The sequence below is a fragment of the Plantactinospora sp. CA-290183 genome (assembly GCF_050936375.1).
In the GTDB taxonomy this organism is placed as follows: Bacteria; Actinomycetota; Actinomycetes; order Mycobacteriales; family Micromonosporaceae; genus Plantactinospora.
Window position 1 is genome coordinate 172,299 of sequence record NZ_JBNJMX010000007.1, and the last position, 90,653, is coordinate 262,951.

72 protein-coding genes, 1 tRNA gene and 5 pseudogenes (1 of these 78 only partly in view) are annotated in these 90,653 nt (G+C 69.9%); 39 read left to right on the plus strand and 39 right to left on the minus strand.

The annotated features are described in order from the left end of the window. Together galK and ACQEUR_RS15365 are read left to right on the plus strand one after the other, a co-directional pair. Positions 1-1,117, plus strand: partial view of a galactokinase gene (gene galK / locus ACQEUR_RS15360; protein WP_433030812.1) — the 3' portion only. The gene continues 62 nt to the left of window position 1, outside the view; 1,117 of the gene's 1,179 nt are visible here — the last part of the coding sequence; the start codon falls outside the window, past its left edge; the stop codon is at positions 1,115-1,117. Positions 1,118-1,170: 53 nt separating this feature from the next. Beyond that, the gene (locus tag ACQEUR_RS15365; RefSeq protein WP_433030815.1) at positions 1,171-2,220 is read left to right on the plus strand and encodes a hypothetical protein; all 1,050 of its coding nucleotides are present in this window, start codon (positions 1,171-1,173) and stop codon (positions 2,218-2,220) included. Positions 2,221-2,227: 7 nt separating this feature from the next. On the opposite strand, the gene ACQEUR_RS15370 is transcribed toward ACQEUR_RS15365, so the two are convergent. The 9 genes from ACQEUR_RS15370 to ACQEUR_RS15410 all read right to left on the minus strand — a co-directional run bounded on the left by ACQEUR_RS15370 (position 2,228) and on the right by ACQEUR_RS15410 (position 10,926). Continuing rightward, positions 2,228-3,517, minus strand: coding sequence for a sulfate adenylyltransferase subunit 1 (locus tag ACQEUR_RS15370; protein ID WP_433030818.1), 1,290 nt, complete (start codon positions 3,515-3,517; stop codon positions 2,228-2,230). Continuing rightward, positions 3,517-4,428 carry a sulfate adenylyltransferase subunit CysD gene (gene cysD / locus ACQEUR_RS15375; protein ID WP_433030821.1) on the minus strand — a complete coding sequence of 304 codons (912 nt, stop codon included), beginning with the start codon at positions 4,426-4,428 and terminating at the stop codon, positions 3,517-3,519. The genes ACQEUR_RS15370 and cysD overlap by 1 nt, the downstream gene beginning before the upstream one ends. Positions 4,429-4,579: 151 nt before the next feature. Next, positions 4,580-5,425, minus strand: coding sequence for an inositol monophosphatase family protein (locus tag ACQEUR_RS15380; RefSeq protein WP_433030824.1), 846 nt, complete (start codon positions 5,423-5,425; stop codon positions 4,580-4,582). Positions 5,426-5,556: 131 nt separating this feature from the next. Continuing rightward, on the minus strand, positions 5,557-6,147 hold the full coding sequence (pth, locus tag ACQEUR_RS15385) for an aminoacyl-tRNA hydrolase (RefSeq protein ID WP_433030827.1): 591 nt from the start codon (positions 6,145-6,147) through the stop codon (positions 5,557-5,559). A 119-nt stretch (positions 6,148-6,266) separates the two neighbouring features. Beyond that, on the minus strand, positions 6,267-6,926 hold the full coding sequence (locus ACQEUR_RS15390) for a 50S ribosomal protein L25/general stress protein Ctc (protein ID WP_433030830.1): 660 nt from the start codon (positions 6,924-6,926) through the stop codon (positions 6,267-6,269). Positions 6,927-7,287: 361 nt separating this feature from the next. After that, positions 7,288-8,268, minus strand: a complete 981-nt coding sequence (locus ACQEUR_RS15395) for a ribose-phosphate diphosphokinase (RefSeq protein ID WP_433030833.1) — start codon at positions 8,266-8,268, stop codon at positions 7,288-7,290. Positions 8,269-8,319: 51 nt separating this feature from the next. Next, complete coding sequence (gene glmU, locus ACQEUR_RS15400) at positions 8,320-9,834, minus strand: bifunctional UDP-N-acetylglucosamine diphosphorylase/glucosamine-1-phosphate N-acetyltransferase GlmU (RefSeq protein WP_433030836.1); 1,515 nt, start codon at positions 9,832-9,834, stop codon at positions 8,320-8,322. Positions 9,835-9,969: 135 nt separating this feature from the next. Further along, positions 9,970-10,041 (minus strand) — tRNA-Gln (locus ACQEUR_RS15405). A gap of 12 nt (positions 10,042-10,053) precedes the next feature. Then, entirely contained in the window at positions 10,054-10,926 is an 873-nt protein-coding gene (locus ACQEUR_RS15410) for a helix-turn-helix domain-containing protein (protein ID WP_433030839.1), read from the minus strand. Positions 10,927-11,074: 148 nt separating this feature from the next. On the opposite strand from ACQEUR_RS15410, the gene ACQEUR_RS15415 reads away from it, so the two are divergent. Both ACQEUR_RS15415 and ACQEUR_RS15420 read left to right on the plus strand, forming a co-directional pair. After that, on the plus strand, positions 11,075-12,049 hold the full coding sequence (locus tag ACQEUR_RS15415; RefSeq protein ID WP_433030842.1) for an acyl-CoA desaturase: 975 nt from the start codon (positions 11,075-11,077) through the stop codon (positions 12,047-12,049). 123 nt (positions 12,050-12,172) lie between these two features. After that, a complete protein-coding gene (locus ACQEUR_RS15420) occupies positions 12,173-12,868 on the plus strand; it encodes a TetR family transcriptional regulator (RefSeq protein ID WP_433031046.1) in 696 nt (231 codons plus the stop codon). Positions 12,869-12,928: 60 nt separating this feature from the next. Here the strand turns inward: ACQEUR_RS15420 and ACQEUR_RS15425 are convergent, their stop codons facing one another. The 9 genes and pseudogenes from ACQEUR_RS15425 to ACQEUR_RS15465 all read right to left on the minus strand — a co-directional run bounded on the left by ACQEUR_RS15425 (position 12,929) and on the right by ACQEUR_RS15465 (position 20,504). Next, positions 12,929-13,402, minus strand: a complete 474-nt coding sequence (locus tag ACQEUR_RS15425; protein ID WP_433030844.1) for a DUF4383 domain-containing protein — start codon at positions 13,400-13,402, stop codon at positions 12,929-12,931. 101 nt (positions 13,403-13,503) lie between these two features. After that, positions 13,504-13,959, minus strand: coding sequence for a DUF4383 domain-containing protein (locus ACQEUR_RS15430; protein WP_433030847.1), 456 nt, complete (start codon positions 13,957-13,959; stop codon positions 13,504-13,506). 197 nt (positions 13,960-14,156) lie between these two features. Next, positions 14,157-14,366: pseudogene (locus tag ACQEUR_RS15435) on the minus strand (ABC transporter ATP-binding protein); the annotation flags it as partial. Between the two features lie 147 nt (positions 14,367-14,513). Beyond that, positions 14,514-16,013 (minus strand): annotated as a pseudogene (locus tag ACQEUR_RS15440) (ABC-F family ATP-binding cassette domain-containing protein); the annotation flags it as partial. 37 nt (positions 16,014-16,050) lie between these two features. Then, positions 16,051-17,016, minus strand: a complete 966-nt coding sequence (locus ACQEUR_RS15445; protein WP_433030850.1) for a 4-(cytidine 5'-diphospho)-2-C-methyl-D-erythritol kinase — start codon at positions 17,014-17,016, stop codon at positions 16,051-16,053. Further along, the gene (locus ACQEUR_RS15450; protein ID WP_433030853.1) at positions 17,013-17,147 is read right to left on the minus strand and encodes a hypothetical protein; all 135 of its coding nucleotides are present in this window, start codon (positions 17,145-17,147) and stop codon (positions 17,013-17,015) included. The genes ACQEUR_RS15445 and ACQEUR_RS15450 overlap by 4 nt, the downstream gene beginning before the upstream one ends. Positions 17,148-17,179: 32 nt before the next feature. Further along, entirely contained in the window at positions 17,180-18,052 is an 873-nt protein-coding gene (rsmA, locus tag ACQEUR_RS15455; protein WP_433030856.1) for a 16S rRNA (adenine(1518)-N(6)/adenine(1519)-N(6))-dimethyltransferase RsmA, read from the minus strand. 192 nt (positions 18,053-18,244) lie between these two features. Beyond that, complete coding sequence (locus tag ACQEUR_RS15460) at positions 18,245-19,468, minus strand: oligopeptide/dipeptide ABC transporter ATP-binding protein (RefSeq protein WP_433030859.1); 1,224 nt, start codon at positions 19,466-19,468, stop codon at positions 18,245-18,247. Beyond that, complete coding sequence (locus tag ACQEUR_RS15465; protein WP_433030862.1) at positions 19,455-20,504, minus strand: ABC transporter ATP-binding protein; 1,050 nt, start codon at positions 20,502-20,504, stop codon at positions 19,455-19,457. Before ACQEUR_RS15465 ends, ACQEUR_RS15460 begins: the two co-directional genes overlap by 14 nt. Before the next feature lie 215 nt (positions 20,505-20,719). Here ACQEUR_RS15465 and ACQEUR_RS15470 point away from each other — a divergent pair, with 215 nt between their 5' ends. The 7 genes from ACQEUR_RS15470 to ACQEUR_RS15500 all read left to right on the plus strand — a co-directional run bounded on the left by ACQEUR_RS15470 (position 20,720) and on the right by ACQEUR_RS15500 (position 28,688). After that, the gene (locus ACQEUR_RS15470) at positions 20,720-21,928 is read left to right on the plus strand and encodes a dipeptidase (RefSeq protein WP_433030864.1); all 1,209 of its coding nucleotides are present in this window, start codon (positions 20,720-20,722) and stop codon (positions 21,926-21,928) included. Continuing rightward, positions 21,928-23,553 carry an ABC transporter substrate-binding protein gene (locus ACQEUR_RS15475; RefSeq protein WP_433030866.1) on the plus strand — a complete coding sequence of 542 codons (1,626 nt, stop codon included), beginning with the start codon at positions 21,928-21,930 and terminating at the stop codon, positions 23,551-23,553. Before ACQEUR_RS15470 ends, ACQEUR_RS15475 begins: the two co-directional genes overlap by 1 nt. A gap of 134 nt (positions 23,554-23,687) precedes the next feature. Beyond that, positions 23,688-24,653 (plus strand): ABC transporter permease, encoded by a 966-nt coding sequence (locus ACQEUR_RS15480; RefSeq protein ID WP_433030869.1) that lies wholly within the window; start codon positions 23,688-23,690, stop codon positions 24,651-24,653. Beyond that, entirely contained in the window at positions 24,650-25,564 is a 915-nt protein-coding gene (locus tag ACQEUR_RS15485; protein WP_433030872.1) for an ABC transporter permease, read from the plus strand. Before ACQEUR_RS15480 ends, ACQEUR_RS15485 begins: the two co-directional genes overlap by 4 nt. Positions 25,565-25,571: 7 nt before the next feature. Next, positions 25,572-26,738, plus strand: coding sequence for a M24 family metallopeptidase (locus tag ACQEUR_RS15490; protein ID WP_433030874.1), 1,167 nt, complete (start codon positions 25,572-25,574; stop codon positions 26,736-26,738). Position 26,739: 1 nt separating this feature from the next. Then, on the plus strand, positions 26,740-27,606 hold the full coding sequence (locus tag ACQEUR_RS15495) for an alpha/beta fold hydrolase (RefSeq protein ID WP_433030877.1): 867 nt from the start codon (positions 26,740-26,742) through the stop codon (positions 27,604-27,606). Continuing rightward, positions 27,606-28,688 (plus strand): Lrp/AsnC family transcriptional regulator, encoded by a 1,083-nt coding sequence (locus ACQEUR_RS15500; protein WP_433030880.1) that lies wholly within the window; start codon positions 27,606-27,608, stop codon positions 28,686-28,688. Before ACQEUR_RS15495 ends, ACQEUR_RS15500 begins: the two co-directional genes overlap by 1 nt. A 51-nt stretch (positions 28,689-28,739) precedes the next feature. Here the strand turns inward: ACQEUR_RS15500 and ACQEUR_RS15505 are convergent, their stop codons facing one another. Further along, on the minus strand, positions 28,740-29,642 hold the full coding sequence (locus ACQEUR_RS15505; protein ID WP_433030883.1) for a TatD family hydrolase: 903 nt from the start codon (positions 29,640-29,642) through the stop codon (positions 28,740-28,742). Positions 29,643-29,823: 181 nt separating this feature from the next. On the opposite strand from ACQEUR_RS15505, the gene ACQEUR_RS15510 reads away from it, so the two are divergent. Together ACQEUR_RS15510 and ACQEUR_RS15515 are read left to right on the plus strand one after the other, a co-directional pair. After that, on the plus strand, positions 29,824-31,101 hold the full coding sequence (locus tag ACQEUR_RS15510; protein WP_433030886.1) for a hypothetical protein: 1,278 nt from the start codon (positions 29,824-29,826) through the stop codon (positions 31,099-31,101). A gap of 90 nt (positions 31,102-31,191) precedes the next feature. After that, the gene (locus tag ACQEUR_RS15515) at positions 31,192-32,094 is read left to right on the plus strand and encodes a phosphotransferase enzyme family protein (protein WP_433030889.1); all 903 of its coding nucleotides are present in this window, start codon (positions 31,192-31,194) and stop codon (positions 32,092-32,094) included. 30 nt (positions 32,095-32,124) lie between these two features. Here ACQEUR_RS15515 and ACQEUR_RS15520 read toward each other — a convergent pair whose 3' ends face one another. After that, a complete protein-coding gene (locus ACQEUR_RS15520; RefSeq protein WP_433030892.1) occupies positions 32,125-32,667 on the minus strand; it encodes an N-acetyltransferase family protein in 543 nt (180 codons plus the stop codon). 10 nt (positions 32,668-32,677) lie between these two features. After that, positions 32,678-33,892, minus strand: coding sequence for a helix-turn-helix domain-containing protein (locus ACQEUR_RS15525; protein ID WP_433030895.1), 1,215 nt, complete (start codon positions 33,890-33,892; stop codon positions 32,678-32,680). Positions 33,893-34,171: 279 nt separating this feature from the next. On the opposite strand from ACQEUR_RS15525, the gene ACQEUR_RS15530 reads away from it, so the two are divergent. Both ACQEUR_RS15530 and ACQEUR_RS15535 read left to right on the plus strand, forming a co-directional pair. Further along, positions 34,172-34,429, plus strand: coding sequence for a hypothetical protein (locus ACQEUR_RS15530; RefSeq protein ID WP_433030898.1), 258 nt, complete (start codon positions 34,172-34,174; stop codon positions 34,427-34,429). 94 nt (positions 34,430-34,523) lie between these two features. Next, entirely contained in the window at positions 34,524-34,859 is a 336-nt protein-coding gene (locus tag ACQEUR_RS15535; protein WP_433030901.1) for a hypothetical protein, read from the plus strand. Positions 34,860-34,918: 59 nt separating this feature from the next. Here ACQEUR_RS15535 and metG read toward each other — a convergent pair whose 3' ends face one another. Next, entirely contained in the window at positions 34,919-36,721 is a 1,803-nt protein-coding gene (gene metG, locus ACQEUR_RS15540; RefSeq protein WP_433030904.1) for a methionine--tRNA ligase, read from the minus strand. A 198-nt stretch (positions 36,722-36,919) separates the two neighbouring features. Between metG and ACQEUR_RS15545 the strand changes: the two genes are divergently transcribed. After that, on the plus strand, positions 36,920-38,146 hold the full coding sequence (locus ACQEUR_RS15545) for a hypothetical protein (RefSeq protein ID WP_433030907.1): 1,227 nt from the start codon (positions 36,920-36,922) through the stop codon (positions 38,144-38,146). Positions 38,147-38,279: 133 nt separating this feature from the next. On the opposite strand, the gene ACQEUR_RS15550 is transcribed toward ACQEUR_RS15545, so the two are convergent. Beyond that, positions 38,280-39,194: an IS5 family transposase gene (locus ACQEUR_RS15550; RefSeq protein WP_433028324.1), complete on the minus strand. Its 915-nt coding sequence runs from the start codon at positions 39,192-39,194 to the stop codon at positions 38,280-38,282. 119 nt (positions 39,195-39,313) lie between these two features. After that, the gene (gene rsmI, locus ACQEUR_RS15555; RefSeq protein ID WP_433031049.1) at positions 39,314-40,165 is read right to left on the minus strand and encodes a 16S rRNA (cytidine(1402)-2'-O)-methyltransferase; all 852 of its coding nucleotides are present in this window, start codon (positions 40,163-40,165) and stop codon (positions 39,314-39,316) included. 27 nt (positions 40,166-40,192) lie between these two features. Here rsmI and ACQEUR_RS15560 point away from each other — a divergent pair, with 27 nt between their 5' ends. The 6 genes from ACQEUR_RS15560 to ACQEUR_RS15585 all read left to right on the plus strand — a co-directional run bounded on the left by ACQEUR_RS15560 (position 40,193) and on the right by ACQEUR_RS15585 (position 48,602). Beyond that, on the plus strand, positions 40,193-41,965 hold the full coding sequence (locus ACQEUR_RS15560; protein ID WP_433030909.1) for a dolichyl-phosphate-mannose--protein mannosyltransferase: 1,773 nt from the start codon (positions 40,193-40,195) through the stop codon (positions 41,963-41,965). A 599-nt stretch (positions 41,966-42,564) separates the two neighbouring features. After that, complete coding sequence (gene treS / locus ACQEUR_RS15565; RefSeq protein WP_433030912.1) at positions 42,565-44,454, plus strand: maltose alpha-D-glucosyltransferase; 1,890 nt, start codon at positions 42,565-42,567, stop codon at positions 44,452-44,454. Between the two features lie 181 nt (positions 44,455-44,635). After that, complete coding sequence (locus tag ACQEUR_RS15570) at positions 44,636-45,457, plus strand: SGNH/GDSL hydrolase family protein (RefSeq protein ID WP_433030915.1); 822 nt, start codon at positions 44,636-44,638, stop codon at positions 45,455-45,457. Positions 45,458-45,592: 135 nt separating this feature from the next. Further along, entirely contained in the window at positions 45,593-46,372 is a 780-nt protein-coding gene (locus ACQEUR_RS15575) for an enoyl-CoA hydratase (RefSeq protein ID WP_433030918.1), read from the plus strand. Between the two features lie 200 nt (positions 46,373-46,572). Further along, a complete protein-coding gene (locus tag ACQEUR_RS15580; protein ID WP_433030921.1) occupies positions 46,573-47,346 on the plus strand; it encodes a hypothetical protein in 774 nt (257 codons plus the stop codon). 182 nt (positions 47,347-47,528) lie between these two features. Beyond that, positions 47,529-48,602 (plus strand): LLM class flavin-dependent oxidoreductase, encoded by a 1,074-nt coding sequence (locus tag ACQEUR_RS15585; protein ID WP_433030924.1) that lies wholly within the window; start codon positions 47,529-47,531, stop codon positions 48,600-48,602. Between the two features lie 28 nt (positions 48,603-48,630). Here the strand turns inward: ACQEUR_RS15585 and ACQEUR_RS15590 are convergent, their stop codons facing one another. Further along, positions 48,631-49,218: a nucleotidyltransferase family protein gene (locus ACQEUR_RS15590; RefSeq protein WP_433030927.1), complete on the minus strand. Its 588-nt coding sequence runs from the start codon at positions 49,216-49,218 to the stop codon at positions 48,631-48,633. Between the two features lie 585 nt (positions 49,219-49,803). On the opposite strand from ACQEUR_RS15590, the gene ACQEUR_RS15595 reads away from it, so the two are divergent. Further along, the gene (locus tag ACQEUR_RS15595; protein ID WP_433030930.1) at positions 49,804-50,448 is read left to right on the plus strand and encodes a LysE family translocator; all 645 of its coding nucleotides are present in this window, start codon (positions 49,804-49,806) and stop codon (positions 50,446-50,448) included. Positions 50,449-50,858: 410 nt separating this feature from the next. Next, positions 50,859-51,791, plus strand: coding sequence for an EamA family transporter (locus ACQEUR_RS15600; protein WP_433030933.1), 933 nt, complete (start codon positions 50,859-50,861; stop codon positions 51,789-51,791). Positions 51,792-52,644: 853 nt separating this feature from the next. Here ACQEUR_RS15600 and ACQEUR_RS15605 read toward each other — a convergent pair. Further along, positions 52,645-53,502 (minus strand): helix-turn-helix transcriptional regulator, encoded by an 858-nt coding sequence (locus ACQEUR_RS15605; RefSeq protein WP_433030936.1) that lies wholly within the window; start codon positions 53,500-53,502, stop codon positions 52,645-52,647. Positions 53,503-53,642: 140 nt separating this feature from the next. Between ACQEUR_RS15605 and ACQEUR_RS15610 the strand changes: the two genes are divergently transcribed. From ACQEUR_RS15610 to ACQEUR_RS15620, 3 genes are all read left to right on the plus strand, one after another. Then, entirely contained in the window at positions 53,643-54,122 is a 480-nt protein-coding gene (locus ACQEUR_RS15610; protein ID WP_433030939.1) for an RICIN domain-containing protein, read from the plus strand. 631 nt (positions 54,123-54,753) lie between these two features. Continuing rightward, positions 54,754-55,182, plus strand: coding sequence for an NUDIX hydrolase (locus ACQEUR_RS15615; protein ID WP_433030942.1), 429 nt, complete (start codon positions 54,754-54,756; stop codon positions 55,180-55,182). Position 55,183: 1 nt separating this feature from the next. Beyond that, positions 55,184-55,306: a hypothetical protein gene (locus ACQEUR_RS15620; protein WP_433030945.1), complete on the plus strand. Its 123-nt coding sequence runs from the start codon at positions 55,184-55,186 to the stop codon at positions 55,304-55,306. 29 nt (positions 55,307-55,335) lie between these two features. On the opposite strand, the gene ACQEUR_RS15625 is transcribed toward ACQEUR_RS15620, so the two are convergent. Continuing rightward, positions 55,336-56,481 (minus strand): IS110 family transposase, encoded by a 1,146-nt coding sequence (locus ACQEUR_RS15625; protein WP_433030947.1) that lies wholly within the window; start codon positions 56,479-56,481, stop codon positions 55,336-55,338. A 377-nt stretch (positions 56,482-56,858) separates the two neighbouring features. Between ACQEUR_RS15625 and ACQEUR_RS15630 the strand changes: the two are divergent. From ACQEUR_RS15630 to ACQEUR_RS15640, 3 genes and pseudogenes are all read left to right on the plus strand, one after another. Continuing rightward, positions 56,859-57,278, plus strand: a pseudogene (locus tag ACQEUR_RS15630) (transposase); the annotation flags it as partial. 585 nt (positions 57,279-57,863) lie between these two features. Further along, positions 57,864-59,333 (plus strand): group II intron reverse transcriptase/maturase, encoded by a 1,470-nt coding sequence (gene ltrA, locus ACQEUR_RS15635; RefSeq protein ID WP_433030950.1) that lies wholly within the window; start codon positions 57,864-57,866, stop codon positions 59,331-59,333. A 112-nt stretch (positions 59,334-59,445) separates the two neighbouring features. After that, positions 59,446-60,312: pseudogene (locus tag ACQEUR_RS15640) on the plus strand (IS256 family transposase); the annotation flags it as partial. Between the two features lie 206 nt (positions 60,313-60,518). Here the strand turns inward: ACQEUR_RS15640 and ACQEUR_RS15645 are convergent. From ACQEUR_RS15645 to ACQEUR_RS15660, 4 genes and pseudogenes are all read right to left on the minus strand, one after another. After that, the gene (locus ACQEUR_RS15645) at positions 60,519-61,094 is read right to left on the minus strand and encodes a TetR family transcriptional regulator (RefSeq protein ID WP_433030953.1); all 576 of its coding nucleotides are present in this window, start codon (positions 61,092-61,094) and stop codon (positions 60,519-60,521) included. A 25-nt stretch (positions 61,095-61,119) separates the two neighbouring features. Further along, positions 61,120-62,571 carry an FAD-dependent monooxygenase gene (locus ACQEUR_RS15650; RefSeq protein WP_433030956.1) on the minus strand — a complete coding sequence of 484 codons (1,452 nt, stop codon included), beginning with the start codon at positions 62,569-62,571 and terminating at the stop codon, positions 61,120-61,122. 294 nt (positions 62,572-62,865) lie between these two features. Next, positions 62,866-63,024, minus strand: a pseudogene (locus ACQEUR_RS15655) (DUF4291 family protein); the annotation flags it as partial. Between the two features lie 122 nt (positions 63,025-63,146). Then, positions 63,147-64,139 (minus strand): aldo/keto reductase, encoded by a 993-nt coding sequence (locus ACQEUR_RS15660; RefSeq protein WP_433030960.1) that lies wholly within the window; start codon positions 64,137-64,139, stop codon positions 63,147-63,149. A 125-nt stretch (positions 64,140-64,264) separates the two neighbouring features. Here ACQEUR_RS15660 and ACQEUR_RS15665 point away from each other — a divergent pair, with 125 nt between their 5' ends. Beyond that, positions 64,265-65,182, plus strand: coding sequence for a helix-turn-helix transcriptional regulator (locus ACQEUR_RS15665; RefSeq protein ID WP_433030963.1), 918 nt, complete (start codon positions 64,265-64,267; stop codon positions 65,180-65,182). Positions 65,183-65,580: 398 nt separating this feature from the next. On the opposite strand, the gene ACQEUR_RS15670 is transcribed toward ACQEUR_RS15665, so the two are convergent. Further along, complete coding sequence (locus ACQEUR_RS15670; RefSeq protein WP_433030966.1) at positions 65,581-66,111, minus strand: hypothetical protein; 531 nt, start codon at positions 66,109-66,111, stop codon at positions 65,581-65,583. 351 nt (positions 66,112-66,462) lie between these two features. Here ACQEUR_RS15670 and ACQEUR_RS15675 point away from each other — a divergent pair, with 351 nt between their 5' ends. Next, positions 66,463-67,008 (plus strand): helix-turn-helix transcriptional regulator, encoded by a 546-nt coding sequence (locus ACQEUR_RS15675; RefSeq protein ID WP_433030968.1) that lies wholly within the window; start codon positions 66,463-66,465, stop codon positions 67,006-67,008. A 5-nt stretch (positions 67,009-67,013) separates the two neighbouring features. Next, a complete protein-coding gene (locus tag ACQEUR_RS15680) occupies positions 67,014-69,458 on the plus strand; it encodes an excinuclease ABC subunit UvrA (protein WP_433030971.1) in 2,445 nt (814 codons plus the stop codon). A 662-nt stretch (positions 69,459-70,120) separates the two neighbouring features. Here the strand turns inward: ACQEUR_RS15680 and ACQEUR_RS15685 are convergent. Then, positions 70,121-71,299, minus strand: a complete 1,179-nt coding sequence (locus ACQEUR_RS15685; protein WP_433030974.1) for a lipase family protein — start codon at positions 71,297-71,299, stop codon at positions 70,121-70,123. 55 nt (positions 71,300-71,354) lie between these two features. On the opposite strand from ACQEUR_RS15685, the gene ACQEUR_RS15690 reads away from it, so the two are divergent. Next, on the plus strand, positions 71,355-71,939 hold the full coding sequence (locus ACQEUR_RS15690) for a TetR/AcrR family transcriptional regulator (RefSeq protein ID WP_433030976.1): 585 nt from the start codon (positions 71,355-71,357) through the stop codon (positions 71,937-71,939). A gap of 1,304 nt (positions 71,940-73,243) precedes the next feature. On the opposite strand, the gene ACQEUR_RS15695 is transcribed toward ACQEUR_RS15690, so the two are convergent. Then, entirely contained in the window at positions 73,244-74,362 is a 1,119-nt protein-coding gene (locus tag ACQEUR_RS15695) for a magnesium and cobalt transport protein CorA (protein ID WP_433030979.1), read from the minus strand. Positions 74,363-74,854: 492 nt separating this feature from the next. Here ACQEUR_RS15695 and ACQEUR_RS15700 point away from each other — a divergent pair, with 492 nt between their 5' ends. Continuing rightward, positions 74,855-75,814 carry a VWA domain-containing protein gene (locus tag ACQEUR_RS15700; RefSeq protein WP_433030981.1) on the plus strand — a complete coding sequence of 320 codons (960 nt, stop codon included), beginning with the start codon at positions 74,855-74,857 and terminating at the stop codon, positions 75,812-75,814. A 134-nt stretch (positions 75,815-75,948) separates the two neighbouring features. On the opposite strand, the gene ACQEUR_RS15705 is transcribed toward ACQEUR_RS15700, so the two are convergent. After that, positions 75,949-77,679, minus strand: a complete 1,731-nt coding sequence (locus tag ACQEUR_RS15705) for a substrate-binding domain-containing protein (protein WP_433030984.1) — start codon at positions 77,677-77,679, stop codon at positions 75,949-75,951. A 469-nt stretch (positions 77,680-78,148) separates the two neighbouring features. Here ACQEUR_RS15705 and ACQEUR_RS15710 point away from each other — a divergent pair, with 469 nt between their 5' ends. Further along, a complete protein-coding gene (locus ACQEUR_RS15710) occupies positions 78,149-79,207 on the plus strand; it encodes a magnesium and cobalt transport protein CorA (RefSeq protein WP_433030986.1) in 1,059 nt (352 codons plus the stop codon). 141 nt (positions 79,208-79,348) lie between these two features. On the opposite strand, the gene ACQEUR_RS15715 is transcribed toward ACQEUR_RS15710, so the two are convergent. The 4 genes from ACQEUR_RS15715 to ACQEUR_RS15730 form a co-directional block, all read right to left on the minus strand. Continuing rightward, positions 79,349-80,161, minus strand: coding sequence for a hypothetical protein (locus ACQEUR_RS15715; protein WP_433030988.1), 813 nt, complete (start codon positions 80,159-80,161; stop codon positions 79,349-79,351). Between the two features lie 318 nt (positions 80,162-80,479). Beyond that, positions 80,480-81,568 carry a magnesium/cobalt transporter CorA gene (corA, locus tag ACQEUR_RS15720; RefSeq protein ID WP_433030991.1) on the minus strand — a complete coding sequence of 363 codons (1,089 nt, stop codon included), beginning with the start codon at positions 81,566-81,568 and terminating at the stop codon, positions 80,480-80,482. Between the two features lie 65 nt (positions 81,569-81,633). Then, positions 81,634-81,789, minus strand: a complete 156-nt coding sequence (locus ACQEUR_RS15725; RefSeq protein ID WP_433030994.1) for a hypothetical protein — start codon at positions 81,787-81,789, stop codon at positions 81,634-81,636. Positions 81,790-81,971: 182 nt separating this feature from the next. Then, the gene (locus ACQEUR_RS15730; RefSeq protein WP_433030997.1) at positions 81,972-83,954 is read right to left on the minus strand and encodes an amino acid transporter; all 1,983 of its coding nucleotides are present in this window, start codon (positions 83,952-83,954) and stop codon (positions 81,972-81,974) included. Positions 83,955-84,474: 520 nt separating this feature from the next. On the opposite strand from ACQEUR_RS15730, the gene ACQEUR_RS15735 reads away from it, so the two are divergent. From ACQEUR_RS15735 to ACQEUR_RS15745, 3 genes are all read left to right on the plus strand, one after another. Further along, positions 84,475-85,929, plus strand: a complete 1,455-nt coding sequence (locus ACQEUR_RS15735; protein WP_433031000.1) for an Ig-like domain-containing protein — start codon at positions 84,475-84,477, stop codon at positions 85,927-85,929. Between the two features lie 652 nt (positions 85,930-86,581). Further along, on the plus strand, positions 86,582-86,779 hold the full coding sequence (locus tag ACQEUR_RS15740) for a hypothetical protein (protein WP_433031003.1): 198 nt from the start codon (positions 86,582-86,584) through the stop codon (positions 86,777-86,779). 724 nt (positions 86,780-87,503) lie between these two features. After that, a partial coding sequence (locus tag ACQEUR_RS15745) for an NACHT domain-containing protein (RefSeq protein WP_433031005.1) occupies positions 87,504-90,653 on the plus strand: 3,150 nt, incomplete at its 3' end.

Consider the following 90,653-nt stretch of genomic DNA (forward strand, 5'->3'; position numbering starts at 1 on the left):
GCCCGCCGGGCTGTGGGCCGCCCCCGGCCGGGTCAACCTGATCGGCGAACACACCGACTACAACGACGGCTTCGTGCTGCCGTTCGCCCTGCCACAGTCCACGGTGGTCGCCGCCGGACCGCTCCCCGGCGCCGACGCCGGGGAGGCCCGGTGGACGGTCTGGTCCGAGCAGTCCGGCGAGCAGATCTCGTTCGGCGCCGCCGAGGTCGCCGAACCGCGCCGGGTCACCGGCTGGGGCGCGTACGTGGCCGGGGTGGTGTGGGCACTGCGCGAGGCGGGACTGCCGGTGCCCCCGGCCCGGCTGGCGGTCGCCTCCGACGTACCGCTGGGCGCCGGGCTCTCCTCCTCGGCCGCGCTGGAGTCGGCCGTACTCACCGCGCTGGTCGACCTCTTCGGGCTCGACCTGCCGGTCACCGACCGGCCCCGGCTGGCGCAGCGGGCCGAGAACCACTACGTCGGGGCGCCGACCGGCATCATGGACCAGTCCGCCTCGGTCCGCTGCCGCGCCGAGCACGCGCTCTTCCTGGACTGTCGCTCACTGGAGACCGAACACATCCCGTTCGACCTCGGCGCGGCCGGCCTCGCCGTCCTGGTCGTCGACTCCCGGGCCCCGCACCGGCACGTCTCCGGGGAGTACGCCGACCGCCGGTCCGCCTGCGAGTCCGCCGCCGAACGGCTCGGGGTACCGGCGCTGCGGGACGTGACCGCCGACGACCTGGACGCCGCGTTGGGCCGGCTCGACGATCCGGTGGTACGCCGCCGGGTCCGGCACGTGGTCACCGAGAACGCCCGGGTGCTGGAGACGGTCGACCTGCTCCGCGCCGGACGGCTCGCCGAGACCGGGCCGCTGCTCACCGCCTCGCACGCCTCCATGCGGGACGACTTCGAGATCACCGTGCCCGAGGTGGACACCGCGGTCGAGGCGGCCCTGCACGCCGGGGCGTACGGGGCCCGGATGACCGGCGGCGGCTTCGGCGGCTGCGTACTGGCCCTGGTCGAGGCGGCGGCGGCCGACGCGGTCGGCGACGCGGTCCGCACCGCGTACGCCGAGCGCGGCTTCACCGCCCCGGAGTGCTTCACCGTGCTGCCGGGCCCCGGCGCGCACCGGCTCTCCTGACGCGTACCCATCTGGCACTGCACCCCGGGCCGATCCCTCGGTACGCTGCCGTGGTGTCCGACACGGTGATTCTCGGTGAGTTGACGTGCCCCTCCGGCGAACTGGTCGTGATCGACGCCGGCTACCTGAGCCTCTGGTCCGGTGAGGACTCCCCCGCCGAGGTGCCGTCCGGCTCCGATGCGCTCGCCAGCGCGCACGACCTGGAGATCGTCGGGCCGGACGCCGAGGCGGCGGCCCGCTCCTTCGACCGGCAGGCCGGTGTGACCTGCTACGACATTCCCGAGCACGGGCTGGCGGACTTCACCGCCCTGTTCGACCAGCACTGCCGGGACAAGGGACTCGACGCCCGGCTGCGACCGGTCGCGCGGGTCCCGCACCGGGAGCGGGTACGCCGCTGCGTGGCCCGCGGCGGCGAGGAGTTCATCGTCTTCGGCGTACCGGCGGTCGCGGTCGGCGGGGTGCCGACGGCCCGCCGGCTGCCGGTGGTGGCGACCCGGAGCGACTTCGGCCCGCCGATCGGGGAAAACTGGCACGGCTTCCGGGTGCCCTTCGGCGACCGGCGGGGGGTCGACCGGCGCCTGCTCGGCTACGTCGGGGTCGACCACGGCGGCGTGGTCTTCGCCGACGCCGACGCGTTGACCTCCTGGCAGCACGAGCGGCCCTCGGACGGGCTCGCCGACGTCGCGTTCTGGGGCCGCGAGGCGGCGGAGGCGGCCGAGGCCAGCGACGCGGCTCCGCTGACCCGCGCCGGCGACGAGGACGCCTACGGCTGGCACGACCTCCCGGTCGAGCAGGCCCGCGAGCGCGCCGCCGCGCTCGCCGACTGGCAGCAGGCCGACCCGGCCCGCGCCCTGGTGGTCGACTTCCGGCCGCACTCCGACCACTTCCAGCTGATGGCCGGGGTGCGGGCCAGCCCGGCGGAGGCCGGTGCCGTCACCGTCGGCGGCGCGGACCTGGTCGGGGCGATGACCGGCTACGGGGACGGGCTGTTCGAGGTCCACCTGGAGGTCGCCGCCGACGGCACCGCCGCCGGGCTGGAACTGCTCTTCGCCACCCCCGAGCACCTGACCAGGTACGCCGACTTCCTGCGCCGCTACAGCTGAGCCGGGGTCAGCCCGTCTCGACGATCATGCCCGCGCCGACGGTACGGTTCGTCGACTCGTCGATGATGATGAAGCCACCGGTCGTCCGGTTGCGCCGGTACTCGTCGGCGAGCAGCGGGACGGTGCTGCGCAGCCGTACCCGACCGATCTCGTTGAGCCGCAGCTCGTCGGCGGACTCGTCGCGGTGCAGCGAGTTCACGTCGAGCCGGTAGTGCAGGCCGCGGACCACCGCCCGGGCCGACCGGGTGGTGTGCTTGATCGCGTACTTGGCGCCGATCCGCAGCGGCCGGCTCTCGTCCATCCAGCAGACCATCGCCTCGATGTCCTGGGTCACCGCCGGGGCGTTGTTCGGCCGGCAGATCAGGTCGCCCCGGGAGACGTCGATCTCGTCGGTCAGCCGTACGGTCACCGACATGGGCGGGAACGCCTGCTCCACCGGCCCGTCGGCGGTCTCGATCCCGGCGATCCGGCTGGTGAACCCGGACGGCAGCACCATCACCTCGTCGCCCGCCTTGAGCACACCCGAGGCGACCTGTCCGGCATAGCCGCGGTAGTCGGTGACCGTGGTCGACTGGGGCCGGATGACGTACTGCACCGGGAACCGTACGTCGACCATGTTGCGGTCCGAGGCGATGTGCACGTGTTCGAGGTGGTGCAGCAGCGACGACCCCTCGTACCAGGGGGTCCGCTCGGACCGGGAGACGATGTTGTCACCGTGCAGCGCCGAGATGGGCACCACGGTCAGGTCCGGCACCTCCAGCTTGGCCGCGAACGCGGTGAACTCGTCGGCGATCCGCTCGAAGACCTCCTGGGACCAGTCGACCAGGTCCATCTTGTTGACGCAGAGCACCAGGTGCGGCACCCGCAGCAGGGAGCAGAGGAACGCGTGCCGGCGGGACTGCTCGACCAGGCCCTTGCGGGCGTCGACCAGGATCAGCGCCAGGTCGGCCGTGGACGCCCCGGTCACCATGTTCCGGGTGTACTGGATGTGCCCGGGGGTGTCGGCGATGATGAACTTCCGCCGGGGGGTGGCGAAGTACCGGTACGCGACGTCGATGGTGATGCCCTGCTCGCGCTCGGCCCGCAGCCCGTCGGTGAGCAGCGCCAGGTTGGTGTACTCGTCGCCCCGGGCCGCGCTGACCGCCTCCACCGCGGCGAGCTGGTCGGTGAAGAGGGACTTGGTGTCGTAGAGCAGCCGGCCGATCAGCGTGGACTTGCCGTCGTCGACGCTGCCCGCCGTGGCGAACCGGAGCAGGTCCATCGCGCGGGTCTCGGTGGGGACCACGGTGGCCGTCATCAGAAGTACCCTTCCCGCTTGCGGTCTTCCATCGCCGCCTCGCTGACCCGGTCGTCGCCCCGGGTGGCCCCACGCTCGGTGATCCGGGTCGCGGCGACCTCGTCGATCACCTTCTGCACGGTGTCCGCGTCGGAGCGGACCGCGGCCGTGCAGGAGGCGTCACCGACGGTGCGGTAGCGGACCGTCTCCGTGAAGGTCGTCTCGGTCGGGCGCGGCCGGATGAACTCGTTGACGGCATAGAGCATGCCGTCCCGCTCCACCACCTCACGCTGGTGCGCGTAGTAGATCGAGGGCAGGGTGAGCCCCTCCCGGGCGATGTAGTGCCAGACGTCGAGCTCGGTCCAGTTGGAGAGCGGGAAGATCCGGATCGACTCCCCGGGGTGGTGCCGGCCGTTGTAGAGGGACCAGAGTTCCGGCCGCTGGTTCTTCGGATCCCACTGGCCGAAGTCGTCCCGGAAGCTGAACACCCGTTCCTTGGCCCGGGCCTTCTCCTCGTCGCGGCGGGCTCCGCCGAAGAGCGCGTCGAAGCGGTACTTCTCCACGGCGTCCAGCAGCACCGGGGTCTGGATCCGGTTCCGCATGCCGTCGCCGGCCTCGCGTACCAGCCCGGACTCCAGCGCCTCCGGGACGCTGGCCACCACCAGGTGCAGCCCCAGCTCGGAGACCCGACGGTCGCGGTAGTCCAGCACCTCGGGGAAGTTGTGGCCGGTGTCGACGTGCATCACCGGGAACGGGATCCGGGCCGGGGCGAACGCCTTCTCCGCCAGCCGCAGCATGACGATGGAGTCCTTGCCGCCGGAGAAGAGCAGCACCGGCCGCTCCAGCTCGGCGACCACCTCGCGGATCACGAAGACGCTCTCGGCTTCCAACGCGTCCAGATGCGACACCCGGTACGCGGCCGGTTGGCTCATGCCGGCGCTCCGCTCCGCTGCGCGCCGCCATGAGGCACACCAGCACTGAGCCCCACGATTCGCTCGCTGCGCTCGCTCATGCCGGTGCTCCGCTTCGCTGCTCGGTCACGGGTTCCAGACCCTTCCGGTCGGTCAAGTCAGGACAGGACGCCTACGGTACCTGGATGTGGCGCTGCAACGCTGCGAGCAACCCGGGCGCGAGATCCTTCCGGCAGACCACCAGATCCGGCAGTCGCGGATCGCCCTGGTTGTATTTCAGCGCGGATCCGTCGATCCGGGAAGCGTGCAGCCCGGTGGCCGTCGCCACAGCGACCGGTGCCGCCGAGTCCCACTCGTACTGGCCGCCGGCGTGCACGTACCCGTCCACCTCGCCGCCGATGACCGCGGCGATCTTCGCGCCGGCCGAGCCCATCGGCACCAGCTCGGCGTCGATCTCCGCGGCGAGTTCGGTGAGGAACACCGGCGGGCGGCTGCGGCTCGCGGCGAGCCGGGCGCGCGGCCGGGCCCCCTCCGGAGCGGTCGGCGCGCCGAGCGTCATCGGCGGGTACGCCGGCGGATAGTCCGTGGCCAGCACCCGGTGCTGGGCGGGGAGCCCGATCGCCCCGGCCGTCAGCCCGTGCGGGGTCTGCGCCCCGCGCGTCCAGAGGGCCACGTGCACCGCCCAGTCCGCCCGGCCCTCCTCGGAGAACTCCCGGGTGCCGTCCAGCGGGTCGATGATCCAGACCCGGTCGGCGGCGATTCGCGGCGCCACCTCCGGCTCGGCATCCGCGGCCCAGGCCAGGCGGGAACCCTCGTCCTCCTCCGACAGCACCGCGTCCGCCGGGCGCCAGCGGGCCAGCTCGGTGCGGAGCAGCTCGTGCGAGACCTTGTCACCGGCCGCCTTGAGGGCGCCCGCGTCCGCGTACCCCAGCTCTGCCCGGATGTCCATCAGTGCCTGGCCGGCACGATCGGCCAGCCACCGGGCGAACGCTCCGTCGATCACCGGCGGCGCGGCCATCAGCGCACCCCGGCGACGTCGGCCACCACATCAATTACGACCACTGCTCTGCCTCCTCACCCGCGGCGGAAAGACTACCGGCCCGTGGGGCGCGGCGGTGCGACCGCACCGGTACGTTGCACCGACCTCGTTCATCCGCTGTGGTACGTGTTCTGCGCCCACTCCAGGCCCCGGGTGACGACCGCCTCCACCACGTCGGCCGCCCGGTCCACCAGGAACTCCAGCTCCTTGCGCTCCACCGCCGAGAAGTCGGAGAGGACGTAGTCCGCCGGATCCTGCCGGCCCGGAGGGCGCCCGATGCCGAAGCGCACCCGCACGTAGTCCTTGGTGCCGAGCGACCTCGACATCGACCGCAGGCCGTTGTGCCCGCCCTCGCCGCCGCCGCACTTCGCCCGGAGCTGTCCGTACGGGATGTCCAGCTCGTCGTGTACCGCGATCACCTGCGCCGGGGCCACCTTGTAGAACTGGGCCAGCGCCGCCACCGGGCCTCCGGAGAGGTTCATGTAGGTGAGCGGCTTGGCCAGCACCAGTCGGGGACCCCCGAGCCCCAGCCGCCCCTCGGCGACCTCGGCCACCGCCCGACGGTGCCGGCCGAACCGGGCACCGATCCGCTCGGCGAGCAGGTCGGCCACCATGAATCCGACGTTGTGCCGGTGCCGGGCGTACTCCTTGCCGGGGTTGCCGAGGCCGGTCACCAGCCACGGACGAGCCTCTTCCGTCACGCCTGTCTCCCTGTTGCCGCCTTGCCGCAAGCACCTACCCGGCCCTGCCCGGAAGACCCGCCCCCGGACGGAAACAGGCGCCCCCGAAGCGTTCGGGAGCGCCTGTCACACGCGTTCGGTCAGGCCTCGGCGGAAGCCGGTGCCGGTGCGCCCTCGGCGCCCTCCTCGGCCTCGGCGCCCTCCTCGGCCTCGGCGGTGGGCTCCTCGCCACCCTCCGCGGCCATCTGCTCGGCGGTCGGCGACGCGGCGATGACGACGAGGACCGACTCGGGGTCGGCGACCAGCTCGACGCCCTCCGGCAGCCGCACGTCCGCGGCGGTCACCTGGGAGCCGGCCGACAGGCCCTCGATCGAGTGCTCCAGGCTGTCCGGCAGCCGGGTGGCGTCCGCGCTCACCGAGAGCGTGTTCTGCTCGTTCATCACCAGCGTGTCGCGCGCCGGCTCGCCGGTCAGGTGCACCGGGATGTCGACGGTGACCTTCTCGCCCCGCCGGACCAGCAGCAGGTCGATGTGCTCCAGGGTGTCCTTGATCGGATCACGCTGGATCGCCTTGGGCAGTGCGAGGGCCTGGGTGCCGTCGCTGATCTCGATGGTGAACAGCTGGTTGGCCCCGCCGTGCCGGATGGCGGCGGCGAACTCTCGCGCGGGTAGCGCGATGTGCTTGGGCGCCTCGCCGTGGCCGTACAGCACGGCGGGCACCTTTCCGGCCCGGCGGGTACGACGGGCACCACCCTTGCCGAACTCGGTGCGGGGCTCGGCGCTGATCTTTACCTCGGACACGGGAAAACTCCTGATACGGTCACTGCGGCGCTACGTCGGCTGGCGTTGGCGGTGCTGGGGCGAGGGGCTCGCTGGGGCGCTTGCGTCAGAACACTGCCCGGAGCACCGCGTCGATGACGGTGCATCCGTGCGGCGCTTGCTCAGCGGTCCGCAGGGCACCCTCGCCGTGGCAACCGCACCAGTCTACCCGAGCCCCGTAGCGGCACTCAGCCGGTCCCCGGCCCACCCGTCGGACCGGGCGGGGAGCCGCAGCCGCCCTCCCGGCCGGTCGGCGTCGCCGCGGTCGAACCGGGCCGGTCGCGGCGGTCGCCGCCCGCGCGGGGCGGGCCGGGCGGCAGCCCGGTCCACCCGTCCGCAGTCGTCAGCTCAGACCACCGAAGAGCGTGGTCACCGACCCGTCGTCGAACACCTCGCGGATGGCGCGGGCCAGCAGCGGGGCGATCGACAGCACCGTCAGCTTGTCGAGCTGCTTCTCCGGCGGCAGCGGCAGCGTGTTGGTCACCACCACCTCGCTGATCCGGCTGTTCTTCAGGCGCTCGGTCGCCGGGTCGGACAGCAGGGCGTGGGTCGAGGCGACCACGACGTCCGCCGCCTTCGAGTCGTGCAGGATCTCGGCCGCCTTGCAGATGGTGCCACCGGTGTCGATCATGTCGTCGACGATCAGGCAGACCCGGCCCTCGACGTCGCCGACCACCCGGTTGGCCACCACCTGGTTCGGCTTCATCGGATCCCGGGTCTTGTGGATGAAGGCCAGGGGGCAGCCGCCCAGCCGGTCCGTCCAGCGCTCCGCGACGCGTACCCGACCGGAGTCCGGTGCCACCACCGTGATCGGTCGGCCCGCGTACTTGCGCTGCACGTACTCGGCCAGGATGTCCATCGCGAAGAGGTGGTCCACCGGACCGTCGAAGAAGCCCTGGATCTGCGCGGTGTGCAGGTCGACGGTGAGGATCCGGTTCGCGCCCGCCGTCTTGAGCAGGTCGGCGACCAGCCGGGCGGAGATCGGCTCCCGGCCCCGGTGCTTCTTGTCCTGTCGGGAGTAGGGGTAGAAGGGCAGGACGACGGTGATCCGCTTGGCCGAGCCGCGCTTCAACGCGTCGACCATGATCAGGGTCTCCATGACCCACTTGTTGACGCCGTGCGTCACGGACTGCACCACGAAGGCGTCCGAACCACGCACCGAGTCCTTGAACCGTACGAAGATCTCCCCGTTGGCGAAGTCGTACGAGTCGGTGGGGGTCGGCGCGACACCGAGCACCTCACCGATCTCCGTTGCCAGCTCCGGGAAACCCCTCCCGGAGAAGAGCATCAGACTCTTGCGATTTTCGGCGACGATGCTGCCCATCGGCTCGTCTGCTCCCGTTTGTCGGTGGGTCACCCGGTGTTGGGCCAGAGACTATTCGGTTGCAGTATCTCTCGGCGTCGGACCGGGGCCACTCCCATCGCTCGCCTCGTGCAGTGCCTCACCTTCGCTTGCGCCGGCCAGGGCCTGTCGGGCACGCTCCGCCGCTGCCGCCGACCGGGTACCGGGGCGCCGGCGCTCGACCCAGCCCTCGATGTTGCGCTGCTCCGCGCGGGTCACGCCGAGCGCGCCCGGCGGCACGTCGCTGGTGATCGCGCTGCCGGCCGCGATGTACGCCCCGGCGCCCACCTCGACCGGCCCGACGAGGCTGGTGTCGCAGCCGACGAACGCCGCCTCGCCGACCGTGGTGTGGTGCTTGTTGACACCGTCGTAGTTGACGAAGATCGTGGCGGCGCCGATGTTGGCCCGCGCGCCGATGGTCGCGTCACCCACATAGCTGAGGTGGGGCACCTTGGCCCCCTCACCGATCTCGGACTTCTTCACCTCGACGAAGGTGCCGATTTTCGCCCGTTCCAGCAGGTTGGCCTCCGGCCGCAGGTACGCGTACGGGCCGACGCTGGCCCGCGCGCCGATCCGGGCGCCCACGGCGTGCGCGCGCAGCACGGTCGCACCCTCCCCGACGGTGGTGTCGACCAGGGTCGTGTCCGGCCCCACGGTCGCGCCGGTGCCGACGACCGTGGCGCCCAGCAGCTGGGTGTTCTGGTCCACCACCGCGTCCCGGTCCAGCCGGACCGTCACGTCGATCCAGGTCGTCGCCGGGTCGAGCAGGCTCACCCCGGACCGCATCCAGCCCTCGTTGATCCGGTCGCGCAGCATGCCGCGCAGTCCGGCCAGCTCCACCCGGTCGTTGCAGCCGAGCGTCTCGGTGGCGTCCGGCGCCACGTGCACCGCCACCGTCTCACCGGCCGCGACGAGCAGGCCGAAGACGTCCGTCAGGTACTCCTCGCCCTGGTCGTTGTCGGTGGAGATCTTGCCGAGGGCGGCGCGCAGCAGCGCGCCGTCGAAGGCGTAGATGCCGGCGTTGATCTCCCGGAGCGCACGCTGCTCGGCGCTCGCGTCCCGCTCCTCCACGATCTGCTCCAGGCCGCCGTCGACCCCCCGGACGATCCGGCCCAGACCGGTCGGGTCGGCGACCTCGGCGGCCAGCACGGTGGCCGCCGCGCCGGCCGCCTCGTGCGTGGCCACCAGCGCGGCCACCGTCTCCGGCCGCAGCAGCGGCACGTCGCCGTTGAGCACGACCACGGTGCCGGCGGCGTCCGGCGCCGTCTCGAGCGCGATCCGGACGGCGTGCCCGGTGCCGAGCTGCTCGGCCTGGAGCACGGGCTCCGCACCGGCGGCGATCTCGGTCAGGTGGGCGGTCACCCGGTCGGCGCCGTGGCCGACGACGACCAGGGTGCGGTCGGGCTCCAGCGGCGTGGCGGCGGCCAGGACATGACCCAGCAGAGTACGCCCGAGTAGCGGGTGCAGCACTTTGGGTAACGCCGACTTCATCCGCTTGCCCTCACCGGCGGCGAGGACGACGACGGTGCGGTGGCGGGACTGGGACACGGAATTGCTCCCGTCAGGACGGCCGGCAGTGTGCGGCCCCATGCTAACCAGGGGGTCCGGCAGGGTTCGCCGGTTATCCCCCGGATGGGCCCACAAGCGGCCTCGAATGGTATCCACATCCGGCCTGAGCTGGAGCTCGGCCGCCAGGACTCGAACCTGGAACACAAGAACCAAAATCTTGGGTGTTGCCAATTACACCACGGCCGAAGGTGTGCGCGGTTAGCCTAGCGCCTCGCCGTCCGCGGGCCCCACCCCGTTACATTCCAGGTCGTCCAGGGCGGCCATCACCCCTTCGATCCGCCAGTAGAGCTCCCGACTGCGTGGCACCTGGATGATCAGACAGCCGTGGTAGTCGTCCCCGGTGTTGCGCCGAACAGTCGTGGGCCGGTGGCGCTTCAGGGTGGCGCGCCGGAAACGCTCGGCCGGCAGGCCGAGGGTCTGGGCCCACCAGGCGGCCGCCGCCTCCGGGTCGGCCGAGGCGTGGATGCTCACCCGGTAGGTCGGCACGTCCGGCCCCACTCCGGACGATCGCAGGAAACGCAGGAACAGCCGGAGCAACCGGACATCGCTGTTGATGATGGTCACCCGGTCGTCCCGGCGCCACGGCTTCGACTTGGTCCCCTCGCACCAGTAGATGACCGCGCCGAGCATGAGCAGATCCCGCCCGTCCAGCGGATTGATCCCGGCGGCGGCCCGGGCGTGCTCCGCCGCCCGGGCGGCGTCGCGGGTCTCGCGGTGGGCGGCCCAGCGCGCCTCCGTCATCCGGCGGGAGTGTGCCCGTCGGCGGACCGCCCCGGCCTCCGGATCCTGGTCGAGCGGCAGGTGCCGCAGCCACTGGTAGGCGGTGGAGCGGGCGACCCCGAGCTCGGTGGCTATCTCCGGAACCGAGCGACCGGTGCCGCGCAGCTCGACCGCCCGGTCCCGGAGCCCGTCCTTGGCATTCGGCCGTTTCGTCCAGGCGGGCGCGGGAACGTCCCGGAGCAACGCGTACAACCGGTCCTTGCCGATGCCGAGGCGGCGCTGGATGTCGCGCGCGGAGAGCTGCTCGACGGTGCGCAGCCGCCGCGCCTCGGCGGCGAGCGGGTCGTTCATGAACAGCAGGTTAGAACGGCCGTACGACATGGTGGACATCGTTGCCAGCGAATTTTCAGGTTCGCGTCCATGGCAGACTACGGCAGCGTAGGTTACGGTAACGTAGGCGTAAGTTACCAATCCTTCCCCTCACGCTCTGCGAGGTGCCATGTCCAGCGTCCTACTCGAAACCGCGGCCTCGGCCGGTACGAAGACCGGGCCCAAGCCGCTCACCGAGGGCGTCCAGTCCAAGGGCATCCTGGTCGCCCTCTGGGCCTTCGTGGTGGTCCCGTTCCTGGCCCTGGTGGCGGCCGTCCCGGTCGCCTGGGGCGGCTGGTTGAGCTGGACCGACATCGCCATCGCCGGTGTCTGGTACGTGGTGGCCGGCGTCGGCATCACCGCCGGCTTCCACCGCTACTTCACGCACGGGTCCTTCAAGGCCAAGCGCTGGCTGCGGGTGGCCCTGGCGGTCGCCGGCTCCTTCGCGGTCCAGGGCGACATCACCCAGTGGGTCGCCGACCACCGCCGCCACCACGCCTTCTCCGACCTGGAGGGCGACCCGCACTCGCCGTGGCGCTTCGGCAACAGCGTCTGGGGTCTGACCAAGGGGCTGTTCCACGCCCACGTCGGCTGGCTGTTCCACCGTGAGCTGTCCAACCGGGAGCGGTTCGCCCCCGACCTGCTGGCGGACAAGGACATCCGGCGGGTGACCCAGCTCTTCCCCGTCCTGGTGGCCATCTCGCTGCTCGGCCCGGCGGCCATCGGCGGCCTGGTGACCATGTCCTGGCAGGGCGCGCTGACCGCGTTCTTCTGGGCCGGTCTGGTCCGGGTCTCCCTGCTGCACCACATCACCTGGTCGATCAACTCGGTCTGCCACGTCTACGGCGAGCGCCCGTTCGAGGTGCGCCAGGGCGACAAGGCCTCGAACTTCTGGCCGCTGGCGATCCTGTCCTTTGGGGAGAGCTGGCACAACCTGCACCACGCCGACCCGACCTGCGCCCGCCACGGCGTGCTGCGCGGGCAGGTCGACATCACGGCGCGGACGATCTGGGTGTTCGAGAAGGTCGGCGCGGCCTACGACGTACGCTGGCCGAAGCCCGACCGGATCGCCGCCAAACTGGTCAAATCCACCGCGTCGCAGTGACCGACGTCGTGGCCGGGCACCCGGCCGGAGGGGTCTGCCTGGCAGGATGGCCGGGTGACAGAGCCCAGCGAGGGCACCACCAGGCAGACCACCACCGCCAGACGGCAACGGGATAGCGATGTGATGACGGACAGCCCGAGCACGAACCGCGGCGTCGGGCGCAGGCAGATTCCGCCCCCGACGCCCCCGCCGGCCAAACCCGGATCCCGGGTACGCATGTCCGCCGCGCAACGGCGCGAGCAACTGATCGCCATCGGCCGGCAGATCTTCGCCGAACGCGGCTTCGACGCGACCTCCATCGAGGAGGTCGCGTCCCGTGCGAAGGTCTCCAAACCGGTGGTCTACGAGCACTTCGGCGGCAAAGAGGGTCTCTACGCGGTGGTGGTGGACCGGGAGGTCCGCGCGCTGCTGGACCGGGTCGCCGCCGCGCTGACCGCCGGTCATCCCCGGGAGCTGCTGGAACAGGCGGCGCTGGCCCTGCTCGACTACATCGAGGAGGAGACCGACGGGTTCCGGGTGCTGGTCCGGGAATCTCCGATGCTCTCCGCGACCGGCACCTTCAGCAGCGTCATGAACGACATCGCCCACCGGGTGGAGCACATCCTGGGGGCGGAGTTCAAGAGCCGGGGCTACGACCCGAAGCTCGCCGAACTCTACTCGCAGTCGCTGGTCGGGATGGTGGCGCTGAGCGGTCGCTGGTGGCTGGAGGTGCGCAAGCCCCGCAAGGAGACCGTCGCGGCGCACCTGGTCAACCTCGCCTGGAACGGCCTGTCCCACCTGGAGCCGAAGCCGACGCTGCTCACCCGCCGTACCCGCTGACCGTCGCCCGGCGTCGACGGAGCCCCGCCGTCACCTCCGGGGTGGTCGGCGCGGGCGGTGTCAGCGGCCGGGCCGGGCCGACGAGCTGCCCGGGTACTCGGCCTCGGCCTCGGCGTGTTCCGGTGGACCGACCTTGTCGTACAGGCCGGTGGCGAGGAAGGCCAGCCCGAACAGCATCGACACGATGACGGTCGACATCGAGAAGTTGAGGATGTTGGCCTCGGTCTGCAGCACGGTCATCATCGCCAGGCCGGTGAGCAGGAAGACCACCCCGGCGGTGAGGTTCATGAAGTGTCCGAGGTTGCCGCGGTGCAACGCCCCGAAGAGTACGACGGCACCGAAGACCACGGAGACCAGCGCGAAGGCGAGATTGGTCCGCAGCCCGAGCACCCAGTGACTACCTCGGTTGAAGAGCGGGTCACCGACGGTCTCGATCAGCCCGAGCACCCCGAAGACCAGGATGTACAGCCCGATGAGTCCGGCGATCGCCCGGTACACGGGGCGAGCCGGATGGTTGACCGGGATGTGTGCCACGGCTTCCCCTTCGTACCGTTGGGCGACTTCCTACCGGATTGTCGCCCAGGACGGGGAGGCCTGACTGGCAAACGGGGATCGGCGTGGCGATCCCCGTCCGCTCAGAGCACCAGGCGGGCGTCGTGGAAGGCCTTGGCCTCGTCCTCGGAGCCGACCCGCCCGTACATGCCGGCCATCAGCAGCACCAGCCCGATGATCATTACGACGATCGTGGTGGTGATGCTGAAGTTGAGGTAGTTGGCGTCCGTACGCAGCGTCGCGAGGGCGGCCAGGCCGAGCGCCATGAAGCCGTACCCGAACAACTTGTTGACCGTCGCGTCGACGTTGCGGCCGATGACGGTGGCGACCAGGACGATCGCGCCGAGGATCGCGGAGATCACGGAGTAGCCCAGGTTGGTGCCCTGGCCCAGCACCATCGTGTCGTCCTGGGCGAAGAAGTCGCTGCCGCTGAGGGAGATGATGCCGAGCACGCCGAAGGCCAGCAGGTAGAGCCCGGTCAGGCCGCCGATCGTCCGGTAGATCGGCCGCGCGGGATGGTTCACGGGATTGTGGGCCATGATCGGTAGTCTCCAACGCCGTTCCAGTGAGGGTCCGGCCGATTCTCTCGCACCGCATCGACGTGACGCCGCACACCCCCACCCCACCCATGATCGCCGTGATCAGGGAACGGTTCGCGCGTGTCGTCGGCGTGTCGACGGCACCGCTCCCTGATCACGCCGATCACGCCCCGCACCCGCCGGAGCCGCCACGGGGTTCAGCTGTCGGAGACCTGCTCGGCCAGCGTCAGCCAGGCCTCCTCGACCTGTTCCCGCTCAGCCCGTACGCTGCGCAGCTGGCCGTCCAGCTCGGCGACCCTGCCGTAGTCGGTGGCGTGTTCGGCGAGCTGGCCGTGCAGCGTGGCCTCCCGCTGCTCCAGCTTGCCCACCTGCCGCTCCAGCCGGGCCAGTTCCTTGCGCGCCGCCCGCAGCTCACCCCCGGAGAGCCCACCCTGACCGCCACCGTTCCCGCCGTCCCCTCCGCGAGCCGCATGATCGCGGTGATCAAGGGCTCCAGCGGACGACACGCCGGCGACACGCGGAACCGTTCCCTGATCACGGCGATCTTGGGGGTGGGAGAGGTACTCCTCGACGCCGCCGGGGAGATGGACCAGCCGGCCGTCGCCGTACATGCCGTAGACCACGTCGGTGACCCGTTCGATCAGGTACCGGTCGTGGCTGGCCACTATCAGGGTGCCGGGCCAGGAGTCGAGCAGGTCCTCCAGCGCGGCCAGCGTGTCGGTGTCCAGGTCGTTCGTCGGCTCGTCGAAGAGCAGCACGTTCGGCTCGGCGGCGAGCAACCGGAGCAGTTGCAGGCGACGGCGCTCACCCCCGGAGAGATCCGAGACCGGGGTCCAGAGCCGGCGGTCGTCGAAGCCGAACATCTCGGCGAGCTGGGACGCGGTGATCTCCCGATCCCCGAAGACCACCCGCCGGGCCACCTCCTCCACCGCCTCCAGCACCCGCAGCTCACCCGGCAGCTCGGCGAGCTCCTGGGAGAGGTACGCGGCCCGGACGGTGGAGCCGACCCTGAGCCGCCCCGCCTCCGCCTCCCGGGTGCCGGCGAGCAGCCGGAGCAGGGTGGTCTTGCCGGCGCCGTTCGCCCCGACGATCGCGATCCGGTCGCCCGGCCCGACCTGCCAGGTCAGGTCGTCGAGGATCAACTTCGGGCCGGCCCGCAGGGTGACCTGCTCCAGGTCGTACACCTGCTTGCCGAGCCGGGACGTGGCCAGCCGTTGCAGGGACAGGCTGTCCCGGGGCGGCGGTACGTCCGCGATCAGCGCGTTCGCCGCCTCGATCCGGAACCGCGGCTTCGAGGTACGGGCCGGCGGGCCGCGCCGCAGCCAGGCGATCTCCTTGCGCAGCAGGTTCTGCCGGCGGGCCTCCGTGGTGGCGGCCACCCGTTCCCGCTCGGCCCGGGCCAGCGTCCAGGCGGCGAACCCGCCCTCGTAGGCCCGCACCGTCTGGTCGGCGACCTCCCAGGTGCTGGTGCAGACGGCGTCCAGGAACCACCGGTCGTGGGTGACCACCACCAGCGCGCCCCGCTTGCCGACCAGGTGCCGGGCCAACCAGTCCACCCCGGCCACGTCCAGGTGGTTCGTCGGCTCGTCCAGCACGATCAGATCGGCGGTACGCACCAGCAGGGCGGCCAGGGCCACCCTGCGCCGCTCGCCACCGGACATCGGCCCGACCGGCTGGTCCAACCCGAGATACGGCATGCCGAGGCCGTCGAGGATCGCCCGCACGCCGGCGTCGCCCGCCCATTCGTGCTCGGCGCCGAAGCCCTCGTCGAGCCAGGCGGTACCGAGCACCACGTCCCGGACGCTCGCCCCGGGGTCGAGGGTCAGATTCTGCGGCAACCAGGCCACCCGCAGGTCGCGGCGGTGGGTGACCCGGCCGCTGTCCGGCTCCTCCAGCTTCGTCAACAGTCGCAGCAGGGTCGACTTGCCGGCACCGTTGAGCCCGACCACCCCGATCCGGTCGAGGTCGTCGAGACCCAGGGAGACGTCGGTGAGCAGTTGCCCCGCCGCGCCGTAGCCCTTGGAGACCCGGTCCAGGTTGACGATATTGGCCATGCTCAGACGGTAGTCACGTGCCGGGACCCGGTTGTCGTCAGGCTCCCGCCCCGATCCGGGCACCGGGCACCGGGCCGTGCGCGGTACGGGCCGCCCGGCACACCCCGGCCGTCTCCAGCTCGGCGGCGATCCGCTCCGCCTCCGCCGCGTCCGGGGCGAGGAAGACGCAGGTCGGCCCCGAGCCGGAGACGATGCCGGCGAGCGCACCGGCCGCCTCGCCGGCCTTGAGCGTGGTCGCCAGCGCGGGGCGCAACGCCAGCGCCGCCGCCTGCAGGTCGTTGCCGAGCGCCCGACCGAGCCGCGCCGGATCCCGGCCACGCAGCGCGGCGAGCAGCGCGTCCGCGTTGCGCAGCGGCGGCGGCGCGGCGTACTCGGCGCGCAGCCGGTCGAGTTCGGCATAGGCGGCCGGGGTGGAGAGGCCCTCGTCGGCGACCGCCACCACCCAGTGCCAGGTGGTGGGGCGGGCCAGGATCGGGCTGATCGTCTCGCCGTGGCCGGTGCCCAGCGCGGTACCGCCGTAGACCAGGAACGGGACGTCGGAGCCGAGCCGGGCGGCGATCACGGCCAGCTCGTCGCGGGACAGGTCCGTACCCCAGAGGGCGTCGCAGGCCACCAGCGCGGCGGCCGCGTCGGCGCTGCCGCCGGCCAGGCCGCCGGCCAGCGGGATCTGCTTGCGCAGGTGCAGCCGGGCGTGGGCCGGCCGGCCGGTGTACGCGGCGAGCGCCCGGGCCGCCCGGATGGCGAGGTTGGACTCGTCCAGGGCGAGTTCGCCGGCGCCCTCCCCCTCCATGGTCAGGGTGAGGGTGTCACCGCGCCGGGCGGTCAGCTCGTCGTAGATCGAGATCGCCTGGTAGACGGTGTTCAGCTCGTGGTAGCCGTCCTCGCGCAGCGGCCCGACCCCGAGGTGGAGGTTGACCTTCGCCGGGACGCGTACCCGCACCGGGCCGGGCAGTCCCCGCCGCGGACGGTCGTCCTCGCCGCCCGGGCCCCACGCCTCGGTCACGGGGCGACGTCCCGGACCCGCAGCCGGATCTCGAACGGCTTCGCCAGCACGAGCTCCCCGGCGGACCGCTGCCGTACCGGGTCGGGCGACCAGGGCCGCCGGTTTCCCGGGCCCACGGGCTGCGCCGTCACGTCTGACACCTCCTGCCGCACACGCCGTCAGCCTACTCGGCGGCCCGTACGGCGACCGGGGCCGACGCGGCGATCGCGGCGAACTGGGCGACGGTCAGCGACTCGCCCCGGGCACCGGGGTCGACCCCGGCCGCGGCGAGCGCCGCCCCGGCCCGGTCCGCGCCGCCGGCCCAGCCGGCCAGGGCGGCGCGCAGCGTCTTGCGACGCTGCGCGAACGCCGCGTCGACCACCGCGAAGACCCGTTCCCGGGGTACGTCGGCGCGCGGCGGCTCCCGCCGGGAGAAGGCGACCAGCCCGGAGTCGACGTTCGGCACCGGCCAGAAGACGTTCGGCGGTACCCGCCCGGCGCCGCGCGCCGCCGCGTACCAGGCGAGCTTGACCGAAGGGATGCCGTAGGTCTTCGAGCCGGGGCCGGCGACCAGCCGGTCGGCGACCTCCTTCTGCACCATCACCAGGCCGTGCCGCAGCTCGGGCAGCTCGGCGAGCAGGTGCAGCACCACCGGTACCGCGACGTTGTAGGGCAGGTTGGCCACCAGCGCGGTCGGGGCCGGCCCGCCCAGCTCGGCGGCGGTGATCCGCAGCGCGTCGGCGCGGTGCACGGTGAGCCGGTCGGCGGTCGCCCCGGCGTGCCGGGCCACGGTCCCGGGCAGGGCGCCGGCCAGCACCGGGTCGATCTCCACCGCGTGTACGTGCGCGGCCACCGGCAGCAGCCCGAGGGTCAGCGAACCGAGCCCCGGGCCGACCTCCAGCGCCACGTCGTCCGGGGTCAGCCCGGCGGCGGTCACGATCCGCCGCACCGTGTTGGGATCGTGCACGAAATTCTGGCCGAGCCTCTTCGTCGGCGCCACGCCCAGCCGGGCGGCGAGGTCCCGGATCTCCGCCGGGCCGAGCAGGTCTGCGGCCATGTCGAAACAGGGTACGGGCCGGCCCCTCGGCCCACGGACCGCGCTCCGGTTTCCGGCGGCGCGCCGGACCGGCCGGCCGTGCCGGGGTCGGTAAAGACGCCCGGACCGGCCGACGTGCCGGGTCAGACAGGCGGGCCGGATCAGGCCGGCCGGCCGGTGTGCCGGGTCAGGCCGGCGGGCCGACGTGCAGGGTCAGGCCGGCGTGCCGGCGAAGTGGCAGGCGGCGACGCGTGCCGTGCCGTCACCGGCCACCGGTTCCTCGCCGGCCGCGACGAGCAGTTCCGGCTGTTCCCGGTGGCAGATGTCCTGGGCGATCGGGCAGCGGGTGTGGAACCGGCAGCCCGACGGCGGGTCGACCGGGCTGGGCGGGTCGCCGGCCAGCACGATCCGCTGCCGGCCCCGTTCGCGCGGATGCCGGACCGGTACCGAACCCAGCAGCGCCCGGGTGTAGGGGTGGGCCGGGTCCTGGTAGACCGTGGCGGCCGGTCCAAGCTCGGCCAGCCGGCCCAGGTACATCACCGCGACCCGGTGCGAGACGTGCCGGACCACGCCCAGGTCGTGCGCGATGAAGACCAGCGCGATCCCCAGTCGCCGTTGCAGCTCGGCGAGGAGGTTCACCACCTGGGCCTGCACCGAGACGTCGAGCGCGGAGACCGGTTCGTCGCAGACCACCACCCGGGGCTCGGTGGCCAGCGCGCGGGCGATGCCGATCCGCTGGCGCTGTCCGCCGGAGAACTCGTGCGGGAACCGCCGCATCATGTCGGGCGCCAACCCGACCATCTCCAGCAGCTCGGCCACCCGGTCGCGCCGGGCGGCGGCACCCCGGACCAGCCGGTGCACGTCCAGCGGTTCGGCGATCACGTCCAGGATCGGCATCCGCGGGTTGAGCGAGGTGACCGGATCCTGGAAGACCATCTGTACGGCCCGGCGCAGCTCGCGGCGGTGACCGCCCCGGGCCGCGCCGACGTCGAGTCCGGCGTAGCGCACCCGGCCGGCGTCGGGGCGCTCCAGGCCGACCAGCAACCGGGCCAGGGTGGACTTGCCACAGCCGGACTCACCGACCACCCCGAGGGTCTCACCCGCCGAGACGGTGAGATCCACCCCGTCCACCGCGTGCACCCGGGACCGGCCGCCGAGGCTCCCTCCGGCCCGGTACCACTTGCGGACCTCGGTGGCGACGAGCAGCGGCTCACCCGGGGTCGAGGCACCGGCATCGCGTGGACCGGCGTCGCGTGCACCGCCGTCGGGTTCACCGCCGTCGCGTGGAGCGGCGGTGGGTGCACCGGCGGTCAGCGGGCCGGCGGTGAACGGGCCGGCGGAGGCGGACAGCGCGGTCGGCAGGCCCGCGCCATGACCCCCCGCCGTACCGGGACCGGTCGTCGGGTCGGGCCCGGCCGGGCGGTCAGACGGCGGCATCGACGGTCTCCTCGGCGTAGTGGCAGGCGGCGCTCCGGCCGGGGGCGGCGAGCGGCCGGCGCTCCGGACGGTCCGCCGGGCACCGCTGCGTCGCCCGGTCGCAGCGCGGGTGGAAGGCGCAGCCGGTCGGCAGGGCGAGCAGGTTGGGCGGGCTGCCCGGGATGGGGCGCAGCAGGTCGCCCGGCTGCTCCAGGTCGGGTACGGAGCGCAGCAGCGCCGCCGTGTACGGGTGCGCCGGACCGTCCAGCACCTCGGTCACCGTGCCGGTCTCGACGATCCGGCCGGCGTACATGACGGCGACCCGGTCGGCGATCTCGGCGGCCACCCCGAGGTCGTGGGTGATCAGCAGGACGCCCATCCCGAGTTCTGCGCGCAGCCGGTCGACGAGTTCGAGGATCTGCGCCTGCACCGTGACGTCGAGCGCGGTGGTGGGCTCGTCGGCGATGAGCAGCCGGGGGCCGAGCGCGACCGCCATCGCGATCAGGATCCGCTGCCGCATGCCGCCGGAGAACTGGTGCGGGTAGTCGCGTACCCGGCGGTCGGGGGCCGGGATGCCGACCAGCCGGAGGAGTTCGGCGGCCTCGGCCCGGGCGGCCCGGCGGGACAGCCCGCGGTGGATCCGGAACACCTCGCCGAGCTGGTCACCGATCGAGAGCACCGGGTTGAGCGCCGAGAGCGCGTCCTGGAAGACCAGCGCCATGGTCTCGCCGCGCAGGGCCCGGATCCGGTCCGGGTGCAGGCCGTTGAGGTCGGTACCGGCGACCCGCACCTCGTCGGCGCGGACCCGTACGCCGGGATGGTCGAGCAGGCCCATCACGGCGCGGGCGGTGACCGACTTGCCGGAGCCGGACTCGCCGAGCAGCGCCAGCACCTCGCCGGCGGCGATGTCGAGGTCGAGTCCGCGCACCGCCGGGATCTCCCCGCGCCGGTTGGTGAACGTGACGTCGAGGTGCCGGATGCGCAGCGCCGCCGGCAGGTCGCCGTCCGGCGACCGCCGCACCTCGGCCGGACCGCTGAGCCCCGCCCCACTAATCACTACAGCTCCCGAATTTCCGTGACGGTTCCCGTCGTAACGATTTCTCGCATGCATTCCGTGATTCACGCCGGAGACGGTCCTCATGTTGACACGTGGCGCCTGATCCTGGCAATCTCTGCTCCCACATCGCCGACAATCCACACCGACAGCCGACCGCGGCGCCGAAAACCACCGCGCGGACGCCGATCGGTGGGCCGACCGAAGGAGGAACCGGCGTGCTCGACCCCGCCACCGCATACACCGGCTACACGTCCTACAGCTACCTGGAGGCAGGAACCGACTACCGGGAGTTCGCACTCGCCCCGGAACTCGGCCGGGTCCCCGCGTACCAGGGAAGCTCGCTGTCGGACACCCAGCGGGAACGGGTCCGCCGGCTGCTCACCGACAACGTGGTCATCTCGCTGCACGACCACCCCTCGGTCTTCCCCGACGACATCAGCCAGACCGTCGACTACAACCGCACGGCGCGGCACCACACCGGGTACGCCGGGCTGGCCCGCTCCGGGATGACCGCCGTCTTCGACAACATGATGGACGGCACCTGCTGCGTGACCAGCCAGATGGGCTGGAAGTGGACCGACGTGATCGCCGACCTCGGCATGCGGCTGTCGGACCTGGCCCACCAGGACTACCTGATCCGGGTCGAGCGGCTGGCCGACATCCACCACGCCCACCAGACCGGGCGGATGGGCCTGGTGCTGGCCACCGAGGCGGCCACGATGATCGAGAACGAGCTGGACCGGATCGACATGCTCTACGGCTTCGGCGTCCGGCAGATGGGCATCGCCTACAGCGAGGCGAACACCCTGGGCAGCGGGCTGAAGGAGCGCGGCGACGGCGGGCTGACCTACTTCGGCGAGAAGGCCGTACGCCGGATGAACAAGCTCGGCGTCGCCATCGACGTGTCACACTCCGGCGACCGCACCTCGTTGGACGTCATCGCGCACTCCACCAAGCCGATCTTCATCACCCACGCCGGGTCCCGCACGGTCTGGCCGACCAACCGGATGAAGCCCGACGAGGTGATCCGGGCCTGCGCCGAGCGCGGCGGGGTGCTCGGGCTGGAGGCGGCACCGCACACCACCCTGTCGCCGGCGCACCCCCGGCACAGCATCGAGTCGGTGATGGACCACTTCGTCCACTGCGTGGAACTGGTCGGCATCGACCACGTCGCGTTCGGGCCGGACACCCTCTTCGGCGACCACGTCGGCCTGCACGACACGTTCGCCGCCCACCTCTCCATCGCCGAGGCGCACGGGCACGTCGACCACCCCCGGGTGCCGTACGTCGACGGGCTGGAGAACCCGGCCGAGTGCTACTGGAACATCGTCTCCTGGCTGGTCGGCCACGACTACTCGGACGACGAGATCGGCAAGGTCCTGGGGGGCAACATTCTGCGCGTCCTTGAGGAGGTCTGGCACTGATGGCACTGTTCCGACGCGGTCCACTCCGGCGTACCCTCGCCGTCGCGGTGGGCACGCTCTCGATCGGGCTGGCGGCAACCGCCTGCTCGCCCAGCAACCCCGACAGCCAGGCCGGTGGCGGCGGTGACTCCGCGGACCGGATCACCATCGGCACCACCGCCGACGTGCTCAACTACAACCCGCTGGTCGGCAACAGCCGTACCGACACCTGGGTGACGAACCTGATGTACCCGCGCCTGATGGGCATGGGACTGGACGGGGTGCGGACGCCGTACCTGGCCAGCAAGTGGGAGTACACCGACGGTGGCCGGAAGGCGAAGGTCACCCTGCGGGACGACTTCACCTGGAGCGACGGGGAGAAGGTGACCGCCGAGGACGTGGCGTTCACCATCGAGGCGGTCGCCAAGGAGAAGATCGGGGTGGTGGCCGGGCTGATCCCGGCGTACCAGAAGACCACCGTGCTCTCCCCGACGGAGCTGGAGTTCCAGCTCTCCCAGCCGGACGGCACGTTCCTGGAGAACGTCGGCTTCTGGATGCCGGTCGTGCCGGAGCACGTCTTCAGCAAGGTCGGCAGCGTGCAGAAGTTCGCCAACGACAAAGACTGGGTGTCGGCCGGGCCGTACAGGCTGACCACGGTGGAGCGCGGCCAGCGGTACGTGATGCAGCGGGTGGAGAACTTCCCGCTCGTCGAGGGGGGACCCAAGACCAAGGAGGTCGTGTTCCGGGTCTTCCCGGACGTGAACACCGAGGCGCTGGCCCTGCGCAACGGCGACATCGACCTGATCGCGAACGTACTGCCGCCGGCGCTGGCCAAGACGCTGGAGGGCGACAGCAAGCTCAAGCTGGTGACGGTGCCGTCGCTGGGCTGGGCGCACATGCAGTACAACACCGCCCGCAAGCCGCTGGACCGGCTGGAGGTACGGCAGGCGCTGGCCGCCGCCGTCGACTACGAGGCGATCCGGCGGGTGGCGTTGCAGGGCAAGGCGGTCTCCTCGAACTCCTCGGTGCTGACCCCGACGCTGAAGCAGTGGCAGGACCCGTCCGCCAAGGAGTACACCCACGACCCGGCGAAGGCGAAGCAGCTGCTCACCGGGGCCGGCCTCAAGGACGGCAACGGGGACGGCCTCTTCGACGGGCTGAGCCTGCGCATGATCTACGACCAGGCCGACCCGAACATCTCCAAGTGGGCGCAGCTGGTCCGGGACTCCGCCAAGGAGGCCGGGATCGAGATCAAGCTGGAGGGCCTGGAGCGCAACACGTACGTGGAGAAGTACACCGCCCGGGACTACGACATCTACGCCGGCTCCTGGGCGATCATGGAGAACCCGCCGGCCAACCTGACCCTGGCGTTCAAGTGCAAGGGCTTCATCAACTACGCGAACGCCTGCGACCCGGAGCTGGACCGGCTGATCGACGAGTCGCGGTCGAAGCTGGACCAGGCCGGCCAGAAGGGCCCGATCCAGCAGGCTGCGAAGATCATCTCCGACAAGGTGTACGACAACGTGCTCTACGTCGAGGAGTTCACCATCGCGCACTCGGCGAAGTGGTCCGGCTTCCAGGTCCAGCCGAGCGAGCTGCTCTCCATCGTCAACCCCGTCTCGCTGGCCCAGGCCACGGCCGGCTGAGCCGGGAACGGAAGCCTCCGCCGGGCGGCGCCGCACCCGCCGCCCGGCGGAGCCGGTTAGGAAGGGCCCCTTCCTCTACAAAATCCGATAACAAGGGGCCCTTCCTTACCCCTCAAGTCCTGGAAGGAGAGGACATGCCCGCTGGCGCCCGGTTCGTCGTCCACCGCCTGCTCCGCGGCGTACTGACCATGTGGTTCGCGGTGACCGTGACGTTCTTCCTGCTCCGCCTCCTGCCCGGCGATCCGGCGCTGGCGGTCGCCGATCCCGGGATGACCGCGGAACTGCGTGCCGAACTGCTGCACGACTACGGCCTGGACCGGCCGCTCGCCGTGCAGTACTGGGAGTACCTGACCCAGCTCGTGCAGGGCAACCTCGGGGTGTCGTTCCGGCAGAACCAGCCGGTCCTCGACATCCTGCTGGAGCGGCTGCCCTGGACCCTGCTGCTGGCCGGTACCGCCCTCGCGGTCACCGTCGTGCTCGGCATCCCGCTCGGGGTGGTCGCCGCCACCCGGGCCCGGGGGGCTCTGGACCGGCTGATCCAGGTCGGCGGGATCACCGGCCAGTCGCTCTTCATCCCGAGCGTCGGCGTACTGCTGCTCTACGTCTTCGGGGTGCAGTTCGGCATCCTGCCGATCGGCGGCGCGATGGACGACGATGTCTACGGCCTGGCGGCGTACGCCAGCATCGCGACGCACCTGGTGCTGCCCTGCCTCTCGCTGGTGCTGGTGCAGCTCGGCTCGTACGTACTGACCCTGCGCAGCACGCTGATCGACGCGCTTGGCGAGGACTACTGCACGCTGGCCAGGGCCAAGGGCCTGCCGAACCGGAAGGTGGTCTGGCGGCACGCGCTGCGCAACGCGCTGCTCCCGACCACCACGCTGGTCGGGCTCCAGCTCGGCTTCCTGGTCGGCGGGGCGGTGCTCACCGAGTCGATCTACGCCTACCCGGGCGTGGGGCGGGCCATCTTCGAGGCGGTCGGGCAGCTCGACTTCCCGGTGCTCCAGGGCGCCTTTCTGATGCTGGCCTTCGCGGTCATCGTCGCCAACCTGCTGACCGACCTGGCCTACGGGCTGCTCGATCCGAGGGTGCGTACCTCATGACGACCGAAGCTGTGCTCCCGCCGGCCGGCGATCCGCCGCCGCCGGCCGCCGCCGGGGCCGCCGGTGGGCTGCCGCCGTCCGAGTCCGTGGGCCGGCAGACCTGGCAGGCGTTCCGGCGCAACCCGCTCGGCATGGGCAGCGCCGTCGTGCTGGTGCTGCTCGGCCTGGTCGCGCTCGCCGCGCCGCTGATCGCCGACTACCCCACCGGGTACGGCGAGGACGTGCTCGCCGGGCCGACCGGTGCGCACTGGTTCGGCACCGACGACCTGGGCCGGGACGTCTTCGCCCAGGTGGTCTGGGGCACCCGGGTCAGCATCGTGGTGGGTCTGGCGGCCAGCCTGCTGGCGATCGTGATCGGCGTGGTGGTCGGGATCGCCGCCGCCTACTTCCGCCCGGCCGACCTGGTGCTCGGCATCATCGTGGACGTCTCGCTGTCGCTGCCGGTGCTGCCGCTGATGATCCTGGTCGCCGCGCTGGCCGGGCCGAGCGTGCCGACCCTGGTGGTGGTGATCGCGGTCTTCAGCTGGCCCGAGGTGGCCCGGGTGGTCCGCTCGCAGGGGCTCGCCGTGGTGCCGATGCCGTACGTCTCGGCGGCGCACGTGATCGGCGGTTCGCATCTCTGGATCATCCGCAAGCACGTGCTGCCGGGCGTCGCGCCGGTGGTCGCGGTCTCGGTGGTGCTGACCACCTCCCGGGCGGTGCTCTCCGAGGCGGGGCTGTCGTTCCTCGGTCTGGGCGACCCGAACAGCTGGTCGTGGGGGACGATCCTGCACCAGGCGCAGCGTTCCGGGTCGCTCGCCACCGCCTGGTGGACCACGCTCTTCCCCTCGCTGGCCATCCTGCTGCTGGTGGTGGCCACGACCCTGCTCGCCGTGGCGTACAACGACGCCCGCAACCCCCGGACGAGGTGATCTCGCGGTGCGACTGCCGCCGTCCTTCTTTGTCGCCCTCCAGACGCGGGTCCGCGCCGAACTGGACCGGGTCGGGCTGGACGCCCTGCTGCTGGACGACCCGCTCGACGTGGCGTACCTGACGGGTTTCTCGCACTTTCCGAACGAGCGGCCGGTGGCTGCCTACCTGCCGCGTGACGGCGCCGTGCTGCTGCTGGTCCCCGACCTGGAGCGGGAGTACGCGGCCGACCAGCGGGCCGCCGCCGAGCTGGTGGTCTATCCGGAGTTCCCGGGTGAGCGGAGCCCGTTCGCGGTGCTCCGGGACGCGGTGCCGGCCGCCCCGGCCCGGGCCGGTTACCCGCCGTCCACCTCGGTCGGCCGGGTCGCCGGGCTCGCGGCGGCGTTCCCCGGCACCGAGTGGGTCGCCAGCGGCCTCGTCGGCGGGCTGCGGTTGCGCAAGACGCCGGAGGAGATCGCCCTGCACACCGAGGCGGCCCGGATCGCGGACGCGATGCTGGCCGAGGGCGCCCGGCTGGTCGCGGCGGCGGTGTCCGGCGGCGGCGAACTGCCGACCGAGACGGAGCTGGCCGGCCACGTCACCCGGTACGGCGCGGCGAAGATGTACGCCGAGCACGACGACGTCGTGGTGGTGCCGATGCTGACCGGCGGCCTGGTCTACGGCGGGGCGAACTCGGCCCAGCCGCACCGGCTGCCCGGCGGGGACCGGCTGCGTCGGGGCGAGCCGTTCATGCTCTCGCTCGGCTGTGCCGTGGGTGGCCGGTTCGTGGAGAGCGAGCGGACCTTCCTGCTGGGTGAGCCGACCGCCGAGCAGCGCCGCTACTACGAGGTGGTCCGGGAGGCGCAGCAGGTGGGCACCGAGGCGCTGCGCCCGGGTACCCGCTGCGTGGACGCCAACCGGGCCTGCCTGGACGTGATCCGCCGGGCCGGGCTGGGCGAGTTCCTGCGGCACCGGCAGGGCCACGGGATCGGCCTGGGCTTCCACGAGCCGCCGTGGGTGGCCGACGGGGACGACACCGAACTGGCGCCCGGGATGCTGCTCTCCAGCGAGCCCGGCGTCTACGTACCGGGCCACGCCGGCTACCGGATCTCGGACACCGTGCTGGTGACCGACGACGGGCCGCGCCGGCTCACCGGCTATCCCCGAGACCTGACCGACATCGTGATCGGAGCATGACGTGTCCATCGGAACGACCGAGACCGTGGAGATCAACGGCAACCGGCTCAACGTGGAGGTGCTGGGCGACGCGCCGGGCAAACCGACGATGATCGTCCATCACGGCGCGCCGGGCCTGGGTTCGATGGCGGAGCCGCGCGCCTCGTTCGGGCCGTTCGCCGACGACTACCGGGTGGTGGTCTTCGACGCCCGGGGCTCGGGTGCCAGTGAGGGCAGGGAGCCGTTCACCCACGAGCAGTGGGCCGCCGACGTGGACGGGCTGCGCCAGTGGATCGGTGCCGAGCGGATCGTGATGGCCGGCGGCTCGTACGGCGGCTTCATCGCGATGGAGTACGCGATCCGCTACCCGGAGCGGGTCGCCGCGCTGGTGCTGCGGGACACCGCCGCGGACAACGCCAACCAGGAGCTGGCGCTGCGCAACGCGCTCGCCTCCGCCCGGGTGGAGATCGACCGGGTGAAGCTGGACCGGATCATGTCCGGCACCGTCCGGGACGACGCCGACCTGCGGGACTGCTGGGCGGAGATTCTGCCGCTCTACGACCACGACCTGGACTGGGAGAAGGTCCGGCAGCGGGTCGCGGACACCCCCTACCGGTACGCCACGCACAACTTCGCCTTTGCCGTCAACCAGCCCAACTACGACATCAAGGCTTTGCTGCCGGGCATCTCCTGTCCGACCCTGGTCATCGTGGGCCGACACGACTGGATCACCCCGGTGGAATGCAGCGAGACGATCGCCGGGCTGATCCCGGGCGCCCGGCTGGTGGTGTTCGAGCACTCCGGACACTCCCCGCAGACCGAGGAGGCGGAGCGGTTCCAGCGGGTCGTCCGGGAGTTCCTGGCGGGCGTACCGGTGCTGCCTTCGTGATGCCCGTCGAGATGTACGACCTCGATCCCATCGACCGGCGTATCGTCGCCGCGCTCCAGGTCAACGGCCGGGCGAGCTGGACCGACATCGCCCAGCTCACCGGCACCTCGGTGACCACGGTGGCCCGCCGGGCGCAGCAGCTGCTCGCCGACGGCCTGGTCAAGGTGGCCGCCGCCCCGCAGCCCGGCGGCGGACCGGCCGACCTGCTGATCGTCCGGATCCGCTGTGCGGCGGGCAGCCAGCTTCCCGCCGCACAGGCGCTGGCCGCGATGCCGGAGATCCGCTTCGTCGCCCTGGTGACCGGGGTCTACGACCTGGTCGCCGAGGTGCTGGTGCCGAAGGGGACCAGCCTGCACAGCGTGCTGCTCAACGGGTTGCAGAGCATCCCCGGCATCCAGGGCAGCGTCGCCGACCTGCGGCTGCACACCTACAAGTCCACCCACGAGTGGAGCCGGCACCTGCTCGGCACCGGCAGTCAGCCCGTCGCACCGCCGCCGGTGCACGACTGCCCGCCCGCGCACCTGGACGAGCTGGACGAGCGGATCATCTCCGCGCTCCGTGAGGACGGCCGGACCAGCTTCCAGTCCGTCGCGCTCGGCCTCGGGGTCAGCGAGAGCACCGTACGGCGCCGGTTCGAGGCGCTCTACGGCGCCGGTTGCGTACAGGTGATCACGCTGGTGCCGGCGGCGGCGCTGGGCTTCGAGGCGGAGATCCTCTTCTGGCTCTCGGTGGCGCCGTCCCGGCTGGACGGGGTCGCCCGGGAGCTGGCCGCGCTGCGCGGGGTGCGTTACGTCGCCGCCACCCTCGGCCAGGAGTCGCTGATGTGCGAGGTGATCCTGCCGAGCCACGCCGACGTCTTCGAGTTCACCACCAAGACGCTGGGCGGGATCGATGGCATCCAGGCCTGGACGGCCGGGGTGCAGCTGCTCACCGTCAAGCGGGGCTTCGTGATCACTCCGTGGGCGGCCCGGCGGCTCGCCGCGGAGGGCGTCGGCGCGACCGCCACACCGCCGGAACCGCGCGGCGGCACGACCGCCGGCAGCGGCCGGGGCACCCGCAACCGCCGGGCCGCCGCCCCCTGAGGTCCTCCCCCGCCGGGCCGCGACCCTCGGCCCCCGACCCGGGGCCGCCGGTCACCAGGGGCCGAAGACCCGATCCCCGGTGGCGGAGATCGCCGCGCAGAGTTCGGCCAGGTCCGCGCCGGTGGTCTCGGCCAGCGACCGGACGGTGAGCGGGATCAGGTACGACGCGTTCGGCCGGCCCCGGTGCGGCATCGGGGTGAGGTAGGGCGCGTCGGTCTCGACCAGGATCTGGCCCAGCGGGGTGAGCCGGGCCGCCTCGCGCAGTCCGGCCGCGTTGCCGAAGGTCACGGTGCCGGCGAAGCTGAGCAGGTAGCCCCGGCGGACACACTCGGCGGCGAACTCGGCGTCCCCGGAGAAGCAGTGCAGCACCACCGTCTCCGGTGCACCCTCGTCGTCGAGGATCCGCAGCACGTCCGCGTGCGCGTCCCGGTCGTGGATCACCAGCGGCTTGCCGTACCGCTTGGCGATCGCGATGTGCGCCCGGAAACTCGTCTCCTGGGCGGCCCGCCCCTGCTCACCGGTACGGAAGAAGTCCATCCCGGTCTCGCCGATGCCGCGTACCCGCTGCTGCGCGGCCAGCGCCTCGATCTCCCTGAGCGCCTCGTCCAGGTCGGCCAGCCGGGGGGCGTCGTTGGGGTGCAACGCCACCGTCGCCACCACCGCCGGCTGCCGGGCGGCCAGTTCGGCACCCCACCGCGACGAGGCCACGTCGACGCCGACCTGGACCAGCCGGTCCACCCCTACCCCGGCGGCTACCCGCACCGCCGCCGCGATCGGGTCACCGCCGGCGTCCCCGCCGGGCGGGGTGCCCGCCTCCGAGATCGTGATGTCCAGGTGGGTGTGGCTGTCGATCACCGGTACGGGGAGCGGCTCCGGCACGGGCGGAAACTCCCCGGCCCGGCGGGCGGCCCGCTGCCGGCGGGACTCGGTCTGCTCAGTCATCGCCGCCAGCATCACACACCCGGTTGACCGGCCACGGAACCGCCCGCTCCACCGAACCGGTGGCGCACCGCCGACCGAACCGGTGGTCGACGGCGAGCCGAACCGGCAGAGTCCCGCCCCGCGCCCGGCCAGGTTCCCGGCCGGCAACCCGCCGTTCACCGTGGCGGCGGATACCGGCCCTAGCGTCAGCGCGGTGAGCGTGACCCCGCGGGCGGGCCAGGCACCGCAGGCGCCGGCCGGGTTGCGCGTGCGGTACGCCGGCACGAGCCACCCGGCGGCGGCACTCGGCCGCGGTGCCGCGTACGAGCTGTTCAGCGCCGATCCCGCGCCGGGCTTCGAGCCGGACCGCCGGCCCGGGGCCCGCTATCCCTGGCACCGGTACGCGCACGCCAGCGAGGTCGCGCCGCTGCGAGACGGCGGCGGGCCGGTGGTCGCGGCTCGGACCTCGACCGGGTCGACGGACCCGACGGACCAGCCGCTGACGGCACCACTGAACCGGGAGGTGGGCTGGGCGGAGATCCACCGGCTCGGCCAGAGCCCGGCGTCGGCCGACGATCCGCTGCTCACGGCGGTACGCGGCTCCGCCACGATCCGCCGGGGCACGCACATGGTCAAGGTGCTCTCCGCCGCCCAGGTCGCCGGGTTCCTGCGCGGCTGGCTGCCGTACGGGTTCTGCCACCGCGAGTACGACGTGGCCCACCTGCGTACGCCGGCCGACCTGGCCCTGCTGCGGACCGACGCCGACGCCGGACGCGGCGTGCCGGACGTCGGCTACCTGCTGCGCTGGCGGGCGATCGACCCGGTCGACTACGTGCTCCCGACGGGCCCGGAGCACCGGGGGCTGGTCACCATGCCGCCGCAGGACCGGGCCGGGCCGCCGGTGCTCGGCACCGGCTTCACCCCGAGCGGCCGGCATCTCGTGCCGGAGTTCGTCACCCGGGACTTCGCCGACCTGCCGCTGCCGGCCAACGCGACGCTGCTGGCGCACACCGTCGACGGCGACGAGGTGGTGCTCTACACCTACCAGCCGGAGCAGCGCGGCTGGTTGCGGATGGCCGGTCCGCGCTGGCGCCACCTGCTGGCCGCGCTGCCCGGCGTCGCACCCGACCAGGAGTACGTCTCGACCGCCGACGCGGTCCGCTCCACCCTGCTCGTCGGCGGCTACCGGGGCGGGGAACACGAGGCGGTCGCCGACCCGCCCGGCGAGTTCCGGGTGCTGGCGATGACCCGGGCGGCGCGCTACCCGGTCGAGACGCTGGTCCGCCGCGCCCGGTACGCCAGCTGGCGGCAGACCCGGTGTCTGGTGCTGCGCGAGGAGTCGGGCTGGCTGCGGCTGCGGCTGTGCCGGCCCGACCCGGACAATGTGGCCGCGCTCGGCGCCCAGTGCTACGAACGGGGCGTCTACGAAGCCTGGGCACCGGCGGTGGAGGTCGTGGACGGCGGGCTGCTCGACCAGCCGTACCCGATCTGACCGACCGGGCCGGGATGCCACGGACAGACCCGGTGTACGCGAGGATGTCACGGTGGCGGCCGTAGTGATCGCAGCGAGCGGTGGAAGAGTGTGAACGCCCCGCCTGCGCCCCTCGATCATGACAAGGCTCGGGCGGCTCTTGCCGAGGCTTGTGGCGCTGCTGGTCTCGATCCCGCTGCCGCCGAGCTCATCCGCCTCGGAGACAACGCGGTATTCCGGCTGCGTGGGGTACCGGTCATAGCGCGAGTAGCCCGTTCGGAGAAGCAGCTTCCGGGCGCCAGACGCGAGTTACTGGTTTCCCGCTGGTTGGCCGCAGAGAACATTCCGGTTGTCCGTCCACTGGATGTACCGCAGCCGATACTGGCTCAGGGCCGGGTGGTCGTGTTGTGGGAGTCCGCCTCCGACAGCGAGGCCTACGGCACGACGGCCGAACTGGGCGTCGTGCTTCGCGCACTGCATACGCTCACCCCGCCACCGGGGCTCTCGCTGCCTTCGTTGGATCCCTTCGCTCGCGCCTGGCGGCGCATGGACACACTCGACGCCGTGTCCGAAGACGACCGAACTCTTCTCCGCGGTCGGCTTGTCGAACTCGAAGAGTCCTACCACGCGCTGGCCTTCGACCTACCGATCGGCGTCGTCCATGGTGATGCCAACGTCGGGAACCTCATACGTGACCGGGACGGGCACCCACTGCTCGCCGACCTCGACGGATTCAGTCACGGGCCACGCGAATGGGACCTCGTGCTCACCGCGCTCTATTACGAGCGGTACGGCTGGCACAGCCGGACGGAGTACCGGGATTTCATCGACGCGTACGGTTACGACGTGATGCCGGCAGACTCGTACCGAACACTGGCCGACCTGCGCGAGCTGCTCATGGTGACCTGGCTCGCCCAGAACGCGCCGCACGACCCACGCGCCATGGCCGAGCTGACCAAGCGGATCACCACACTCCGGACCGGGAGCGGGCACCGGAACTGGCAGCCGTTCTAGCCGGCGGCATGGCAGCGGCATGATTCAACGCTACTGAATTGGATTGGCCGGTAGTGGCAGCACGAGAACGTCCATCGGCGGGATGAGTTTCGGTCGAATCATTCCGGCCTGCTGCCAACCCAACTGCTCGTAGATCCGCCGAGCCGGCGCGGCGGGGTTGCTCGCCAGGATGGCATACGGCTCGGGTCGGTCAGCGAGAAGCGCGCTCAACAGGCGGCGCCCGACGCCACGCCCCCGGTACGGCCCGCGGACCATCCACTCAGCGATCATGAACTTCGGCACGCCGTGGACGTGCGCGGGTGGCTCACCGACCTGCGGTTGCAGCCACTCCCCAGCCGACATCGTGTGCCCGTACGCCGTGCCGACCAACAGGCCATCGACGTCCACGGCGCGAGCGAGCCTGAAACCCGGTTGGCCAAGATGTTGCCTGAACCAGCGCCGGAACTGGGCCACGTGTTCCGGCCCCTCCTCGTACGGCGGCTCCGCGTACACCTCGGCATACAACTCTTGAAGGACACCGATCAGTGGGCGGACCTCATCCGCATCAAGCAGGCCATACGCGACACCCGACATCGCGGAACGCCTACCGGGCGGGCTGGGCGGCGAGCCGGTCACGCAGTTCCGCGACCTCCGCGCGGCGCCGCTCCCGCTCGGGCACGACCGCGACGACCTGGCGGGCAACCTCGTAGAGCAGCGCATTGTGCCGATCGGCGGGCAACTCGTCGAGCACCTCGGTGGCGTACCGCAGTCCGTCGGGGATCTGTCCGGACCGGACGAGGCAGTTCGCCCGATGCATCTGCAACTGCGCGCGCTCACGCGCCAGGTCGGCCGGATACAGCTCCAGGGCCCGGTCCTGGGCAGTCATCGCCTTCGTGACCTGCCCCGTGAAGGTATAGACATAGGACTCCGTGTAGCGCAGCCGGACCTCGGGCCAACCCAACATCGATTCGGCGTCATTGATCACCGGGCCGGGCAGGCGGTCGGTGATTTCCTCCACCGCCCTGATCGCCACCGTGGCTTCCTCAACCCGACCCACGGCCGCTAGTGCCTGCGCCCGGCCCGACAGCACTCCGGCCGTACCGCAACAGGCTCGACCGTCTGCCATGGTGATCGTCTCGTCGGCCAGGTCGAGGATCTGCCGGACGGGGCGGCGTTCATAGGTGCCGTTGACGACCTCCCAGTCACGCACCCAGATCCGGGTATCGAGGTCGCCGGACTGGTCGGCCTGGCGCCGCGCGGTGCGCCACCATCGGCGAGCCAACCCCACCTGCCCCGTTGACGTGAGGGCCATGGCCATGATCACCGCGAGCTGACCAGCGGAACGTAACAGGTCGCGGTTTCCGGGCTCCGCCCCGATCAGAGGCTGGAGGACGGCGAGATCCATACCGAGTTGCCCGACGAGCGTGGCCGGCGCGGTGACGTAGAAGTCCCGGGCGTAGTCGTTCGCGATCAACTGCCACTCGTCAGGGCCGGTACCGGCACCAGTGTCGAGCCACTGGCGGATCGCCTCCACGGCCACTGCCGGAGTGGACGCGCCCAGAGCCAAGGCCATGAGAACGGTACGCCGCTGCATATCGTCACCTGCCGCCCTGGTGTCCACTTGGTAAGCCGCAACGAGCGCGCCGTTGGCGCTGAGGGTCTGGTCGCAGATCTCTGCCCAGTCGGGCGAGCATCGCCGTTCGCCGCGCTCGATCTGTCCAACGTAGCCGAAATCAATTCCGGCGATCTCCGCGAAGCGGCGCAGCGACAGGCCGCGCTCACGGCGCAGCCGGCGGAGCATCTGCCCGAACTCTTCCACGGCCCCTCCTGCGCTGGTTGTGGGCGGCTGTGCGGCCCACAGCGGACCACTGCTCACTGCTGTCGATTGAGCTGACTGTCTGTGACGGTATCCGCACGAGATCGCGATGGCTATCCCGGCGGGGTGGCTTCGCTCCTGCGAATAACAGGTCAGCTACCACTCGGGGATCGGCCGGGACCGGTGTCGTCCCCCGTACACCGGTCCCGGCCCCCTGACCGGGTGCGGCGGTCGGTGCGGATTGGCCCGGCCGCCGTGCCCCACAACGAAGGAGGTCTGCGGATGAAGCTGTGGACTCGGTGGCGCACCCGTCGCCGCGAGAGAGTCGCCGCCGAGGCCGAACGGGCCGCCCGTGAGCGGGACGCCGCCGAGGCGGAGGCCACCCGGCGACGGCTCCTGGAGCTGGCCAGCCGGCAGCCGCACGGCTCGGACAGCGGTCCGGAGCGGGCCGACTGGACCTGGAACGGCCCCACCCTCGTCCACGGCTTACCGCTGCTCACCCATGGGCAGCGACGGCAGTACCACGCCACGTCATGCTGACCCGGGTGTGGCGCCGGCTGCGGCGTTCCCGACAGTCGGACCCGCCCGACCGCCGGTGGAACAGCCGGTGCTGGCGCCGTCTCGGGAACTGGCGATGAGGAAGCGGCTGCCGGTCGTCACGCCGACCGTCGAGATCCCGGACGTGCCGGCCGAGACCCTGCTCCAGCTCCAGCCCGAGCAGTGGTCGCACTGCGCCACCGTGCCGGTCGGGACGTACCTCGAGGTGACCGTCGCCCGGGTCCACCGCAACGTGACCCGCCAGGACGGGGCCGGCCTCTGGGTCTGGATCGTCGGCCACGAACACCCCGGGTGTACGTGGGAGCACGTCGAACCGCACCCGCCCTGCCTGCAACTCATGGTCCGGGTCGACGTGCTGATCGCGGCCGCCCAGCGGCAGGACCCGCCCGGGACTGCCGGCGGCAACCGGTAGCCCGGACGCGACGGGCCCCGCCGTTCCGGGCGGGATGGCGGGGCCCGATCGCCTCAGGTTCAGTCGGCGAGCCGGGCCAGCTCCTCGTCCACGATCGACGGGTCGAGCTTGCGGAACACCGGCTTGGGTGCGGCCAGCGGCCGGCCCGCCTCGATCGGCACCGACTCCCAGCGCGCGCCGACGGTGTAGTCGCCGGTCAGCACCGGGTACGTCCCGTCGCCGTCGAGGTCGCCGACCTCCACGATCGACGGCATCGGCGCGTGTACGCCGGTGCCGCCCAGCAGCTCGTGCACCTTCTGCGCGGAGTGCGGCAGGAACGGCGTGAGCATGGTGTTGGCGTCGCTGACGACCTGGAGCGCGACGTGCAGGATGGTGCCCATCCGGGGCTTGTCCGCCTCGTCCTTGAGCTTCCACGGGGCCTGCTCGGAGAGGTACCTGTTCGCCTCGGCCACCACCCGCATCGCCTCGCCGATCGCCTGCTTCTGCCGATGCCGGCCGATCAGCTCGCCGACGGTGTCGAAGCCGACCCGGGCGGTGGCGAGCAGCGCCTCGTCCGCCTCGGTGAGCCCGGCCGGATCGATCGCCGGGATCGCGCCGAAGTTCTTCGCGGCCATCGAGATGGACCGGTTGACCAGGTTGCCCCAGCCGGCCACCAGCTCGTCGTTGTTGCGCCGCAGGAACTCCGCCCAGGTGAAGTCGGTGTCCTGGCTCTCCGGCCCGGCGACGGCGATGAAGTAGCGCAGCGCGTCGGCGTCGTAGCGCGCCAGGAAGTCCCGGACGTAGATGACCACCTGGCGGGAGGAGGAGAACTTCCGCCCCTCCATGGTCAGGAACTCGCTGGAGACCACCTCGGTGGGGAGGTTGAGCCGGCCCAGGTCGCCCGGCTCGCCGCCCCGGGCACCCTCGCCGTCGTACCCGAGCAGCAGGGCCGGCCAGATCACCGAGTGGAAGACGATGTTGTCCTTGCCCATGAAGTAGTAGCCACGGGCGTCCTTGCCTTCCTTGTCCGCGGTCCACCAGCGCCGCCACGCCTCCGGGTCGCCGGACCGCCGGGCCCACTCGATGGAGGCGGAGAGGTAGCCGATCACCGCGTCGAACCAGACGTAGATCCGCTTGTCCGGGCGGTCGCGCCAGCCCTCCAGCGGGATCGGTACGCCCCACTCCAGGTCCCGGGTGATCGCCCGGGGCTGGAGGTCGTCCAGCAGGTTCCGGGAGAACCGGAGCACGTTGGGGCGCCACCCCTCCCGGTTGTCCAGCCAGCCGCGCAGCGCCTCGGCCAGCGCCGGCAGGTCGAGGAAGAAGTGCTCGGTCTCGACGAACTTCGGCGTCTCCCCGTTGATCTTCGATCGGGGGTTGACCAGGTCGACCGGGTCGAGCTGGTTGCCGCAGTTGTCGCACTGGTCGCCGCGCGCCTGGCCGTACCCGCAGATCGGGCAGGTGCCCTCGATGTAGCGGTCCGGCAGCGTACGACCGGTGGATGGGGAGATCGCCCCCATGGTGACCTTGGGGACGATGTAGCCGTTGCGGTGCAGCGCCTCGAACAGTTCCTGCACCACGGCGTAGTGGTTGCCGGTGGTGGTCCGGGTGAAGAGGTCGTAGGAGAGGCCCAGCCCGTGCAGGTCCTCGACGATCACCCGGTTGTAGCGGTCGGCCAGCTCGCGCGGGGTGACCCCCTCCTTGTCGGCCTGCACCTGGATCGGCGTGCCGTGCTCGTCCGTGCCGGAGACCATGAGCACGTCGTGGCCGGCCATCCGCATGTACCGGCTGAACACGTCGGAGGGAACCCCGAAGCCGGAGACGTGGCCGATGTGGCGCGGGCCGTTGGCGTACGGCCAGGCAACCGCCGCGAGAACGTGACTCATGGAAAGCAAGCCTAGTGACCGCCGTTCGAGGACCGCGAACCGATTGTCACTCCGGTCCTCGGCGGGGCGGCCAGAGGTGACTATTGGGGGTAAAGATCATGTGACTACCGGATATTGAGACTGATTTCCAACTTTTTCTCTTTCGACACGCGCGTCCGGCTGCCCGGACCCGACACCGTCCCGTAGTCCAATGGAGCGGTGACGGGCAGCTCAGGTGGGGTGACGGGCGGCTACGACGAGCAGCGTCCGGTGGAACCGCGCCGCCCGGAGGCCGGGCCAGAACCTCGTGGCGAATCCGGCCAGCGGCAGGTACGCGCCGACAGCGACGCGGTCGTGGCCGCCGCCGGGGGTGCCGCCGCCGGCAGGGCGGGCGTCGACACCGGAACCGCCGCGGACACCGGAACCGTGGTCAGCGCCGGGTCGGCGACCGGCCGGGTCCCCACAGCTGGCACCGCCCCGCCGGCCGGTGCGGCCCCGCCCGGCGGCACGACACCGCCGTCCTGCGGCACCGCGCCGGCCCCCGCGCCCCGCTCCGCGGCCGGCGGGGCGCCGGATACGCCCCCCGAGGACGGGCCCCCGGCCGCCGGCCCCTTCGGCGGTGCCGCGCCCGCGTCCCCCTGGCTCAGCGCCCCCGGCCCGGCACCGGGCCCACCCGGGATCGAGCCGACCACGGGCGCTCCGTTCGCCATGCTTCCGCAGCGTGCGCCGCGGGCGACCGTACCGTCCGGGGCGGCGACCTGGGGCGCGTCGCCGCCGGCCGCCGCGCCCGGCCTGGACGCCGAGCCGGACGGGGACGACGACTTCTGGCTACCGATCGAGGAGGTGCACTGGGACGGCACCCCGGTGCAGCCGACGCCCCGCACCTGGTTCGGCCGGCCCCGGATCTCGGCCGCGGAGAAGGCCCGTCCCCGCCCGGCCAGACCACCCGGGCCACCCCGGCACCCGGCGCCGGGGCTCGCTGGCGCACTCCTGCTCGCCCTGCTCGCCAGCTTCTTCGCCTGGGTGAGCGCCGAGCCGTTCTGGCTGGCCGTCGGGCATGGCGACCGGGGCACCGCGACGGTGACCGGATGCGCCGGCGTGGGGATCGGTCAGCACTGCCGTGGTGACTTCAGCGCGGTCGCCGGCGGCCGTACGGTCCGGGACGTCCGGCTCGTGGGTGTGGGCGGGGACAGCCGGGAGGCCGGCTCGCGGATGTCCGCCCGGATGGTCCCGGACAGCCAGAAGGCGTACGTCGGCGCCGGCACCGCCCTGCTGCACCTGCGCTGGGCGCTGGGGCTCGCCCTGGTGCTGGTCTGCGCCATCGGGACCGGCTGGGTCACCGGCGCCCTGCGGCTGGCCGACCGCCGCGCCCGCCGCCGGGCCGCCCTGGTCAGCGTCGCCGGCCCCCTACTCCTCGCCGCCGGCTTCCTCACCGCCGCCTACTGACCCCCCGCGCCCCCACTCCCCGCCGCCCCGCCCCGCCCCCCGGCCGGCGCGTCCGCGCAAGATCGGCGTGATCAGGGAGTTGGACACGCGACGCGCCGACGACACGCGGGAACCACTCCCTGATCACGGCGATCTAGGTCGTGTCTCGAAGTGCGTGTAGCCACTCGTTGATGGCGGTGACGTGGATGGTGGCTTCGTAGCGGACGGCCAGCTTGTCGTATCGGGTGGCCAAGGCCCGGTGGCGTTTGAGCCGGTTGATGCCGCACTCGACGGCGTGGCGCTGGCGGTAGACCTCGGGGTCGAAGGCGGGTGGCCGGCCGCCTGCGGAGCCTTTGGCGCGGCGGTGCGCGTCCTGGTCGACCTTGCTCGGGATGCAGGCCTTGATCCCACGGCGGCGCAGGTGGGCGCGGTTGGCGCGGGACGTGTAGGCGCGGTCGGCGATGACCCGGTCGGGTCGCACGCGGGGGCGGCCGGCGCCGAGACGGGGCACGCGGATACCGGCCAGCACCGCGGCGAACTGCGGGCTGTCACCGCGGTGCCCGGCAGTCAGCAGCATCGACAGCGGCCTGCCGCCCTGCTCGCACGCCAGGTGCAGCTTCGTGCTCCACCCGCCGCGGGAACGCCCGAGGGCGTGGTCGACCGGCTCCGTCACCACCCCGCCCGGCGGCTCGGTCTGCTGCTGAGGGCACCGGCGTGCGCCGGCGGCGTGCTGGTGGGCCCGAGCGATGGTGGAGTCGACGCTGACGTCCCAGGTGATCAACCCAACCGCGTCGGCGCGGGCCTGCAACCCGGTCACGATCTGCTGCCAGATCCCGGCCCGCTGCCACCGTCGAAACAGCGCATACACCGCTTGCCAGGAGCCGTAACACGCCGGCACATCCCGCCACGGCGCACCGACCCGCACCCGCCACCGGATGCCGTCGATGAGCTGCCGCTTGCCCCACTGCGACGGTCGACCTGGCCGCTTACCCGCAGGCAGCAGCGGCGCCAGCACCGCCCACTGCGCGTCGGTCAGGTCATGCCGCCTCGTCACCGCTATGGTGGCCACGAGGTCTCCGGTATTCAGGTTCTTCTTGGTCGAAAAACCCTCTACCGGAGACCTCGCCGTCTATCGATCACCGACACGCCGCACCCGACTTCGAGACACTGCCTAGCACCGCGATCTGTTCACGGCGATGTTGGGGGGTGGACGACGGCGTAGACGTCGCGGCGGCGCAGGCCGTGTTCGGTGGCGACGGCGGTGATCGCGTCGCGTCGGGACGTACCGGCGGCTTCCCGCTCGGCCACGGCGGCCCGCAGGTCGGCGTCGGCCGGGCGGGTGGCGGCGACCTGCGGGGCGCCCCCGACGACCAGGGTGATCTCGCCGCGCGGCCCGCCGGTCGCGGCCCAGTCCGCCAGCTCGCCGAGCGGTTGCCGGCGCACCTCCTCGTAGGTCTTGGTCAGCTCGCGGCAGAGCGCCGCCGGCCGGTCCGCGCCGAACGCCTCGGCCAGGTCGACGAGCGTGCCGGCCACCCGGTGCGGTGCCTCGAAGAAGACCAGCGTGCGCTCCTCGGCGGCCAGCGCCCGCAGCCGGGCCCGACGGGGACCGCCGGTCCGGGGCAGGAACCCCTCGAAGCAGAACCGGTCGGTGGGCAGACCGGAGAGGGCGAGCGCGGTGGTGACGGCGCTCGGGCCGGGCGCCACCGTGACCGGCACCCCCGCGTCCAGGGCGGCCCGCACCAGCCGGTAGCCCGGGTCCGAGACGCTGGGCATGCCGGCATCGGTCACCAGCGCCACCAGCGCGCCGCCGAGGGCGGCCTCGACGAGATCGGGGGTACGCCGCTCCTCGTTGCCCTCGAAGTAGGAGATGATCCGGCCGGGGATGCTGATGCCCAGGTCACGGGCCAGCCGGGTGAGCCGCCGGGTGTCCTCGGCCGCCACGATGTCGGCCACGGCGAGGGTCTCCCGGAGCCGGGTCGAGGCGTCGCCGGGGTTCCCGAGCGGCGCCCCAAGCAGGACAAGCCTCCCTTTATCGGACATAACGCCCACGCAGCTTTCCTCTCATCGATGGCCGTCATCGCACGTAGCGAGCGTCGTGCCCCGTTTCACACCCTGGCAGCCTACGATCACGTGGTGACTCTGGCGTCGACAGCGCAGACCGAGAGCCCCCAGGCCACGCAGCGGTCGGCCGGGCCCGCCGCCGAGCCGGCCTCCGAGCTGGCCGGCGAGCCGTCCGCGACCGAGCGGTCCGATCGCCCGACCGGGGGCATCCCGGGGGTGATCCGGCGCCGCCTGGCCCCGTTCGACGCCCGCCTCGATCCCTGGTCCTGGCTGGCCACCGGGGTCGTCGTGGCGATCGCGGCGATTCTGCGACTGGTCGGGCTGAGTCATCCCAAGGGCAAGATCTTCGACGAGATCTACTACGCCACCGACGCGCACAACCTGCTGACCCGGGGCGTCGAGTGGGACGAGAAGAACAACACCGCCGCGTACGTGGTGCACCCGCCGCTCGGCAAGTGGATGATCGCGCTCGGCGAGTGGATCTGGGGCTACAACGAGCTGGGTTGGCGCTTCGCCGCCGCGATCGTCGGCACGCTCTCCGTACTGCTGATCGTGCGGACCGCCCGCCGGATGTTCCAGTCGACCGTGCTCGGGTGTGCCGCCGGCCTGCTGATGGCGTTGGACGGCTTCCACCTGGTGCTGTCCCGCACCGCACTGCTCGACATCTTCCTGATGTTCTTCGTCCTCGCCGCGTTCAGCGCCCTCGTGCTGGACCGCGACGCGCGGCGGCGGCGCTGGCTGCGCGCCATGGAGTCGGGGCTCGACCCGGGCCGGCCGGGACGGGCGGGCCGACCGCCGTTCCGGTTCGCCGACGGGGTGCCGTGGTGGCGGCTGCTGGCGGCGGTGCTCCTCGGCTGCGCGGTCGCGGTCAAGTGGAGCGCCCTCTACTTCGTGCCGGTGTTCGCCCTGCTGGTGCTCTTCTGGGAGGTCGGCGCCCGCCGGTCGGCCGGGGTACGCCGGCCCTGGCGCGACACCCTGCTCGACGAGAGCGGCTGGCTGCTGCTCGGCGGGGTGCTGCTGGTGCTCACCTACCTCGCCACCTGGTCGGGCTGGTTCCTCAGCGACATCGGCTACCTCCGGCACTGGCGGGCCGACAGCGGACGCTCCGAGTTGCCCGTCCTCGGCGCCCTGCAGAACCTGTGGCACTACCACCAGGAGGCCTACCGCTTCCACAACCAGCTCGACGACAAGCACACCTACCAGTCCTGGCCGTGGCAGTGGCTGCTGCTCGGCCGGCCGGTCGCCTTCCACTGGTCGGACCAGGGCGCCTGCGGGGCAGCCTCCTGCGCCTCCGAGGTCCTGCTGCTGGGCACCCCGATCCTGTGGTGGTCGTTCCTCCCGGCCCTCGCCGCGCTCGGCTGGCTGGGCATCGCCCGCCGGGACTGGCGGGCCACCGCCATCCTGCTGCCGGTCGCCGCCGGCCTGCTCCCCTGGTTCTGGTACGCCCTGCAGGGGCGCACCATGTTCTCCTTCTACGTCGCCCCGGTCGTGCCGTTCCTCATCCTCGCGGTCACCTACGTGCTGGGCGCGCTGACCGGCCCGCCACCGGTGCCGGCGACGGCGGGGCGCGCGGGTGACGCCGCCGAACCGGACCCGGCCGGCGGGGACGACGGCTCGGGGCGGGTGAGCGACCGGCGCATGGTCGGGGCCATCGTGGCCGGCGCCTACGTACTGCTGGTCGCCATCTGTTTCGCCTACTTCTATCCGATCTTCGTCGGACAGCTCATGGCGTACGCGGACTGGTCGAGCCGGATGTGGCTCGGCGGCCGGTGGATCTGATCCCGGTGACGACGCTCTGACCGTGGCTCCGCGCACGGCCGGGCAGGCTCACGGCGGGACTCGGGAACGGGCTCACGGGCGGGCTGGCCGGGCGGCGCCGGACGTCACAGTGGACGCTGCCCGGACGGCGGTGGGTCCGGGAGGTGGCAGGGGCCACGGACAAAGGTGCGCGCCCCGATCGCCTGCCACGGGGGAAGCGGGCGATTGGGGCGCGCACCAAGGAGCTTAACCACCCCGGTTCACCCGCACAACGGGTGGTGTTAAGTCAGATTTCCGACCCACGCGTCGCCGAGCAAAGCGGGCGGATCGGGCAGAGCACCCGGACGGGCATCAGCCACCCGCGCACGGTGAGCGCGCGGGCCCGGTACCGCCCGTGCGGCGGTGCGTTTCGCTTCACGTTCGCCGCCGCCGCACCCGAAATCGTCGGCATGGTTACAAAAATGTTGCCGTTACCGCTCATCCACCGGCCCCGTTTGACGCCGTAGAACGGGCAGTGAGCCGCCGCCATCGGGGCCGGTGTTCTCTCCCCGCGTTTCCCGCGGGCACCCGCCACAGCACGTACCTGCGGGAACTTCCCTCGCGACCCGGAGGAGAGAGCCATGTCCGACCTAGCCGAGCGGGTGACCGCGCCAACGGCCCTACCCGCGGCGCAGTTGGAGCAGCCGGGGCCGGCCGTCCGGCGCCGCGCCCGCGAACTGCCGATCGAGCCCGAGTGGTACAAGCGGGCGGTCTTCTACGAGATGTTCGTGCAGGCCTTCTACGACGCCAGCGGAGACGGCTACGGTGACCTGCCCGGCCTCACCTCCAAGCTGGACTACCTGCGCTGGCTCGGCGTGGACTGCCTCTGGCTGCCCCCGTTCTACGACTCGCCCCGGCGCGACGGCGGCTACGACATCCGCGACTACCTGCTCATCTCCCCCGACTTCGGCACGCTCGACGACTTCGTCACGCTGGTCGACGAGGCGCACGCCCGGGGCATCCGGGTCATCACCGACCTGGTGCTGAACCACACCTCGGACACCCACCAGTGGTTCCAGCAGTCCCGGCAGGACTCGACCGGTCCGTACGGGGACTTCTACGTCTGGCGGGACACCGACACCGGGTACGCCGGCGTACCCGTCATCTTCTGTGACACCGAACCGTCCAACTGGACCTTCGACCCGGTCCGCCAGCAGTTCTACTGGCACCGGTTCTTCGCCCACCAGCCCGACCTCAACTACGACAACCCGGCGGTCCAGGAGGCGATGCTGGACGTGGTGCGGTTCTGGCTGAAGCTGGGCATCGACGGTTTCCGGCTGGACGCGATCACCTACCTGTACGAGCGCGAGGGCACCGACTGCGCGAACCTGACCGAGACGCACGCGTACCTCAGGCGGCTGCGCAGGATGGTCGACGACGAGTACCCCGGCCGGGTGCTGCTCGCCGAGGCGAACCTGTGGCCGACCGACCTGGTCGACTACTTCGGCGACCCGACGGTCGGCGGGGACGAGTGCCACATGGCTTTCCACTTCCCGGTGATGCCCCGGATCTTCATGGCGGTCCGCCGCGAGTCGCGGTACCCGATCTCGGAGATCATGGCCCAGACCCCGCAGATCCCCAGCGGCTGCCAGTGGGGCACGTTCCTGCGCAACCACGACGAGCTGACCCTGGAGATGGTCACCGACGAGGAGCGGGACTACCTCTACAACGAGTACGCCAAGGATCCCCGGATGCGGGTGAACGTCGGCATCCGGCGCCGGCTGGCCCCGCTGGTGAACAACGACCGGAACCAGATCGAGCTCTTCACCTCGCTGCTGCTGTCGCTGCCCGGCTCCCCGGTGCTCTACTACGGCGACGAGATCGGCATGGGCGACAACGTCTGGCTCGGTGACCGCAACAGCGTCCGTACCCCCATGCAGTGGTCCCCGGACCGCAACGGCGGCTTCTCCAAGGCCGACCCGGGCGCGCTCTACCTGCCGGTCAACCAGGGCCCGGTCTACGGCTACCAGGCGGTCAACGTGGAGCGTCAGCTCGAACAGCCGGCGTCGCTGCTCCAGTGGACCCGCCAGATGATCGAGGTACGCAAGCGGCATCCCGCTCTCGCGGTCGGTTCGTTTCAGGACCTCGGCGGCAAGAACCCGGCGGTGCTGGCGTTCCTGCGCGAGTACGAGGGTGAGGGCGAGGAGCGGATCGGCGCCGAGGTGGTGCTCTGCGTGCACAACCTGTCCGGGCATCCGCAGCCGGCGCAGCTCCCGCTCGGCAGCCGGTTCATCGGGCACCAGCCGGTGGAGCTGACCGGGCAGACGCCGTTCCCGCTGATCGGTGCCCGGCCGTACCAGCTCACCCTGCCCGGATTCGGCTCGTTCTGGTTCCGGATCACGGCGAAGGCGCCGAAGGCACCCAAGCCGCGGACCAGCGCGGAGGCCCGGCAGCGTACGGACGCGGAGGCGCGGTCGCCGGTGGATCCGCGTCGGTCCGTCCCCGATCCCGAGCTGCTCGGCACGCTCTGACGGCGGGGCGGGGTCAGCGCACGTCCGGCGGACTTGACGACGCGCGGGCCCGCGGAGCACCGACGATGGGATGACCGAATCGGGATGGATAATCCTGCAAGAAAGTTGCAGGGAGCCTTCCTCGGCGCGCACATTTCTGCCAGCCTGACATCAACAAACCCCTATGTCAGGGAAGGCCCCCATGTCGCTGCGCCGGCTCGCCATCTCCGCCCTCACCGTCCCCCTCGGCACGCTCCTCGCGATCGGTCTCGCGCCCGCCCCGGCCGCGCAGGCGGCGGCAGCCACCTACACCGCGCTCGGCGATTCGTACGCCTCCGGCACCGGCACCCGGGAGTACTACCCGGACAGCGGCGCCTGCCAGCGTTCCCCGCACGCGTTCCCGGTGCTCACCGCGAGCCGGCTCGGCGCCACGCTCTCCTTCCCGGCCTGCGCGGGCGCGACGGTCGCCGAGGTGCTGGACGGCCAGCTCGGCAGCCTCAACGCCTCGACCGGCTACGTCAGCGTCACGGCGGGCGGCAACGACATCGGCTGGGCCTCGGTGGTCACCCAGTGCGCCCTGCCCTGGCCGACGACCTGCTGGGGTCAGATCGACAACGCGGAGAGCCAGATCGTCAACGCCCTGCCCGGTCGGCTCGACCAGCTCTACTCGCGGATCCGGTCGCTCGCCCCGAACGCCCGGGTGACCGTGGTCGGCTATCCGAAGTTGTTCAACGGCGAGGAGTGCAACTTCATCGCCCGGATCTCCCCCGGCGAGCAGGCCGAGATGAACGCCGCCGCGGACCTGCTGGCCACCACGATCCGCGCCCGGGCCAGCGCGCACGGCTTCAGCTTCGTCGACGCGCGCGGCCCGTTCACCGGCCACTCGATCTGCGACGACGTCGAGTGGCTCAACGGCACCTCGAACCCGCTCAGCGAGTCGTACCACCCGAACCGGGACGGGCACGTCGGGTACACCGCGCTCGTGGAGGCCGCGCTCCGCTCGGCGTCGGCGCGGCGGTCCTGACGTCGCCAGGCAGCGGGAGCCAGGGACGGGGACCCGTCCGGCCCGACGGCCGGGCGGGTCCGCGCGGGCAAGCGCCGTTCCGTGCGACAAGCTGGAGGCTTGTACGCGGTATCCACAGGCGATCGGGGTGGACGGATGGCCGACGGCGAGTTGCTGGTCGAGCAGCGGGACGGGCTGGTGCGGCTCACCCTGGCGAACCCGGAGCGGCGCAACGCCCTCACCTGGCGGATGTACGACGGGCTGGCCGCCGCCTGTGCGCGGATCAACGAGGATCCGCGGGTGCGGGCCGTACTGCTGCGCGGGGCCGGGGGCCGGGCGTTCGCCGCCGGTACCGACATCCGGCAGTTCACCGAGTTCCGCTCGGGCGAGGACGGTGTCGCGTACGAGCGGCGGATCGGGCAGGTGCTGGCGCGACTCGCGGCGGTTCGGGTGCCGGTGGTCGCCGTGGTCGAGGGGCCGGCCGTCGGCGCCGGCCTGGCCCTGGCCGCGTACTGCGACATCGTGCTCGCCACCCCGGACGCGGTCTTCGGGGTGCCGATCGCACACACCCTCGGCAACTGCCTGACGCCGGCGGTGATCAGCCGGTTGCAGCGCCGGCTGGGGCACGGGCGGACGATGGCGATGCTGGTGACCGCGACGCTGTTGACCGCCGAGGAGGCCGCCGCCGCCGGGCTGGTCGCCGAGGTGGTGCCGCGGACCGACCTGGACGACCGGGTCGAGGCACTGCTCGCCCGGTTGGCCGGCGGGGCGCCGCTGACGCTGGCCGCGTTCAAGGAGATCGACCGCCGGCTGGCGGCGTTTGCCGGTGAGGTGGAGGCCGACGACGTCCTGCGGGCCTGCTACGGCAGCGAGGACTTCGCCACCGGCGTACGCGCCTTCCTGGCCCACGAGCCCCCGCGCTGGACGGGTCGCTGACGCGCCGGACCCGGTCGAGAGGGCGCGAAGGCGCCGCTTCCACCCGGTTGGCATCAGGTCCCTCAGCAGGTCCGTTATCACCTCAGTTCCCGCTTCAGGGGAAGAATATTCATTAACCGGGCAAAGACGCGCAAAGTGGCTAACCTCGGGATAGCTCGGCTGCCGTCGGGCTAACCACGGGGAAGGAGTGACTACGCGTCATGACTAGGAAGTTTCTGGCCAGGGTGGCGGCCGGCGCCGGCCTCGGTGCCGCAGCACTGTTGATCTGCGCGCCCAGCACCGCTCTGGCCGACGAGGCGCCACCGAACCACGGATTCGACCACGGCCGGATCCACACTGAGCCGAGGGCCGTGAAGCCCGGACACAAGTTCAAGATCGTCCTGGAGTGCGACCGGCCCGTCGAGTTCCCGTACGTCACGTCGAGCGTGACCGGCAAGGTCTGGCTGAAGTACGACCGGCCGGCGCCCCCGCCCCGGCCGACGGCCTCGCCGACCGGGCAGCCGACCCAGCCCCCCGGGCCGCCGACCCAACCGCCGCTGCCGCCGACCGGCCAGCCGACCCAACCGCCGGGGCCGCCGACCCAGCCACCGCTCCCGGACGGACAGCCTCCGCTACTGGACGACGAGCAGCCGGCACTGCCGGACGGTGAGGTGCAGCCCGACGGGGGCGTCACCGACGACGAGAACGCCGAGGGCCAGGGCGGCCAGGCGGCCTACTACGGCTTCCGGTACGCGGCCTGGGTCAAGCTGCCGTGGAAGGCCAAGCCGGGCCACCACACATTCAAGGGGTCCTGCGACAGCCACGGCAAGCTCGTCGTCCTGCCCCGGGGGGCCATCGACGGCGGTGACGGCGGATTCACCGACGGTACGGGCAACGCCACCCAGGCCGTCGCGGGTGCCGGCATGCTCGGCGCCGCCGCGGTCGGCGGGTTCCTGCTGATCCGTCGCCGCCGCGCCAACGGGCAGCCCGCCTGACCTGTCGACGCGGCACAACGCCGGTGGTGGTCACGAACGCCGTGGCCGCCACCGGCGTTTCCGCGCGACACATCCGGCGGCCGGCCGGCCGCGATCCCCACGACGGCACGCCCGACGATATCGCTACTGGAAATCACTTCCATCAGCGCATAGCATCAGCGCGCGGGACGAGGAGGTGGCGTGTGGTCGAGCGGGTTCCCGACCGGGCGAGTCCGGCGGCCGGGGTGAGCGCGGAGACCGCTGCTCCGACGCGGGTCCACGTCTTCCTGCTCGCCGCGCGGCTCCCCGGCACCACCGACGCCGAGACCCTGGCGGCAGCGGTCGACTACGCGACGCTCGCCGACCGGCTGGGCTTCGCCGGGGTGTGGCTGGCCGAGCACCACTTCATCCCGTACGGGACGTGCCCGTCGGCGATCGGGTTCGCCGCCCACCTGCTCGGCCGGACCAGCCGGATCACCGTCGGCACCGCGGCGTGCGTGCTGTCCAACCGCCATCCGGTCGCGCTGGCCGAGGAGGCGGTCCTGCTCGACGAACTCAGCGGCGGGCGGCTCGCGCTCGGCGTCGCCCGAGGCGGCCCCTGGGTCGACCTGGAGGTCTTCGGCACCGGCCTCGACCGGTACGAGAACGGCTTCACCGAGTCGCTCGACCTGCTGCGATCGTGGCTCTCCGGGGCCGAGCGGGTCGGGGCGGACGGGCCCCGCTTCCGTTTCCGGCCGGTTCCGGTCGTCCCGCGTCCGCGCCGCCGGGTCCCGGTGTGGGTGGCGGCGACCTCCCCGGACACGGTGGAGACCGCGGCGCGCCGAGGACTGCCGCTGCTGCTCGGCATGCACGCCGGCGACGCGGAGAAGGCGGCGCTACTACGGCGGTACGCCGAGGTCGCCGCCGACGCCGGCCACGACCCCGCGACGGTCGAGCACGCCGGCGCGTACCTGGCACACGCGGAGGCCGACGGCGAGGAGGCGGTACGCGTCGTCCGGCACGGGCTGCCGGAGCTGCTCGCCGGCACGCTCGACTACCAGCGGATCGACGGCCGGCCGCCGGTGCACCGAGACCTCGACGCGTACGCCGAACACCTGCTCGCGATCGGCGCGGTCGGCACACCGCAGGCCTGCCGGCAGCGCCTCGCGGAGACCGTCCGGGCCACCGGCGTACGGCATCTGCTGTTGATGGTCGAAGCCGGCGGGAAACCGGCGCGGGTCCGGGCCAACCTCGAACGCCTGGCCGGGGCGCTGCTGCCGGCACCGGTGCCCGGGTAGCCGGCGCGGTCGGGCCCCGACCGGCCGCTCAGATCGGCGGAACCACCCGGACTCCGGGCCACCGCTGCGCCGGTCGGTGCCGGGCCAACCGGGCGAGCGACACCGACAGGCTGGCCCGGCGGGGATTACGCCGCCAGACCCCGGCCAGCAGGTCGGTCAGGCCGAGCGGTGCGCATATCTCGACGGCGCCCGCCCGATCGAGCCGTACCGCCACGGCGGTCGCGGTCTCCGGCCAGGTGGCGACCGCGTCGGCGATGCTCAGCAGCGGCTCCACGGGGCGGCCACCGAACTTGCCGGCGTACCAGACGTGTACGGCCGCCTGGTTGCGCGCCTCCCACGGCACCTGCGGCCAACTCTCGTGCAGTCGCGCGGTCGCCAGGGCATCACGGTCGCGACCGAGGTCATCGGGGTCGAAGAAGACGACGTCGACGTCGCGCACCCCGCCCGGGTCGAAGCCCGACCCGTAGAACTCGCCCCAGACCAGATCGCGGATGGCCCCCGCACCGACCCAGGCGTCGGGCAGCCCGGAATCCCGCACGGTGGCGAGGACCCGGGTCAGCCAGGAGCAGTCCCGGATCAGGCCACGCAGCCGCTCCTCGTCCTGAGCACCCGGCATCGACACTCCCGCACCCTATCGACGGGGGCCGACATCCTCGACGGATCGGCCAGCCGGTGCACGCGGCGCCTACCGGGACGGATTCGTCCAGATCGAGGCTGGACCTCCCCCACCTCCAACACCTGAGTGCGCGGCGCCGCGTCACTGAGCGAGGCCCGGTACCCGACACGCTCGGGGTCGGCGAGGAACGACTCATAGCCCGCTCGCGAATCGAACCGGATCAGGTGCACCTCCGTATCGTGCGCCCCGACGGTGCCACGACCGAGAAACGGTTACGGCTGCGGAGCCTGTTTCGGCAGCTCATCGGTCATGCCTATCCTGGTGGAGCTGAGGGGATTTGGACCCTGTCCCCTTACCAATCGTCCCCGTGCGGGGGTCTGGGATCTACCGCGGGCCTCGACGTCCCCGGTGTCACTGACGCGCCGCAGCCAGTCGGATCTTCGGGGTGGACTCGTCGACGGTCTTGCCGGCGATCCTGGTCAGTAGGTCTCAGCGGTTGGTAGCTCAGCCGACGTACAGGTCCGGGGAACCGTGGAGCCTGGGTATGCGGTTGAGTCAGTGATCAGCCGACCGCAGAATGGGCCGATGGATCTTCTCGCGTTGCTGCCCGGGTTCGTGGTGGCGGTACTGCTGATCTCCGCATCTCCTGGTCCGGCGATGGCGCTGATCTTCCGACGGGCGGCGTTGCATGGTCTGCGCGCGACGGTGCCGACGGTGCTGGGATTGGAGGCGGGCCTGTACCTGTGGGCGTTGTGCGCCGGGGCGGGTTTGGCCGCGTTGGTGGCTACCTCTGAGGTGGCCTTCGTGGTGCTGCGCGTTGCCGGTGCGCTGCTCTTGCTCTACCTCGGTGTCAAGGCGTGGCGTACCGCCTGGCGCAGCCGTGCCCACGCCGAGGCCACCGCGGTGACCTCTGCTCCGGAGGGTCAGCTGAGCTGGGCCCGGGCCTTCGCTGAAGGGGTAGTGGTGATGCTGGCGAATCCCAAGGCTGCGGTATTCATGATCGCGTTTTACCCGCAGTTCGTGCCGGCGGACCGTCCGCTGTTGGCTACCACCGCGCTGCTCGCCGCGGTGCAGGTCCTCGTCGAGACCGCGTTCTATCTGACCTTGGCCGCTGCGGTGGGCCGGGCAGGAGTCTGGTTCCGCCGGCCGGTGATCCGCCGCCGGCTCGAAGCGGTCAGCGGGACCGTGCTCATCGCGTTGGGGCTGCGTCTGGCCACCACCACGCGTTGACGCCTCCTGGCCGACCGAGCTGCGCGACTACCGCGCCGCAGCCGCTCAGGAACCGGCGGTCTCGATCTGACGCACCCCAGCTGGCGCGCAGCTCGCAGGTCGGGGAGGTGGTTGTGCAGGTGCCGAGCAGCTTGGCGATCGCGTGACGCTGGCGTCAGGGTCGGGCAGCATGTCGTGCGCCGCCCGGATGATCTCCGGAATGACCACGCTCCGGCGGGCACCGGCCCGCGTCCGTCCGGTTACCCGGACCCCGATCCCGGATTCGACGTCGGTTGTTTCAGCGGCTGGCAACGCTGCGCTGAAGGGGACAGATCAGGTGCGGCGGAAGTGGTGACCATCGACAACGTTCCGCGGGAGCCGCGCGAACCTGAGAACACCGAACGCTCCTACGAGCCGGATCGGGTGGAACGGTGAACGTGCCTCTAGTGCTGGTCGGGGTGGCGGTCGTACTTCAGGCCGGCAGCAGTGGATTTCTCTCCGGCCGACTCGACGGCACGCAGAGCCTGTTGTTCTCCACCGTCGCCTTCGCCCTGGCCACGGTGGTTTTCACCGCCGTTGAGCGGGTCGTACGTCCTGGCCTGCGGGGCAACGGCCTCACCCTGCGGACCCACCTCAAGCCGATGGCGTACATGAACGTGTTGACGGCTGTCACGTTCATCGGCTTCTACCTCAGCCTGGCCTATGTGCCCGCCTCGCTGGCCATCTCGGTCGAGACGGCGATCGGACCGCTCGTGATCGCGCTGGCCAACCGGGTGATCAGGAGGCGGCCGGGTCCCGCATCGGACTATCTGGTCGGCTCGGCATTGATCATCTGCTCCGCCGGGTTGGCCCTGCGGCTGCCCAGCGGCTCGACCGACGACCTATCCACCGGCGCACTCGTCATCGGCGTCGGGTTGGCCCTGCTGGCGGGCGTGGGAGCCGCGGGTCTGGCGTTACTGTCGGAGCGGCTCGGACAACTCAACGTCGCGCCGGTGACGGTCACCGCGAACCGGTTCCACCTCACGTACCTCGCCGCGCTGGTGCTGCTCGCGCTGGAACCGCCCACTCTGTCGGACGTCCGGTCGCAGGTCCCCCTGCTGCTGGTGCTCGCCGTCGTCGCCGTTGTCGTCCCGCTGTATCTGCTGCAGGTCGGCCTGCAACGGGCCGACCCGCTGAAGGCCATGACACTGGTGACCACCATGCCCGGCATGACCTACCTCGCCCAGGTCGCGTTCGGTGCCGCCTTCGACCCGTGGGCCTTCGCGCTTACCGCCCTGATCACCGTGATCGCCGTCGGGTACGCCCACGCCTCCCGCCGCAGTCCCCAGCGGGCGGAGACAGCAGTGCGCGAAGCTGCTCTGTGAAGGGACGCCGAATCGTCATTCGAACCAGCGGTGGCCCTGTCGACGCAACACGCAAGACAAGGCCACCAGACCCAGGCCAAGCAGTAGGTCGAAGTACTTTAGGCCCTGACCAGCAAGAATGCCGGTCAGGGCCTAAATTTTGTGGAGCTGAGGGGATTTGAACCCCTGACCCCCTCTTACCAACCGTCATCCTCCTGGGCTTGTCATCGCTGGTCGTATCTAGGCGTTGAGCTGTACAAACGGTATCCTGCGTTGATCGCCACTTGTCACTGGTAGTCAACTCTGGGGAGGGGTTTTCGGGGGGTAAACGGGGGCACCTTGTCCGCCGTCAGTGAGCGGATGCCGGCGCAGGTTGGTGCCCTGGGCAAGAGACAAACCTGCACGGCTTGATCGCGGCTTCGTCCGGTTTGACCTGGGTAGATGGGAGCTGGCCTGGGTCTGCCGCTGCCGAGGCGGTTGCAGGTTGGTGGTTCCGACCCAGCGTCGCACAGTGGCGATCGGTCCTGTGTTGGGCACACCTCATGTTCTCTCATCGGCGTTGCCGCACTCCTCTCCCGAGATGAGTGCGGTCCGGAGCGGGTAGTAGACCGGCTTGCCGATCACCGTTTGCGGTGGCTCCCGGGTGTGCGGCGATGAACGGCTGTCCGTATCGCGAGATCCCGCTTCCTGGCTGGCTCACCCAGTCGTGCTCGGGAGTGAACAGCGTGGGCCGGCGGCCGGGTGGTCCGTTCATCAGTCGTCGTCCTCAGGAGGTGGGTTTCCCGGTTGCGAGTCCGCAGTGAGGTCGGTGGCGTGTTACCGGTGGTCGGTGCAGCGGGCGGCGCCTGCGGGGTGACGTTGCACCTGTCAGCTGTTACTTCGGGGAGTTGTCGTCGGTCATGGTCTGGGTGCCGATGACGTCGAGAAGTTTGAGCCGGTCGGCGGTGGTGCTGTCGGGGGCGGCGGTGAAGGCGATGATGTGCAGATCGCTGCCGGGAGCGGTGAGTGTGTCGCAGTCGAGGGTGAGCGTGCCGACGTCGGGGTGGTGGAAGGTCTTGGTGTGCGACGCGTGGACGCCCACGACTCCGCTGTCCCACAGGCGGGCGAAGTCGGTGCTGACCGCCCGTAGGTCGTTGATCAGGGAACGCAGGCGGGTGTCGGTGGGATAGCGGGCGGTCGCCGCCCGCAGGTCGGCGACGAGGGCGGTCGCGAACCGATCCTCCTGCTCCGAGGTGTAGTTGACCCGGCTCGCCTGACAGGTGAAGTGCCGCCAGGCGACGTTGCGCTCGCGTCCGCGCCACGCGGATGCGTCCCCGAACAGGGCGGCCCACAACGGGTTCCACAGGATGAGGTTCCAGCTCGCGTCGCACGCGATCAGCGGCGCGCCGTCGAGTTGATCGAGCAGCCTTCGCACGCTCGGTGGGATGTGCGCCGACACCTTTCCCGGGCCCGGCACGGGCTGGCCCGCGAGGAGGTAGAGGTGTTCGCGCTCGGCCTCGGATAGCCGCAGCGCGCGGGCCAGCGCGGACAGCACCTGCGCCGACGGTGAGGTGGCTCGGCCCTGTTCCAGGCGGACGATGTAGTCCACCGACAGGCCGGCCAGCTGCGCCAGTTCCTCGCGTCGCAGCCCGGCGGTCCGTCGCACACCGCCGGCGGGCACCCCCACTGCGGCCGGAGCCGTACGGTCGCGCCAGCCACGTAGCGCCCTGCCCAGTTCCCCGGAGCCGCTCATGCCCCCAGTATGTGACTCCGACGTCGGGACGGCCTGGTACCGGCAGTCCATAGGCACAACAGGGCACTGTCCGTCCGGTCGCGAAGCGGGGAAGGTGGAGGCATCGCATCCCACCGATTCACACATGACAGGAGTGGCTTATGAGCCGGATCAGTCGCAGGCTGCTGATTGCGTTAACGACAGTCGCCGCGTCAGTCGTCAGTGTGGTACTTTCCGCGCCCACTGCGAGTGCCGCCGCCAACGAGAACACATGGATCAGGCACCTGCCAACCAACAAGTGCATTACCTCCTTGGACGGCGGCTGGCTGGACTTGCAGAATTGCCGTGTCGGTGATCACAGGCAGTTGTGGGACCGGCGGGACGACGGCACCATCCACAGGATCTATTCGGGCGAGTGCCTCGACAGCAACAGCGACGGTGACGTCTACTGGTTGCAATGCAACGGCGGCAACTACCAGAAGTGGGTTTACCCCCCAGGCGGGCTTGTGAGGAACGTAGCCACCAGCAGGTACCTGATGGTCGGTCACTACAATGGGACCGACTTTCTGATGACCGGTCCCGCGCAGCGCGACGCTCCTAGTTTCGACTTCTACGGCGGCGTGCTCGGAGCCATCGGGTAGAGTTGGCAGGACCGATCAACTAAGGTGCGATCCCCGTCCCCGACGGCGGCAGGTTTACCACTGCTCCCGACAGCACACACAGAAGCTCCATCTGATGGAGTTGGTCTCCAGGGTCGCGCCCGACATGACCGACGCCCTGAAACTCTTCCTCAATGGTACGAGCAACCCGAGGTCGCAACCCGCGCAGCTCGCGATGACGGCGGGGCTTCAACGTGAGGATGCCCCGGCCGATCGGCCGGGGCATCCACGTTGTTAACCGAGCGCGAAGGCGGCTTCTACGATCAGGTGTTGATCGATCACGTTCCGCTGTTGCAGTTCAGTGACGTGCCCCCGGCAGGAGGCGAACCTGCACGGCTCGACCGTGACGTTGCCTGGGTTGAGCTGGGCAGATGTACGGGTTGACCTCGTGTTCGAGCTGCCAAGGCGGTTGCAGGTTGGTGGTTCCGAACAGGCTTCCTGTGCTAACGGTCGGCCCGTTGTCTGTGTTCGCACCATGCCCTCGCTGGGTCGGCCACGACAACGACGCACTCATCTGCCGAGTTGAGTGCGTCGCTCGTGCGGTTGGATTGGCGTCATGGCTGTACTCCCAATCCATGATCGTGCTGGCAACGCCTTAGTCGAATTTCGTCTCGTGGCAGAAGAGGAAATGCCGCGGCTGATCGAGAAGGTGCCTGTGCCCGCGTCGTTGGTGGTCGTCACCCACGGGGACGCGGTCCTGATGATGTTCGACAGCTGGCGAAAGCAGTGGGAGCTTCCCGGGGGTATGCGGGAGTCGGGTGAGAGCGCACGCCAGGCCGCGGTACGGGAACTACGTGAGGAGACTGGCCTTGACGTGTCGGACCTTACCTTCGCCGGCGTGGCGGAGTTCGGCCTTACCAAGCCGAAACGCCGGGAAATCCTCGCTGTGTATCAGGTCCAGTTAGAGGCTCCGCCCCGGTTGACGGTGAACGATGAGGCGCTGGGTTTCCGGTGGTGGCCGCCGTCGGAACCGGTGGGCGACGACATGAGCCCGTTGGACGCGGAGATCGCCAGGCGGGTTGTCCGCTGGTCGACTACCTGAAATGGCGCACGGCCAGGATGATGTGGTGAATGCGGTGTGCGGCCGGTACCGCACGGATGCGGATCAAGGCATCCGCATCTGCCGCAATCCGCGCGAAACGCAGGGTCACGTGGTGGCGGTCTGACCGGCGCCCGCATTTGGCTCCCCTCTGTGTCAAGCCATCGCGGGAAGCGGGGTTCTAAGCTGGGTGGTGGCGGGTCCGGGAAGTGACTTCTCCGAAGAGCCGGCGTGGGGATGTGAGCTGGTCACGCTGGAGTCAGTAGTTGTTTCCCGTTGTCCTCCCGGGCCCGTCACCTGGCCGGCTGTGGTGTCGTCGATCATCTGTCGGTAGACGGTGTCGGACAGGCGTCGTTTCAGCGCGCGCATCGCTTCCATCGACGTCTTCCCGGCGGTTTTCTTCCGGTCGAAGTAGGCGCGGCCCTCGGTGGGGTTACGGAGCTGGACGGTGGCCATGATGTGCAGGACTCGGTTGATCTGCCGGTTCCCGGCGCGGGAGAGCCGGTGGCGTACCTGCTCGCCGGAGGACGCGTCGATGGGGGCGGTGCCGTTCCAGGAGGCGAAGTGGGCCCGGTTCGGGAACCGGGTGATGGTGCCGACCTCGACCAGCAGCCGGGCGGCGCCGGACGGTCCGATGCCGTGCAGGTCCATCAGCGTGGTCCCGGTGGAGGCCACGAGCTCTTTCAGTTCCTTGTCTGCTTCCTTCGTGCGGCGGTAGACACGTTCGAGGTCACCGATCAACTCCGCGGCGACCCGGCGCCGGGCCTTGCCGACCGCGTCACGCGGCCGGACCGAGGCCAGCAGCGCCTTGGCTTGGGCAGCGGACAGGCTCTTCTTCGCCCCACCCGGAATGAGTTCGAGGAGCAACTGGTGCAGCTGCGAGACCATCCGGGTGTGGTCGGCGCCAAGCGACCGGCGGCGGTCGACCAGGATCCGCAGCAGGGCGAGCTGCCCATCATTGACCACCGGACGCAGCCCTGCCATCCGGGTGCCGACCAGAGCGATGGAGTGCGCGTCGGTGGCGTCGGTCTTGCGGCCCTGCCCGGTGGCGAACACCCGCGCCCTGGCCGACAGCTTCGGCGGGACGTCGACGACCTGCTCACCGTCGGCGAGCAGCCGGTTGGCGATGTGCCGGCCGATACCCTGACAGCCCTCGACCGCCCACACCCGGATCGGCCATTGGCTGGCGTACTGTCTCATCGCCGTGTAGCCGTCCCGGCCGGTGTCGAAGCGGCCGCCGCCGACGATGGTCTCGTCGCCGGCCATGACCTCGATCGTCGCCGAGCGCTTGTGCGGGTCCATTTCGATGACCACACGGTCCGACGTGACACTCAACGCGTCCTCCGATGCTCGATCCACCTGGGTTGTCGAGCCGGGAGGGCAACGCTACTTCGAGCCGAGCAAACCCCTCTTGAGCCACTCCCCGCCCTGGGGCGACGCCCGGACCGCGCAGGCCAAATGAGAGCCACACGACCAGCGTGGGCAGCCGATGTGAGAGCGACAGCCCGGGCGCCTGGACCGAAGCCTGGCCGGGCCACGGTCACAGGTCAATGAAACAAGTAGCCGATGTCAGAGCACTCGATCGTGGTTGGCGCCCGTGAGCCAGCACGGGTCTGTGGATCTAAAGGTGTTTCCGGCTTGACCCGCCAGGCGTTGTGCCTGGTGAGGAGGGTGCCGTGATGACCGCGACACTGAACGATCAGACCGGACGGAAGAAGCGGCCCGAGCCGTCGGCGGAGGCGAAAGCCGCTGCCGAGCTGGTCCGGGCGGCCAAGGAGCAGGGTCTGTCGCTGACGGGCCCGGACGGGCTGCTCAGGCAGTTGACCAAGACGGTCCTGGAGACCGCGTTGAACGAGGAGTTGACTGAGCACCTCGGCTACGAGAAACACGAACCCGTTGGCGCCGGGTCGGGCAACATCCGCAACGGCAGCCGACCGAAGACGGTGCTGACCGACGCGTCGGGGCCGGTGCAGATCGACGTGCCGCGGGACAGGGCCGCCACGTTCGAGCCCCAGATCGTCCGCAAGCGGCAGCGCCGCCTGTCGGGGGTCGACGAGGTCGTCTTGTCGTTGTATGCCAAGGGCCTGACGACCGGGGAGAGTGCGCCGTGAGGCGCTGTTGGATTGTGTGGAGGTGAGAGACCTTCGCCGTCGGGTCGTCGCAGCGGCCTGATGAAGCTGAGGGCAGCCTGAGCCGGGAGGTGCCGGGGAGGGTGGCAAGCGGCCCTGACAACGCCGGGGCGTGCCAGCACTGCCAGATGGTGCGGGTCCGGCAAGCGAATCGGAAAGGCATACGCGAGGAACCGGCGTTTACGTCTCCTAAGTGGTCACCGGCTCTAACCTGGCGGATCTGGGCCGGTTGCGGTGCGCACCCGCTGCTCATGGCGGGGAACTCCTGGGTGGGGATTTTCACCTCTGTAGGGAGGCCATGGTGAAGGTCTGCGGCGTAGCCGTGGTGATGCCGCGGGGACAAAGTCGGGTGCCTCCTTCGATGAGCGATCCAGCAGTGAACACGGGAACCGCCCGGCGATGGTTCCCGGCCTTCGGTAGCCAGCCGAGGGTCGGGATAGGCACGCCGTCGGCTGAACGCGCCGGGCGGGGCGGAGCCGTCGTAGTACTCCGAGGTCGGGAAAGCCGATCACATGGGGAAGGGCGGCAGCGGTTTGGAGAAGGAAGGACGCTGTAATGCCGAAAGATGCGCCGCCGAACGGCGACGCTCCGCTGGGACGGGTCCGAGAGGATGTGTTCGGACGGGTATCGGGGATGCAGACCAAACTTCACCGGTGGGCTGCGGCCGATGCTGGTCGCAGGTTCGACGACCTGTTCAACCTCGTGCACGACCCGGCGACGCTGATCGTGGCGTTCGAGCGGGTCGCGGGCAACATCGGGGCTCGTACTGCCGGTTCGGACGGCCTGACGGTCGCCCGGATCGAGCGGGAGATCGGCGTCCCGGTGTTCCTGAACGACATCCGGTCGGCGGTCAAGGACAGCTCGTTTCGTCCGCAGCCGGTGCGGGAGCGCAAGATTCCCAAGCCGGGTGGGTCGGGCAAGGTCCGTAAGTTGGGCATCCCGACGGTCGCTGACCGGGTCGTGCAGGCTGCCCTGAAACTCGTCCTTGAACCCATCTTCGAGGCCGACTTCGAGCCGGTCTCGTTCGGGTTCCGGCCCAACCGGCGAGCACACGACGCGATCGCCGACATCCATCTCTTCGGCAGCCGAGGCTACCGGTGGGTGCTGGACGCCGACATCGAAGCGTGCTTCGACTCGATCGACCACGCGGCCCTGATGGACCGAGTGCGGCGTCGAGTCAAGGACAAGCGTGTGCTCGCGCTGGTCAAAGCGTTCCTCAAGGCCGGAGTGCTCACGGAGCTCGGCGAGCAACGCGACACGCCGGCCGGAACGCCGCAAGGGGGCATCCTGTCGCCACTGTTGGCCAACATCGCGCTCAGCGTGCTCGATGAGTACCTGCACCGCGAATGGAAGCCAGGTGGGCGGATGTCGACGGACAACCGGCGCCACTATCGGCGAGATCATGGTGAGGCGACGTGGCGGCTGGTCCGCTATGCGGACGATTTCGTCGTCATGGTGTTCGGCACCAGAGATCACGTCGAGGCGCTGCGTGAGGATGTCGCGGCCGTGCTCGCTCCGCTGGGACTGCGGTTGTCGCCGTCCAAGACACGGATCGTGAACATGGCCGACGGGTTCGACTTCTTGGGCTTCCGCATCCGGTGGAGACGCAAGATGGGCACCCGCGACCAGTGGCACGTCTACACGTTCATCGGTGACCGGCCGGTTCGGTCGCTGAAGGACAAGATCCGTGCCCTGACGCGCAGGTTGTCACAGCAGGACCTGGGAGAAACGCTGGTCAGGATCAACCAGATCACGCGTGGCTGGGCCAACTACTTCCGGCACGCCGTCGCCAAGCACACCTTCGACCGGCTCGCGTACTTCATCTGGTGGCGGGTCGTTCGCTGGGTCAAGGCCAAACGACGCTGGAGATGGAAGGACGTCCACCGCTGGCTGCGCACCCCGACCGGGTGGCGCACCATCACGGCGGACGGGATCGAACTGCACAACATCGCGTCGACCACCATCACCAGGTATCGGCGTCGCAGCAGGATCCCCGCCCCCTGGTCAACAATGAACCACGCCTGACGGCACAAACCGTGGAGAGCCCGTTGCGTTGAGAGGCGCACGGCGGGTTCGGCGAGCGGTCCGCAGAAACGGGCTGGTGGCAACACCGGAACCGCGCTGCGGACCGACTCGACTCAGCGCTCACTTCGCTGAGATCTACGGCGCTTCGGTCAGCAAGGAGACCATCTCGCGGATCACCGACAAGGTGATCGAGGAGATGACCGACTGGTCCCACCGACCCCTCGACGAGATCTATGCGGCGGTGTTCATCGACGCGATCGTGGTCAAGGTCCGTGACGGGCAGGTCGCGAACCGGCCGTTCTACGCCGCGATCGGGGTCACCCTCGACGGCGACAAGGACATCCTCGGGTTGTGGGCCGGCACCGGTGGTGAGGGCGCGAAATTCTGGATGAGCGTGCTGACCGACCTACGCAACCGGGGCGTCAAGGACGTGTTCTTCTGCGTCTGCGACGGGTTGAAAGGGCTGCCGGAGGTCGTCGTCAACGTGTGGCCCCGCACGATCGTGCAGACCTGCATCATCCATCTGATCCGCAACACCTTCCGGCTGACCTCACGACGGTACTGGAACGAGTTGAAGCGGGACATCAAGCCGATCTACACCGCCGTCAACGCCAGCGCGGCCCGAGCCGCGTTCGACGACCTGGCCGACAAGTGGGGCGACCGGTATCCGGCGGTGATCCGCCTGTGGGACAACGCCTGGGCCGAGTTCATCCCGTTCCTCGACTACGACCTGGAGATCCGCACCGTCATCTGCTCCACCAACGCAATCGAGTCGCTGAACGCCCGCTACCGGCGGGCGGTCAAGGCCCGTGGCCACTTCCCCAACGAGCTGGCCGCGTTGAAGTGTCTGTACCTGGTGACCCGGTCCCTGGACCCCACCGGAGCAGGCAGAACCCGATGGACGATGCGCTGGAAACCGGCGTTGAACGCCTTCGCCATCACCTTCAGCGACCGCTTCCCAGCCGCAGAAACCTACTAACCAAGATCGCCGGAAACACCCTTAGCGAGACAGCCCCGCCAGCACGGTCAGTTCCTGCCGGTTAAAGGAGTGGCGCGGGATTCCGGGGCCGTGACTGCGCAGTCGAGGGCGGGGATTGATCGGCTCAGCAACTCGGCCGACGGGTCTGCGGGGCGTGGACTGGTCGAGGATGCGTGGGTTCGACAAGTGACTGGGTCACGGTCCCGTCAACCGGTGGTGGGGCTTGGCCGACCCGCGCGGCTGCTTCGTCCGGCCGCGCATAGGGTGTTGTATGCGTGGTCGAGCAGCCGGGGTAGGTCGTGTTGGCCGTCGCTTTCGACCCACGCGGCAAGCGAGGTCCCGGTGATGGCGAGGTAGGCGGCGACGATCGGGCGTAGTTCGGGTTCGGGCCGAGCGCTGCGGCTGATGAGCGCGTCGACGAGATGGCGTTCGGTTTCCTGCTGCCGCTGCCACAGATGCGCTTGCGCAGATGGCGTTTCCAGGATGATCCGGTGGCATTTTCGTAGCATTTCTAGATCGGTTGGGTCGATTTCAGTGAAGGTCAGCATCGTGGCGCGATGGAGCGCAGTAAGCGGCGGCTCGGACTTCGGGCGCCGCGCGACGTGTTCTGCCAGTGCTGTGTCGTACACGCTCATGTCGAAGACGGCGCTCTTGTTGGCGAAGTACCGGAAGAAGGTCATGTGCGAAACCCCGGCCGCTTCGGCGATCTGGTTCACTGTTGTGGCGTCGTAGCCCTGCGTGAGGAATAGCCGCAAAGCGTGGCGCATCAGCGCTCTCCGCACGTTCGCCTTCTTCTGTTCCCGCAGGCTAGGTCTCATTGCGGGTACCTGTGAGAACGCGGTCGAGCCACTGTCCGAACCGGACTGGATCGGGGTGGCCGTGCCAGCCGAGATGCCCGTCAGGGCGCACGACGAGCGCGTGTTCGTCGTCTGCAATGTACAGCTCGCTGACCAGGTTGGCGCCCAGCCGTTGCTGAGCGAGTTCCGCGAGTCCGTTACGACCGTTGAGCACCACCCAATGGCCACGCAACTCCGCATGCAGCCGCGTCTTCGTGTCGTCCATGCGTTGGCATGGCAGGTCGGGCACTCGGTCGCCGCAGCGCAGTGTTCCATAACGGCGGTTGGGGCGCGGCACCAACGGGCCACTGTGGTAACTGATGCTCAGCTGCGAAGCCCTCTGCCAGATGCGACGCTGCACAGCCGGCCGGTTGACGAGTGGCAGGACGATCCGGTCGCGTACGAACAGCAGCATCTGATTGCGGCTGCCCAGTACCTTGTCGACGCCACCGACGGCTCCGACGACCGCCTCGGCCACCGGGCGTCGCTCAACCTCATAGCTGTCGAGTAGCTGCTCGCTGGCGCGACCAGCCGCGACCAACGCGAGTTTGAACGCGAGGTTCTCCGCGTCGCCGAGGCCGGTGTTCATGCCTTGTCCGCCGGTAGGACTGCTGATATGCGCGGCGTCGCCGGCCAGGAAGACCCGACGGTCGCGATAGGATTCGGCCAGCCGTTGATGGACCCGAAACACCGAAGTCCAGGCCACGTCTTCGATCGGTCCGGCGCCAGCGCCGAGCCGCGAAAGCCGTCGCGCCAACAGGGCCGTGATCGCCTCGGTAGGAAGGCTGCCTTCCTGGTCCGGCGGGTGAGGCGCCATCAGCCGCCAACGATCGTTGCCCGGCAAGGGAATTGCGACGATCCCTTCCCCTGCGGCGGTCCACATTCCCGCGTAATGCCGATCCGCCGCCAGCCGAACCGTCACGTCGGCCAGCAGGAACCGCTCCGGTGAGCTACGCCCGACCAGCCGTATGCCGGTGCTCTTCCGCACGATGCTGCGTGCGCCATCACAGCCGACCAGCCACCGCGCCGCGATCTCGGCGCCGCCGGCCAACCGCGCCACCACCCGTTCCCCGGACTGCTCGACACCCAGCAGCGTTTCACGCCATTCGACCTGCCCGCCAAGCTCCGCCACCCGGGATCGGAGTTGCGCCTCGATATCCGCCTGCGAAATGACCAACGCACGGCGGCCCCGGAGGATGTCTGCGGTTGGCAGCGCCAATCGGACGCGCTCCACCCCATCGATCCGAACCACGGTGCCCGCGATCGGAACCGCGCGGTCCGGAAGATCACCAAGCGCACCGAGGCGATCGAGCACCTCCACGCCCCGCGGCTGCAAACCCAACGCCCGCGACGTCGAGGCCGGACCCGCGGCGCCGTCGATGATCTTCGTCTCCACCCCCACGGACAGCAAACCACACGCCAAGGCCCAAGCCGGTGGGGCCGGCTCCGACGATCAACACGTCGATCACCATGAAGATGTTAGCTGCTAACATTTGGCATGGCAATCGAGTCACAGTTACGACGGTCCACGGTCCGCGCTGATCGGTGCGCGCACATCTGCCGCAGACCGCGCGCCACCACCAGCCGGCGCCGTCACGCTTCGTGGTCAGCCTCGAGGGTCGCGCGGCGTCCGGTCGTGCCGAAAGTAGTGTGTCGGTTCGCGATATGAATTCAGGCAGCGTCATGCGTCGGACTTTGCCCTTTATCTGGATGCCAGGAAGGACGGCTTGATAAAGGTCATCCGATCCCGCGGGAACGGGGTCGCGAACCGGCCCGCGGTCACCGCCGGCATCGCGATCTGTGGTGGATGCGCCCGGTACACGGTGATGGTGCCGGCCGAGTAGCCGGCGCGGATTTGACGAACGGGAACGGACACGTCGCGGACCCCTCACCTAGACCGATGAACCGCTCCATCGAGATTCCGCACCAAGCGATACTCGCGGCCCTGATCGCGGCCGACCGGGGACGGGCCGAGGATGACCCGACCCCGGTGCCGACTCAGCGAAGCGCTTTCTCCGCAACGGGGGATGGTGCTTGATACATCTCGTGCTCCCACCAGCCGCGCGTGTCGACGTCCGCGGCGTCCCCCAGCGCCTCCAACTCCGCGATCTCCTCGTCGGCGAGCTCGATGCCGCGCGCTCGGATCAACCCGTCGATGTAAGTCGTCCTCGTGACGCCGATGATCGGGGTGGTCCCCTTGGCGATGGCCCAGGCGGTGGCGACGTCGGCGGCGGAGGCGCCTCGGTTCCCGCCGATCGCGCGCATCCTGTCGGTCAGCGCCTGGAGCTTAGGCAGGATGCCGTTGTACGCGGCCGCTCGGTTGCTGCCCGCCGGCAACGGATGGGCCGGGCCGTACCTGCCGGTCAGCGCCCCCTGCTCGAGAACCATGTAGGAAAAGAACCGCACGTCGTGCTCGCGGCAGTAGTCGAGAATGCCCGCACGCTCGGAGCTGCGGTACAGGAGACTGTAGTGGTTCTGGACCGCCTCCACGCGAAAGCCGGCCTCGCCGAGGATCTGGTCGGCCAGAGCTATCTGCTTCAGGTTGTGGTTCGAGACTCCGACATGCTTGATCTTGCCGCTCTGCAACAGCGGAATCAGAAGCGGCGTCCAGCGAGCCACATCAGCGGGGTTGTGGATCCAGTAGAGATCTACATATTCCGTACCCAATCGGTCAAGGCTCTGCTCCAGCATCTCCGCGACCGGATCGTCGCCGTCCGCCGCCGCCTGCGGGGTGAACTTCGTCGACAACTGGTACTCGCTGCGGGCGTAGCCCTTCAGCGCCTGAGCGAGGACCGTCTCCGAGTGACCCATGCCGTACACCAACGCGGTGTCCCACAAGGTGAACCCGTTCGCCTGCGCCCTCTCGACGACCTCGCGCAGGCCGGACGCCGTCAGCTGACTGCCGAAATAGCCGTCGCCCGCCTCACCGCTGTCTCCCCAGGCCCATGTGCCCAGCGCCACCGCTGGCACGGCCGGTGTCTTGCTCGTCATGTCTCCTACCTCCGTTACGCGTTCGATCCCAGAAGACCGCGATCGCCATGGCCGGGGAAGGTCGCGTTTATGGGGGTACAACCTCCACCCCTCTCGCGCCGCGACCGGCGGCTAGCGTGGAGAACATGGACCAGCAGCCCGGAAACCGCGGCGAGATCCGGGACTTCCTCGCCGGCCGACGCGCCAAAATCACCCCGGCGCAGGCCGGACTGCCGACCAGCGCCCATCGCCGGGTCGCCGGGCTTCGGCGCGAGGAGGTCGCCGTCCTCGCCGGCGTGAGCACAGAGTGGTACACGCGGCTGGAAAAGGGTCACATCGGCGGCGTGTCCGAAGACGTCCTCGACGCGGTAGCCCGCGCCCTGCGACTGGACGACGACGAACGCACCTACCTGTTCGACCTGGCCCAGTCATCGCGGGCCGCCAGGCGCACGCCATCGCGTCGCCGGGACGTCGAGGTCCCGCCGCGAGTCCAATGGCTGCTCGACTCCATGACGATGTCCTCGGCGTTCGTACGCAACGGCCGCACGGACGTCATCGCCAGCAACCTCATCGCCCGAGCCCTGTACGCGCCGATGTTCGACAGCGCCACCATCGACAAGCGCGGCCGCCCCAACATCGCCCGCTACATCTTCCTCGACCCCAGCGCACACGACTTCTTCGTCGACTGGGACGCCGCCGGCAACGCCACCGCCGCCCTGTTGCGCGCCGAGGCCGCTCGCGAGCCCCGCGACCGGGCGCTGCGCGACCTCATCGGCGAGCTGTCCACCCTCAGCCCCGAGTTCCGCGGCCAATGGGCCGCGCACGACGTCCTGATCCGCCACGACGGCATCAAGCGACTCCGGCACCCCGAGGTCGGCCACCTAGAGCTGACCTTCCAGCACCTCGACCTGCCGCTGTCTAGCCGAGTCGTGCACAACCTGATCAGCTACACCCCGGAACCCGGCACTGCGTCCGAAGACCGACTCAGACTCCTCGCCAGCTGGTCAGCCACCCCATCTCGGGTGGCAGACCCTCTCCATCAGAGCGGCGCCCCGACCGCGTAAGCTGCGGCGACAAGAAAGTAACAAAAACACCGCCGATCCCGTACGGCGACGCGCCTGTCCGATCATCCAGATGAGGCTTCGCCGGATGGCGGCCACGCGGTGGGTCTATCTGATCGGCCGGATAGTCCTCGAGCCAGGTGAGAGATCATCCACGAGGTGAGTAGCAGGTGTGAGCTCGCCATCGTCGAATGGCGCGGTTCGCAACGTTACATCGGCGCGATAACGCCCAGGCATCCGGATTGCCGCCGTCCGTGTGCGGCGCCCGCAGCCGGAGCCGTCACGCTTCGTGACCGGGCTCTGGTGTCGGTCGACGCCCGGAACTGACGATGTGCGGATGCCATCGAAATACCTTGCCAGGCCCGAGGCCGCAGCGATGTCCCCTGCGGTTCGCAGCGTGTTCAGCCGGCCGCAGCCGGGCCAGCCGCCCGGGCTTCGGGGCGAATCCACTCGCGGAAAGGCGGCGGCTCGGCCCAGGGCTCGTCGGCGACGAGGCCGATCGCGAACGGGAAGAAAAGCAGCTCGTACCGGCGACCGTCGTGCTGTTCCGTCGCGGCCAACTCGTCAAGTACCTCGACCAGCCGTCGGCGCTGCTCGTCTGACAGCTCATCAACGTAGGCGGCACTGCTCTCCTGAAGCTGCACCGCCACATGCGAGTCGACCTCGTCGTCTTCGCAGGTGTCCAACCACCACAACAGGTCGACAAAGAGACCGGTGAGGGTCTTCAACGCCGCCAGATCCGGGTCACCGGACGCAAGCTGGTTGCGCTGCTCGGCTGGCAACTGTGCAATCACCCAGTCGACGCTCTGCCGAATCGAGACCACGGCGTTCGAGTCGACCTGATCGTCCGGGTAGTCGTCCAGCCACGTGAGCAGGTCGGCCACGATGCTATGAAGCAGACGAGCGAGTGCTGCATCACCATCGGCGCTCATGGTGCGCGACCATACTTATAGAGTTGGTCGGGCGGCACGCTGGGAGACGCCAAGTGCCCGGATCTCCCGCCGAGCAGGCGCGCCCGACACCGGCACCCCGGCACCCTCCGTACGTCGTCGTCCAACTGCCGAACGCACGCTCGTGCCGAGATGAGTGTGTCCAAGCTTGGGCTGGTTCGGCAGGCCTCCGTGCCTGCCATGCCGCTCGGTGAACGCCCTCGACCTCGCTGTATGCGGTCCTTTGTCCAGGTGGGGCGTGGACGTTGTCGTCAAGGAGGCAGATCAGGCTGGTCGGTTCCGGCGGGTGGAATAGGTCTGGCGCTGGTTAGATAGATTCATGATACTAGTCTCGTGAATCTATCTAGGCTCATGGTGTTGGGTCTGCTCGGCAGTCAGGGCGCGTTGTACGGGCACCAGATTAAGCTCATCGCCCGCGACACCGAGGTGGCGCAGTGGGGTGGCATCGGTATCGGCGCCTTGTACCGGGAGCTGCGGGTGCTGGGCGACGAGGGGCTGGTTCGGGCGGTGGCCGTCGAGCAGGTCGGAAGGCGGCCGGTGCGCACGGTGTACGAGATCACCGACGCCGGCCGGCGGGAGCTGCGCGGGCTGCGCGAGAGGGCGGTCTGCGAGCTGCGGTTCGGGCCCGATCCGCTCTCTGTCGCGCTGCTCTTCGGCCGGGTCGGTGACCCGGCCGAGCTGGCCGGCTTTCTGGCTCAGCGCCGGGAGGTGCTCGCGGCCACGATCGCCGACCTGGACGCCGAACGCGACGAGCACCTTGCGCAGGGCCGGATTGCCGCGCTGGACGCGGCGCTGTTCCGCCGCCAGGCGATGCTGCTGGAGGCGGAGATGCGCTGGCTCGATGAGTTCGGCCCGGTCATCACCGCTAAGGAGGAGTAGCGGGGATGACTTTTGACAGTTGGATCGAGGCGATCGGCGTACGCACCCACAACCTGCGCGGCATCGATGTGAGGTTGCCGCACCACGCGATCGTCGCCGTCACTGGCGTCAGCGGCAGCGGGAAGAGTTCGCTGGTTCTCGACACGCTGCACGCCGAGGCGCGGCTGCGCTACGTGGAGGGGTTCGACCCATACGTGAGGAAGTTTCTCACGCCGCGCGACCGTCCCCAAGTCGACCGTATCCGTGGACTCACCGCGACGCTCGCGGTCGACCAGCGCAACGCCAACAGCAACCCGAACTCCACGCTCGGCACGCTGACCGGGCTGGAGGCGTACCTCGGCCTGGTCTTCGCCCGGCTCGGGCCGCTGGTGTCGGGCAACGACTGGACCGGGCCGTTGCACCCGGCGCAGTTCGATCCGTACAGCCGGGAGGGGATCTGCCCGGGGTGCATCGGCGCCCGCGAGATCGTCCGGGCCGATCCGGACCTCATCGTGTCTCGGCCCGAGCGTGCCCTCCTCGATGGCGGCTCGTCCTGGTTCGGCCAGGGGCGGTCGAGTGAGGAACTCGCCCTGTCCTCACTCGCCAAGCACTACGGCATCGACCTGGAGCGGCCGTGGCGGGATCAGCCGGAGGAGTTCCGCCGAGCGGTGCTGTACGGCACCGGCGGTGCGGAGATCGATGTCGTGTACACCGGCAGCAATCGAAGGAAGGGCACCGAGCTGACCTATCGGACCAGGCGGGTGCTCGACGGGGCCGTCGCGGAAATTGAGCGGGCGTACGCAGCGGCCAGCGCGGAGGCAAAGCCGATCTACCTGCCGTTCCTGGACCGGCGGGAATGTCAGACGTGCGGCGGCACCGGCCTCGGCGAGATCGCGCGGACCGTGACGCTCGACGGGAAGACCCTTCGGGACGTCACGGACGACCTCGTGCACGAGGTGCAGGAGTGGATCCAGGCGGTCGACGCCGGACTCAACGAGGCGCAGCGCACCGTCGGTCAGGTCCTGATGCCCGAGCTGCGCGACCGGCTGGACCTGCTGATCCGGCTCGGGCTGGGACACCTGGAGCTGTCCCGCGGCGCGCCGACGCTCTCCGGCGGCGAGCTGCAACGAGCCCGGCTGTCGGCGCAGATCAGCACTGCCCTGACCGGCCTGACGTACGTCTTCGACGAGCCCGGGGCAGGGTTGCACCCGGCGGAAAAGGACCACCTCTTCCAAATCCTGACCGAACTGCGCGACGCCGGCAACACGGTCCTGCTCGTGGAACACGACCCCGACCTGATCACCCGCGCCGACTGGATCATCGACATCGGCCCCGGCGGCGGCCGCAACGGCGGACAACTGATAGCCAGCGGCCCGCCCGCCGAGATCGCGCACCACCAGCAGTCGGTAACCGGCCGGTACCTGCGGGACCCGGACTACCGGCTACGCCGCACGCAACGCCCACCCGACGGCAGCGACGGATGGCTGCTGCTGCACGACGCCGTCGCGCACAACGTCTCGGCCCACGAGGTCCGGATACCGCTGCGCCGCCTCAGCTGCCTGACCGGGATCAGCGGCAGCGGCAAGAGCAGCCTCCTGCACCAGGTCATCGCCGGCTCCGTCGCTGCCGCACTGACCGGAGAGGCCCCCACCGCGGTCAGCAGCATCACCGGTCTCGACGCGCTGCGCTGGGTCACCGTGGCCGACCAACGGCCGATCGGCCGCACTCCGCGGTCCAATCCAGCGACATACACCAAGGCGTTCGACCTGATCCGCCCGCTCTTCGCCGGCACCGACGCGGCCCGCAGCCGAGGGCTCGACAGCGCCTCGGCATTCTCCTTCAACTCCCCAGGCGGCCGGTGCGAAACCTGTCAAGGACTCGGCCGGGTCAAGCTGGACATGCAGTTCCTCGGCGACACCTACCTCACCTGCCCACAGTGCGATGGCCGCCGCTACGGCTCGGACGTCCTCGCCGTCCGGTATCGCGGTCTGGCCATCGATGAGGTGCTGGCCGCCACCGTGACCGACGCCGCCACCGTGTTCGACGAACCGCAACCGCTTGCCGCACTCCTCAAGGCCATGATCGACGTCGGCCTCGGCTACCTCACGCTCGGCGAGAGCGGCACCGCCCTCTCCGGCGGCGAGGCCCAGCGGTTGAAACTGACCAAAGCGATCGTCCGTGGCCGCGGCGGACGCGACCCGGGCCTGGTCCTCCTGGACGAGCCGGTCACCGGCCTCCACCCCGCCGACACCCAGCAGCTGATCAGCGCCCTCGACCTCCTGCTGGACCGCGGGCACACAGTGGTCATCGCCGAGCACAACCCACACGCGGCCGCCAGCGCCGACTGGATCATCGACCTCGGGCCCGGCGCCGGGCCGGCCGGTGGCCGCATCATCAACGAAGGCTCACCCCAGCAAGTCGCACGCGGCACGGGCCCCACCGCACCACACCTACTACGCCTCACCACATAGTCGAAAACCGCACAAACGCCTCGGAGCGAACAACCCGCCTGATCGGTGCACGCTCATGCCGCGATCCGCTCGTCACCGAACGAGGCTCCGGTCGCACGAACCGGCCAGCGACACGCGTCACCGCCTCGTCCAGGAAGACCCGCCACCCGGCGGGGTCTACGCTGTGGCACACGGCCACCGCACGATCTTCGGTTGTCCTCACAAACCATCGATCATCAACGCGGTGGCCGTCCTCATGCCCACGCCACACCCAACGCCGAAGCCCAGTGACGTTGCTAGGTGCCGCGCCGTCGCCGCCTTCCCTTGGCTGGGATCGCAGCCAAGGGTGCACGCCGCTCTAGAAGTAGCCAAGGTTGGGACTGGCTTCTCGGGCCGACCGACAAGAGCCTCAAGGGCGTGTCTTGCTTGTCCTGGACGCGGCTTCGACCGTTTCGTAGCCGCCAAGTCGTGCGGATTCCGTGTCGGGGTCTTCCTGTCGACGCTGTTGGACACTCCGTGTCTCCGCCATAACTGACTTTCGACGGCGTTGATCGCTGCGACATCAGGGTCCGTGTTGGCGCAGTACCTCCACACGCGGCTCGGCCCGCCGGGTCGGGTGGCGGCGGGGCGGGCGGCGGTGGTGCCCGCCCCGCCGCATACGTGTGGCGTGTACCACGGCGGTGTCAGCGGGTCGCGGCTCCGCAGGTCGACGGGGGCGGGGTGCCGGCGCGGCGCTTCGCCAGCCAGTCGAGGGCGTCGGGGAGGCCGGCGTCCAGGACGCCACCATGGCTCTGGCCCGGGTAGGTGCGCAGCTCCACGGTGGAGCCGAGTGCGCACGCCTGTCGCGCCGTGTCGCGGGTGGCGTCGACCGGGACGGTGGTGTCGGCCTCGCCTTGGAGGATCAGCAGGGGGGCCTGGGTCCGCGCGCGCGGCACCCCGTTGGCGTCCAACCAGTGGCGCAGGCGCTCGGTGGCGCGGGCGCTCCGGGGAACGAACTCCGTAGGTGGCACCTTCGCGGCGACTACCTTCGCAATCGCCTCGTCGACACACTCCTTCTGCACGATCGGTAGCAGTACCCGGGCGTTGGGGCCGAGGTAGTCGGCGTAGCGGAGGTGGGGGTACTGCGTTTTCAGGCCGATGAGCATGGCCAGGTGGAAGTACTGCTCTTCGGGCAGGATCTGTCCCAGCGTGTCGACGTAGGGGCTGACGTCGTAGGCTGGCGCCTGCGCGACGGCTCCCCGGAAGTCGAGTTCCGGCGCGTAGGTCGGTGCGATCTCCGCCGTAGCCAGGGCGGCGTGACCGCCCTGCGAGTGCCCGTTCGCGAGCCATGTCCTCGACAGCGGGGAGCCGACGGCGCGGGCGGCACGGACCGCGTCGATCATGTTGCGGGCCTCCACCTCGGCGATGAGGTAGGGGTGCAGGCCCTCGGTGCCCAGGCCCTGAAAGTCGGTGGCGGCGACGGCGTACCCGGCGCGGACGAACGCCGACAGGTGGTTCGCGTAGGGGAAGCTGTCCAGGCGGGTGGGCGCGCAGGCGTCATCGACGCCGGTGGTGCCGTGGCCCCAGCTGAGTACAGGCCAGCCCCCCGCCGGCCCTCGTCCGCCCGGGACAATGACCAGCCCGGTCACCCTCACCGGCCGGCCCCCGGCCGTGGTGGACCAGTAGGTGACGTGGTACCCCTTGGCTCCGATGTCGCGCAGCGGCTTGGCGAGCTCTGCGGGGCGGTGGCTGACCAGCGCGCCCGGAGTGCGCGGGCGGGCAGCCGCCTCGGCGCCGCCGGTGACCGAGAGCAGGGCGGCGGCGGTCAGGATGAGAACGGCGAGCAGAATCACTGCGGACCGGACGTGTCTGGGCAGCGTCATGCGTTTCCTCCCGGGCGGCGGGTGTGGCGATAATACGATCGTATAGTACGGACGTATGAGGGGTGGCGCGGTGGAGACTCGGGAACGCATCCTCGACGCGGTCGTGGCCATCACCGCCGAACGCGGACTCGACCAGGTCTCGATCCGAGAGGTGGCCAGCATGGCCGGCGTCTCCATCGGCACCGTGCAGTACTACTGCCGGACCAAGGACGACATGCTCCTGCTGGCAATGAACCACGTCAACGACCGCCTCGTTCGCCGCATCGACGCCCTCGAACCCGCTCATAACGCGGTCGACCGCCTCTGCGACGTGCTGCGCCAGTGGCTTCCACTGGACGCCGAACGGGCGACCGACGCCCGGGTTTGGCTCGCCTTCGCCGCTCGCGCCGTGGTGAACCCACGCCTGGGTGAGGTCGAGGCCGCTACCACGCTCCAACTCCGCGCCGACATCGCCGGCCTGCTGGAGCGCGGCAAGGCCAGCGGCGACGTGGCGCCGACAGTGGACAGCGAACTCCAAGCCCTCACCGTGCTGGCCGTACTCGACGGACTCACCATCCAGCTGCTGCACGAGCCGCCGAGCCTCACCCGCGAACAGGCTCTTGCCGCACTGGACGCGCTGGTGAACCGCAGCTTGATCTAACCTGTGATTTAACCCCGGCTCCAAGCCGACGCCGCCGCGGGCACCCCACCAGCGTCACCGCGAGTGACTGCCCGGGTCGAAGGTGAACTCCAAGCGAGTAGACGAGACCGAGCACGCGTTGTCTGCGACGGTTGAGTGCTTCGGCGGCCACGCTCGGACGCCGTGGATTTGGAACATAGAGCCCTTTTTCACAAGCGGGCCCGGCCGATTCGATCGTCACGGCGATGACGAGACCGACTACGACGCAAGTGAGGACACTGAATCGATCTCGGTAGCCCCACCAGTCGAAAGATCAAGTGACGTTGGAGTACTAAGCGCTTCACCACCGACGAGCGTTAGTTTTAATCGTCCTCCATCAACTGTGCGGCCACTTGAAGTATGGATCAATCGGTAGGCCGAGACTCCTCAGCGGAATCCCTAAAGCATCACACAGTAAGCGCCGATTAGTCTCGTCAGGCACATGGTGCCCGCGCTCCCAGCGAGAAAGCATGGAGCAAAGCGAGTCGTGACAGGCAATTCCAACCCGTGATGCTTCGCCGCCATACGCATTTCAGCAATCAGCCGAGCCTGACTCCAACCGAGTCTCTTCCGCGCACGTCTGATCACGGCCCCAGGCGTCTGCGTGGGCGACTTCAAGCCGCGCCTCATTACCACCCGGCGCAACTGTGGTTGATCCACGACCTGCCGCCGTCGCCTCCGCTTACAGGCACGCCGGCCGGCGGCCTCCTGGGCCCGTCTTGGATCGGTGCCCTCCATTGCTATCCCCCCGGCCCTCGGCCCTCATAGTCTCGGACGACTCGCGCGTAGCGTTCCCCCAACCGCGCAGCGACGAGCTATCCCACGTCCACGGCCACGGCCCCCTTGGGAGTCCACCAGGTCAATCTCGTGGACATAAGTAGCCCAGATGCCATCCCAGGCGCCTTGCCCCGCACACAAGGTCGCGATCGAACCGGGGGAAGTCGATTCGTACTCACGTTCGAGCGCCGAGCCTAACGGCGTCCGGCCCGGCCCGCAACGCCAGCTGTGACTGCGACAGATAGTTGGCCACTACGCCGCCTAGTTGGCCAGAGGGCAAGGAAACCATTCACTGCGCAGGCGACGCGAGATGAGCCCACGGCGAGGTGATCGCTGCTTCGAGATTGGGCCATGTCGAGCACAATTCCCGGGTCGCTTCGATGACATTTGCCAGGTCCGGCCGGCCTGGGCGACGTACGGATGAGGCGCGCGGCCTGCGAACTCTCCTGTCGGTGGCTACTGGTCGGCGCCGCGGCTCCGATCTCGGTCGCCTCGGCCGTGCCGGTTCTTCATAGCCACTTGTTGCGGCGGAACCCCCGGTACAACACGATCGCGACGACCACCATGACCAGCCACACTCCCGCGTAGCCGTACCTCATCTGCAGTTCTGGCATGTGCTCGAAGTTCATCCCGTAGATCCCGGCGATGAACGTCTCGACCGCGAAGATGGCCGCCCATGCGGCGATTTTGCGCATGTCGTTGTTCTGGCTGACCGTGACCTGGGCCAGTCGCGCCTGGAGGACCGAGGCGAGGAGGTCGTCGTAGGCCGTCACCCGCTCCACCGTGCGCGCCAGGGTGCCGTTGACGTCGCCGAAGTACCGGCCGACTTCCTTCGGGAGCAACTTCCGGTCCTCGACAAGTGCGGCGAGGGGATGCTGCAACGGGGCGATCGCGCGTTTGAACTCCATCAGCTCCCGTTTGAGCTGGTAGATGTGGGCGATCCGGTCGTGGGTGTATCGGGCGAAGACCTGCTCCTCGACCGTGTCGATATCGGCCTGCATCGCGGCGGCTACCTGAACATAGGAGTCGACCAGCTGGTTGCACACCGCCTGGGCCACTGCCCATGGCCCGAGCGCCAGCAGAGCGGGCTGGGCTTCGAGGTTAGCGCGTACGGGTCCCAGTGCGCCGGATGGGCCGTGTCGGACGGTGATCACGAAGCGGGGGCCGATGAACACGGTCACCGCGCCGGTTTCCACGACCTCTGAGGTCTCGGTGAGTTCTTGGTGCTCCACGTAGCGGGTGGTGCGGAGCACGATCACTGTTGTCTTGTCGTAGCGTTCGACCGCCGGCCGGTGGTCGGCGTTCACGGCGTGCTCGGCGATGAGGTCGTCCAACCCGAATGCTCGGGCCACCGGCGCGAAGTCGCTCGCCCTCGGTTCGTGCAGTCCGAGCCATACGAACCCTCCGCTGGCCCGCGCGGCGGTCAACGCCCGCCGGTAATCGAGCTGACCCGGTAGGCGTTTGCCGCCGACGTACGCGGCGCAGTCGACGACCGGATCCAGCGGGCGGCGCGGAGACGGCAACGCGGAGGGCCGGGCCTCGCCGCCGATGACCATCTCGGCTACCAGCCGACGCACCGGCGCGGTCAACCGGTCCCGAACAGCGCCCGCACGAAGATCTGGTGTCATCCTGCCCATTCCTCAGCCCCTCTCTCACCGCGCGGCCCGCCGGCACACGGCCGAGCCGGGTCCACCGCTTTGACGCTCGGCCCGCCCCTTCGGGCGACGCCGCGGTAGTTCGGACCGTCTCCGGACGCCGCCGCTGCCACGTGATCTCCGCGACGCCAGGGCCACCGTAGCCGTTGAGGGATCCGCCACCGGCAACCGCCCGTGGCGGTTTGGAACCTGGCGAGATGGGGAACGCCGCGCCGTGACGGACACGCCAGACATGCCGGGCCGGGCGGGCGGGTCGCGCGGCGACCACGACAGGTGGGGCCGCTCCAACCCGCACCGCCCACGCCTTGGCCTCAACCGCCTCGGTCGCCGGCAGCGCATACGGGTACGGCTTGCCGTCCCTGGCGTGTTTGAGCCGTGGCATGGCAGACACGCTGGTCAACACCAAAGACCGCGACGCCGCACAGATCATGGCCGGGGTCGTGGGCCGGGCGTGCGGGGCGCGCCGTGAGGTGGGAATCTCCCAGTCGGCTGTTGCTGTTGCTGGGTGTTGTCGCTCTCGCGGTTGTCTACGTGGCCGTGCAACGGCGGTACAGCCGCTACGCGATGCGGTTCACCAACCTGCGGTTACTCGACCGGGTGGCGCCGCGCCGACCGGGGTGGCGTCGTCACGTTCCCGCCAGTCTCTTTCTGGCCATGCTGGCGCTGTTGGCGCTCGGCTTCGCCCGGCCGACCGCCGAGGTGCGGGTGCCTCGGGAAAGGGCCACCGTCATGATCGCGGTGGATGTCTCCTCGTCGATGCTCGCCACCGATGTGACGCCGGACCGGCTGAGCGCGGCGAAGACGGCCGCGCACGAGTTCGCCGACCTCCTTCCTGAGGACTTCAACGTCGGGCTGGTGGCCTTCGCCGGCAGCGCCGCCGTTCTCATCCCGCCTGGCACCGACAGGGCCGCGTTGCACGCGGGGATCCGACGTCTGGCCGAGGGCAGCACGGGCGTGCCAGGAACCGCGATCGGCGAGGCCATCAACACTTGCCTGCAAGCGGTGAGGACGCTGGATGCCGAGGCGGTGAAGGATCCGCCGCCGGCGCGGATCGTGTTGCTCTCCGACGGGGCGAACACCGCCGGGCGCGACCCCATGGAATCGTCATTAGACGCCGTGGCCGCGCAGGTGCCCGTGCACACCATCCTGTTCGGCACTGCCGGCGGAGCCATGCAGTTGGGCGGACGGGCAGTCCGGGTACCGGTCGACGGTCAGACCTTGCGAGTGGTTGCGGAGGAGACCGGCGGCGGTTTCCACGAGGCGGGAACGAAGGAAGAACTGCGCACGGTGTACGAGGACCTCGGCACGTCCATCGGCTACCGCACCGAACGGCAGGACATCTCGGCCCGCTTCATCGGGCTGGGCCTGTTGTTGGCGATGGCAGCGGCGGCCGGCTCGATGTTGTGGTTCGCCCGCCTACCATGACCGCCGCCGGGCCGGGTGCCAGCGGCTGGGGTGGCAAGGAGGGACACCGCCTGACGGAGCCAGGAAGGGACGTCCCGTCCGTCCGGGAGTTGTTGCATGCTGCGCGGCGAGCATGGTGGATGGGCGGAGGGAATTCAGCGCGGTGCGGGGCGCAGCGCGATCGCCTTGAGGAAGACCTCGCCGATCTTCGCCGGGTCCTCGGCGATGAGGACGCCGCCGCCGGTGGTGTTGGTGATCTGGTCGAGGGCGTCCCGGTTGGCCGCGTCTCCGATGCCCACGATGATGACCTGGATCGGGCGCATCTCGTCCTTGAGCTTCGTGAGCTGGCTGAGCAGCGCCTCCAACGAGAGACCGTCCCGGTCGTCGTTGCCGACGCCGTCGGTGAGGATGACCACGGAGTTGACCCGGCCGCTCTGCCAGCCGTCCTGCACCTGCCGGTAGGCGGCGAGGGTGGTGTCGTAGAGGCCGGTCCCGCCGTTGGGCTGCGGCGTAATCTGTCTGAGCGCGTCGCGCAACTGGCCGCGTTGGGTGGACAGCGGCCCGATGGGAACGAGTTGTCGGTAGTCCTTGGCACCGTCCAGTCGCCTGGAGAACACCCATAGGCCGACGGTCCAGTCGTCGTTGAACAGGGCCAGGCCGTGTTCGGCCGCTTGCCGAGTGACCTGCATGCGGGTGGCGTTGCCGGCGGTGGGTACCCGGCCGCGCATCGAGCCGGACATGTCGATGGCGGCGAGCATCCGGCCCGGCGCGGTGATCGCCGACCAGGCGGCCAGGGCCCGATCGACCGCGGCGGAGTCGGCGGGTGTGGCCGCCGTGCCGCCGGTACTCGGCGACGCCGACGCCGTGCCGCCCGAGGGGCTCGGCGCACCGGTCGGCGCGGAGAAGCCGGCACCCCACGTGCCGTCGTGAGCGCGCAGCCCCTGGCGGGCAAGATCGGTACGGAAGCGTTCGGTCTCCAGCGCCTGGTGCAACCGGTCGGCGGCGGCCACCTTGACCGGGTCGGTGCCGGGCAGCACCGCGAACGGATAGTCCAGCGGTACCGGCGCCGGATCGAGGTACAGCGCGGCAAGTGGCACGGGCGGGTGGGTCGCGTTGTAGGCGATCACGTCTTCCTCCGACAGCAGCGCCATGCTCAACCCGGAGCTGAGCGTCCCCATGTCGGCGGACCGGGGAAACTGGGCGGTCAGGTCATCGCGGAGCACGGAGCGTCCGGTCGCCAGCGCCCGCAGTACCGCTGTGCTCTCCTGCCGGGCGTTGAAACCGGCCTGGCCGAAGGCCATCAGCCCGGACAGACCCGCCGCGTCGCGGGTGGGCTCAACGATGCCCGTACGCAGCCCGACACCGGTGGTGATCTTTTCCACCAGGCTGGCCCAGCTTGGTGTGGCGTTCGGCCAGCCAAGCTCGGCCGCGACCGGCTCGGGCATGGCGACGATGACCGGGCTGCGGGCGATCGAGCCACCGTCGGTTGGGGTGAAGTCCGAGGCGGCGCCGCGCAGCCGCAGCAGCCAGGTGGAGGAGTCGGGAAGCCAGACGTCAGGGATGACGGTCGTGCGGTTGCCCTGGCCCACCCCGGCCAAGCCCACGTTATGCACCGTCGCGAGCGCGGCGGCCACGTCGGCCGGTTCGGCTGGGATGACAGAGATCGCTGCGCACACCGCCCCGGCGTCCTCGTTCTGTTCAGTCCAAACCTCGGCGGCGGATTGCACGGCCGGGGCGATTTCCGGGGCGGCAGCCAGGGTGAGTTTGACCTGACCGGTGCAGCGTGACGCTGCCAGCTGCTGGTAGCCCAGTGGCACGCCCGACATCACGGCGACAACCGCCACCGCCACGGCGATGGCACCTATCCTCGGGCGGCGTCGATGCATGCGATGACGGCCAGACACGGGCACAATACTGACACCCCAACCGTTCGCGGCCGGCCTCAGGTGTCCGAAACTCGGAAGTAACTCTCTCGAATGGCTCCGGCTTGTCGCCTCGAACAACCTGCTGGCGGCCTACCCGACGAGTCACGTCGCCAGGCTGCTTGTGGTGCCCGGAAGGTTTGAGCGGTGGTGGACGTGCTGCAGCAATCCGTGCCGGTGCGGGTGCCCCAGCGACAGCATCCCGAGGGCCGCCGGGTCGGACGCAACTGGCACGTTCCCGCAGGATGTCGCTGGTTTGATGGGATGAGAGACCTCGCCGGCCGGCTGGGAAGGGCCGGGGTTGACGGGGCGAATGGCTGCGCCGGATGGGGAGGCAGTGATGGGAGATGGGCGTTCGCGGTTGCCTGGTCCCGCGAAACGGTGGCGCCGATTCCGTGACCGCCATCCGCAGCAGTCACCGCCCGAGCTGTCGATGGACCCACGAACGGACGACGCTCCCGCGCCGGTGGAGGAAAGCGTCGTCACCACCGCTGTCTATCGGGACGGGCGACGGGCCGGCGTGCCGTCGAACGTCGCGGAGACCGGGCGATGGTTGCGGGACCAGCCAGGCACGATGGCGTGGATCGGCCTATACCGGCCGAGCGAGGCACAGTTGTTGGCGGTGGCGGAGGAGTTCGGCCTGCACGAACTGGCAGTCGAGGATGCGATCGTCGCCCACCAACGGCCGAAGCTGGAACGCTACGGCGCCACCTTGTTCGTCGTGTTGCGGGCGGCCCGCTACCTGGACGAGGCGGAGGAGGTGGACTTCGGCGAGGTGCACGTATTCGTCGGGGCGAACTTCGTGCTGACGGTCCGACACGGGCAGGCGCCTGACCTGGCCGCGGTACGCCGGCGGATGGAGGGCGACCCGGGCCTGTTGGCGCGGGGCCCGGAGGCGGTGCTCTACGCGGTCCTCGACGCCGTCGTTGACGGTTACGCGCCGGTGGTTGGGGGGTTGCAGCACGACATCGACGAGATTGAGACAGAGGTGTTCGGACGTGACCCGCGGGTGACCCGGCGGATCTACGAGCTGTCGCGGGAGGTGATCGAGTTCCAGCGGGCAACCCGACCGCTGCTGGAAATCCTGCGGGATCTTCAGGCCGGGTTCGAGAAGTACGGCATCGACGAGGAGCTGCGCCGCTACCTGACCGACGTGGCCGACCACGCGACCACAGTCGCGGAGCGCGTCCACGGTTTCCGGCAGATCCTGGCCGACATTCTCACCCTCAACGCCACGCTGGTATCGCAGGCGCAGAACGAGGAGGTCAAGAACCTGACCGAAGCGAGCTACGCGCAGAACGAAGAGATCAAAAGGGTTTCCGCCTGGGCGGCGATCCTGTTCGCTCCGACCGTGATCGGCACCGTCTACGGGATGAACTTCGAACACATCCCCGAGCTGCACTGGACCTTCGGCTACCCGTTCGCGTTGAGTCTGATGCTGCTGGCCTCCGTCTGCCTGTACGTGATCTTCAAGCACCGTACCTGGCTCTAGCTGGAGGCTCTACCTCACGCCACCACCCAACTGGCGGCCACGAGCGGCGCGCGAGGTGGGGCCCAATCTCCCACAGGTGTTGCCTGACGGATGGGGCCGTCCCGGGGTGACCCCGGGCCGGTCCCGGTCGCCCGCTGGCGTTCAGCACATGGTGGTGTGCCGGGCAGTCACCGCCGTGCTGTCATCAGAGGCGGCGACAATGACAGAAACGGGGCCCTGGCGGTAGGAGATCCGGTTCGACGGCGACGTGAACTGGCGCGCGCCGGCCGGTACCGACCCGCGCAGCCGCTCGGCGAGCGCCGCGCTGCCGGTGGGCCGACTCAGCACCGCGAGAGTGACCACCTGTCCGCCAGTGGGGCAGTCCACGCTGTGGCGGTACGCCTCGCCCGCGCTGGCGCCCAGCGTGGACAGCAGCCGATCGATCGTCTCGCCGGCCGCCCCACCGGAGGCGTCCCCAGCGCCGTCCGATCCCTGCGCGCCGCCGGTGCAGCCGGTACGCGCCCGCGCGGTAACCCATCCCGGGCCGAGATGCCGCACCGACAACTGCACCCCACCGAGGCTGGCGGTCAGCGGCGCGGCGTTTCCACTGACCGCCGTCCCACCTCGCCCGACGCGGTAGGACGAGGGGAGGCCGGCGGCGATACGGCTGATCAACGCGTCCTCGCTCCCCGGGTCGGTGTACAGGTCCGCGGTGCGGGTGAACTGCCCACCCCCACGAAAGGGCCCGAGCGAGCAGGTGGCGGCCCGGTAAACCCCGCTCATGGCAACCGCCGCCTCATCCCCTGCCGCGACCAGAGCAGCGGCGATGACCTCGTTCATCCGCGGCACATCATCGGTGACGTCCGGCTGCCGGGCGCTGTCCCAACGCCACCACACCACCCCGACGGCGGCGAACAGCACCACGACGACCATGGGCAGGGCGACGAACAACAGCACACGGGCGCGCAACGACATACCGCCATTGGTACATCACGACCCGGGCGAGCACCATCGCGAGGTCCTACAACCGGTAGCTCATCCAGAGCCGGGTGTGAGACCCAGCCAGGCGTGGCGCGCTCAGTCGCATGAAGTCGTGGCGTCGGCTTGCGCATCTAGTCATCCAGGACCACCGGTAGGTTTTCCGCTGTAGTCCATGCCCGCGCCAACTCGCGCCTGCCTGCCCGCCAGCATTGTCCTGCCAATCGCCACCGGGCTGACTGTTCTAGCGTAATTCGTGACGCCCGCCTGCCCGGTGCACGAGTCGTAGTCCGGCTCCCGCGAACCGTGTGGCGTTCAGAGCCAGCCGGCGCGTCGCAGGTAGCGGTACAGCACTACGGCGCTGGTCAGCATGACGGTGAGGATGGCGGGATACCCGTAGCGCCATTGCAACTCCGGCATAAAGGTGAAGTTCATTCCGTATATTCCGGCGATGGCGGTCTGCATGGCGGCGATTGCCGCCCACGCGGCGATCTTTCGCATGTCGTTGTTCTGGTCGACGGTCACCTGTGCCAGGCGGGCCTGCACCACAGTGTTGAGTAGGTCGTCATAGGCGAGGACCTGGTCAACCACACGGGTGTGGTGGTCGGCGACATCGCGGAAGTAGCGGCGTAGTTCTTTTGACAGGCGGACCGTACGTCCGTCCAGGATCATCGCGAGTGGTCGCTGCAGTGGCAGAGTTGCCTGCTTGAATTCCATCAGCTCCCGTTTGAGCTGATAGATGTGTTCGATGCTGGCGCCTGCGGTGCGTTCAAACACTTGGGATTCCATCGCGTCAACGTCGGCTTGCATCGCGGCGGTGATTTCCACATACACGTCTACCATGCGGTCGAACACCGCGTGGACGACGGCCCAGGGGCCGCCGGCGAGCAACTCGGGGTGCGCTTCGAGATCGGAGCGCACCGAAGCCAGTTCTCCAACACTGCCCTGCCGTACGGTGACGACGAAGTGTTCCCCAACGAAAAGTCTGACCTCCCCGGTGTGGATGATGTCGCTGCTGGCGGTGATCTCGGCGTGTTCGACGTAACCCGCAGCGCGGATGACGAGGAACGTCACGTCCTCGTATCTCTCCAGCTTCGGGCGTTGCTGTCTGCTGAGTGCGTCCTCGACCGCCAGGGGATGCAACTCGAAGGTGCGGGCGATGTCCGACAGGAGGGCGGGGGATGGCTCGTGTAGTCCGATCCACACGAAGCCGCCGGGTGTGCTTTGCGCCTCGGCGTGCAGGTCGGTGAAGGGACGCTCTCCGGCCTGCCGGATGCCGTCGACATAGAGCGCGTAGTCAATCACTCCGCGCTCATTGACCTGTCCCGGTGTCTCCGGATCCGGAATGTTGCCCGACGTCTTTTGGTCGTCACCCGTTCGCAGTTGCCGATGCCCGCGTCGCATCAACACACCTTCCCCTCGAAACTTCCCATACGCCCAGCGGGTCTGAACAGCGAGGCCAATGCAGGTCAATCCATCGGATTTCCGCTACCTGGTACTGGATCGATAGCTATCAGCGTGATGATCGCGATGATCCAGAGGGTGAGCGCCAGTACGAGCAACGCGGGAATCGCCCGGCGGAACCGGCTGCGCTCCCGGTTGGCCAGACCAGTCGCATCCTTCATGCCTCACCACCGCCGAACACGTCCGGCTCTCCTCCCGGCTGCCGATCATGCCTCCGGCCGCTAGCGTAGCCGCCCTGAACCGCAGCCGTCCGCGTCATGCCAGGGCGCCAGGCAGTGGCCGATTCCCAGTAGTGGCACACCGCCGCGGCGGAGGGCTGCGGTGGGAGCATGTGCCGAGGTCGTCAGCCACCGACATGGATGCCGGGCCGGCGGTCGGGGTCGGGTTCGTTGCGGCGGGTGATCTCCCGTACTACCGGAGCGGTGTCACCGCGACCGAGGAGAAGGTACCGGAACATGTGCACCAAGGGGCTGCCCTCGGCCCAGGCGAAGTAGCAGTGCGGACGGACGCCTGTCGTGTCCCGCAGAGCGAGCAGGATCGCGGCGATGGCATTCGGCGCGGCCGGGGAGGCCGCCCGCAGAACCCGGTGACCGTTGACCTCGACACCACGCACCACCAAAGCGTCGCTGAAGTCTGACGGATCCACCACGTCGATCTCGAGGAACAGTACGTCGGCGATTTCTGGAATCGGGTTGCTGCTGCGTTGTTCCCGCTCCTTCGCGGCATACTCGGCGGCATCACCGGCCTGGCGGCGGTTGGCGATGATGTTGAGCGCCGAATCATGGGCCAACGACTCGGTGATGAACCGACGAGCCTCGGGGTCGAACTCGATACGATCCGCGCGTAGTTCCGTGGTGCGGGTGACCCGGGAGATCAGCGACACGACGATGATTCCCGCGATGAACATGCCGGAGATGGCGATGCCGTCGGGCTTGGCGATGATGTTGTGCACGAGCGCGTACAGCAGCACCGCCGTCAGCAACCCGAAGCCCGCCACGCCGAACCGGTGTCGGCGGCGGACCGCCGACACCGTGACCGCGAACGCGCCGGACACCATCATCGCCAGAATGCCCGTCGCATACGCCCCCGCCTGGGCGTTGACGTCGGCGCCGAACGCGATCGTGATGACCACGCAGATCACGGTGTACACGATGACGACCGGGCGCACCGCCCGGCCCCACTCCGGGGCCATGCCGTAGCCGGGCAGGTAGCGCGGGACGATGTTGACCAGGCCGGCCATGGCCGAGGCCCCGGCGAACCAGAGAATCATGATGGTGCTCAGATCGTAGGCGGTGCCGAACGCCTCACCGAGCTGTTCGTGGGCGAGCCAGGCCAGCGCCCGACCGTTGGCCTCACCGCCCGGCTGGAACTCCTCAGCGGGAATGAGCACGGTCGTCACGAAGCTGCTGGCCAGCAGGTAGACACTCATGATGAAAGCAGCGCCGGTCAGCAGGCGGCGGGTGTTGCGGATCCTGGACTCCAGCCGCTGCCGCTGGTCGTCGCCGTCGGCGGCAACCAGCGGCATCATGCTCACACCGGTCTCGAACCCGGACAGGCCCAGTACCAGCAGCGGGAACGCCAGCAGGGCAGGCCCGACCAGACCACCGAACCCGCTCCCGCCGTCGGCCAGCGCGGCGGTCCACGCCGACAGGGCACCCGGCATGGTGAACACCTCGACCAGCCCCACGGCAACGATCACCGCGTTGAGCCCGAGGAAGACCGCGACCAGCGGAATCGCGACCCTGACCGCCTCGCTGAAGCCGAGGAGGAACACCCCACCCAGTACCAGCAGCAGGAACACGGTCAAGGCGACCTCATGTCCGTGCAGAATGTGCGGCAGGTAGGGGTTCTCCACGACGTGCACGGAGGCATCCGCCGCGGACAGGGTGATCGTGATGATCCACGACGTGGCGACGAAACCCAGCAACACGAGCACAAACAGCTTGCCCCACCAGAACGGCAACAGATCCTTCAGCATCGCCACCGAACCGGCACCGTGCGGACTCTCCCGGGCCACCCGCCGATACATCGGCAGCATGCCCAACAGCGTCAGCGCCACGATCAACAACGTGGCCAGCGGTGACACCGCCCCCGCCGCCAGCACAGCGATCGCCGGCACGTAGGCCAGACTGGAGAAGTAGTCCACCCCGGTCAGGCACATCACCTTCCACCAGGCGTGCGGCCGAGCATGCGCCTCACCGGTAGCGGGCCCGACCGGCTGTACCTGATGGCGCAACAACCACCGCGCCAACGGACCCACCGGTTGGGGGCGGCGCGCCGGACTGTCCACCACCGCCGGTACCGCGAGATCCTCAGAAACGTCCATTCGTCCTCTTCCCCGCCGGCCCAGGACAGCGCCGAACCGTACCCCCGCCGGCTCGATTCCATACCCGTGAGCTGGGGAACGGGACCTCCGTCACATCCCGTCCCACGACCGCCCCGCGACAAGCCGTGCAAGCGGGCGAGATATCAATCGAACGAGACAATTTGAGCAGCGGCACCATCCGAGAAGAAATCCTTCGCTCGGCCACCCCAGCAGATTAGGTTTCCCAGGAGCGGTACCACGACTAACGAGCGTCAAGAACGCGTTAAAAATTCGCTCCTGAAGACGGCGGACGGAAGTCATCTCTAGCGGGCAGCGGCAGCCGATTGCCATGAGCTACCTGTTCCCCCGACAGCACTCGGGACCAGGGCGTACGCGTCCTGCGGGCCATCCGTCCCACAGTTCCCGTAACTGGTCGTAGCTGTCAGATCACGGTCAGTGCCGATTCGTTTACGGAGAAGGCTCCTAATCTCACCGAATAGCCGCAACTTGACGGTGCGGCACTCGGAGCAAGGAGAGCGCCATGTGGAGCAGGCGCAGCACCACCCTGACCATCCTCACCACCGCCGCCCTGCTGGCGGCGGCCCCACCCGCCACGGCCGGTGCACCCGGTGACCCGATCATGGGCGACTTCAACCTGGACGGCATCCAGGACCGCGCGGTGCTCGGCGCGGTCGAACCCGACCTCTGCTCGGTGATCGTGCAGTACGGCGCCGGACCGGGGGTCTACGTGCCGCCGGTCGCGCACGTCTACACCCGTCCCGGCGGACACACCGGAATCGTCTGCCCGGACATCGGCACCGCCTTCGACGCCGACGGCGACCACGCCGACGAACTCTGGGTCGGTTGGAGCGCCGGCCCACCGCCCGGGGTGGCCTACAACCGGCTCGCCATCGACCACGACTTCGACACGATCACCACCTACACCTCGCCGATCGTCGCGCCGGCCTTTGTCGGCCGGCAGGACTTCGCCGGCACCGGCGTCCTCACCCCCTTCACCGTCGGGCCGGGCGGCTACGCGACTGCCCTGATGCAGGACACCACTCCCGTAGCCGGCCCACAGCAATGGTGCTCGGCCAACACGCCCGGCTTCCAGCACATCGACTTCGACGGCGACCGGGCGATGGACACGCTGCTGACCTACAGCGGTGCCTGCGCCGACAACAGCAGCGGAGTGGTCGTGCTGCTGGACGACGGCACGGCACGGCAACTGGAGTTGGACCCGACGGGGACCCGGCGCTGGCGCGTCGCAGTCGTCTACTCCAGCCCTGACCGGATCCCGGACGTGCGGACCACGGACATCGCCACCGGCGAGGTCGAGATCTACCACGGCACCGGCTTCGGCACCTTCGTCCGGGGGCCGGACGCGAACACCGACCGGGTCTACCTGACCCGGGTCAGGCCGATCGCGATCAACGTACTCGCCAACGACTGGGCCGCCGCCGACACCGACGTGGTCGTCACCGTCCCACCCCGATACGGCACCGTGCAGGTCCTCTCGGACCGCCGGATCCTCTACCGGCCGAACCCGCAGCACGGCCGGACCGACCGGTTCACCTACCAACTCGTCCGCGACGACCGGCGCAGCAGCGCCACCGTCTACCTCACCTTCCCGCCCGAAACCACTGCTGAATCCCCCACAACCGGAACGAGCCTCGGGATTCAACAAGCAACCACACGCATGACCGACCCTGCAAGCTATGCCGAGCATGACGGAACCCACACCCTACAGCGCATACAGAGAGATCCGAATGAACAATCCGCAACTGAGCCTCAGATGATGGGCTGGCTGCCCGGTCCACGCAGTTTTGCGGCATACGACAACTCGGAGACCAGCATTTGGCGCGAGCGTCGGTGTCCTACATGTCGGCAGCGGAGCGTCGGCCTTCGGCTCACACACCGCGCAGACGGAAGTCAGCTGTGGCAAACGCTGCCCTGTCATCACCAAATCGCGACGGAACAGGCAGCCCGCTGGTGATCAGGTCCGGCTCGACGTAGCTACCCGGAACAGACAAGGAAGCGCCGCTGCAGCAATGGGCTCGGTGGCGGATGCGAATATGAGAAAAACCGCCTCTTCTGGCGTGCGTCCGCCACCGAACCCATCGCCGATGACGATATCAGTCCAGTGTGAGGGCGGAAGCTTACGCCGACAGCTCACCCAAATGGGTGATACAGGCCGGTCCGGATCAATAGGAAACCGGCGGCTGGCGGTGCCGAGGATCTAACGCGAACACTTTTACATGAAAGCTTGGGTTCGTTATAGATGGCCGCTTCCGGCAAGGGCTCCTGTCCCGGCCTGCAGGACATCGCAGCCAGAAGGTCACCGACGCGTTGAACGCCAGGCTCTGGCGCACCAATCTCGACAGCTGCGGATGCATCGGCGGTGATTCATGGCTCGGGTGACTGTTGACGGCATGCCTTCACGGACGGAGTCCCGTCACGGGCGGCTCGGGTGCCCGCCTGACGCCCGATGCGGAGGCTTATGCCATTACGTAGGAGAGAGGACGCCTCGGAGTTCCATTCCCCATGGGTAGTTGCAACGCGGTCAACCTCGGCTGCCGTTGCCGGCGGATTCAGTTCTGCACAGAATTGAGGGCTGAGAGGAAAAACCCGACAGCTATCCTTGATCGGTGCCACGCCCGTTCTACGGCAGTCTCGATACCCGTGCTGCGCTTGAAGCAGGCCAACTGCGGCAGCTGCCACTGCTACGCCGCGGCGGCATCCTCACCTCCCGCCGCGAGGGCAAGATCGTCCTGTACCGCGCTGACCGGGCCGGCGTCCTGGACGTACTGGACGACCTACGGGCGTACCTACTCACCTGCTGCTGAACGCGCCGGCCTCGACACGTCCGAGGTGTAACAGCGCTCCCGATGGCGAACAGTGCACTCGCCAGTTCAGGGGCGGCGCCACATCCGTTGCGCGGAGAGTTGACAAGTTCAGAGAAGCCAGCCGTCCTTCTCCAGACTCGGGATGTCTCGTGAGACACGGGGTGGGTTTTGCCTAGCGCATCCAGGTGACCAGATCGGTGGGTCGCCGCCGTTTAGCAAGGTGGGCGGTGGGCACTGCTGGGTCTTCGGCAGCGTGGCCGAGCGTCATGATGCCGGTGAGTGCCGTGTCGGTGGGTGGGCTGGCGACGGTGGTGTCAGCGTACGGGTTCCAGTGCAGAGGCGGGTACGCCAATGTGCAGAGGTCCGAGACGCGAAGCGCTCCATACGCCGCGACGGCGGCGGCCCCGGCGACCTACCTCCGCCACTCACGATGAGTAATCGGTGGACGTGAGATGACACCCGGATCGCGGCATGTGAGTGCGTCGAGACCGCCATGGTCTCCGCGTGCGGAGTTCTGTGTCTCGGTAGCCGGAGTGAGGGGTGCGTGACGAAGGCGCCCGGCTGTGACTGGATGGTGCCATCGGTTCGGGTCCGATGTGTGGGCGGAGTTCGCTGGCGTGATCCCGTGTGGTTCCGCGATTGGTGCGGGCCGTTGGATGACATCAGCGTGGGTGATACTGGCGGGGGGAGGTTGGACGGTCACATGGGATCATGGTGGGGCAGGGTGGTCGTCGCGTTCTTGTTCGTCGCCGTCGGCGGTTTCGGGGTGCTGCTTTGGTTCATGTCCGCTCAGGGCGTCGAGAGGGCGGACAGGTGGGCCAGCATTTTGGCAGCGTTGCTCGCCTATGTGGTGGCGGCCGTAGGGGTCGTGGTGTGGCTGGTGAACCGTGCGGGTCGCCGGGTGGAGGTGGACGACCAGGCGGCTTTGGTCCGGCTGCGTCAGGCGGTGCGGGGAACGTGGACGCGGGAGGTCAGTTCCCGGAACCTGCACCTACCGCGGCCCATCCGGTTGCGGTGGCGTCCGACCAGCCTGCGGGGCGTGCAGGTCGCGCCGGATCGCGGGCCACGAATCCGTCAGCCTCAGGGTGTGCTGGTCACCGACGACGAGGCGCCGCCCGGGGCGGTCCTGGTTGACACCTTCGCCGATCCGGCTGTACGGCAGGTCGTGATCCTGGGCGAGCCAGGGGCCGGCAAGAGCACAGTCGTGCTCTTGTATGTCGTCGCCGCCGTCACGACCGGCGACCAACGGGACGCGGTGCCCGTTCCGCTCTCGGTCGCCGCCTGGGATCCGACCGGGCACGACACGGTGGAAGGCTGGATTGCCCAACGCATTTGCCAGGACTATCCGCAGTTGAGCGCTGCGGAGGCGGACCAACTGGTGCGCCAGCACCAGGTGATCCCGGTCCTCGACGGCCTGGACGAGATGCCGTCCGGACTGCGCGGCGCGGCCCTGGAAAAGCTCGAAGAGGCGACCGGCGCTGGGCTGCGGATGGTAGTGACCTGCCGAACCGGCGAGTTCGCGGAGGCAACGAGCGAGGTCGGCGTGCTACCCCAGGCCGCCGTCCTGGAGATCGAACCGGTCGACCCCGAGGACGCGGCCACCTATCTGACGGATCGCGAGACTCGGGACAGCACCCGTTGGGACCAGGTCACCACCGCGCTGCGGACCGATCCTGGCGGCGCGATCGCGGCGGCGCTGTCGACCCCACTGATGATCTCCCTCGCCCGACAGGTCTACCAGCGACCACAAACCAGACCGGAGGAGCTGGTCGGTCTGGACGGCCCGGACGCCGTCCAACGACAGCTACTCGCCCGGTTCCTCCCGTCGGTGTACGGGGCGGACCGCGCCGAACAGGTCGGCCGCTGGCTCGCGTTCCTCATCCGGCGTCTGCCGGCGGGACCGGCGGACCCCGACCTGTACTGGTGGCGGCTGGGAGCGGCGCTGCCGCGCTGGCTGCTGATCGCATGGATCACCGCCGCGTCCACCGCCCTCGGCCTGCTCTACGGGCTCATCTTCGGTAACGTCTTCTACGAAGACGTTCTGGTAACGCTGTTCCTGTTCGGGATCACGTCTTTCTTCCTCGGGCTGATCGGCGCCCTGCACACCGCGCGGGTCACGTCGCCCAACCAGCCGGGAACGACTCGCTGGTCCGGCCTGCGGGGCATTGTCCTGGGCGTCGGCGACATCTACCTCGCGGCGACGGCGATGTCTGGGCTTGGCGCGGTCGTCGTGCTCGCCCTGCATAGGGTCGCCGGATCGGCGGCGGACGCGGTCAGCGTGCGCGTTGTCGACACCATCTACTACCTTGCCTGGCAGGACGTCACGCTGATCGTGGCCCTGATCGGACTATCGTGCGTGCTGGTCTACCGGCTCGGGTCCGGTCGTGCGGGGCTGCCGCGTCGCAGCACGCCCCAGCTCCGGGCGCTGCCGTCGCATCTGGTGTCCGGTCTGGGAGTCGGCCTGGTCTTCGGGGTCCCAGTGGCACTCATCGGCCCAGCCGTCGTCGAGATGACCCTGGACTATGCCCTGGCCGCCGCGAGCGTCACCATCGCGTTCATCGCCGTGGTACTGGGTGTCGGGCGCTGGTTGAATTCTCCCGTCACCGACACACGGCACAGTCCCTCACCCAAATCGGTCCTGGCGGCCGACCGGACCGCCCTGCTGGTAACGGTCGGTGGTGTCGTCGCGGCAGTGACGGTGACGATGTGGGCGTTCATCAATGCCCATCCCACCTACAGCCCGATAATAGGCATCGGTGTGGGCGGCTTGACCGGGATTCTCGTCCTGTCCGGCTCGGCGTCGGCCTGGCTGCTGTACTCGCTCGCCCGGGTGTCCTTCGCCATGACGGGCCGACTGCCGTGGCGACTGATGGGCTTCCTGCGGGACGCGCACCAGGCCGGAGTACTCCGGCAGGCCGGCGCCGCCTACCAGATCCGTCACGATCTGGTCCGGTCATACGTCGCTGACCAGTGGGCACCAGCGCCGCCCGGTGATACGGCGTCACCAGAGCCGGACCCGGTGTCGGATAGTCGGTGGAAAACGGCCCGCCGGCGACTGGCCGTCCTCGTCGTGGCCACCACCGTGCTGGCGATGCTGCCCGTCACCGCCCGACTCACCGACCCGCGCTCCTTCGCGGATCTCGGCACGACAACGGCGGATCCGGCCTTCAGCCCCGACGGGCGGTTGGTAGCGACCGTCGGCGAAAGCGGAAAGATCTACTTCTGGGACGGACATACGGGCGAGGCGCGGGCCCAGACCCAGCGCCCGCTCGGCCTGCACGCCCGTGTGATCATGAAGTTCACCGCCGACGGGTCGGGTCTGACAGTTGTCACAAACCAGGACTTCTGCGCCTCTGCCCCGCTCCCCTGCCCAACCGGTACGTCGGTGCTTACCGTGGATACCCGCACCGGCGCCGAAACCATCCTCGCGAGGGTCGACTCCGTGGTCGCCCTGAGCCCGGATGGACATACGTTGGCTGTCGACAGTCATGAAGACGGGTTGCGGCTGCTGAATCCCTTCACCGGATGGTCCACCGATCTTGACGGCGACGACCCCGCTGGAAAAATGAGCGAGTCCCGGCTTCGGGGGGCCTTCAGCCCGGACGGCCAGACCTTAGCCGTGGGCGACTCGGACAGCTGGCAGCTTTGGCACGTCCCAACCCGCCAGACGATTGCGCCGCTTCGGCCGACCACAGGCATACGGACGCTGATGTTCAGCGGCGACGGGCGCCGGCTCGTCACCTGGGGGGATACCTTCGAGCATGACGAGGATTGGGGGGTGTCGCTGTGGGACATCGACACGGGAGCGAGAATCGGTCGGCTGACCTCCGATCGATTCCTCGGGGTCGCGGTCAGCCCCGACGGACTGGTGTTG

What these genes read in the sequence shown, in the direction of transcription:
- ACQEUR_RS15620 (WP_433030945.1), top strand. Translation starts at nt 55,184, where the DNA reads ATGGCGCACGGCCAGGATGATGTGGTGAATGCGGTGTGCGGCCGGTAC.
- ACQEUR_RS15695 (WP_433030979.1), bottom strand. Translation starts at nt 74,362, where the DNA reads ATGACACCAGATCTTCGTGCGGGCGCTGTTCGGGACCGGTTGACCGCG.
- ACQEUR_RS15505 (WP_433030883.1), bottom strand. Translation starts at nt 29,642, where the DNA reads ATGCTGGCGGCGATGACTGAGCAGACCGAGTCCCGCCGGCAGCGGGCC.
- ACQEUR_RS15595 (WP_433030930.1), top strand. Translation starts at nt 49,804, where the DNA reads ATGGATCTTCTCGCGTTGCTGCCCGGGTTCGTGGTGGCGGTACTGCTG.
- ACQEUR_RS15680 (WP_433030971.1), top strand. Translation starts at nt 67,014, where the DNA reads ATGACTTTTGACAGTTGGATCGAGGCGATCGGCGTACGCACCCACAAC.
- ACQEUR_RS15480 (WP_433030869.1), top strand. Translation starts at nt 23,688, where the DNA reads ATGCCCGCTGGCGCCCGGTTCGTCGTCCACCGCCTGCTCCGCGGCGTA.
- ACQEUR_RS15410 (WP_433030839.1), bottom strand. Translation starts at nt 10,926, where the DNA reads ATGAACGACCCGCTCGCCGCCGAGGCGCGGCGGCTGCGCACCGTCGAG.
- ACQEUR_RS15670 (WP_433030966.1), bottom strand. Translation starts at nt 66,111, where the DNA reads ATGAGCGCCGATGGTGATGCAGCACTCGCTCGTCTGCTTCATAGCATC.
- ACQEUR_RS15485 (WP_433030872.1), top strand. Translation starts at nt 24,650, where the DNA reads ATGACGACCGAAGCTGTGCTCCCGCCGGCCGGCGATCCGCCGCCGCCG.
- ACQEUR_RS15570 (WP_433030915.1), top strand. Translation starts at nt 44,636, where the DNA reads ATGTCGCTGCGCCGGCTCGCCATCTCCGCCCTCACCGTCCCCCTCGGC.
- ACQEUR_RS15500 (WP_433030880.1), top strand. Translation starts at nt 27,606, where the DNA reads ATGCCCGTCGAGATGTACGACCTCGATCCCATCGACCGGCGTATCGTC.
- rsmA (WP_433030856.1), bottom strand. Translation starts at nt 18,052, where the DNA reads ATGGCCGCAGACCTGCTCGGCCCGGCGGAGATCCGGGACCTCGCCGCC.
- ltrA (WP_433030950.1), top strand. Translation starts at nt 57,864, where the DNA reads ATGCCGAAAGATGCGCCGCCGAACGGCGACGCTCCGCTGGGACGGGTC.
- ACQEUR_RS15690 (WP_433030976.1), top strand. Translation starts at nt 71,355, where the DNA reads ATGAGGGGTGGCGCGGTGGAGACTCGGGAACGCATCCTCGACGCGGTC.
- corA (WP_433030991.1), bottom strand. Translation starts at nt 81,568, where the DNA reads ATGCGACGCGGGCATCGGCAACTGCGAACGGGTGACGACCAAAAGACG.
- cysD (WP_433030821.1), bottom strand. Translation starts at nt 4,428, where the DNA reads ATGAGCCAACCGGCCGCGTACCGGGTGTCGCATCTGGACGCGTTGGAA.
- ACQEUR_RS15710 (WP_433030986.1), top strand. Translation starts at nt 78,149, where the DNA reads ATGGACCCACGAACGGACGACGCTCCCGCGCCGGTGGAGGAAAGCGTC.
- ACQEUR_RS15520 (WP_433030892.1), bottom strand. Translation starts at nt 32,667, where the DNA reads ATGTCGGGTGTCGCGTATGGCCTGCTTGATGCGGATGAGGTCCGCCCA.
- ACQEUR_RS15580 (WP_433030921.1), top strand. Translation starts at nt 46,573, where the DNA reads ATGACTAGGAAGTTTCTGGCCAGGGTGGCGGCCGGCGCCGGCCTCGGT.
- metG (WP_433030904.1), bottom strand. Translation starts at nt 36,721, where the DNA reads ATGAGTCACGTTCTCGCGGCGGTTGCCTGGCCGTACGCCAACGGCCCG.
- ACQEUR_RS15380 (WP_433030824.1), bottom strand. Translation starts at nt 5,425, where the DNA reads ATGGCCGCGCCGCCGGTGATCGACGGAGCGTTCGCCCGGTGGCTGGCC.
- ACQEUR_RS15610 (WP_433030939.1), top strand. Translation starts at nt 53,643, where the DNA reads ATGAGCCGGATCAGTCGCAGGCTGCTGATTGCGTTAACGACAGTCGCC.
- ACQEUR_RS15605 (WP_433030936.1), bottom strand. Translation starts at nt 53,502, where the DNA reads ATGAGCGGCTCCGGGGAACTGGGCAGGGCGCTACGTGGCTGGCGCGAC.
- ACQEUR_RS15625 (WP_433030947.1), bottom strand. Translation starts at nt 56,481, where the DNA reads ATGGACCCGCACAAGCGCTCGGCGACGATCGAGGTCATGGCCGGCGAC.
- ACQEUR_RS15685 (WP_433030974.1), bottom strand. Translation starts at nt 71,299, where the DNA reads ATGACGCTGCCCAGACACGTCCGGTCCGCAGTGATTCTGCTCGCCGTT.
- ACQEUR_RS15560 (WP_433030909.1), top strand. Translation starts at nt 40,193, where the DNA reads ATGGCCGTCATCGCACGTAGCGAGCGTCGTGCCCCGTTTCACACCCTG.
- ACQEUR_RS15535 (WP_433030901.1), top strand. Translation starts at nt 34,524, where the DNA reads ATGAGGAAGCGGCTGCCGGTCGTCACGCCGACCGTCGAGATCCCGGAC.
- ACQEUR_RS15430 (WP_433030847.1), bottom strand. Translation starts at nt 13,959, where the DNA reads ATGGCCCACAATCCCGTGAACCATCCCGCGCGGCCGATCTACCGGACG.
- ACQEUR_RS15735 (WP_433031000.1), top strand. Translation starts at nt 84,475, where the DNA reads ATGTGGAGCAGGCGCAGCACCACCCTGACCATCCTCACCACCGCCGCC.
- ACQEUR_RS15575 (WP_433030918.1), top strand. Translation starts at nt 45,593, where the DNA reads ATGGCCGACGGCGAGTTGCTGGTCGAGCAGCGGGACGGGCTGGTGCGG.
- ACQEUR_RS15590 (WP_433030927.1), bottom strand. Translation starts at nt 49,218, where the DNA reads ATGCCGGGTGCTCAGGACGAGGAGCGGCTGCGTGGCCTGATCCGGGAC.
- ACQEUR_RS15705 (WP_433030984.1), bottom strand. Translation starts at nt 77,679, where the DNA reads ATGCATCGACGCCGCCCGAGGATAGGTGCCATCGCCGTGGCGGTGGCG.
- ACQEUR_RS15530 (WP_433030898.1), top strand. Translation starts at nt 34,172, where the DNA reads ATGAAGCTGTGGACTCGGTGGCGCACCCGTCGCCGCGAGAGAGTCGCC.
- ACQEUR_RS15395 (WP_433030833.1), bottom strand. Translation starts at nt 8,268, where the DNA reads ATGGGCAGCATCGTCGCCGAAAATCGCAAGAGTCTGATGCTCTTCTCC.
- ACQEUR_RS15660 (WP_433030960.1), bottom strand. Translation starts at nt 64,139, where the DNA reads ATGACGAGCAAGACACCGGCCGTGCCAGCGGTGGCGCTGGGCACATGG.
- ACQEUR_RS15730 (WP_433030997.1), bottom strand. Translation starts at nt 83,954, where the DNA reads ATGGACGTTTCTGAGGATCTCGCGGTACCGGCGGTGGTGGACAGTCCG.
- ACQEUR_RS15475 (WP_433030866.1), top strand. Translation starts at nt 21,928, where the DNA reads ATGGCACTGTTCCGACGCGGTCCACTCCGGCGTACCCTCGCCGTCGCG.
- ACQEUR_RS15715 (WP_433030988.1), bottom strand. Translation starts at nt 80,161, where the DNA reads ATGTCGTTGCGCGCCCGTGTGCTGTTGTTCGTCGCCCTGCCCATGGTC.
- ACQEUR_RS15415 (WP_433030842.1), top strand. Translation starts at nt 11,075, where the DNA reads ATGTCCAGCGTCCTACTCGAAACCGCGGCCTCGGCCGGTACGAAGACC.
- treS (WP_433030912.1), top strand. Translation starts at nt 42,565, where the DNA reads ATGTCCGACCTAGCCGAGCGGGTGACCGCGCCAACGGCCCTACCCGCG.
- ACQEUR_RS15420 (WP_433031046.1), top strand. Translation starts at nt 12,173, where the DNA reads ATGACGGACAGCCCGAGCACGAACCGCGGCGTCGGGCGCAGGCAGATT.
- ACQEUR_RS15725 (WP_433030994.1), bottom strand. Translation starts at nt 81,789, where the DNA reads ATGAAGGATGCGACTGGTCTGGCCAACCGGGAGCGCAGCCGGTTCCGC.
- ACQEUR_RS15665 (WP_433030963.1), top strand. Translation starts at nt 64,265, where the DNA reads ATGGACCAGCAGCCCGGAAACCGCGGCGAGATCCGGGACTTCCTCGCC.
- rsmI (WP_433031049.1), bottom strand. Translation starts at nt 40,165, where the DNA reads ATGTCCGATAAAGGGAGGCTTGTCCTGCTTGGGGCGCCGCTCGGGAAC.
- ACQEUR_RS15370 (WP_433030818.1), bottom strand. Translation starts at nt 3,517, where the DNA reads ATGACGGCCACCGTGGTCCCCACCGAGACCCGCGCGATGGACCTGCTC.
- ACQEUR_RS15460 (WP_433030859.1), bottom strand. Translation starts at nt 19,468, where the DNA reads ATGCCGCCGTCTGACCGCCCGGCCGGGCCCGACCCGACGACCGGTCCC.